This is a genomic window from Kitasatospora sp. NPDC094028 (genome assembly GCF_049543595.1).
GTDB lineage: Bacteria > Actinomycetota > Actinomycetes > Streptomycetales > Streptomycetaceae > Kitasatospora.
In genome coordinates, this window is record NZ_JBMVFA010000015.1 from 1 (window position 1) to 113,688 (window position 113,688).

At 73.7% G+C, this 113,688-nt stretch carries 94 protein-coding genes, 2 tRNA genes, 1 other RNA gene, 1 pseudogene and 1 riboswitch (1 of these 99 only partly in view); of the genes and pseudogenes, 66 read left to right on the forward strand and 32 right to left on the reverse strand.

From position 1 onward, the window contains the following. Nucleotides 1–100: 100 nt before the first annotated feature. From ACPC54_RS22210 to ACPC54_RS22235, 6 genes are all read right to left on the reverse strand, one after another. Nucleotides 101–1,033: an aminoglycoside phosphotransferase family protein gene (locus ACPC54_RS22210; protein ID WP_498967028.1), complete on the reverse strand. Its 933-nt coding sequence runs from the start codon at nt 1,031–1,033 to the stop codon at nt 101–103. A 40-nt stretch (nt 1,034–1,073) separates the two neighbouring features. Next, nucleotides 1,074–2,384, reverse strand: coding sequence for a DUF58 domain-containing protein (locus ACPC54_RS22215; RefSeq protein ID WP_498967030.1), 1,311 nt, complete (start codon nt 2,382–2,384; stop codon nt 1,074–1,076). A 61-nt stretch (nt 2,385–2,445) separates the two neighbouring features. After that, nucleotides 2,446–3,366 (reverse strand): AAA family ATPase, encoded by a 921-nt coding sequence (locus ACPC54_RS22220; protein ID WP_498967233.1) that lies wholly within the window; start codon nt 3,364–3,366, stop codon nt 2,446–2,448. A 119-nt stretch (nt 3,367–3,485) separates the two neighbouring features. Next, nucleotides 3,486–4,715 carry a DUF4350 domain-containing protein gene (locus ACPC54_RS22225; RefSeq protein WP_498967031.1) on the reverse strand — a complete coding sequence of 410 codons (1,230 nt, stop codon included), beginning with the start codon at nt 4,713–4,715 and terminating at the stop codon, nt 3,486–3,488. After that, the gene (locus ACPC54_RS22230) at nt 4,712–5,395 is read right to left on the reverse strand and encodes a DUF4129 domain-containing protein (RefSeq protein ID WP_498967033.1); all 684 of its coding nucleotides are present in this window, start codon (nt 5,393–5,395) and stop codon (nt 4,712–4,714) included. The genes ACPC54_RS22225 and ACPC54_RS22230 overlap by 4 nt, the downstream gene beginning before the upstream one ends. Before the next feature lie 5 nt (nt 5,396–5,400). Continuing rightward, a complete protein-coding gene (locus ACPC54_RS22235; RefSeq protein ID WP_498967035.1) occupies nt 5,401–6,528 on the reverse strand; it encodes a DUF7847 domain-containing protein in 1,128 nt (375 codons plus the stop codon). 286 nt (nt 6,529–6,814) lie between these two features. Between ACPC54_RS22235 and mtrA the strand changes: the two genes are divergently transcribed. The 3 genes from mtrA to ACPC54_RS22250 all read left to right on the forward strand — a co-directional run bounded on the left by mtrA (nt 6,815) and on the right by ACPC54_RS22250 (nt 11,430). Continuing rightward, the gene (mtrA, locus tag ACPC54_RS22240; protein ID WP_030247322.1) at nt 6,815–7,492 is read left to right on the forward strand and encodes an MtrAB system response regulator MtrA; all 678 of its coding nucleotides are present in this window, start codon (nt 6,815–6,817) and stop codon (nt 7,490–7,492) included. A gap of 70 nt (nt 7,493–7,562) precedes the next feature. Continuing rightward, nucleotides 7,563–9,584 carry an MtrAB system histidine kinase MtrB gene (gene mtrB, locus ACPC54_RS22245; RefSeq protein WP_498967038.1) on the forward strand — a complete coding sequence of 674 codons (2,022 nt, stop codon included), beginning with the start codon at nt 7,563–7,565 and terminating at the stop codon, nt 9,582–9,584. After that, nucleotides 9,562–11,430 (forward strand): LpqB family beta-propeller domain-containing protein, encoded by a 1,869-nt coding sequence (locus ACPC54_RS22250; protein ID WP_498967039.1) that lies wholly within the window; start codon nt 9,562–9,564, stop codon nt 11,428–11,430. Before mtrB ends, ACPC54_RS22250 begins: the two co-directional genes overlap by 23 nt. On the opposite strand, the gene ACPC54_RS22255 is transcribed toward ACPC54_RS22250, so the two are convergent. Next, complete coding sequence (locus ACPC54_RS22255) at nt 11,418–12,104, reverse strand: ComF family protein (RefSeq protein ID WP_498967235.1); 687 nt, start codon at nt 12,102–12,104, stop codon at nt 11,418–11,420. The genes ACPC54_RS22250 and ACPC54_RS22255 overlap by 13 nt on opposite strands. A 452-nt stretch (nt 12,105–12,556) precedes the next feature. On the opposite strand from ACPC54_RS22255, the gene hpf reads away from it, so the two are divergent. Both hpf and ACPC54_RS22265 read left to right on the forward strand, forming a co-directional pair. After that, the gene (gene hpf, locus ACPC54_RS22260; RefSeq protein WP_498967040.1) at nt 12,557–13,249 is read left to right on the forward strand and encodes a ribosome hibernation-promoting factor, HPF/YfiA family; all 693 of its coding nucleotides are present in this window, start codon (nt 12,557–12,559) and stop codon (nt 13,247–13,249) included. Nucleotides 13,250–13,523: 274 nt separating this feature from the next. Further along, entirely contained in the window at nt 13,524–14,282 is a 759-nt protein-coding gene (locus tag ACPC54_RS22265; protein WP_244178747.1) for a response regulator, read from the forward strand. Between the two features lie 50 nt (nt 14,283–14,332). Here the strand turns inward: ACPC54_RS22265 and ACPC54_RS22270 are convergent, their stop codons facing one another. Both ACPC54_RS22270 and ACPC54_RS22275 read right to left on the reverse strand, forming a co-directional pair. Further along, on the reverse strand, nt 14,333–15,565 hold the full coding sequence (locus tag ACPC54_RS22270) for a winged helix-turn-helix domain-containing protein (protein WP_498967041.1): 1,233 nt from the start codon (nt 15,563–15,565) through the stop codon (nt 14,333–14,335). A gap of 73 nt (nt 15,566–15,638) precedes the next feature. After that, entirely contained in the window at nt 15,639–16,196 is a 558-nt protein-coding gene (locus tag ACPC54_RS22275) for a GNAT family N-acetyltransferase (RefSeq protein WP_498967043.1), read from the reverse strand. Between the two features lie 242 nt (nt 16,197–16,438). On the opposite strand from ACPC54_RS22275, the gene secA reads away from it, so the two are divergent. After that, a complete protein-coding gene (gene secA, locus ACPC54_RS22280; RefSeq protein ID WP_498967045.1) occupies nt 16,439–19,207 on the forward strand; it encodes a preprotein translocase subunit SecA in 2,769 nt (922 codons plus the stop codon). Between the two features lie 122 nt (nt 19,208–19,329). On the opposite strand, the gene ACPC54_RS22285 is transcribed toward secA, so the two are convergent. After that, the gene (locus tag ACPC54_RS22285) at nt 19,330–19,983 is read right to left on the reverse strand and encodes an Rv3235 family protein (RefSeq protein WP_498967046.1); all 654 of its coding nucleotides are present in this window, start codon (nt 19,981–19,983) and stop codon (nt 19,330–19,332) included. Nucleotides 19,984–20,337: 354 nt separating this feature from the next. Between ACPC54_RS22285 and ACPC54_RS22290 the strand changes: the two genes are divergently transcribed. The 5 genes from ACPC54_RS22290 (at nt 20,338) to ACPC54_RS22310 (ending at nt 29,562) form a co-directional block, all read left to right on the forward strand. Further along, nucleotides 20,338–20,847, forward strand: a complete 510-nt coding sequence (locus tag ACPC54_RS22290; RefSeq protein ID WP_498967048.1) for a DUF6912 family protein — start codon at nt 20,338–20,340, stop codon at nt 20,845–20,847. Between the two features lie 47 nt (nt 20,848–20,894). After that, on the forward strand, nt 20,895–21,551 hold the full coding sequence (locus ACPC54_RS22295) for an HAD family hydrolase (protein WP_498967050.1): 657 nt from the start codon (nt 20,895–20,897) through the stop codon (nt 21,549–21,551). Between the two features lie 142 nt (nt 21,552–21,693). After that, nucleotides 21,694–23,319, forward strand: coding sequence for an L-glutamate gamma-semialdehyde dehydrogenase (pruA, locus tag ACPC54_RS22300; RefSeq protein WP_498967237.1), 1,626 nt, complete (start codon nt 21,694–21,696; stop codon nt 23,317–23,319). Nucleotides 23,320–23,606: 287 nt separating this feature from the next. Next, the gene (locus ACPC54_RS22305) at nt 23,607–28,553 is read left to right on the forward strand and encodes an NAD-glutamate dehydrogenase (protein ID WP_498967052.1); all 4,947 of its coding nucleotides are present in this window, start codon (nt 23,607–23,609) and stop codon (nt 28,551–28,553) included. A gap of 181 nt (nt 28,554–28,734) precedes the next feature. Next, nucleotides 28,735–29,562 carry a hypothetical protein gene (locus ACPC54_RS22310; RefSeq protein ID WP_498967054.1) on the forward strand — a complete coding sequence of 276 codons (828 nt, stop codon included), beginning with the start codon at nt 28,735–28,737 and terminating at the stop codon, nt 29,560–29,562. A 76-nt stretch (nt 29,563–29,638) separates the two neighbouring features. Here ACPC54_RS22310 and ACPC54_RS22315 read toward each other — a convergent pair whose 3' ends face one another. Beyond that, the gene (locus ACPC54_RS22315; protein ID WP_498967239.1) at nt 29,639–32,500 is read right to left on the reverse strand and encodes an FtsK/SpoIIIE domain-containing protein; all 2,862 of its coding nucleotides are present in this window, start codon (nt 32,498–32,500) and stop codon (nt 29,639–29,641) included. A gap of 405 nt (nt 32,501–32,905) precedes the next feature. Here ACPC54_RS22315 and ACPC54_RS22320 point away from each other — a divergent pair, with 405 nt between their 5' ends. The 4 genes from ACPC54_RS22320 to prfB all read left to right on the forward strand — a co-directional run bounded on the left by ACPC54_RS22320 (nt 32,906) and on the right by prfB (nt 38,604). Next, nucleotides 32,906–34,762 (forward strand): serine/threonine-protein kinase, encoded by a 1,857-nt coding sequence (locus ACPC54_RS22320; protein ID WP_498967056.1) that lies wholly within the window; start codon nt 32,906–32,908, stop codon nt 34,760–34,762. A 32-nt stretch (nt 34,763–34,794) separates the two neighbouring features. Beyond that, nucleotides 34,795–35,958, forward strand: coding sequence for a GH12 family glycosyl hydrolase domain-containing protein (locus ACPC54_RS22325; protein WP_498967058.1), 1,164 nt, complete (start codon nt 34,795–34,797; stop codon nt 35,956–35,958). Nucleotides 35,959–36,177: 219 nt separating this feature from the next. Then, entirely contained in the window at nt 36,178–37,431 is a 1,254-nt protein-coding gene (locus tag ACPC54_RS22330) for a serine/threonine-protein kinase (RefSeq protein WP_498967060.1), read from the forward strand. A gap of 57 nt (nt 37,432–37,488) precedes the next feature. Then, entirely contained in the window at nt 37,489–38,604 is a 1,116-nt protein-coding gene (prfB, locus tag ACPC54_RS22335; RefSeq protein ID WP_498967062.1) for a peptide chain release factor 2, read from the forward strand. Between the two features lie 154 nt (nt 38,605–38,758). Here prfB and ACPC54_RS22340 read toward each other — a convergent pair whose 3' ends face one another. Then, nucleotides 38,759–38,953 (reverse strand): hypothetical protein, encoded by a 195-nt coding sequence (locus ACPC54_RS22340; RefSeq protein WP_360239101.1) that lies wholly within the window; start codon nt 38,951–38,953, stop codon nt 38,759–38,761. A 349-nt stretch (nt 38,954–39,302) separates the two neighbouring features. Here ACPC54_RS22340 and ftsE point away from each other — a divergent pair, with 349 nt between their 5' ends. The 8 genes from ftsE (at nt 39,303) to ACPC54_RS22380 (ending at nt 48,393) form a co-directional block, all read left to right on the forward strand. Beyond that, nucleotides 39,303–39,992: a cell division ATP-binding protein FtsE gene (gene ftsE / locus ACPC54_RS22345; protein WP_045695770.1), complete on the forward strand. Its 690-nt coding sequence runs from the start codon at nt 39,303–39,305 to the stop codon at nt 39,990–39,992. A 77-nt stretch (nt 39,993–40,069) separates the two neighbouring features. Continuing rightward, the gene (ftsX, locus tag ACPC54_RS22350; RefSeq protein ID WP_498967065.1) at nt 40,070–40,981 is read left to right on the forward strand and encodes a permease-like cell division protein FtsX; all 912 of its coding nucleotides are present in this window, start codon (nt 40,070–40,072) and stop codon (nt 40,979–40,981) included. Nucleotides 40,982–41,094: 113 nt separating this feature from the next. Next, the gene (locus tag ACPC54_RS22355; protein ID WP_498967066.1) at nt 41,095–42,228 is read left to right on the forward strand and encodes a S41 family peptidase; all 1,134 of its coding nucleotides are present in this window, start codon (nt 41,095–41,097) and stop codon (nt 42,226–42,228) included. A gap of 44 nt (nt 42,229–42,272) precedes the next feature. Then, the gene (gene smpB, locus ACPC54_RS22360) at nt 42,273–42,749 is read left to right on the forward strand and encodes an SsrA-binding protein SmpB (RefSeq protein ID WP_045695776.1); all 477 of its coding nucleotides are present in this window, start codon (nt 42,273–42,275) and stop codon (nt 42,747–42,749) included. 118 nt (nt 42,750–42,867) lie between these two features. Beyond that, nucleotides 42,868–43,249, forward strand: a transfer-messenger RNA (tmRNA) gene (ssrA, locus tag ACPC54_RS22365). A gap of 152 nt (nt 43,250–43,401) precedes the next feature. Beyond that, on the forward strand, nt 43,402–45,702 hold the full coding sequence (locus ACPC54_RS22370) for a HelD family protein (RefSeq protein WP_498967068.1): 2,301 nt from the start codon (nt 43,402–43,404) through the stop codon (nt 45,700–45,702). Nucleotides 45,703–46,108: 406 nt separating this feature from the next. After that, a complete protein-coding gene (locus ACPC54_RS22375; protein ID WP_498967069.1) occupies nt 46,109–47,581 on the forward strand; it encodes an NAD-dependent malic enzyme in 1,473 nt (490 codons plus the stop codon). Between the two features lie 530 nt (nt 47,582–48,111). Then, nucleotides 48,112–48,393: an HU family DNA-binding protein gene (locus ACPC54_RS22380; RefSeq protein WP_030308200.1), complete on the forward strand. Its 282-nt coding sequence runs from the start codon at nt 48,112–48,114 to the stop codon at nt 48,391–48,393. Between the two features lie 70 nt (nt 48,394–48,463). On the opposite strand, the gene murA is transcribed toward ACPC54_RS22380, so the two are convergent. Next, the gene (gene murA / locus ACPC54_RS22385; RefSeq protein WP_045695783.1) at nt 48,464–49,804 is read right to left on the reverse strand and encodes a UDP-N-acetylglucosamine 1-carboxyvinyltransferase; all 1,341 of its coding nucleotides are present in this window, start codon (nt 49,802–49,804) and stop codon (nt 48,464–48,466) included. 291 nt (nt 49,805–50,095) lie between these two features. Between murA and ACPC54_RS22390 the strand changes: the two genes are divergently transcribed. The 6 genes and pseudogenes from ACPC54_RS22390 to ACPC54_RS22415 all read left to right on the forward strand — a co-directional run bounded on the left by ACPC54_RS22390 (nt 50,096) and on the right by ACPC54_RS22415 (nt 57,428). Further along, the gene (locus ACPC54_RS22390) at nt 50,096–50,689 is read left to right on the forward strand and encodes a YqgE/AlgH family protein (RefSeq protein ID WP_045695784.1); all 594 of its coding nucleotides are present in this window, start codon (nt 50,096–50,098) and stop codon (nt 50,687–50,689) included. An 85-nt stretch (nt 50,690–50,774) separates the two neighbouring features. Then, complete coding sequence (locus ACPC54_RS22395) at nt 50,775–51,059, forward strand: DUF3039 domain-containing protein (protein WP_045695785.1); 285 nt, start codon at nt 50,775–50,777, stop codon at nt 51,057–51,059. 87 nt (nt 51,060–51,146) lie between these two features. Continuing rightward, nucleotides 51,147–52,757: a beta-N-acetylhexosaminidase gene (locus ACPC54_RS22400; RefSeq protein WP_498967070.1), complete on the forward strand. Its 1,611-nt coding sequence runs from the start codon at nt 51,147–51,149 to the stop codon at nt 52,755–52,757. Between the two features lie 299 nt (nt 52,758–53,056). Next, entirely contained in the window at nt 53,057–53,923 is an 867-nt protein-coding gene (locus ACPC54_RS22405) for an FAD binding domain-containing protein (RefSeq protein ID WP_498967241.1), read from the forward strand. 71 nt (nt 53,924–53,994) lie between these two features. After that, nucleotides 53,995–54,499: pseudogene (locus ACPC54_RS22410) on the forward strand ((2Fe-2S)-binding protein); the annotation flags it as partial. 601 nt (nt 54,500–55,100) lie between these two features. Beyond that, a complete protein-coding gene (locus ACPC54_RS22415; RefSeq protein ID WP_498967071.1) occupies nt 55,101–57,428 on the forward strand; it encodes a xanthine dehydrogenase family protein molybdopterin-binding subunit in 2,328 nt (775 codons plus the stop codon). Nucleotides 57,429–57,494: 66 nt separating this feature from the next. On the opposite strand, the gene ACPC54_RS22420 is transcribed toward ACPC54_RS22415, so the two are convergent. Next, nucleotides 57,495–57,566 (reverse strand) — tRNA-Cys (locus ACPC54_RS22420). Between the two features lie 122 nt (nt 57,567–57,688). After that, nucleotides 57,689–57,747: riboswitch (guanidine-III (ykkC-III) riboswitch) on the forward strand. A gap of 45 nt (nt 57,748–57,792) precedes the next feature. Between ACPC54_RS22420 and ACPC54_RS22425 the strand changes: the two genes are divergently transcribed. Both ACPC54_RS22425 and ACPC54_RS22430 read left to right on the forward strand, forming a co-directional pair. Continuing rightward, nucleotides 57,793–58,107 carry a DMT family transporter gene (locus ACPC54_RS22425; RefSeq protein WP_498967073.1) on the forward strand — a complete coding sequence of 105 codons (315 nt, stop codon included), beginning with the start codon at nt 57,793–57,795 and terminating at the stop codon, nt 58,105–58,107. Between the two features lie 107 nt (nt 58,108–58,214). Further along, nucleotides 58,215–59,654, forward strand: coding sequence for an MFS transporter (locus tag ACPC54_RS22430; protein WP_498967074.1), 1,440 nt, complete (start codon nt 58,215–58,217; stop codon nt 59,652–59,654). Between the two features lie 15 nt (nt 59,655–59,669). On the opposite strand, the gene ACPC54_RS22435 is transcribed toward ACPC54_RS22430, so the two are convergent. Continuing rightward, a complete protein-coding gene (locus ACPC54_RS22435; protein ID WP_498967076.1) occupies nt 59,670–60,974 on the reverse strand; it encodes a polysaccharide deacetylase family protein in 1,305 nt (434 codons plus the stop codon). 464 nt (nt 60,975–61,438) lie between these two features. On the opposite strand from ACPC54_RS22435, the gene ACPC54_RS22440 reads away from it, so the two are divergent. From ACPC54_RS22440 to ACPC54_RS22450, 3 genes are read left to right on the forward strand one after another with little or no spacing between them, the layout of a single operon-like run. Next, on the forward strand, nt 61,439–62,083 hold the full coding sequence (locus tag ACPC54_RS22440; protein ID WP_498967077.1) for a class F sortase: 645 nt from the start codon (nt 61,439–61,441) through the stop codon (nt 62,081–62,083). Further along, the gene (locus tag ACPC54_RS22445; RefSeq protein WP_498967079.1) at nt 62,080–63,405 is read left to right on the forward strand and encodes an alpha/beta hydrolase; all 1,326 of its coding nucleotides are present in this window, start codon (nt 62,080–62,082) and stop codon (nt 63,403–63,405) included. The genes ACPC54_RS22440 and ACPC54_RS22445 overlap by 4 nt, the downstream gene beginning before the upstream one ends. Then, nucleotides 63,372–65,969: a rhomboid family intramembrane serine protease gene (locus ACPC54_RS22450; protein ID WP_498967080.1), complete on the forward strand. Its 2,598-nt coding sequence runs from the start codon at nt 63,372–63,374 to the stop codon at nt 65,967–65,969. Before ACPC54_RS22445 ends, ACPC54_RS22450 begins: the two co-directional genes overlap by 34 nt. A gap of 100 nt (nt 65,970–66,069) precedes the next feature. Here ACPC54_RS22450 and ACPC54_RS22455 read toward each other — a convergent pair whose 3' ends face one another. Further along, nucleotides 66,070–66,498, reverse strand: a complete 429-nt coding sequence (locus ACPC54_RS22455; RefSeq protein ID WP_498967082.1) for an SsgA family sporulation/cell division regulator — start codon at nt 66,496–66,498, stop codon at nt 66,070–66,072. A 307-nt stretch (nt 66,499–66,805) separates the two neighbouring features. Here ACPC54_RS22455 and ACPC54_RS22460 point away from each other — a divergent pair, with 307 nt between their 5' ends. The 3 genes from ACPC54_RS22460 to ACPC54_RS22470 all read left to right on the forward strand — a co-directional run bounded on the left by ACPC54_RS22460 (nt 66,806) and on the right by ACPC54_RS22470 (nt 70,491). Further along, nucleotides 66,806–68,638 (forward strand): DEAD/DEAH box helicase, encoded by a 1,833-nt coding sequence (locus tag ACPC54_RS22460; RefSeq protein ID WP_498967243.1) that lies wholly within the window; start codon nt 66,806–66,808, stop codon nt 68,636–68,638. A gap of 357 nt (nt 68,639–68,995) precedes the next feature. Beyond that, nucleotides 68,996–69,646: an IclR family transcriptional regulator gene (locus ACPC54_RS22465; protein WP_498967084.1), complete on the forward strand. Its 651-nt coding sequence runs from the start codon at nt 68,996–68,998 to the stop codon at nt 69,644–69,646. A gap of 38 nt (nt 69,647–69,684) precedes the next feature. Continuing rightward, a complete protein-coding gene (locus ACPC54_RS22470) occupies nt 69,685–70,491 on the forward strand; it encodes a YlbL family protein (protein WP_498967085.1) in 807 nt (268 codons plus the stop codon). A gap of 82 nt (nt 70,492–70,573) precedes the next feature. Here the strand turns inward: ACPC54_RS22470 and ACPC54_RS22475 are convergent, their stop codons facing one another. Beyond that, nucleotides 70,574–71,128 carry an Lrp/AsnC family transcriptional regulator gene (locus ACPC54_RS22475; RefSeq protein ID WP_498967087.1) on the reverse strand — a complete coding sequence of 185 codons (555 nt, stop codon included), beginning with the start codon at nt 71,126–71,128 and terminating at the stop codon, nt 70,574–70,576. Nucleotides 71,129–71,330: 202 nt separating this feature from the next. Here ACPC54_RS22475 and ACPC54_RS22480 point away from each other — a divergent pair, with 202 nt between their 5' ends. Further along, entirely contained in the window at nt 71,331–71,897 is a 567-nt protein-coding gene (locus tag ACPC54_RS22480; RefSeq protein ID WP_498967088.1) for a VOC family protein, read from the forward strand. Between the two features lie 25 nt (nt 71,898–71,922). Here ACPC54_RS22480 and ACPC54_RS22485 read toward each other — a convergent pair whose 3' ends face one another. Next, nucleotides 71,923–72,456, reverse strand: coding sequence for a hypothetical protein (locus ACPC54_RS22485; RefSeq protein ID WP_498967089.1), 534 nt, complete (start codon nt 72,454–72,456; stop codon nt 71,923–71,925). Between the two features lie 132 nt (nt 72,457–72,588). Here ACPC54_RS22485 and ACPC54_RS22490 point away from each other — a divergent pair, with 132 nt between their 5' ends. The 4 genes from ACPC54_RS22490 to ACPC54_RS22505 all read left to right on the forward strand — a co-directional run bounded on the left by ACPC54_RS22490 (nt 72,589) and on the right by ACPC54_RS22505 (nt 78,234). Then, complete coding sequence (locus ACPC54_RS22490) at nt 72,589–73,293, forward strand: response regulator transcription factor (protein WP_498967090.1); 705 nt, start codon at nt 72,589–72,591, stop codon at nt 73,291–73,293. A 17-nt stretch (nt 73,294–73,310) separates the two neighbouring features. After that, nucleotides 73,311–74,735, forward strand: coding sequence for a sensor histidine kinase (locus ACPC54_RS22495; RefSeq protein WP_498967245.1), 1,425 nt, complete (start codon nt 73,311–73,313; stop codon nt 74,733–74,735). A gap of 347 nt (nt 74,736–75,082) precedes the next feature. Beyond that, complete coding sequence (locus ACPC54_RS22500) at nt 75,083–76,651, forward strand: glycoside hydrolase family 18 protein (protein ID WP_498967092.1); 1,569 nt, start codon at nt 75,083–75,085, stop codon at nt 76,649–76,651. A gap of 179 nt (nt 76,652–76,830) precedes the next feature. Then, on the forward strand, nt 76,831–78,234 hold the full coding sequence (locus tag ACPC54_RS22505; RefSeq protein WP_498967093.1) for a glycosyltransferase 87 family protein: 1,404 nt from the start codon (nt 76,831–76,833) through the stop codon (nt 78,232–78,234). A 135-nt stretch (nt 78,235–78,369) separates the two neighbouring features. Here ACPC54_RS22505 and ACPC54_RS22510 read toward each other — a convergent pair whose 3' ends face one another. Beyond that, nucleotides 78,370–78,786 (reverse strand): SsgA family sporulation/cell division regulator, encoded by a 417-nt coding sequence (locus tag ACPC54_RS22510; protein WP_045695806.1) that lies wholly within the window; start codon nt 78,784–78,786, stop codon nt 78,370–78,372. Nucleotides 78,787–79,252: 466 nt separating this feature from the next. On the opposite strand from ACPC54_RS22510, the gene ACPC54_RS22515 reads away from it, so the two are divergent. Together ACPC54_RS22515 and ACPC54_RS22520 are read left to right on the forward strand one after the other, a co-directional pair. Continuing rightward, on the forward strand, nt 79,253–80,719 hold the full coding sequence (locus ACPC54_RS22515) for an RDD family protein (protein WP_498967094.1): 1,467 nt from the start codon (nt 79,253–79,255) through the stop codon (nt 80,717–80,719). Between the two features lie 106 nt (nt 80,720–80,825). Beyond that, entirely contained in the window at nt 80,826–81,542 is a 717-nt protein-coding gene (locus ACPC54_RS22520) for an RDD family protein (protein ID WP_498967095.1), read from the forward strand. Nucleotides 81,543–81,596: 54 nt separating this feature from the next. Here ACPC54_RS22520 and ACPC54_RS22525 read toward each other — a convergent pair whose 3' ends face one another. Further along, the gene (locus tag ACPC54_RS22525) at nt 81,597–81,845 is read right to left on the reverse strand and encodes a hypothetical protein (RefSeq protein ID WP_498967096.1); all 249 of its coding nucleotides are present in this window, start codon (nt 81,843–81,845) and stop codon (nt 81,597–81,599) included. Between the two features lie 209 nt (nt 81,846–82,054). Here ACPC54_RS22525 and ACPC54_RS22530 point away from each other — a divergent pair, with 209 nt between their 5' ends. From ACPC54_RS22530 to mycP, 4 genes are all read left to right on the forward strand, one after another. Further along, nucleotides 82,055–82,768, forward strand: coding sequence for an endonuclease V (locus tag ACPC54_RS22530; RefSeq protein ID WP_498967097.1), 714 nt, complete (start codon nt 82,055–82,057; stop codon nt 82,766–82,768). 100 nt (nt 82,769–82,868) lie between these two features. Beyond that, nucleotides 82,869–83,312, forward strand: coding sequence for a DUF2563 family protein (locus ACPC54_RS22535; protein ID WP_498967098.1), 444 nt, complete (start codon nt 82,869–82,871; stop codon nt 83,310–83,312). A gap of 36 nt (nt 83,313–83,348) precedes the next feature. Then, entirely contained in the window at nt 83,349–84,761 is a 1,413-nt protein-coding gene (locus ACPC54_RS22540; protein ID WP_498967099.1) for a WXG100 family type VII secretion target, read from the forward strand. A gap of 100 nt (nt 84,762–84,861) precedes the next feature. Further along, nucleotides 84,862–86,157, forward strand: coding sequence for a type VII secretion-associated serine protease mycosin (gene mycP / locus ACPC54_RS22545; RefSeq protein WP_498967101.1), 1,296 nt, complete (start codon nt 84,862–84,864; stop codon nt 86,155–86,157). A 30-nt stretch (nt 86,158–86,187) separates the two neighbouring features. On the opposite strand, the gene ACPC54_RS22550 is transcribed toward mycP, so the two are convergent. After that, complete coding sequence (locus ACPC54_RS22550; protein ID WP_498967102.1) at nt 86,188–86,850, reverse strand: NAD(P)-dependent oxidoreductase; 663 nt, start codon at nt 86,848–86,850, stop codon at nt 86,188–86,190. A 149-nt stretch (nt 86,851–86,999) separates the two neighbouring features. On the opposite strand from ACPC54_RS22550, the gene ACPC54_RS22555 reads away from it, so the two are divergent. Both ACPC54_RS22555 and ACPC54_RS22560 read left to right on the forward strand, forming a co-directional pair. Then, nucleotides 87,000–87,380: a winged helix-turn-helix transcriptional regulator gene (locus ACPC54_RS22555; protein ID WP_498967103.1), complete on the forward strand. Its 381-nt coding sequence runs from the start codon at nt 87,000–87,002 to the stop codon at nt 87,378–87,380. A gap of 145 nt (nt 87,381–87,525) precedes the next feature. After that, nucleotides 87,526–88,095 (forward strand): DinB family protein, encoded by a 570-nt coding sequence (locus ACPC54_RS22560; protein ID WP_498967104.1) that lies wholly within the window; start codon nt 87,526–87,528, stop codon nt 88,093–88,095. An 18-nt stretch (nt 88,096–88,113) separates the two neighbouring features. Here ACPC54_RS22560 and ACPC54_RS22565 read toward each other — a convergent pair whose 3' ends face one another. Together ACPC54_RS22565 and ACPC54_RS22570 are read right to left on the reverse strand one after the other, a co-directional pair. After that, on the reverse strand, nt 88,114–88,560 hold the full coding sequence (locus ACPC54_RS22565) for a hypothetical protein (RefSeq protein ID WP_498967105.1): 447 nt from the start codon (nt 88,558–88,560) through the stop codon (nt 88,114–88,116). Between the two features lie 784 nt (nt 88,561–89,344). Next, nucleotides 89,345–89,926 carry a hypothetical protein gene (locus tag ACPC54_RS22570; RefSeq protein ID WP_498967107.1) on the reverse strand — a complete coding sequence of 194 codons (582 nt, stop codon included), beginning with the start codon at nt 89,924–89,926 and terminating at the stop codon, nt 89,345–89,347. Nucleotides 89,927–90,182: 256 nt separating this feature from the next. Between ACPC54_RS22570 and ACPC54_RS22575 the strand changes: the two genes are divergently transcribed. Then, complete coding sequence (locus ACPC54_RS22575; RefSeq protein WP_498967109.1) at nt 90,183–91,187, forward strand: hypothetical protein; 1,005 nt, start codon at nt 90,183–90,185, stop codon at nt 91,185–91,187. Between the two features lie 13 nt (nt 91,188–91,200). Here ACPC54_RS22575 and ACPC54_RS22580 read toward each other — a convergent pair whose 3' ends face one another. Together ACPC54_RS22580 and ACPC54_RS22585 are read right to left on the reverse strand one after the other, a co-directional pair. After that, complete coding sequence (locus ACPC54_RS22580) at nt 91,201–91,791, reverse strand: isochorismatase family protein (RefSeq protein WP_498967110.1); 591 nt, start codon at nt 91,789–91,791, stop codon at nt 91,201–91,203. A gap of 201 nt (nt 91,792–91,992) precedes the next feature. Continuing rightward, a complete protein-coding gene (locus ACPC54_RS22585) occupies nt 91,993–93,309 on the reverse strand; it encodes a nicotinate phosphoribosyltransferase (RefSeq protein WP_498967111.1) in 1,317 nt (438 codons plus the stop codon). 140 nt (nt 93,310–93,449) lie between these two features. Here ACPC54_RS22585 and clpS point away from each other — a divergent pair, with 140 nt between their 5' ends. From clpS to ACPC54_RS22620, 7 genes are all read left to right on the forward strand, one after another. Next, complete coding sequence (clpS, locus tag ACPC54_RS22590; protein WP_280680041.1) at nt 93,450–93,743, forward strand: ATP-dependent Clp protease adapter ClpS; 294 nt, start codon at nt 93,450–93,452, stop codon at nt 93,741–93,743. Between the two features lie 81 nt (nt 93,744–93,824). Continuing rightward, nucleotides 93,825–94,400, forward strand: coding sequence for a DUF2017 domain-containing protein (locus tag ACPC54_RS22595; RefSeq protein WP_498967112.1), 576 nt, complete (start codon nt 93,825–93,827; stop codon nt 94,398–94,400). 207 nt (nt 94,401–94,607) lie between these two features. After that, nucleotides 94,608–96,083: an amino acid permease gene (locus tag ACPC54_RS22600; RefSeq protein ID WP_498967113.1), complete on the forward strand. Its 1,476-nt coding sequence runs from the start codon at nt 94,608–94,610 to the stop codon at nt 96,081–96,083. Nucleotides 96,084–96,137: 54 nt separating this feature from the next. Then, on the forward strand, nt 96,138–96,569 hold the full coding sequence (locus ACPC54_RS22605; RefSeq protein ID WP_498967114.1) for a M67 family metallopeptidase: 432 nt from the start codon (nt 96,138–96,140) through the stop codon (nt 96,567–96,569). Nucleotides 96,570–96,708: 139 nt separating this feature from the next. Next, nucleotides 96,709–96,828, forward strand: coding sequence for a putative leader peptide (locus ACPC54_RS22610; RefSeq protein ID WP_380294229.1), 120 nt, complete (start codon nt 96,709–96,711; stop codon nt 96,826–96,828). A gap of 123 nt (nt 96,829–96,951) precedes the next feature. Beyond that, complete coding sequence (locus ACPC54_RS22615) at nt 96,952–97,230, forward strand: MoaD/ThiS family protein (protein WP_350514862.1); 279 nt, start codon at nt 96,952–96,954, stop codon at nt 97,228–97,230. A gap of 81 nt (nt 97,231–97,311) precedes the next feature. Next, nucleotides 97,312–98,280 (forward strand): PLP-dependent cysteine synthase family protein, encoded by a 969-nt coding sequence (locus tag ACPC54_RS22620; protein WP_498967116.1) that lies wholly within the window; start codon nt 97,312–97,314, stop codon nt 98,278–98,280. A gap of 16 nt (nt 98,281–98,296) precedes the next feature. Here ACPC54_RS22620 and ACPC54_RS22625 read toward each other — a convergent pair whose 3' ends face one another. Next, nucleotides 98,297–98,761, reverse strand: a complete 465-nt coding sequence (locus tag ACPC54_RS22625; RefSeq protein ID WP_498967117.1) for a type II toxin-antitoxin system PemK/MazF family toxin — start codon at nt 98,759–98,761, stop codon at nt 98,297–98,299. Between the two features lie 179 nt (nt 98,762–98,940). On the opposite strand from ACPC54_RS22625, the gene ACPC54_RS22630 reads away from it, so the two are divergent. The 3 genes from ACPC54_RS22630 (at nt 98,941) to ACPC54_RS22640 (ending at nt 101,600) form a co-directional block, all read left to right on the forward strand. Continuing rightward, nucleotides 98,941–99,126, forward strand: coding sequence for a MerR family transcriptional regulator (locus ACPC54_RS22630; protein WP_498967119.1), 186 nt, complete (start codon nt 98,941–98,943; stop codon nt 99,124–99,126). 220 nt (nt 99,127–99,346) lie between these two features. Beyond that, entirely contained in the window at nt 99,347–100,093 is a 747-nt protein-coding gene (locus tag ACPC54_RS22635; RefSeq protein ID WP_498967120.1) for an MBL fold metallo-hydrolase, read from the forward strand. A gap of 205 nt (nt 100,094–100,298) precedes the next feature. Further along, nucleotides 100,299–101,600: a hypothetical protein gene (locus ACPC54_RS22640; RefSeq protein WP_498967121.1), complete on the forward strand. Its 1,302-nt coding sequence runs from the start codon at nt 100,299–100,301 to the stop codon at nt 101,598–101,600. 7 nt (nt 101,601–101,607) lie between these two features. On the opposite strand, the gene ACPC54_RS22645 is transcribed toward ACPC54_RS22640, so the two are convergent. The 4 genes from ACPC54_RS22645 to ACPC54_RS22660 form a co-directional block, all read right to left on the reverse strand. Further along, a complete protein-coding gene (locus ACPC54_RS22645) occupies nt 101,608–102,939 on the reverse strand; it encodes an NtaA/DmoA family FMN-dependent monooxygenase (protein ID WP_498967122.1) in 1,332 nt (443 codons plus the stop codon). Beyond that, nucleotides 102,936–103,973, reverse strand: coding sequence for an LLM class flavin-dependent oxidoreductase (locus ACPC54_RS22650; protein WP_498967124.1), 1,038 nt, complete (start codon nt 103,971–103,973; stop codon nt 102,936–102,938). The genes ACPC54_RS22645 and ACPC54_RS22650 overlap by 4 nt, the downstream gene beginning before the upstream one ends. 414 nt (nt 103,974–104,387) lie before the next feature. Further along, nucleotides 104,388–105,683 (reverse strand): PTS transporter subunit EIIC, encoded by a 1,296-nt coding sequence (locus ACPC54_RS22655; RefSeq protein WP_498967126.1) that lies wholly within the window; start codon nt 105,681–105,683, stop codon nt 104,388–104,390. Between the two features lie 530 nt (nt 105,684–106,213). Beyond that, nucleotides 106,214–107,503, reverse strand: coding sequence for a PTS transporter subunit EIIC (locus ACPC54_RS22660; RefSeq protein WP_498967128.1), 1,290 nt, complete (start codon nt 107,501–107,503; stop codon nt 106,214–106,216). 243 nt (nt 107,504–107,746) lie between these two features. Here ACPC54_RS22660 and ACPC54_RS22665 point away from each other — a divergent pair, with 243 nt between their 5' ends. The 4 genes from ACPC54_RS22665 to rdgB all read left to right on the forward strand — a co-directional run bounded on the left by ACPC54_RS22665 (nt 107,747) and on the right by rdgB (nt 110,221). Beyond that, nucleotides 107,747–108,136 (forward strand): PTS sugar transporter subunit IIB, encoded by a 390-nt coding sequence (locus ACPC54_RS22665; RefSeq protein ID WP_498967129.1) that lies wholly within the window; start codon nt 107,747–107,749, stop codon nt 108,134–108,136. Between the two features lie 105 nt (nt 108,137–108,241). After that, the gene (gene rph, locus ACPC54_RS22670; RefSeq protein WP_498967130.1) at nt 108,242–108,967 is read left to right on the forward strand and encodes a ribonuclease PH; all 726 of its coding nucleotides are present in this window, start codon (nt 108,242–108,244) and stop codon (nt 108,965–108,967) included. Between the two features lie 208 nt (nt 108,968–109,175). Then, on the forward strand, nt 109,176–109,574 hold the full coding sequence (locus ACPC54_RS22675) for a hypothetical protein (protein ID WP_498967131.1): 399 nt from the start codon (nt 109,176–109,178) through the stop codon (nt 109,572–109,574). Nucleotides 109,575–109,615: 41 nt separating this feature from the next. Then, the gene (rdgB, locus tag ACPC54_RS22680; protein WP_498967132.1) at nt 109,616–110,221 is read left to right on the forward strand and encodes an RdgB/HAM1 family non-canonical purine NTP pyrophosphatase; all 606 of its coding nucleotides are present in this window, start codon (nt 109,616–109,618) and stop codon (nt 110,219–110,221) included. 66 nt (nt 110,222–110,287) lie between these two features. On the opposite strand, the gene ACPC54_RS22685 is transcribed toward rdgB, so the two are convergent. Then, nucleotides 110,288–110,362, reverse strand: a tRNA-Leu gene (locus ACPC54_RS22685). A gap of 14 nt (nt 110,363–110,376) precedes the next feature. Continuing rightward, the gene (locus ACPC54_RS22690; protein ID WP_498967134.1) at nt 110,377–111,036 is read right to left on the reverse strand and encodes an HNH endonuclease; all 660 of its coding nucleotides are present in this window, start codon (nt 111,034–111,036) and stop codon (nt 110,377–110,379) included. 265 nt (nt 111,037–111,301) lie between these two features. Between ACPC54_RS22690 and ACPC54_RS22695 the strand changes: the two genes are divergently transcribed. Then, nucleotides 111,302–113,688, forward strand: the 5' portion of a protein-coding gene (locus tag ACPC54_RS22695) for a chitinase C-terminal domain-containing protein (protein WP_498967135.1). Its footprint extends 55 nt past the window's final position; only the first 2,387 of its 2,442 coding nucleotides appear in the window; it begins with the start codon at nt 111,302–111,304; its stop codon lies off the right edge, out of view.

Consider the following 113,688-nt stretch of genomic DNA (forward strand, 5'->3'; position numbering starts at 1 on the left):
TGCAGGGGGGACCCTGTGGGAGAGTAGGACGCCGCCGAACAATTCTTCAGAGAAACCCCCATCCGGATTCCGGATGGGGGTTTTTCGCGTTTCCGGCCGGTCAGGGCTGTTCCGTGAGGGATTCCGCCAGGCGGTCGGCGAAGACCGTCAGCAGGTCCAGCTGTGGCCCGTCCCGGGCGACCCGGAAGCCGTGGCGGCGGCCCCAGAAGGCGGCCTGCACCGCGTGGAGCTGGGCCCAGCGGCGGACGCGTTCGCGGTCGAGTTCGGCGGCCTCGGCGAAGACGTCGAGGATTCGTCGGACGGCCCGGCGTGGATCGTTCGCTCCGATGAGCGTCAGCGCACGGGACTTGAGCAGGGTGCCGGCGTCGTAGGCGGGGTCGCCGACGTGGCCCTTCGGGTCGACGGCGAGCCAGGGCTCGCGGTCGGCGCGCAGGATGTTGCGGGCGTGCAGGTCCCCGTGGACGAGGGTGTCCGGCTGGTTCGGGCCGAGCTCGCGGACGGTGGCGAGGGCGGCCGCCACCGCGGTGGCGGGCATGGTGTGCGACAGCTCGGCGGCGTCCCGGCGCAGGTCCTGTTCCCAGGTGCCGGTCTGTTCGCTCAGCCGGGGCAGGTCGGGTGGTGCGGGGACGGCGAGGCGGCGGTTGAGTCGGCCGGCGACCGTCACGAGCCGGTCGGCGTCGGGCAGTTCGGCCAGCGTCGTGCCGTGGGCCCGTTCCAGCAGCATCGCGAAGCGGGGGTCGTCGCGCTCGTGCAGGCGGACGGCGCCGCGGCCGCGCCAGGTCGCGAACGCGTCCGGCTCGTGGACGTTGCCGGGGTGCGGGAACGACACCTTGAGGACGGCGGGGCCGGCCGTGGGCTGCCGGACCGGGACGACGATGCCGACGCCCCCGTGGGTCACCTCGCCGTCCGGTGAGCAGTCCCAGCGCTCCAGCAACTCATCGATGATCCGGGGCAGTTCGGCAAGCCATGCCGCCCCCGGTTCTCCCTCGCGCGCGACCGTGGTCCGCGCGAACGCCTCCGGAATCCCGATCATCCGGGCACCCTACAGCGGGGTCGGCGCCGTTGTAGGGGGATCAGAGGCGGCCGGCGGCCTTGAGCGCGAGGTAGGTGTCGGCGAGGGCCGGGGCGATCTGCGCGGGCGGGGCGTCGAGGACGGTGACGTTGTTCCGGGTGAGCCGGTCGGCGGTGGCGCGGCGGTCGGCGCGGGTCTGTTCGGCGGCGGCGGCGCCGTAGACGGCCTCCAGGGTGCCGCGTCCGGCGGCCAGGTCGTCCAGCCGGGGGTCGGCGACGGACGCCAGCACGACCTCGTGGCGCTTGGTGAGCAGGGGCAGCAGCGGCCGCAGGCCGTCCTCGACGGGCGCCGCGTCGAGACCGGTGAGCAGGACGATCAGCGAACGGTGCGGGGCCATCTTGAGCGCGGTGGAGACCAGCGAGCGCATGTCGGTCTCGTTGAGGGCGGGGTCGAGCCCGGCCATGGCGTCGGTGAAGGCGGGCAGGATCTCGCGGGGCGAACTGCCGACGACGGCGGCGCGCTTGCGGATGTCGTGGGCGAGCAGGTCGACGCGGTCGCCGGCCCGGGTGGCGAGGGCGGTGAGCAGCAGGGCGGCGTCGAGCGCGGCGTCCAGGCGGGGTGCGTCGCCGACCCGGCCGGCGGAGGTGCGGCCGGTGTCGAGGACGATCAGGATGTGCCGGTCGCGCTCGGGGCGCCAGGTGCGGACGGCGACGGTGTGCCGGCGGGCGCTGGCGCGCCAGTCGATGGAGCGGACGTCGTCGCCGGGCAGGTACTCGCGCAGGGAGTCGAACTCGGTGCCCTGGCCGCGGGTCAACAGCGAGGTGCGGCCGTCGAGTTCGCGCAGCCGGGCGAGTCGGGAGGGCAGGTGCTTGCGGCTGGTGAACGGGGGCAGCGCGCGCACGGTCCAGGGCAGCAGGTGGGAGCCCTGGCGGGCGGCCATGCCGAGTGGGCCGAGCGAGCGGATCGTCACCTTGTGGGCGTGGTGGTCGCCGCGGCGGGTCGGGGTGAGCACGGTGATCGCGCGGCGCCGTTCGCCGCCGGGGACGGTGAGGGTGTGCCGGGAGGCGGCGTGGGCGGTGCCGGGCCGCCAGGCGGAGGGGGCCCAGGCGTCGCGGATCAGCGCCCGCAGGGGCCGCCCGGAGGGGTTGGTGACGGCCAGTTCCACGGAGGCGGGCTCGCCGAGCCGGACGCGGGTGTCGCCGCCCCGCCCGAGCCGCAGGCTGCGGACGGGTGCGGCGAGCACGAGGTCGACCACGACGGCGATCAGCACCGTGCCGCTGACGAGGGCGATCCCGGTCCAGGACGGCAGCAGCAGGCCCACGACGAGCGCGCCGAGCGCGGCGAGCAGGGCGGTTCGCCCGGTGAGGGCCATGCGGTGGCACTCCTTCGATGGGTCGTCAGCCGGTGGGGCCGGGATGGGGTCGGACGGCTGGTCAGCGGGGCGCGGGCGTCTGGGCGAGCACGGCCTGGATGACGGAGTCGGCGGTGACGCCCTCCATCTCGGCCTCGGCGCGCAGCGCGACCCGGTGCCGCAGGGTGGGCAGGGCGAGCGCCTTGACGTCGTCCGGGGTGACGTAGTCGCGCCCGGCGAGCCAGGCCCAGGCGCGCGCGGCGGCGAGCAGGGCGGTGGCACCGCGCGGGGAGACGCCGATGGACAGCGACGAGGACTGCCGGGTGGCCCGGCAGAGGTCGACGATGTAGGCGAGGACCTCGGGGGAGACGGTCAGCTTGGCGACCTGCGCGCGGGCCGCGGCGAGGTGCTCGGGCCCGGCGACCGGGCGCACGCCGGCGGCGGCGAGGTCGCGCGGGTCGAACCCGGACGCGTGCCGGGCGAGGACCTGGAACTCCTGGTCGCGGTCGGGCAGCGGCAGGATCAGCTTGAGCAGGAAGCGGTCCAGCTGGGCCTCGGGCAGCGGGTAGGTGCCCTCGTACTCGACTGGGTTCTGGGTCGCGGCGACCATGAACGGGACGGGCAGCGGGCGCGGTTCGCCGTCGACGGTGACCTGCCGCTCCTCCATGGCCTCCAGCAGGGCGGCCTGGGTCTTCGGCGGGGTGCGGTTGATCTCGTCGGCGAGCAGCAGGTTGGTGAAGACCGGGCCGGGCTGGAAGGAGAACTCGGCGGTGCGGGCGTCGTAGACGAGCGAGCCGGTGACGTCGCCGGGCATCAGGTCGGGGGTGAACTGGATGCGCTTGGTCTCCAGGCTGAGCGCGGTGGACAGGGTGCGGATCAGCAGGGTCTTGGCGACGCCGGGGACGCCTTCGAGCAGCACGTGGCCGCCGCAGAGGAGGGCCACGACGAGGCCGGTGACGGCGGCGTCCTGGCCGACCACGGCCTTGCCGATCTCGGCGCGCAGCGCGGTGAGCGCGGCGCGCGGGTCGGTGGTGGCGGCGGGGGCCGCGGCGGCGGCGTTGGTGCCGGGGGTGTCGGAGTCCGTGCCGGGGACGGAGCGGAGCTGGGCGGTTGCCTGGTCGGTCACGGGTTCCGAACCTGCCTTTCGAGGGCGTCGAGGTCGTCGGCGAGCCGGAGCAGTGCGGCGTCGTCGGTCGGGGGCGGGCCGTACAGCAGGGCCCGGACGTCCGCGGCGGACTGCTCGGGGCGGCGGTCGGCCAGGGCCGCGCAGAGTGCGTCGGGGTCGGGTGCGCCGGCCCGGAGCGGGACGCCCAGGGCGGGGGCGAGGCGGTGGGCGGCGGCGCGGCGCAGGGCCTGGGCGGCGCGGCCGTGGGCCTTGGCCCGCCGGTAGAGCCGGGCGCGGCCTTCGGTGGTCTCGCTGGCGCGGACCACGACGGGCAGGTTCTCGCTGACCACCGGGCCGAGCCGGCGGCCGCGCCAGAGGGCGGCCAGTACGGCGGCGACGGCGAGTTGGAGGCCGGCCCAGTACCAGCCGTCCGGGACGTAGTCGCCGAAGGTCTTGGTGTGGACGCCCTTGGGCAGCGGGACGCTGTAGTCGGGCAGGTGCCAGGTGAGGGTGGGCTGCGAGCCGAGCAGGCCGAGGGCGAGCGAGGCGTTGCCGGCGACGGTGAGTTCGCCGTTCTGCAGGAGGACGCCGCTGCCGAGCACGACGACGTCGCGGGTGCCGTCGTCGAGCGGGGTGCGGACCAGCGCGTAGCCGTGGCCGCGCGGGTAGCAGCCCTCGCCGCGGCTGCCGCTGGTGTAGAGCATGCCGCCGGTCTCTGCGTCGCCGGCCCGGACGGCCTCGGGCAGGGAGCAGCGGGCGTTGGCGGGGCGGACGGGGGCGTAGGGGACGCCGCCGTCCTCCTCGGAGCTGCGGATGCCGGGGGCGAGCGCGCTGAGGGCGGCCGGCCCGGGGGCGATGAGCACCAGCCGGGTGTGCCGGGCGGCGGCGATCGCGCGCAGCTGGTCGGGGGTGAGCAGGTCCGGCTCGGGCAGCACCAGGGTGTCGGGGCCGGTGGGGAGGACGGTGGGGTCGGTGCTGAGCCGGGTGGTCAGGCCCTGGTGTTCGAGCAGAGCGTAGGCGGCGTGGGCGCCGTCGCGGTCGTACGAGCGCGGGTCGATCGTCGGGTACTGGCGGTCGCGGCCGAGGGCGACGACGGTGACGGCGCCGATCAGCAGGACGGCGAGGAACGCCAGGTACCAGCGGGCCCGGCGGAGCAGTCCGCGCCCGGTCGGGGCGAGGCTGGTCGGGGCGGTGCGGGTCGGCTGCTCGGCCGCGGGCGGGGCGGGGGCGGGGACGATGTCGGTCATGCCGCTCCTCCCGGGGCTGCGGCCGCGGTCGCGGCGTGGACCGGGCGGGTGCGTTCCAGCGTCCGGTCGAGGTCGTGCAGCAGCTGGTAGGCGGCCTGGTCGGCGGTGCGCTCGCCGAAGGCGATGTCGTCGAAGGTGCGGGCGGCGGCGGTCAGCGCGGCTGCGTGCTCGGGCAGGGCGCGGCCGGCTTCGGCGGCGGCCTCGTCGGCGGTGCGGCCGGGGCGGGTGTCGAGCAGGGTGCGCTCCTCCAGGGCCCGGACCAGGGCGCGCATCTGCTCGCGGACGGCCTCCTCCCAGCGCCCGGCGGCGGCGTGGGCGGCGGCGTCGGCCCGGTGCCGGTCGGCGCTGCGCGGGCCTTCGACGCCGTACACGCCGAGGACGGTGCGGGCGGCGCGCTTGGGTGCGCCGAGGCGCCACCAGAGCGCCGCGGCGATCAGCAGGGCGACGATGATGAAGAACAGCAGGCCGGTGGTGCCGCTGGTGCCGTCGCCGGAGATGCCGTCGAGCGAGCTGGTGATGTGGTCGTTGATCCAGTCCATGACCCGTTCCAGGACGGACGGGTCGTGCTTGTGGTACTCGGCGTTGAGCAGTTCGTCGCGGGCGGCCTCGCGCGCCGGGTCCCGCGGAACGGTGACCGGTGCGCCGCCGGCCAGCAGCGGCATGTCCCCCCAGTTCGGCATCCGGCTCAGCGCCTCGCGGGGGCGGGGTCGGCCTGGGCGGCGTCCTGCTCGGGCAGGGCGGCGGCGCGGGCGAGCTCGATGTCGAGGGCCTCGCGGCGGATGCGCTGGTCGATGTAGACGAGGACGCCGACGACGGCCAGGAACGGGATGGTGAGGGTGGAGGCGAGCAGCCCGGCGACCGCGTCGGTGATCAGCATCGCGGTGGACTCGTTGAGGGTGCCGTCGAACGAGGACTGGCGGTGCAGGTCGGCGAAGCCGAGGATGACGCCGAGGATGCGGAACGGCATGGCGATGACCATGGTGGCGACCAGCGCGAACACCCGGGCGACCAGCGAGATGCCGAGGACGCGCCACCAGGCGCCGCGCACCAGGCGCCGGGAGCGGGAGAGCGCGGTCAGCACGCCCTGCTTCTCCAGCATCAGGGCGGGGGCGGCCAGGCTGAACCGGATCCACAGCCAGAAGCCGACCGGGAGGGCCATCAGGCCGACCAGGAAGAGCAGGGCGGCGGTGCCGAACGAGGCGCTGCCGCTGCGGTCGTAGAGGTACCAGGGGGTGAACCCGAGCAGCATCACCCCGGCGGACAGCAGGGCGGTGAGCGTGGTCAGCCCGAGCAGCTGCAGCAGCCGGGGGCGGGTCTCGCGCCAGGCCTCGCCGGCGGTCACCGGGCGGCCGAGGACGGCGCGGCTGACGACGACGGTGAGGAGCGCCGCGGCGAGCGCGCCGAGCAGCATGGTCAGCGGCAGGGTGAGGAAGGTGGTCGTGAACTGGGTGTTGTTGCCGGTCTTGCCCTTGGCCATGGACAGTTCGACGGCGACCATGCCGGCCTGCTGGAGCACCGCGAAGCCGAGCGAGAGGGTCAGGACCGTCCGCCAGTAGCGGCGGACGGTGGTGACGGCGCCGTCGAGCATTTCGCCGAAGCCGAGCGGGCGCAGCGGGATGACGCCGGGCCGGGGGCTGCGCGGGGCGCGCCAGCCGGGCCGGCCGTACTGGCCGGTCCCGGCGGGTGCCTGCGGGGTGGTCTGCGGTGGTGCCGACTGGCCGGGCACGGCGGCGGGCGCGTCGGCCGGGGGCCGGGCGCCGTCGCGGGGCGGCTCGGGCGAGCCGGGCGAGGCCCAGCCCGGGGTGTCGGTCATCACTGCTCCTCGGAGGGGCGTCACGGGCGCGGCTCCGGGCGATCTTTCGCCCGCGCGCAGCGCCCATCGTGCCATGGGGCCCGGACCGGCCCCAGGGGGATCCGGCTGAGGATCGGAAACCGGGGGCCGCGGGGCCCCGGGGGCGGGGCCGGGGACCGCCCGCAGGTGCTCCGACCAGGCCTGTTCGCCCGTTTTGGCCGGAATTCGGCGGCGGTGGAGTTGGCCGTTGTGGAGCATTGGCACTGCTGTGCGGCAGGTCACAATCCGGTAATGAGAAGATGGACCCATGAAGGGACGCGTCCTCGTCGTTGATGACGACTCCGCACTGGCCGAGATGCTCGGCATTGTGCTGCGTGGTGAGGGTTTCGAGCCGTTTTTCGTCGCGGATGGGGACAGGGCGCTAGCAGCGTTCCGGGAGACCAAGCCCGACCTGGTCCTGCTCGACCTGATGCTGCCCGGCCGGGACGGCATCGACGTCTGCCGGCAGATCAGGGCGGAGTCGGGGATCCCGATCGTCATGCTGACCGCGAAGACCGACACGGTCGACGTCGTGGTGGGCCTGGAGTCGGGAGCCGACGACTACGTCACCAAGCCGTTCAAGCCCAAGGAGCTGGTGGCCCGGGTGCGCGCGCGGCTGCGCCGTGCCGAGGAGCCGACGCCCGAGCAGCTGACCATCGGCGACCTGGTGATCGACGTGGCCGGCCACTCGGTGAAGCGGGACGGCCGGGGCATCCCGCTGACCCCGCTGGAGTTCGACCTGCTGGTCGCGCTGGCCCGCAAGCCCTGGCAGGTGTTCACCCGCGAGGTGCTGCTGGAGCAGGTCTGGGGCTACCGGCACGCGGCGGACACCCGGCTGGTCAACGTCCACGTCCAGCGCCTGCGTTCGAAGATCGAGAAGGACCCGGAGCGTCCGGAGATCGTGGTGACGGTGCGCGGCGTGGGTTACAAGGCCGGGCCCAGCTGACGTGACGGACCAGGCTGGCGACACCCCGTCGGGTTCCGCGACCGACGGGGCCGGTTCCGTGCGCGGGGACGTGCTCAGTTCGACCACCCGCCGCCGGCGCGGCCCCGGTGGGCTGTTCGGGCTGTTCACCCGTCAGCTGCGCCGCCCGGTGGCCCGGGCGGCGGTGCTGTACCGCCGGTCGATCCAGGTGCGCGTGGTCGCGGTGTCCCTGCTGCTGTCGATCGCGGTCGTCCTGGTGCTGGGCGTGGTCGTGGTGGCGCAGGTGCGCACCGGTCTGCTCGACACCAAGATGGGCGCCGCCCGCGAGCAGGCCCGGATCGGGTTCCAGGCCGAGCTGAAGAAGATCGACGAGGCCAAGGACCAGCGGCTGCGGGGCACCGCCGACCCGACCAGCGAGGACACCGGCACCTGGCTGCTGCGCCGGGTCAACGACCTGGCGGCGAGCGGGCAGACGGTGTACTCGGTGATCGCGATGGCGCCGGGCACCGGGGCCGTCGTCCCGGACACCGGCTTCGCGCCGCGCTACACCGGCGACATCCTGCCGACCAGCGTCCCGGACAGCCTGCGCGACAAGGTGCACGTCGAGCCCGGCCAGATGTTCGACCAGCCGACCCGGATCCACCGGGCGGACGGCCGCTCCGAGCCCGGGCTGGCCCTGGGCATGCAGTTCGTCGGCCCGTCCGGCACCAGCTACCAGCTGTTCTACGTGTTCTCCTTCGGCCAGGAGACCGACACCCTCAACCTGATCACCGGCACCCTGGCGACCGCCGGCGTGTTCGTGGTGATCCTCATGGGCGCCATCGCCTGGGTCGTGGTGCGCCAGGTGGTCACCCCGGTCCGGATGGCCGCCGGCATCTCCGAGCGCCTCGCGGACGGGCACCTGGAGGAGCGGATGAAGGTGACCGGGACGGACGACATCGCCCGCCTCGGCGAGTCCTTCAACCGGATGGCCAACGCCCTGCAGGCGCAGATCCGCCAGCTGGAGGAGCTGTCCCGGGTGCAGCGGCGGTTCGTCTCGGACGTGTCGCACGAGCTGCGCACCCCGCTCACCACCGTCCGGATGGCCGCCGACCTGATCTACGACAGCCGCGAGGACCTGGACCCGATGGCGGCCCGCTCGGCGGAGCTGCTGCAGGGCCAGCTGGACCGCTTCGAGTCGCTGCTCGCCGACCTGCTGGAGATCAGCCGCTTCGACGCCGGCGCCGCGATCCTGGACGCCGAGCCCGTCGACCTGCGCGAGATCGTCGCCCGGGTCGTCGAGGCGGCCGAACCGCTCGCCGAGGCCAAGGGCAGCGCCGTGGTGATCCGCGGCGACGGCGAGCCGGTGCTGGCCGAGGTGGACTCCCGCCGGATCGAGCGCATCCTGCGCAACCTGGTGGTCAACGCGCTGGAGCACGGCGAGGGCCGCGACGTGGTGGTCCGGCTCGGCTCGGCGGACGGCGCCGTCGCGGTCGGCGTGCGCGACTACGGCATCGGCCTCAAGCCGGGCGAGGCCTCCCGGGTCTTCCACCGCTTCTGGCGGGCCGACCCGTCCCGGGTGCGGACCACCGGCGGCACCGGCCTCGGCCTGTCCATCGCGGTCGAGGACGCCCACCTGCACGGCGGCTGGCTGCAGGCCTGGGGCGAGCCCGGGGGCGGCTCGCACTTCCGGCTCACCCTGCCGCGCACCCGCGGCGGGGAGATCAGCCGGGCGCCGTTCCGGCTGGAGCCGGAGGACTCCCGCAACAACCGCGGCCTCGGCACGTACGGGATGCCGTACCGGCGGGCGATCGCCCCGGCGGGCGCGACGGCGCTGAGCGCCGTCGAGGAGCCGGCCGAGACGCCGGAGGGCGGCGGCAACGGGCTCGGGACCGGGCTGGGCGGGGTGCTGAACATCGGCCCCGGTCTGGGCCGGCAGCGACTGCCCGAGGGCCCGCGCTCGGACCCCTCGGACGTGCGGACGGCGGGGGCCGGGTACGGTGCGACCGGCGCCCAGGTCATGGTGGACCCGACGCCCGGGCGGCCGTCGGTGGCAGCGCGGACGGCGGAGCCGGGCGTGACGGGCGGGACGGACCTGGAGGGGTCGCAGCGTGCGAAGGACGAGCAGGACTGAGTCGCGGTTCGCGGCGGTGGTCGGCGCGGTGCTGCTCGCCCTGGTGGCGAGCGGCTGCGCGGCCATGCCGGACTCCGGGGGCATCTCCAGGGTGGAGCTGTCCCAGGGTGCGGCCGACAAGAACCTGCAGGCCCGGGTGTACCCGCTCGGCCCCGCCAAGGGTGCCGGGCCGCGCGAGCTGCTGACCGGCTTCCTCGACGCCGTCACCGCCGACGAGGGCTTCGACGTCGCCCGGCAGTACCTCACCGAGAACGCCGCCGCGCACTGGAACCCGGACGCCGGGATCCAGGTGCTCTCCGACAACATGATCAAGCGGACCGTCCAGGCCGCCACCACCGAGTCGGACACCACGGCGCAGTTCACCGTGAGCGGGACGCTGATCGCCTCCATCGACACCAAGCACTCGTACCTGCTCGCGAACACCCAGCCGCCCGTCGCCTCCGACTTCACGTTCGTCCGGGAGAAGGGCAACGAGTGGCGGATCGACAAGCTGCCGGCCGGCGTGATCATGAACGAGACGAACTTCCGCAACACCTACCGCCAGGTCGACCGGTACTTCTACACCACCCCGGACCCGTCCTCGTTCATCGCGGGCAGCTCCCCCCAGGAGGTGCTGATCGCCGACCCGATCTACCTGCGGCGCCGGATGGACCCGCTGATGGCGGCCGCCAAGGCCGTGGTCACCGGGCCCTCGGACTGGCTGGCGCCGGTCGCCCGGACGGCGTTCCCGAACGGGGCCGGCGTCGACCGGGTGACGGTGGACGACAGCCGCGCCGCCCACGTGCAGCTCCTCGGCGTGGACGTCAGTGATCCGGCGAACTGCCGGCGGATGGCGAACCAGCTCTTCTACACCCTCGCCGACCAGGTCAAGGGCCAGGTCGAGCGGCTCGAACTCAAGGGCCAGCGCGGCACCTGCACGGCCAGCCGCACCGACGCGCCGAACACCGGCCCCGGCGCCCTGGCCGGCCCGCCGCCCGCGATCCAGTACTACCAGCGCGCCGACAACGGCGTGCTGATGACCGCCGACGAGCAGCACGGCGGCCAGGCCGTGAACGGCGCCCTCGGCAAGCCGCAGCCGAACGGCACCGCGCCGCTCGGCACCATCGCCGTCGCCCGGGACGGCTCCCGCGCCGCCGCGATCAGCGGCGACGGCCACCAGCTGTTCTCGGTGCCGTTCTCCGCCAGCTCCGTGTCGATGCCCGAACCGGTGCTCACCTCGCCGGTCAAGGCCGCCGACAAGAGCGACGGACTGGCCTCGCCCAGCTGGGACGGCCGCGGCGACCTCTGGGTGGCGGACCGCAACCCGCAGGCCCCCCGGGTGGTGATGGTCCGCGGCAACAAGACCTTCCCGGTGTCGGTCGAGGGGCTGGACGGGCAGACCGTGCAGGCGCTCAAGATCTCCTCGGACGGCGCGCGGATCGCCCTGGTGGTCAAGAACCAGGGCTCGGCCACCCGTTCGCTGCTGTTCGGCCTGGTGGTGCACGGCGGCACGCCGCAGGAGCCGACCGCGAAGATCGTCGGACTGCGCCGGGTGGCCCCGCTGCTCACCGACGTCGCCTCGGTCGCCTGGGCGGAGGCCGACCAGCTGCTGGTGCTCGGCAAGGAGGGCGACCGGATCCAGCAGCTGTACTACATCAGCACGGACGGCTCGCAGAGCAGCGACAGCCCGCTGCAGAGCGGCCCCGGCTGGCTGACCATCTCGGCCTCCGAGTCCCGCAGCAACGTGCTGGCCGCGGCGCCGCCGGTGCTCGCGGTGGCCGAGGGCAAGGTGTACCGGCTGATCAACGCCCAGTGGCGCGAGCTGCAGATGCAGGACAAGGCCGGCGCCTACTTCTACGCCGGCTGACCCCCGGTCCGGCCCGCCGGGTCGGCGTCGTCGGCCCGGCCCGTCCGGTGGTCGGTGGCCGCGACGGTGGCGGCGGCCCGGGCCGGCAGGCCGGCGGCGGCCAGCGCCCGGGCGGCCTCGGCGAGGCTGGCACCGGTGGTCACCAGGTCGTCCACCAGTACCGGCTGACGCCCCGCCAGTCCGCGGTTCGCGCGCGGCAGCACGGTGAGCGCGCCGTGCAGGTTGCGCCGCCGCTCGGCCGCGCCCAGCCCCGCCTGGTCGGCGACCGGGCGGGTGTGCCGCAGCAGCGGAGCCGTCCGGGCGTCCAGGCCGGCCCGGCGCAGCGAACGGGCGGCGGCGCCGGCCAGCCGCAGCGTCGGGTCGTGCCCCCGGGCGCGGACGGCCGCCCGGGCCGAGGGCATCGGCACCAGCAGCAGCGGAGCCCGTTCGGCGCGCGGGCCCAGCGCCGAGCGCACCGCCCGGCCGAGCGCCTCGCCGAGCGGGCCGGCCAGCCGCAGCGCGCCCCGTTCCTTGTGCGCCAGCAGCAGCTGCCGGACCGGGTCGGTGTAGGGCGCGGCGGCGTGCGCCCAGGGCAGCAGGGTGGGGCCGGGGCGGGCGGCGGCCAGCGCGTGCCGGCAGACCGGGCAGAGCGGGGTGCGTTCGGCGCCGCAGCCCGCGCAGTCGGCGGGGAGCAGGACGTCCAGCAGTCCGGCCAGGGCGTGGCCGAACGGTCCCCGGTCGGACGGGGGACGGGCGGGGGTGGCGGGCACGGCTGCTCCTGGCGGCGGCACGGAGAGTGAGCAAAGGATGCGCCGTACGGGGGGTGTTGTCCAGGTATTCACCCATGCTTCACTCGCAAGAGGGTAGACAGGGTGCGACAGCTTGACCGGCCGTCCGCGGTGTCGGGTCGTGCCCGCATCACCCGTCGGGTGCCCCGGCTGGGGAGGCGAAAACCCCGTGTGAGGTGTTCGATAAGGCTCCAGGGGGTTTCAACCGTCCCTGGTGGGGAGGAAGTGAGGTGAGGGCCAGTCGTTTCCACCGCTCGCGGTGGAACGGGGGGCCGGCAGTGGATGGGCTGGTCCAGCTGGGTCTCAGCCCGATCCGGTAGCACCCGGATCGGCGTCAGCACGAGGGATCGGAGTTCTGCGTGGACATCGTCGTCAAGGGCCGCAAGACCGAGGTGCCCAAGAGGTTCCGCGAGCACGTGGCCGAGAAGCTGGAGAAGGTCCAGAAGTTCGACGGCAAGGTGATCAGCCTCGACGTCGAGGTGTCCAAGGAGCACAACCCGCGGCAGGCCGACCGGTCCGACCGGGTGGAGATCACTCTCCGTACCCGTGGCCCGGTGATCCGGGCCGAAGCCGCCGCCGCCGACCCGTACGCGGCGCTCGACCTGGCCTCCGCGAAGCTCGACGCGCAGCTGCGCAAGTCCGCCGACCGGCGCCGGGTCCACAAGGGCGGCGGGAACGGCCGCACCCCCATCAGCGTCGCCGAGGCGACCGCGGCCCTGGCCGCGCTGCCGGAGACGACGACGGAGAGCGCGACCAACGGGGCCGTCCGCAAGACCATGATGGGATCGCTGGAAGTGGAGGGCGAGGGCCCGCTGGTGGTCCGCGAGAAGACCCACTCGGCCGCCCCGATGGCGCTCGACCAGGCGCTGTACGAGATGGAGCTGGTCGGCCACGACTTCTACCTGTTCGTGGAGAAGGACAGCGGCCTGCCGAGCGTCGTCTACCGCCGGCGCGGTTACGACTACGGCGTCATCCACGTCCAGCCCGACATGGCGGCCGGTGTGGCCAGCGGCGCGGGTGGTGCGATCGGTCGGGCCGACTTCGAGGACTGACCGTCCGAGCAGTGTCGATGAAGGGGTGACCCCGGTGGCCGCGGCCGCCGGGGTCACCGGCGTTCCGGGCCGGGACGCCCGCCGGCCGGGGCGCGCCCGCCCCTGGTCGGGGCCGGTTCGCGCGGGGGGCGGACCGGGCGGGTTCGAACGGTTCCGGGCCGCCCCCCGGCCGAGGGGTCACCCGATGCGGGGGAATCGGCGCCGGAGGGTGACCGTGGCCGCGGCGGGGCGTGGAATGATTGGCGCACGACGACCCGCGAAGGGGGAGGAGCGGATGGGGGATCACTTCGGGCTGGGGCCCGCTGGGGGGCCGGTCGCCGGGCTGCCGCCGAGGCCGGAGGAGGAGCCCGCGTACGCGCCGCACCGGGGTGAGCCGATCCGCGTGCTGGTCGTGGACGACCACGCGCTGTTCCGCCGGGGGCTGGAGATCGTCCTCGCGGAGGAGCCGGACATCAAGGTCGTCGGCGAGGCGGGGGACGGTGCCGAGGCCGTGCTGAAGGCCGCCGACCTGCTGCCCGACATCATCCTGATGGACGTCCGGATGCCGCGCCGCAGCGGGATCGAGGCCTGCACGGCGATCAAGGACGTGGCGCCCAGCACCAAGATCATCATGCTGACGATAAGCGACGAGGAGGCCGACCTCTACGAGGCGATCAAGGCGGGGGCCACCGGCTACCTGCTCAAGGAGATCTCCACCGACGAGGTCGCCACCGCGATCCGCGCGGTCGCCGACGGGCAGTCGCAGATCAGCCCTTCGATGGCGTCCAAGCTGCTCACCGAGTTCAAGTCGATGATCCAGCGCCGCTCCGACGACCGGGACCTGGTGCCCGCGCCCCGGCTCACCGACCGGGAGCTGGAGGTGCTGAAGCTGGTGGCGACCGGGATGAACAACCGGGAGATCGCCAAGGAGCTGTTCATCAGCGAGAACACCGTGAAGAACCACGTGCGCAACATCCTGGAGAAGCTCCAGCTGCACTCCCGGATGGAGGCCGTGGTGTACGCGATGCGGGAGAAGATCCTCGAAATAGGGTGAGCCGGGCCGGCCGCGGGGCAGCCCTGGGGGGCGGCCGCCGCGCGGCCCGGTCAGTCGGCGAGCAGCTTCTCCAGGGGCGGGCGCAGCCGTTCGTCGTGCAGCGCCTCCACCCGCACCGCGTCGCAGCCGACCCAGGCGGCCGCCTCCCGCAGAGCCGTGGCCAGCGCCTGGACGTGCCGGGCGCCGGCCCCCGCGCCGGTGCCCGGGGCGCCGGTCAGCGAGACCTGACGGGCGACCAGGGTGCGCCCCTCCCGGGCCGGGTCGACCCGGCCGACCAGTCGGCCGCCGGCCAGCAGCGGCATCGCGAAGTAGCCGTGCACCCGCTTGTGCTTGGGCGTGTAGGCCTCCAGCCGGTGCGTCATGCCGAAGATCCGCTCCGTCCGGGCGCGGTCCCAGACCAGCGAGTCGAACGGCGAGAGCAGCGTGGTGCGGTGGCGCCCGCGCGGGGCCGGGGCCAGCGCCGCCGGGTCCGCCCAGGCGGGTGCCGGGGTGCCGTCCGGGCCCCAGCCGGCCACCTCGACCGGGACGAGCCCGCAGTCGGCCAGGACCGGGTCCAACTCCTCGGCGCGCAGCCGGTGGTAGTCCAGCAGGTCGGCCCGGGTGGCGACGCCGAGCGCGGCGCCGGCCTGCGCGACCAGGGTGCGCACGCACGCCGCGTCGTCGGGCTCCTGCCCGAACAGGGCGGCCGGGACGGCCTGTTCGGCCAGCGCGTAGACGCGCTTCCAGCCGCGGCGCTCGGTGCACACCACGTCGCCGAAGGCCAGCGCCCGTTCGACCGCGATCTTGGTGTCGGACCAGTCCCACCACTCGGCGGTCTTCTTGGCGCCGCCCAACTCGGTCGAGGTGAGCGGCCCTTCGGCGCGCAGCTTGTCGAGCACGTGCCGGTACGTCTCGGGCGTGACCTGGTGGCCCCAGAGGTGGCCGCGGTCGCGGTAGCGGCGGCGCCGGAAGGCGAACAGCGGCCACTCCTCGATCGGCAGGACGCAGGCCGCGTGCGACCAGTACTCGAAGCTCGTGCCCCCGCCCCAGTACGCCGCCTCGACGGCCGGGCGGCCGACCGCGCCGAGGCGGGCGTACGGGACGAGTTCGTGCGAGCGGGCCAGGACCGAGATGGTGTCCAGCTGTACGGCGCCCAGGTGCCGCAGCACCCCGCGCACCCCGGCCCGGCGGTCGGGCGCGCCGAGCAGGCCCTGGGCGCGCAGGGCGATCCGGCGGGCCTCGTCGGCGGACAGGACGGCGGCGGCGCGGTGGGCGGGGGCGCGATCGGCAGCGGCGGCGGTCATGCCGGCGAGCGTAGCCGGGGGTACCGACACCCGGGCCGGGCCGATGCCCGGGCCCGAGCGGCCGCGGCCGAGGTCAGTCCAGGTCGGAGGCGAGCAGCGAGGCGAGCCAGGCGTCGTGGAAGACGCCGCGCTGCTCGGCGAAGGCGCGCAGCGTGCCCTCGATGCGGTAGCCGGCCTTCTCCGCGACCGCGCGCGAGCCCCCGTTGCCGACGTAGGCCACCCACTCCAGCCGGCGCAGACCGAGTTCGCGCAGGCCGTAGTGGGAGACGGCGCGGGCGGCCTCGGTGGTGTAGCCGCGGCCGCGGAACTCCTTCACGGCCCACCAGCCGATCTCGGCGCAGCCCGGGTCGTTGTCGCGCAGGACGAGCCCCTGGCTGCCGACCAGGGCGCCGGACTCGCGCTCGAACACGCACCAGATCCGGTTCGCGCCGGTGCGCCAGCCGTTGGCGGAGAGGTCGCGCACGAAGAACTCCGCGTCCTCGCGCCGGTAGGGGGAGGGGACGACCGTCCAGCGCTGGATCTCCGGGTCCTGGCAGGCGGCGAAGACGGCGTCGATGTCGGATTCCCGCGGGGCGCGCAGGACGAGGCGGCCGGTGGTGAGGGTGACGGGTTCGCTGCGCTCTTCTTCCATGACGGGATTATTCCGTGGGAGGGCGAACGCGGGCATCCGGATATACGGCCAACTCCCCGACCCGCTGACCGGTTTGTCACGTTCGACGGCGCTATCGATCCATGTGCTCGCGCGGGTGACACGGGAATACCGTGCTGACGCACCTCCCGGGGCATTGGACTCCTCGCATACGATGGCCCGTGCGGTGGGGTGGACCCGCCGTGCAGTCGTCCAGTGCCAATACAGGCAAGGAGCCCGCCCAAGTGTCCGTCTTCGACAAGATCCTGCGCGCCGGCGAAGGCAAGATCCTTCGCAAGCTGCAGCGGATTGCTGCCCAGGTCAACTCCATCGAAGAGGACTTCGTCAACCTCACCGACGCCGAGCTGCGCGCGCTGACCGACGAATACAAGCAGCGGCTCGCGGACGGCGAGACGCTGGACGACATCCTCCCCGAGGCATTCGCCACCGTCCGCGAGGCCGCCAAGCGCGTGCTCGGCCAGCGCCACTACGACGTCCAGCTCATGGGCGGCGCGGCGCTGCACTACGGCTACGTCGCCGAGATGCGCACCGGTGAGGGCAAGACCCTGGTCGGCACCCTGCCCGCGTACCTGAACGCGCTCACCGGCAAGGGCGTCCACCTGATCACGGTCAACGACTACCTCGCCGAGCGCGACTCGGAGTGGATGGGCCGGGTGCACCGCTTCCTCGGCCTCGAAGTCGGCGTGATCCTCGCCAACATGACCCCCGCCGAGCGCAAGCGCCAGTACGCGATGGACATCACGTACGGCACCAACAACGAGTTCGGTTTCGACTATCTGCGCGACAACATGGCCTGGTCGAAGGACGAACTCGTCCAGCGCGGCCACAACTTCGCGGTCGTCGACGAGGTCGACTCGATCCTCATCGACGAGGCCCGTACCCCGCTGATCATCTCCGGCCCGGCCGACCAGGCGACCAAGTGGTACGCCGACTTCGCCAAGCTGGTGCTGCGCCTGAAGATCGACCGCGACTACGAGGTCGACGAGAAGAAGCGCACCGTCGGCGTCCTGGAGGAGGGTGTCACCCGGGTCGAGGACTACCTCGGCATCGACAACCTCTACGAGTCGGTGAACACCCCGCTGGTCGGCTTCCTGAACAACGCCATCAAGGCGAAGGAGCTGTACAAGCGGGACAAGGACTACGTCGTGATGAACGGCGAGGTCATGATCGTCGACGAGCACACCGGCCGCATCCTGGCCGGCCGTCGCTACAACGAGGGCATGCACCAGGCGATCGAGGCGAAGGAGGGGGTGGAGGTCCAGAACGAGAACCAGACGCTGGCCACCATCACCCTGCAGAACTTCTTCCGCCTGTACGACAAGCTCTCCGGCATGACCGGTACCGGCACCACCGAGGCCGCCGAGTTCCACCAGATCTACAAGCTCGGCGTGGTCCCGATCCCGACCAACAAGACGCCGCTGCGCATCGACCAGCCCGACCTGATCTACAAGTCGGAGCCGGCCAAGTTCGCCGCCGTGGTCGAGGACATCGCGGACAAGCACGAGAAGGGCCAGCCGGTGCTGGTCGGCACCGTGTCGGTCGAGAAGTCCGAGTACCTGTCGCAGGAGCTGCGCAAGCGCGGCATCCCGCACGAGGTGCTGAACGCCAAGCACCACGAGCGCGAGGCGCAGATCGTCGCGCAGGCCGGCCGCAAGGGCGCCGTCACCGTCGCCACCAACATGGCCGGCCGTGGCACCGACATCATGCTCGGCGGCAACCCGGACCACCTGGCCACCGCCGAGCTGGCGCAGCGCGGGCTGACCCAGACGGAGAACCCGGAGGAGTTCGAGGAGGCCTTCCCGGAGGCGCTGGAGAAGGCCAAGGCCGCGGTCAAGGCCGAGCAGGAGGAGGTCCGCGAGGCCGGTGGCCTCTACGTCCTCGGCACCGAGCGGCACGAGTCCCGCCGGATCGACAACCAGCTGCGCGGCCGCTCCGGCCGTCAGGGCGACCCGGGCGAGTCCCGCTTCTACCTGTCGCTCGGCGACGACCTGATGCGCCTGTTCAAGGCCGGCATGGTCGAGCGCGTGCTCTCGATGGCGAACGTGCCCGAGGACGTGCCGATCGAGTCCAAGATGGTCACCCGCGCGATCGCCTCCGCGCAGACCCAGGTCGAGCAGCAGAACTTCGAGATCCGCAAGAACGTCCTGAAGTACGACGAGGTGCTGAACCGCCAGCGCGAGGTCATCTACGGCGAGCGCCGCCGCGTGCTGGAGGGCGAGGACCTGCAGGAGCAGGTCGGCCACTTCATGGACGACACCGTCGAGGCCTACGTCAAGGTCGCCACCGGCGAGGGCTTCGAGGACGACTGGGACCTCGACAAGCTCTGGACCGCGCTCAAGCTGCTCTACCCGATCACCCTGGACCTGGCGGAGCTGGAGGAGGAGGTCGGCGGCCCGTCCGGCCTGACCCCCGAGTTCCTGATCAAGGTCATCCAGGAGGACATCCAGGCGCAGTACGGTGCCCGCGAGGACCAGCTCGGCGAGGAGGTCATGCGCGAGGTCGAGCGCCGGGTCGTCCTGACCGTGCTGGACCGCCGCTGGCGCGAGCACCTGTACGAGATGGACTACCTCCAGGAGGGCATCGGTCTGCGGGCCATGGCGCAGCGCGACCCGCTGGTCGAGTACCAGCGCGAGGGCTTCGACATGTTCACCGCGATGATGGAGGGCATCAAGGAGGAGTCCGTCGCGTACCTGTTCAACCTGGAGTTCCAGGTCGAGCAGCAGACGGAGGAGGTCCCGGTCGAGGACGCCCAGGTGGTCCTCGACAAGCTGGAGAAGGACGCGGCCGCCGCCCGCCCGGAGATCAAGGCCAAGGGCCTGGAGGCCCCGAAGCCGCAGCGGCTGCACTACACGGCCCCCTCGGAGGAGGTCGGCGGCGGTGTCATCGAGGGCGACTTCGACGACTTGGCGCCGGAGGACGAGGGCGACGGGCTGACCCGCGCCGAGCGCCGCAAGGCCGCCAAGTCGGCCAAGGGCCGCCGCCGCAAGGCCTGACCCGGTCCGGGCGGCCGGGGCCGGCCGCCCACCAGGACGCCACGCAGGGCGCCGTTCCCGCAGGGGAGCGGCGCCCTGCGCCGTCCCGGGCCGGTCGTGCCGGGAGTGCTGCCGCAGGACGTTCATCGGGCCTCCACGGCGGTGCACTGCCACTGCCCGGCCGGGCCGCGCTGCTCCAGCCGGAAGGCCACCATGTGGTGCCGCCGGCCGAGGTCGACCCGCACGCAGGCCTCGACCGCGTCGGCCGAGGGCGAGCGGTCGTGCACCGGGCCGAGCCGGGGCCGGACGGCGGGGCCGCCGCGGCGCAGCGCCCCGATCCGGACGAGCGAGGCGAGCTGCCCGTAGCCGTGCAGGCTGGTGTGCCGCATCAGCTGGCCGGACGGGCGGGCGCCGGTGAGTACCTCGACCAGCTGGTGGGCGAAGCGGGCGGCCAGCGCCCGCGGGTCGTGCCCGCCGTCCCGGCCCGGGGCGGCGGCGCCGGTACCCGCGCCGGTGGCCGTGGCCGTGGCCGTGCCGCAGGCGGCGCGGGGGTGGCGGGGCCGGCGGGCGGTGGCTCGCCCGCTCGCCTCCGGGCGCCCCTGGCCCGGCGCCGACGGTCGGCGCTCGCTCGCTCCTTCGTCGCTCCCGCGCTTCTCCCCTCCGGCGTCGGCGTGCCCTTCGGCCCGGCGGGCCGGGTCGCAGACGGCGGCGCGCGGGCGGCGGTGCGGTGCGGCGTCCAGGCGGTCGAGACGGTCGAGACGGTCGAGGTGGCTGAGGCGGTTGAGGCGGACGGTCACGGCGGCTCCCGGGCTCGGTGGTGCGGGTGCGGACGGCATCAGGCTGGCGGGCCCGCAGGCGGGGCGGCAATGCCTTTTCGAGTCGCGGGGAACCCGGATCCGTTTCACCTATCCGGGCGAATTGACACCTGCGGCGCCTGGCCCGCGGCCCGGCCCGGAGGCGCCCGGTTGACGCGCTCGGACGGGCCGTCCGACCCGGAAAGGGGACGCCCGGGCGGCCCGGACGGGTGCCCCGCTCACCGGTCGGCCCCCGCTGTGCGGGCACTCGCCCGACAGGTGATCACGGGCGGCCCGGCGGAGCTTATTCTTGGGCCCTGTAGCTGTGCCGCTGGACGAAACCGGAGAGTGCCACCGATGCGCGTGTACGTGCCCACCACCCTGACCGGCCTGGCGGCGGCGCACGAGGGCGGCGCCCTGGAGCAGTCCGCGGCCTACGCCGTGACCCCCGCGCTGCGCGAGTGGTACGTCAGCGACGACCTGGAGGAGCTGGAGTACGCGGCGCTGAACCGGGCCGCGCAGTCCTCGCTGCGCCTGCTGGCCGCCGACCCGCTGGCCCCGCGCCGCCGGGTCGTGGTGGCGCTGGACGTGGCCGACTCGGCGGTGCGGCCCTTCCCCGGCGACGAGTACCAGGACCAGGCCTCGCTCGGCCGGGTGGTGCTGGCCGGCCCGGTGAAGCTGGCGAAGGCGGCCTCGGTGCACGCGGACGTCGCCGACGCCGAGGTGGTCGAGGACGTCGCCGCGGCGGTCGCGGCGGTCGAGGCGGCGGACGGCGGCGACCAGGACGCCCAGTTCGCCGTGGACGGCGCCGAGGACCACGACCTGCTCTGGTTCGCGACCCAGGAGATCCCCGCGCTGCTGGCGTGACTCCCGTCCTACCGGCGGGGCGGTGGCCGGCGTTACCGTTGGCCCCCGTGCGCACTCACATCGTTTGGGACTGGAACGGCACCCTCTTCCACGACATGGACGCCGTCCTCGGCGCCAGCAACGCCGCGTTCGCGACCATCGGCATCGACCCGATGACCATGCAGGAGTACCGGGAGCAGTACGAGGTCCCGATCCCGCGGTTCTACCAGCGGCTGCTCGGCCGGGTGCCCTCCCAGGAGGAGTGGCTGCGGCTCGACGACGCGTTCCAGGACCGCTACCTGGAGCTCAGCCCCGCCTGCGGGCTGACCGAGGGCGCGCGCGAGCTGCTGGCGGGCTGGCAGGCGGCCGGGCACAGCCAGTCCCTGCTGTCGATGTACCACCACGACCGGCTGGTGCCGCTGGTCGACGCCTTCGGGCTGGCCGACCGCTTTCTGCGGGTGGACGGCCGCAGCGGCCCGTCCGGCGGGAAGAAGGCCGAGCAGCTGACGAAGCACCTCGCCGAGCTCGGCGAGCGGGTCGACCCGGCCCGCACGGTGCTGATCGGCGACGCCGCGGACGACGCCCTGGCGGCGCTGCACGCGGGCGCCCGCGCGGTGTTGTACACCGGCGGCTCGCACACCCGGGAGAAGCTGGAGCCGGTCGGCGTCCCGGTGGTGGACACCCTGGCCGAGGCGGTCGAGCTGGCCGCGCGGCTCACCGGCTGACCCAGCCGGGCGGGCGGGCCCGCGCCGCCCGGAGTGGCGGGCGCCACGTCCGCCGTCCGCGTGTCTGAACGGGCGGAACCCGCCGCGGCTGGTCAGGCTGGACTGCGACCCCACCCGCAGCCAGGACGGAGCCGCCATGCCCATCGACGCAGTCACCGAGGTGCCGACCCCGGTCAACGAGCCGGTGCGGAGCTACCCGCCGGGCAGCCCGGAGCGGGCGCGGCTGGTGCGGCGGCTGGACGAGCTGGCGGCCGAGCAGGTCCCGCTGCCGATGACCATCGGCGGCGAGCAGCGCTTCGGCGGCGGCGAGCGGATCGACGTCGTCCAGCCGCACCACCACGCGGCCAAGCTGGGCGTGCTCGGCAACGCGACCCGGGAGGACGCCCGGGCGGCGGTGGACGCGGCGCTGGCCGCCGGGCGGCAGTGGCGCTCGCTGTCCTTCGACGACCGCGCGGCGGTCTTCCTGCGCGCCGCCGACCTGCTGGCCGGGCCCTGGCGGGACACCCTCAACGCGGCCACCATGCTCGGCCAGTCGAAGACCGTGCAGCAGGCCGAGATCGACTCCGCCTGCGAGCTGATCGACTTCTGGCGGTTCAACGTCGGGTTCGCCCGGCAGGTCCTGGCCGACCAGCCGATCTCCTCCCCGGGGGTGTGGAACCGGGTCGACCACCGCCCGCTGGAAGGTTTCGTCTACGCGATCACACCGTTCAACTTCACCGCGATCGCCGGGAACCTGCCCACCGCCCCCGCGCTGATGGGCAACACCGTGGTCTGGAAGCCCGCGCCGACCCAGACCCTGGCCGCGCACCACCTGATGCGGCTGCTGGAGGCGGCCGGCCTGCCGCCCGGGGTGATCAACCTGGTCACCGGCGACGGCCTGCAGGTCTCCCCGGTGGCGCTGGCCGACCCGGCGCTCGCCGGGCTGCACTTCACCGGCTCCACCGCCACCTTCCAGTCGCTCTGGCAGACCATCGGCGCGAACATCGGCGGCTACCGCACGTACCCGAGGATCGTCGGCGAGACCGGCGGCAAGGACTTCCTGCTGGCCCACCGCTCGGCCGACCCGGACATCCTGCGGACCGCGCTGATCCGCGGCGCCTTCGAGTACCAGGGCCAGAAGTGCTCGGCGCTCTCCCGCGCCTACCTGCCGCGCAGCCTCTGGCAGCGGATCAAGGACGACTTCCTGGCCGAGGTCGACGCGCTCGCCGTGGGCGACGTCACCGACCTCTCCAACTTCATGGGCGCGCTGATCGACCGGCGCGCCTTCGAACGGAACCGGGACGCGATCGACCGGGCGAAGGCCGACCCGACGATCGAGCTGGCCGCCGGCGGGCAGTACGACGACGCGATCGGCTGGTTCGTCCGCCCCACCGTCCTGGTCTCCTCCGACCACCGGGGCGAGATCTTCCGCACCGAGTACTTCGGCCCGATCCTCGCGATCCACGTCTACGAGGACTCCCGCTGGGACGACGTGCTCGGCCGGGTCGACAAGGGTGCCCCGTACGGCCTGACCGGCGCGGTGATCGCACAGGACCGTTACGCGATCGCCCAGGCCGTGGAGGAGTTGCGCTTCACCGCCGGAAACTTCTACATCAACGACAAACCCACCGGTGCGGTCGTCGGGCAGCAGCCCTTCGGCGGCTCCCGGGCCTCCGGGACCAACGACAAGGCCGGTGCCGCCCAGAACCTGCTGCGCTGGACCTCGGCCCGGTCGATCAAGGAGACCTTCGTCCCGCCGACCCGGCACGGTTACCCGCATATGGGCTGAAAGCGAACATCCGGCTCCGGATTGGACAAGCTGTCCAGGACGGACCGGACTTCCTGCGGGATTGTGCCTACCTGTCCCTGTGCACCTTCGATTGATCCGGTTAGGCTGACTGGCGTCGTCGGGTGGCTTCGCAGGACGAATGAGTCGTCCTACCCGCTGGCAGGGCGTTTCATGCGTGCCATGAGCCCCTTTCAGTCGGACGGTGCGGCAGGATTGCGGGAGACCCGGCGGTGTACATCCACACACCACCGAGTCACGCAACGGCGCGCGACAGGAGCCAAGAAGTCATGCAGACCAAGCTGGACGCAGCCAAGGCCGAACTGCTCAAGAAGGCAGTCGCAGCCGCTGAGAACAGCCAGGTAGGGGGAGCGGCGCCGGGAGAGGGTCTGAGCAACGGCGCTCTGACCGCGTACCTGCACCACTACTACCTCCACACCGCGCCCGAGGACCTGGTCGACCACGACCCGGTCGACGTCTACGGCGCGGCCGCCTCCCACTACCGCCTGGGCCTCAAGCGCCCGCAGGGCACCGCCGAGGTGCGGGTGCACACCCCCTCGGTCGAGGAGAACGGCTGGTCCTGCGGCCACACCGTGGTCGAGGTCGTCACCGACGACATGCCGTTCCTGGTCGACTCCGTCACCAACGAGCTGTCCCGCCAGGACCGCGCGATCCACCTCGTGATCCACCCCCAGCTGGTCGTCCGCCGTGACATCACCGGCAAGCTGCTGGAGATCCTGGACGTCGACGCCTGCGCCCGCAGCCAGGCCGCCGGCACCGAGTGGCCCGCCGACGCGACCGTCGAGTCGTGGATGCACATCGAGATCGACCGCGAGACCGACCGCGACGACCTGCGCACCATCGAGACCAACCTGCGCCGCGTGCTCGGCGACGTCCGCGAGGTCGTCGAGGACTGGGGCAAGATGCGCGACAGCGCGCTGCGCCTGGCCGACGAGCTGGCCGAGCAGCCCCCGGCCGGCCTGCCCGAGCAGGAGGTCGGCGAGGCCTGGGAGCTGATGCGCTGGCTCGCCGACGACCACTTCACCTTCCTCGGCTACCGCGAGTACGACCTGGTCGAGCACGAGGGCGAGGAGGTCCTCAAGGCCGTCGCCGGGACGGGCCTGGGCATCCTGCGCTCCGACCCGCGCAGCCACGACGACCGCCACCACGCCGTCAGCGAGGCCTTCGGCCGGCTCTCCGCGCCGGTGCGCGCCAAGGCCCACGAGAAGAAGCTGCTCGTCCTGACCAAGGCCAACAGCCGCGCCACCGTGCACCGCCCGGCCTACCTCGACTACGTCGGCGTGAAGAAGTTCAACGCCGCCGGCGAGCCGATCGGCGAGCGCCGCTTCCTCGGTCTGTTCTCCTCCGCCGCGTACACCGAGTCGGTCACCCGCATCCCGGTCGTGCGCCGCAAGGTCCAGGCCGTGCTGGAGGGCTCCGGCTTCTCCAGCGAGAGCCACGACGGCCGCGACCTGCTGCAGATCATGGAGACCTTCCCCCGGGACGAGATCTTCCAGACCCCGGCCTCCGAGCTGCTCTCGATCGCCACCAGCGTGCTGTACCTGCAGGAGCGCCGCAAGCTGCGCCTCTTCCTGCGCCAGGACGAGTACGGGCGCTACTTCTCGGCCTTCGTCTACCTGCCGCGCGACCGCTACACCACGCGCATCCGGCTGCTGCTCACCGACATCCTCAAGGAGGAGCTGAACGGCGCCACCATCGACTACACGGTGTACGCCACCGAGTCGGTGCTGACCCGTCTGCACTTCGTCGTCCGGGTCGCCCCCGGCACCGAGCTCCCCCAGCTGACCGACTCCGACATCGAGCGGATCGAGAACCGGCTCGCCGACGCCGCCCGCTTCTGGATGGACGGCTTCCACGACCAGCTGCACACCGAGCTGGGCGAGGAGAAGGCCGCCGAGCTCGGCCACAAGTACGCCAACGCCTTCCCGGACGGCTACCGCGCCGACTTCCCGCCGCGCACCGCCGTCTCCGACATCAAGCAGATCGAGTCGCTGCACGGCGCGGGCGACTTCCGCCTGAACCTGTACCAGCCGGTCGGCGCGGGCGACGACGAGCGCCGCTTCAAGATCTACCGGGTCGGCGGCCCGATCTCGCTCACCGAGGTCCTGCCGGTGCTCCAGCGCCTGGGCGTCGAGGTGCTGGACGAGCACCCGTACGCGCTGCGCCGCTCGGACGGCACCACCGCGTGGGTGTACGACTTCGGCCTGAAGCTGCGCGAGGCCACCGAGCTGACCGACGAGGCCCGCGAGCGCTTCCAGGAGACCTTCGCGGCCACCTGGACCGGCAAGGCCGAGAACGACGGCTTCAACGAGCTGGTCCTGACCGCCGGGCTGACCTGGCGCCAGGCGACGGTGCTGCGCGCGTACGCCAAGTACCTGCGCCAGGCGGGCTCCACGTTCTCCCAGGACTACATGGAGGACGCGCTCCGCAACAACACCCACACCACCCGGCTGCTGGTCAACCTGTTCGAGGCGCGGCTGAGCCCGGGCCACCAGCAGGGCGCCGACGAGCTGACCGAGGGCATCCTGGAGGAGCTGTCCGGCGCGCTCGACGAGGTCGTCTCGCTGGACGAGGACCGCATCCTGCGCTCCTTCCTGCACCTCATCAAGGCCACCCTGCGGACCAACTTCTTCCAGCGCGCCGGCTCCGGCGAGTGGCACTCCTACGTGTCGATGAAGTTCGACCCGAAGGCCATCCCGGACCTGCCGGCCCCGCGCCCGGCGTTCGAGATCTGGGTGTACTCGCCGCAGGTCGAGGGCGTGCACCTGCGCTTCGGCAAGGTCGCCCGCGGCGGTCTGCGCTGGTCCGACCGGCGCGAGGACTTCCGCACCGAGATCCTCGGCCTGGTCAAGGCCCAGATGGTCAAGAACACCGTCATCGTGCCGGTCGGCGCCAAGGGCGGCTTCGTCGCCAAGCAGCTGCCGGACCCGTCGGTGGACCGCGACGCCTGGCTGGCCGAGGGCATCTCCTCGTACAAGACCTTCATCTCGGCGCTGCTGGACATCACCGACAACCTGGTGGCCGGCGAGGTCGTCCACCCGGCCGACGTGGTCCGCCACGACGAGGACGACACCTACCTGGTCGTCGCCGCCGACAAGGGCACCGCGACCTTCTCCGACATCGCCAACGGCGTCGCGGAGTCGTACGGCTTCTGGCTGGGCGACGCCTTCGCCTCCGGCGGCTCGGCCGGCTACGACCACAAGGGCATGGGCATCACCGCCCGCGGCGCCTGGGAGTCGGTCAAGCGCAACTTCCGCGAGCTCGGCGTCGACACCCAGAGCCAGGACTTCACCGTCATCGGCATCGGTGACATGTCCGGCGACGTCTTCGGCAACGGCATGCTGCTCAGCGAGCACATCCGCCTGGTCGCCGCCTTCGACCACCGCCACATCTTCCTCGACCCGAACCCGGACGCGGCCGCCTCGTACGCCGAGCGCCGCCGCCTCTTCGAGCTGCCGCGCAGCTCGTGGGACGACTACGACAAGTCGCTGATCTCGGCCGGCGGCGGGGTCTTCCCGCGCAGCGCCAAGTCGATCCAGCTCAGCGCGCAGGTCCGGGCCGCGCTCGGTGTCGAGGAGAGCCGCCTCACCCCGGCCGAGCTGATGAAGGCCGTCTTGCAGGCGCCCGTCGACCTGTTCTGGAACGGCGGCATCGGCACCTACGTCAAGGCCTCCACCGAGACCAACGCCGAGGTCGGCGACAAGGCCAACGACGCCATCCGCGTCAACGGCGAGCAGGTCCGGGCCCGGGTCATCGGCGAGGGCGGCAACCTCGGCTGCACCCAGCTCGGCCGCATCGAGTACGCGGCCTCCGGCGGCCCCGAGGGCGCCGGCGGCTGGATCAACACCGACGCGATCGACAACTCGGCCGGTGTGGACACCTCGGACCACGAGGTCAACATCAAGATCCTGCTCAACCAGGTCGTCGCCGAGGGCGACATGACGGTCAAGCAGCGCAACGCCCTGCTCGCCGAGATGACCGACGAGGTCGGCCACCTGGTCCTGCGCAACAACTACGCGCAGAACGTGGTGCTGGCCAACGCCGTCGCCCAGGCGCACAGCATGGTCAACGTCCACGCCCGGATGATCAACCGCTTCGAGGCGGCCGGCCAGCTCGACCGGGGCCTGGAGTTCCTGCCCGCCGAGCGCCAGATCCGGGAGCGGCAGCAGAACGGCCGCGGGCTCTCCCAGCCCGAGATGTCCGTCCTGCTCGCCTACACCAAGATCATCCTGGCCGACGAGCTGCTGGCCACCGACCTGCCGGACGACCCGTACTTCCGCACCGCGCTGCACGAGTACTTCCCGAGCGCGCTGCGGGCCAGGTTCGCCGACGCGATCGACAACCACGCGCTGCGCCGCGAGATCATCACCACCCTGATCGTCAACGACACGATCAACCGCGGTGGCTGCACCTTCGCCTTCCGGCTGAAGGAGGAGACCGGCGCGACCTACGAGGAGATCGCCCGGACGCACACCGCCGCGCGGGCCGTCTTCGGCCTGGAGGAGATCTGGGCCGAGATCGAGGGCCTGGACAACCAGGTCGGGGCCCGCGTCCAGACCAAGATGCGGCTGCACTCGCGCCGCCTGGTCGAGCGCGCCACCCGGTGGATGCTCAACAACCGCCGCCAGCCGCTCGACATCGCCGGCACCATCGAGTTCTTCCACGACCGGGTCAACCAGGTCTGGGGCTCGTTGCCCAAGCCGCTGCGCGGCGAGGACCTGGCCTGGTACGAGCACGTGTACGGCGACCTCGCCGGGGCCGGCGTGCCGGAGGAGCTGGCCACCCGGATCGCCGGGCTGTCCTCGACCTTCCCGACGCTGGACATCACCGAGGTCGCGGACCGCTCCGGCAAGGACGTCGCCGACGTCGCCGAGCTGTACTACGACCTGGGCGACCGCCTGCAGATCTCGCACCTGCTGGACCGGATCATCGACCTGCCCCGCACCGACCGCTGGTCGTCGATGGCCCGGGCCGCGATCCGCGAGGACCTCTTCGCGGCGCACGCGGCGCTGACCGCCGACGTCCTCGCCTGCGGCCCCGAGGGTGCCACCCCGGAGGAGCGCTACACCGCCTGGGCGGAGCTCAACGGGACCCTGCTGAACCGGGCCAAGAGCACCCTCGACGACATAAGGGGTTCGGACAACTACGAACTGTCCAGCCTCTCCGTCGCGATGCGGGTCATCCGCACGCTGCTGCGTACCGGCACGATGCGCTGACGGCAGGCTGACGGCCCGAGTGGGGCCCGCGTCCTCGGACGCGGGCCCCACCGCCGTTTCCGGCCGGCGGGCGGCGGGTTCCGAGTGGGGCGGCCGGGCCGGGTGGGGCCTGGGAATCCCCTTGTGGGTCGTGTTCACACCTTCGCTAGAGTGATCCGGAACCGACCTGGGGGGTCAAGACATGAAGATCAATCGCGGGCCGATCCGCGCCGTGGGCGTGGGGATCTCGGTGGCGCTGCTCGTCGCCGGAGCGGCGGCCTGTTCCTCCGACGACAAGAAGGACACCGCGAAGGCCGACGCCACCGCGTCGGCGGCGCCCGGCAGCAAGGGCCCGGAGGCCTTCTCGGCGGCCGGTTACCGCGGCCTGATGCCGGGCGTCACCAAGGACGCGGCCCTGGCCGGCGGCGCTCTGGAGGCCGCTCCGGTCTCGCTGCTCGACGGCTGCACCGACTTCGTCTACAAGGGCGGTCCGGCGCCCGACAAGACCCGGATGGACGCCGAGGCGGCCACCGAGGCCCGCTTCAAGGACCTCAACGGGAAGGCCGACGCGGCCGCCGCCAAGCCGTCCACCCCGCTGCCGACGCTGCCGCCGAACGCTTCCGCCAAGGACTCCGCGGCGATCGCCGCCGAGGCCGCGGGCTCGGCCAAGCAGTCCGCCGCCGACGCCAAGCTGATGGCCGACGCGGCCCAGTCCAGCGTCGACATGGCGATGGCCCGGGAGGTCCGGGACAAGGCGTTCTTCACCAGCGGCCGGGTCTCCTTCGCGAAGTCCGGGCTACGCGAGCTGGTCGCCCCGGCCGAGGCCAGGACGGCCGAGGGCATCGGCGTCGGCTCCACCGTGGACGCCCTCCAGCAGGCCTACGGCGCCAAGGGCCTGGAGAAGGACAAGATCGGCAACTTCACCATGCCGGTGGAGGGGCAGCAGGGCTGGCAGTACGAGTTCGCCGCGGACGGCGGCAAGGTCGTCGGCATGACCGTGGCCAACCGCGCCCTGAAGTGCACCGCCTGATCGGCTGAGCACCCGCCACGGAGGGCGGGGCCGCGGACCGACCGGTCCGCGGCCCCGCCCTCCGTGCGTCCGGGCGTCAGCGCGAGGCGGCGCGCTGGAGGGCGCTGGCGAGCAGGGCCAGGTCGGTCGGGCCGTTGCCGAGCTCGCGGACGGGCCGGCGGGCGGGCGGGGCGCCGAGCTGGAGCGGGTCGATGGCGACGACGGTCGGGCGCAGCGTCGCGGTGCGCGGGATACGGCCGCTGATCCGGGCGGTCTGGAAGGCCGTGACGCCGCCGTCCGCCAGGCGCAGGTAGCCGCGGCCGGGCGTGTCCTCGGGCAGGGCGGCGGCGTCGCCGAGGTGGATCAGCAGGTCGGAGTCGGCCGGGTCCTCGGTGCGCAGCGCGATGCGGAGCAGGGCGGCCTCGTCGACCTCGGTGCCGGCGCTCTCCTCCGGGCGGCCGGTGGCGACGGCCAGGTGGACGCCGAGCGGGCCGCCGCGGCGGGCGACGGCGGCGAGGGCGCGGGCGAGCGGGCGGCCGACCGGGGAGGTGGGGGAGAGCAGCGCGTCGTAGTCGTCGACGACGACGACCAGCCGGGCCGGGGCGGGGCCGGGGGGCGCGACGGGTGCGGTCGGCAGGGGCGAGTCGGGGGCGCGCGGGGGGACGATTCGCGGCGCCGATGCCGTCCGGGCGCCGACCGCGGCCGGCACCGGGACCTGCGGGCGGCCGGCGCCGGCGCCCGTTCCGTCCAGGCCGTTCCCGTCCAGGCCCGTCCCGTCCAGAATGCGCGCGGCGTGCCAGGAGGCGAAGTCCAGGCCGTCGAACAGCCGCTCCCGCAGGGTGAGTTCGTCCTCCAGCGCCTCCGCGGCGAGCAGCGCGGCGCGCGGGTCGTCGGCGGCGTTGACCCGCCCGGTGACGTGCGGCAGTTCGGTGCAGCCGTCCAGTCCGTCCTGGCCGTCCGCGACGGTCCGGCCCTCGATGAGGGTGACGGTGAGACGCTCGGGCCGCTCGGAGACGGCGAGCGAGGCGACCAGGGTGCGCAGCAGCTCCGTCTTGCCGGAGCCGCGGGCGCCGCCGATGAGCAGGTGCGGGCCGCCCGGGTCGGGGGAGGGGAGGGCGAGTTCGGGGTCGGCGAGGTCCAGCGTGCACAGCTCGTCCCGGGTGGTGCCGAGCAGCGCGGTGGCGGCGCCGATGCCGCCGGCGTGCGCGGCCCAGCGGGCGGAGAGCTTGGCCGGGGTGACGGTGTCGAGCTGCAGCAGGTCGAGCAGGCGCAGCGCGTCCGGCAGCGGTCCGCGGGCGGAGGGGGTGGCCTCGCGCAGCGGTGCGAGGACGCGGGCGAGGCGCTCGGCCCAGGCGTCGGAGACGGCGTCCAGCGAGATCTCGTGCAGGGTCTCGCGGCCGCGCGCGACGGGGCGGTCGAGCGAGAGGTGGGTGCCGACCTCGCCGGTGACGAGGGCGGTGGCGCCGAGGCCGCGGGGGAGCAGTTCGGGCTGCTCGGCGAGGCAGATCGGGAAGATGCCGACCGCCGGGCCCTGGCGCAGCAGCAGGTCGAGGGCCTGCCGGGCGGCCTCGGTGGCCGGGCGGCCGTCGACCACGACGACGGTGGCGGGGTGGCCGCCGAGGCCGGTCGGGCCGCTGAGCCGGGCGGTGAGTTCGGTGAGCCGGGCGGTGGCCTGCTCGTCGTCGAGGCCGAGCAGCAGCCGGCAGTCCTGGCCGTCGACGGGGCGCAGGTGGGGCAGCCAGAGGGCCCAGGCCCAGGTGTCGGCGCGGTCCTCGGGGGTGCGGGCCGGGTCGGCGTCGACCACGACGAGGCTGAGGCCGGTGGGCGGGTGCAGGGCGGCGAGCTGGGCGACGACGGCGCGGGTGAGCGCGTCGAGCCGCTCGCGCGGGCCGCTGAGGCCGAGGCTGCCGGCGGTCTGCAGGTCGAGGGTGACGGGGACGGCGGGCAGCAGGGTGCCGGGCGTGGTGCCGGGGCCGCCGGGCCGGTCGGCGGTGCCGAGGCGCAGGGTGAGCGCGTCGGGGTGGCCGGGGCCGCGCTCCCACAGCCGCGGGCCGGGGCCGACGGCGTTGAGCAGCAGGGTGGCGAGGTCGGGGAAGCGTTCGCGCTGGGCGGCGGTCTGGCGCAGCCGGACGGCGGCGTGGTGGCGTTCGGCGCTCTCCTGGCCGGGCGGCTCGGCGGCGCGGCCGGGCAGCAGCGAGAACAGGCCGCGGCCCCGGCCGGGGGCGGGCTCGGGGGCGGCGGGCGGTTCGACGACCGGGGGCGCGGGGCGGGCCGGGCCGGGGGCGGCGAGCTGGAGGTGGCCGTGGCCGTCCGGCAGGGCGGCGCGGGCGGAGCCGGGCTCGGCGGGGTCGGGCACGACCAGCTGCAGGGTGGACTCGCCGATCCGCAGCAGCGCGCCGGGCTCCAGCGGGACGGCCTCCTCGGTGGGGCCGGGCGGGACGATCCGGCCGTCGAGGGTGGTGCCGTTGGTGGAGCCGAGGTCCCGGACGGTGATCCGGCCGTCCTCGGCGAGGTGGAGGGCGAGGTGCAGCCGGGAGACGTCGGGGTCGTCGAGCGGGACGTCGGCCTCGCCGGAGCGGCCGATCCGGATTTCCCGGCCGTGCAGCCGGTGCACGCCGCCCGCGTCGGGGCCGCCGACCACGCGCAGCTCGGCGGTGGCGGGGGTGTCGTCGGGGTCGTCGGCGGTCGGGTCGGGCTCGTTGAGGCTGAGGACGGCGCCGTCGAGCAGCGGGGGGTGGCCGAGCAGCGTGTGCTCGTCCACACGGTGTGCCCCGGCGTACAGGTGCACGTGGGTGGCGGCCCGCGGCCCGCGCACGCCCACGGCGCCCGCGAGCGCCCCCGCGAGGGCGCCGAGCGCGGTGCCGACGGGGGCGGTGACCAGCACGTCCACGTAGGGGATGGCGGAGCCGGCGGCGGCCGGGCCGCTGCGCGGTCGGAGGACGGTCAGCCGGATCTGCATCTCGCCCGCGGGTCCCTTCTGCTGGTGTGAAGCCTGGTACCGCTGCCGGGTGTGGTCGCGGCCGCGCCGGGCGGCAGCGGCGACCCGTTGGGCCACACGAGTGGCGAGTGTCCATCCTGCCATCCGTCACGGACGGTCCGCGCACGGTACCGGATTTGACGATCTTGCGATCATCGTCATGGTGGAGGCGACGGAGGGTCAGGTCAACAGCCTCCCGACCGGCCCTCCCGACCCGTCTCGGGGGCTCCCCTAGGGGATCTCCCCCAACCCCGCTCGGATGGCCTGCCGGACACCCCGAAAACCCGATCGGGCACCGTTAGAGTGGCCGCAGACACGGGCCCGGCACGCTCACCGCACGGGCGGAGGAGCGCCCCGCGCGGGCGGCACGGCGAGGAGTGCGACAAGGTGCGGCCAGTCGGCAGCAAATATCTGCTCGATGAGACCCTCGGACGGGGTGCCACCGGCACCGTCTGGCGCGGCCTGGTGCGCGCGGACGTCCAGGTGCCGGGCAGCGAGCCCGGGCAGCGGGTGGCGATCAAGGTGCTGCGCGAGGAGCTGGCGGCCGATCCGGACGTCGTGATGCGCTTCCTGCGCGAGCGCTCGCTGCTGCTGCGGCTGACCCACCCCAACATCGTCCGGGTCCGCGACCTGGTGGTCGAGGGCGAGTTGCTGGCCCTGGTCATGGACCTCGTCGAGGGCCCCGACCTGGCCCGCTACCTGCGCGCCAACGGCCCGTTCAGCCCGATCGCGGGCGCCCTGCTGATGGCCCAGGTGGCGGACGCCCTGGCGGCCAGCCACGCGGACGGGATCGTCCACCGCGACCTCAAGCCGGCCAACGTGCTGCTCGCCTCCGTCCTGGTGGACGGCACCGAGCAGATGCACCCGATGCTGACCGACTTCGGCATCGCCCGGCTCGCCGACTCCCCGGGCATCACCCGCACCCACGAGTTCGTCGGCACCCCCGCGTACGTCGCACCGGAGTCCGCCGAGGGCCGCCCGCAGACCTCCGCGGTGGACGTGTACGGCGCCGGGATCATGCTGTACGAGCTGGTCACCGGCCGGCAGCCGTTCCAGGGCGACGGCGCCCTGGCCGTCCTCCAGGCCCACCTGGCGCAGGAGCCGCAGCGGCCCAGCACCATGCCCGAGCCGCTCTGGACGGTGATCGAGCGCTGCCTGCGCAAGGACCCGGCGCAGCGGCCGAGCGCCACCTCGCTGGCCCGCGCGCTGCGCGTGGTCGCGGCCGGTGTCGGCGTGCACGCCTCCCCGGCGGCGGTGGACGAGGCGCTGGCGGTCGGCGCCCTGCTGCTGCCGGACCCGCAGCCGACCGCCGTCCCCGGCGGCACGACGGGCGTGCCCGGCGCCGACGACCGCACCCAGGTGCTGCCCGCCGGCCCGCCGGCCCCGCACTACGACCCGGCCGCGGCGACCCGGGTGATGGGCACCCAGCCGCCGCCCGCGCCCCCGTACGGCGCCCAGGACCGCACCCAGGTGATGCCGCCCACCGCCGTCCCGCCGCCCCCGCCCGCCGGGCCGGCCGGGCCGCAGGAGGAGGCGCCGCACCCGTGGCAGACCCAGCTGCGCGCGGCCCGCGACCGCAACCAGCAGACCCAGGTCGGCTACTTCGGCCCGGAGGACTTCGAGGAGCCGCAGGTCGCGCCGCAGCCCTACCAGGCGCCGCAGGGGGGCCAGCCGTCGCAGGGCGGCCGGCCGTACCCGGGCGCCGGGCCGCAGCAGCCCCCGGCCGGCTACCACCCCGACCAGCGCCGCCAGGGCCCGCCGCCGCCCGGCTACGCCCAGCGCCCGCCGGTCGCCCCGCCGCCCTACCAGGTCAACCAGGGCGGTCAGGGCCCCCAGGGCGCCGGCCGGCCGCAGCCGCCCGGCGGCTACCGGCAGGCCCCGGCCGGGTACGGGCAGTCGCAGGGCGGCTACCCGCCGCCGCCCGCGCCCACCCCGGTGCCGCGCCGGGCCGAGCCGCCGGCGCCGCAGCACCGGGAGCCCCCGCGGCGCCGCGAGGAGCCGTACGAGCCGCCACGCCGGGAGAGCGCCCCGCCGCGCGAGCGGCGCCCGCGCAGCCGCAACCGGATGTACATCCCGGGGCTCGGCTGCCTCAAGGGCTGCCTGATGGTGCTGCTGGTGCTCGCCGTGGCCGCGCTGGCGCTGTGGCACTTCACGCCGCTGCCGCACTACTGGGACAACGTGGTGAGCTGGTTCGACACCGCGCGCGGCTGGGTCGGCGACGTCTTCGGCAGTTCGAACAAGTAGCGACCGGACCAGGGGGGAACGGGCATGGGTGCATGGGGGAGCGCGCCGGCGCCGCGCTGATGGGCGCGGTGCTGGCGGCGGCCGGGCTGCTGCCGGCCGGCCAGGCCGTGGGGGCGGCGGAGGTCGCGCACTGCGGGCAGTACGAGACCGTGCCGGTCGCGGGCGGCCGGTACGTGGTGGACAACAACAACTACGGCGGGGCCGCGCAGTGCCTCGGCACGGACGGCCGGGCCGGGTTCACCGTCCTGGACTCCCGGGCGAACGCGAGCCCGCCGGCCGGCCCGGCCGCGTACCCGGAGATCTTCGACGGCTGCCACTGGGGCACCTGCGCCCAGGGCAGCGCGCTTCCGGTCAAGGCCTCCGAGCTGGGCCGGGCCACCAGCAGCTGGTCCACCACGCTGCCCGCCCAGGGCGACTTCAACGTGGCGTACGACCTCTGGTTCAACACGACCCCGGCCACCCCCGCCGCCAACGGCCAGCCGGACGGCGCCGAGCTGATGATCTGGCTCGACCGGACCCCGGCCTCGGCGAGCCCCTCCGGCAGCACCGCCGGCATCGGCGGCGCCGGGTACACCAGCTGGCAGATGACGATCTCCGCCAACGGGAAGCAGTGGCCGATGGTCGCCTACCAGGCGCAGACCCCGGTGACCTCCGTCACCGACCTGGACCTGCGGGCCTTCGTCCGGGACGCGGTGACGCGCGGGGTGGTGAATCCGGACTGGTACCTGATCTCGGTCGAGGCCGGCTACGAGGTCTGGAGCGGCGGTACGGGCCTGCGCACCGAGTCCTTCGCCACCGACGTGCGCCCCGGCCGCCCGGTCGGCCCGATCGGCGCCCCCGGCGGCCGCTGCCTGGCCTATGCGCCGGACGGCAGCCCGGCGGACGGCCCGGAGCCGGTCGCGCTGCTGGACTGCGACGGCTCGCCGGCCCAGCAGTGGAGCGTGGAGATCGACGGCACGGTCCGGCAGAACGGCAAGTGCCTGGGCACCAACGGCAACCAGGCCTCGCTCAACCCCTGCAACGGTTCGCCGTACCACGTCTGGCTGGTCGGACTGGCCGGCGCGCTGTGGAACCAGGGCGCCCAGGGGTGCCTGCGGGACCCGTCCGGCGGCACCGCGCCGGGCGGCCGCGCCGACCTGGCCGGCTGCGACGGCTCGCCCGGGCAGCAGTGGACGCTGCCGACCTCGGTGCGCTGACGCCGCGTCGCGGAGCTCCGGCCGGGGCTCCGCACCCCGGCCGGGCAACGGGATTGACGCTTTGTCGACAATTCACGAGATTTCCCGCCGGAGAGTGCCGCCCGAGCCCCCTCAGGCGCCCCGCGCAGGGGCCCGGGGCGCGTAGGTTGGTCGCTGTTGTCCCGCCCCACCGAGCGCCCCGGCCCGCCGGAGCGCTCCCGCGCCGCCCACGGAGCAGCATTGGCACGCAAGATCGGCAGCCGGTACACCGTCCACCAGGTGATCGGCCGGGGTTCCGCCGGGACGGTCTGGCTCGGCGAGGGGCCGGACGGCCCGGTGGCGGTCAAGCTGCTGCGCGAGGACCTCGCCGCCGACCAGGTGCTGGTCGGCCGCTTCGTCCAGGAGCGCGCCGCGCTGACCAGCCTCGACCACCCCCGGGTGGTCGGCGTGCGCGACATGGTGGTGGACGGCAGCGACCTCGCCCTGGTCATGGAACTGGTGCAGGGCACCGACCTGCGCTCCCGGCTGGAGCGCGACGGCGCGCTGCCCCCGCAGACCGCCGCCTCGGTCATCGCCGACGTCGCGGACGGCCTGGCGGCCGCGCACGCGGCCGGGATCGTCCACCGCGACGTCAAGCCGGAGAACGTCCTGCTCGACCTCGCCGCCGCCCCCGGCCCGGGCGGCGCCCCGCGCGCCAAGCTCACCGACTTCGGCGTCGCCCGCCTGGTCGACGCCCCGCGCCGCACCCGGGCCACCCGGATCATCGGCACGCCCGACTACCTCGCCCCCGAGATCATCGAGGGCCTGGAGCCGCGCGCCGCCGTCGACATCTACGCCCTCGCCACCGTGCTCTACGAGCTGCTGGCCGGCTTCACCCCGTTCGGCGGCGGCCACACCGGTGCGGTGCTGCGCCGGCACGTCACCGAGCAGGTGCCGCCGATCCCCGGCCTGCCGGACGGGCTGTGGCGGATCATCTCCGAGTGCCTGGCCAAGGCCCCCGCCTCCCGGCTGCGGGCCGCCGAGCTGGCCGCCCGGCTGCGCGAACAGCTGCCCTCGCTGGCCGGCCTGCCGGTGCTGGCCGTGCCCGGCCAGGGCCGCGCCCCGGCCGAGGAGCAGCTGACCCCCGGCGAGGCCGTCTACGCCGAGGTCGACGCCGGCCCGGGCGTCCACAAGCGCCGCCGTGGCCCGGCCGTCCCGCTGGTGCCCGGCGTCGCCCCGGACTCCACCCGGGACACCCACACCAGCCTGCGCCGCCCGTCCGCCGACGAGCTGGCCGCCTACGCCGCCGAGTCCCGCGCCCAGCGCGCCGCCCCCGGCCAGCGCCGGGACCGCCAGGCCCTGCTGCGCCGCCGCCGGCTGCTGGCCGTCCTGCTGGCCACCGTGCTGCTGCTGGCGGGCGCCGCGGCGGCCTGGACGGCCTTCGCGGCCACCGCTCCGGACGCCGGCCACCCGGCCCGCCCGGCCGTGCACAGCACCGCCCCGCGGGCGCCGTAGCAGTGGTGGTGCCGGGGGTGTCGTCATGAGCACCCTCGGAACCATTACCCTGGGGGCGTGGCAGCCGTCGATCCTTCCGAAGAGCTCAAGAACCTCGATACGACCATGGGGTCGATCGAGGCCGTCCTCGACCTGGACAAGATCCGGGCCGACATCGCGGTCCTGGAGGAGGAGGCAGCCGCCCCCACCCTGTGGGACGACGTCGCGAACGCGCAGAAGGTGACCAGCCGGCTCTCCTTCCTCCAGGGCGAACTGCGCCGGGTCGAGGGCCTCCGCGGCCGCATCGACGACCTGGGCGTGCTGTTCGAGCTGGCCGAGGCCGAGGACGACGCGGACACCCGCGCCGAGGCCGAGACCGAGCTCAGCGCCCTCCAGAAGGCGGTCGAGGAGCTGGAGGTCCGCACCCTCCTGTCGGGCGAGTACGACGCCCGCGAGGCGCTGATCAACATCCGCGCCGAGGCCGGTGGCGTCGACGCCGCCGACTTCGCCGAGCAGCTGATGCGCATGTACCTGCGCTGGGCCGAGCGGCACGGGTACCCCACCGAGGTGTACGACACCTCGTACGCCGAAGAGGCCGGCATCAAGTCCGCGACCTTCACGGTCAAGGCGCCGTACGCCTACGGCACCCTCTCCGTCGAGCAGGGCACCCACCGCCTGGTCCGCATCTCCCCGTTCGACAACCAGGGCCGCCGGCAGACCTCCTTCGCCGGCGTCGAGGTGCTCCCGGTCGTCGAGCAGTCCGACCACGTCGACATCGACGAGGGCGAGCTGCGGGTGGACGTGTACCGCGCCTCCGGCCCCGGCGGTCAGGGCGTCAACACCACCGACTCGGCGGTGCGCATCACGCACATCCCGACCGGCATCGTGGTCTCCTGCCAGAACGAGCGCTCGCAGATCCAGAACAAGGCGTCCGCGATGAACGTCCTCCAGGCCAAGCTGCTGGAGCGGCGCCGCCAGGAGGAGAAGGCGGCGATGGACGCGCTCAAGGACAGCGGCAGCTCCTGGGGCAACCAGATGCGCTCCTACGTGCTGCACCCGTACCAGATGGTCAAGGACGTCCGCACGGCGTTCGAGGCGGGCAACCCGCAGGCCGTCCTGGACGGCGACATCGACGGGTTCATCGAGGCCGGAATCCGTTGGAGGAAGCAGCGGGAAACCGCAAACGAGGCGTGAGGATCCCGGCCTCGATGAAAATCAGGCACAGCATCGAGGCCGGCGTCCGCCGGCGCAAGCGGCGCGAGACCGCCGAGCAGTAGGCCGGACGTACGAGAAGGGCCCCGACCGTTCCCGGTCGGGGCCCTTCCTCGTTCGGTCGGCGGTCAGGGCTTCAGGCCAGTGCCTGCCGCGCGATCAGCGCCACCGCGAGCAGTCCGGCCAGCAGGGCCAGCAGTATCGCGGGGGAGAGCGCGGCGAACGGCCCCTGCTGCTCCTGCAGCCGGGCCCGGTTGGCGCGGCACACCGGGCAACGGCCGTCGCTCACGCGGCCGTTGCAGTTGGCGCACACCAGATGGTCGCAGGTCATGCGATCTCCTCCTCGCTGCTACTGCCAACGCACCGGACGGGGCTTTGGTTCCTGGTCGTGCCCTGTGCGGGGGATCGGCCGGACGCGGCCGCCACCTCCAACTCTGCCAGGTTCCGGCCGTTCCGGCTCCTGGGCTGTGAGATGCCGCAGAATTTTCGGGGCATAACCGGACATTGTCTCCCAGATTCCCGGCCGTGCCCCGGCCGTCCCTGCGGGCCGGCCGCCGATTCGCGTATGGTCCCAGACCGGGAGCGGCCTCCTGCGCTCCTTTCGCCCGCCCCCGGACCGGGCCCCCGGGGCGGACCGACCGAGGACTGGCGCCGCCTAGGATGGCCTCCGTGATGCAGCCGTGATCAGATTCGACAACGTCTCCAAGACCTATCCCAAGCAGAATCGTCCCGCCCTGGACAACGTCTCGCTGGAGATCGAGAAGGGTGAGTTCGTCTTCCTGGTCGGCTCGTCCGGCTCGGGAAAGTCCACCTTCCTGCGACTGTGCCTGCGCGAGGAGCGTCCCTCCACCGGGGCCGTGCACGTGATGGGCAAGGACCTCGGCAAGCTGTCCAACTGGAAGGTGCCGCACATGCGCCGCCAGCTGGGCACCGTCTTCCAGGACTTCCGCCTGCTGCCCAACAAGACGGTCGCGCAGAACGTCGCCTTCGCCCTGGAGGTCATCGGCAAGCCCAAGAGCGCCATCAACAAGGTGGTGCCCGAGGTGCTGGAGCTGGTCGGCCTCGGCGGCAAGGAGGACCGCATGCCGGGCGAGCTGTCCGGCGGTGAGCAGCAGCGCGTGGCCATCGCCCGGGCCTTCGTGAACCGCCCGATGCTGCTGATCGCGGACGAGCCCACCGGCAACCTCGACCCGCAGAACTCGGTCGGCATCATGAAGCTGCTCGACCGCATCAACCGCACCGGCACCACGGTGCTGATGGCCACCCACGACCAGGCGATCGTCGACCAGATGCGCAAGCGCGTCATCGAGCTCGACAAGGGGCTGCTCGTCCGCGACCAGGCCCGCGGCGTCTACGGATACCAGCACTGACCCACCAGCGCTGACCCGCAGGGCCGCCGGCCCGGACCGCCCGACCCCGCAGTACCGACCCTGGAGTTGTTTCCCGCATGCGTGCCCAGTTCGTCCTGTCGGAGATCGGTGTGGGTCTCCGCCGCAATCTGACCATGACCATCGCGGTCGTGGTCAGTGTCGCGCTCTCCCTCGCCCTCGCCGGTTCCTCGCTCCTGGTCCGCGACCAGGTGAACTCCATGAAGGGGTACTGGTACGACAAGGTCGAGGTGAGCATCTACTTCTGCACCAAGGCGGACGCCCGCAACTCGCCCCAGTGCGACAAGGGCGCGGCCACCGACCAGCAGGTCCAGGACATCAAGGGCCAGCTGGACAAGATGGACTCGGTGGTCCAGTCCTCCACGTACGAGAGCTCCGCCGAGGCGTACAAGCACTGGAAGGAGATGAACCCGGACAACCCGCTCATCTCCGTCCTCGGCCCGGACGCCATGCCGCAGTCCTGGCGGGTCAAGCTCAACGACCCGACCAAGTACGACGTCATCCAGAGCGCCTTCGCCGGGAAGCCCGGCGTGAAGTCGGTCGAGGACCAGCGGAAGATCCTGGAGAACCTGTTCGGCCTGCTGAACGGCCTGCAGACGGCGTCCTGGGTGATCATGGTGCTGATGCTCTTCGTCGCCCTGCTGCTGATCGTCAACACCGTCCGGGTGTCGGCGTTCAGCAGGCGGCGCGAGACCGGGATCATGCGCCTGGTCGGTGCTTCGAACTTCTACGTGCAGATGCCGTTCATCGCCGAGGCCGCGTTCTCCGCGCTGCTCGGCGCGGTGATGGCCTCCGGTCTGCTGCTCGGCGGCCACTTCTTCGTCCAGCACTGGCTGGCCGACCGGGTGCAGTTCATCCACTTCATCGGTCTGAGTTCGGTGCTCGCGGTGATCCCGCTGCTGGTCGTGGTGGGTATGGGCATGGCCGGCGTCGCGGCGTTCATCACGCTGCGCAAGTACCTCAAGGTCTGACGCCGGGCGGTTCCTTCGGCCCCGGACGGCACTGCGCCGTCCGGGGCCGTCGCCGTTCCGCGGTCCGTCGTTCCGGCCCGGCGCGCGGGATGCGGTGTCTACACTCCGATGCCATGCTGCAAACTCCGCGCAGGGCACGGCAGGTGGCCACCCTCAGCCTGGTGTTCGGCGCCGTGCTGCTGGCCGGCGCCGCCACCGGTGCCTGGGGCGACCCGAGCCGGCCGCCGGGCCGCCCGTCCGCCGACACGGCCCCGGCCGTCGCCGGCCTCGGCCCGGACCCGGCCGGCACCGCGCTGTCCGAGCAGCAGGCCGAGCACCTGCTGGCGGTCGGCGGCGACCGCTGGGGGGCGTACTACAGCGCCCAGGAGTACGCCGAGTTCAGCCAGGGCCTGGACGGTCGGTACCTGGGCGTCGGCCTCTCGGTCGGCCGCGGCGAGGACGGCGTCACCGCCGTCTCCCAGGTCACCCCGGCCGGTCCGGCCGCCGAGGCCGGGATCGCCCCCGGCGACCGGCTGCTGCGGATCGACCAGGACCAGGCCGACCGGCTGCCGGTCACCGAGGTGGTGGCCCGGCTGCGCGGGCAGGGCGACGGGCGCAAGGTCGGCTCCGAGGTCACCCTGGCCGTCCAGCGCGGCGGCGAGGTGCGCGAACTGCGGCTGCGGCGGGCGCTGCTGGACAGCCAGCAGGTCACCGCCGAGCGGCTGGACCGGGGCGTGCTGCGGATCACCGTCCGGGCCTTCACCACCGGCGTGGCCGACCAGGTGCGCGCCGCACTGCGCGGCCCGCACTCCGGCGTGGTGCTCGATCTGCGCGGCAACTCCGGCGGGTTGCTGGACGAGGCGGTCGGCACCGCCGGGATCTTCCTGGACGGCGGCACCGTCGGCTCGTACGAGGAGCGCGGCGAGAAGCGGGAGTTGACCGCCCCGCCCGGCGGCGACCAGCGCACCCCGCTGGTGGTGCTGGTGGACGGCGGCACGATGAGCGCCGCCGAACTCCTGGCCGGCGCGCTGCAGGACCGCAGCCGCGCCGTGGTGGTCGGCTCCCGGACCTTCGGCAAGGGCACCGTCCAGCAGCCCAGCCGGCTCGCCGACGGTGCGGTGCTGGAGCTGACCGTGGGCCGGTACCACACCCCGGCCGGCCGCTCACCGGACGGCACCGGCCTCGCCCCGGACGTCCCGGCCGCGGCCGGCGAGGACGCCGGCGCGCTCGCCCTGCGGGTGCTCGCGGGGATCGGCACCCGCGCCTAAAGGAGCTGCCCGGATCGGCGTCGAAGTGCGAGAATGACCGCGCTATGGCAAAGGAAACCGGACAGAAGCTGATCGCGCAGAACAAGAAGGCGCGACACGAGTACACGATCCTCGACACCTACGAGTGCGGCCTCGTACTCACCGGCACGGAGGTGAAGTCACTGCGCGAGGGGCGGGCCAACCTGGTCGACGGCTACGCCTACATCCAGAACCACGAGGCGTGGATCGACAACGTCTTCATCCCCGAGTACACCCAGGGGACGTGGACCAATCACGCGGCCCGGCGCAAGCGCAAGCTGCTGCTGCACAAGCTGGAGATCCGCAAGATCGAGACCAAGGTCCGCGACGCCGGCCACACGCTCGTCCCGCTGTCGCTGTACTTCAAGGACGGCCGGGTCAAGCTGGAGCTCGCGCTCGCGGTCGGCAAGAAGTTGTACGACAAGCGCCAGACGCTGCGCGAGAAGCAGGACACCCGCGAGACGGCCCGCGCCGTGGCGGCGGCCCGGCGGCGCCAGGGCTGACGGGCGGCGGCCTGTCAAGACGGCGGGGTTAATCCGCTGGACCCTCGCCCGTCGCCTCGCGTACTATGGCACAGGCAACACGGACGGTCACCGTCCGAGCTGTTTCTCAACAAAACATGGGGATGATCGGTTTCGACAGGGGATGTTGAAACAGGGGAAGCGAGCCGAGGAACGCGGCAATGATCTCGTTAACCACGTGTCGCAAAAAAATAATCGCCAACTCTAAGCGCGATTCCCAGCAGTTCGCTCTCGCTGCCTAATAAGCACCGATAGCGCTTGGGTGTCAGCCCGGGGAGTTCCCGACCCGGACCCTGGCATAATCTAGGGAACTCAACCGTCCACCCGGGCTGCGGGGGTGGAGGGGAAATCAAACAGCAGCTGGGCCTGTTGGCGGCTTGTCCGTGTGACCGCCAGGGCCGAGAAAAGCACAGCGGACTGCGCTCGGAGAAGCCCTGAATTAACTCCACTGGACCCGGGTTCGATTCCCGGCATCTCCACCACCCCATGTTCACAGTGAAGGCCGCCCACCGCTCAGCGGGGGGCGGCCTTCGCATTTCCACGGCCCTGGGTGAGGCGCCCGCGCCCGACCGGGCGTAGGATCATCCGTCCGCTCGTTTTCCGGAGCCGGATTCCGCCGCGACCACCGAGGGCCATGCAGAGCAACACGGACACCACCTCCGCCCCCGACCACGAGACCGTCCGCGAGCGCGAGATCGCCGGTGAGCAGCGGCACCTCGACACCGTCTACCACCGGCTGGAGGAGAAGCTCGCCGAGGCCGAGTACATCCTGGAGGACGCCGCCAAGCGGGTCCACGTCGGCACCCCCGGCGCCCTCGCCGAGCGCGACGCCCAGGTCTACCAGGCGGGCGCGCACCTCCACCGGCTCAACAGCGAGTTCGAGGACTTCCTGTTCGGCCGGATCGACCTCCAGCGGGCGGACGCCCCGGAGGAGCACGGCATCCCGTCGAACACCCCGCTCGACCCGGCCGACCCGGCCGTCGCCGAGACCCTCCACATCGGCCGCCTCGGCGTGCTGGACGCCGAGTACGGCCCGCTGGTGATCGACTGGCGGGCGCCCGCCGCCGCGCCGTTCTACCGCGCCACCCCGGTCGAGCCCGGCCGGGTGATCCGCCGCCGGGTGATCCGCTCCAAGGGCCGCAAGGTGGTCGGCGTCGAGGACGACCTGCTGCGCCCCGACCTCACCCCCACCCTGGCGGGCGAGGAGCTGGCCGTGGTCGGCGACGGCGCGCTGATGGCCTCGCTCGGCCGCGCCCGCAGCCACTCGATGCGCGACATCGTCTCCTCGATCCAGAAGGAGCAGGACGAGGTGATCCGCGCCGCCGCGGCCGGAGCCACCCTCGTCACCGGCGGTCCCGGCACGGGCAAGACCGCCGTCGCCCTGCACCGCGCCGCCTACCTGCTCTACCAGGACCGCCGCCGTTACGCCGGCGGCATCCTGGTGGTCTCGCCGACCCCGCTGCTGGTCTCCTACACCGAGGGCGTGCTGCCCTCGCTCGGCGAGGAGGGCCAGGTCGCCATCCGCGCGGTCGGCTCGCTGGTGGACGGCATCGAGGCGGGCACCTACGACACCCCGGAGGCGGCCCGGATCAAGGGCTCGGCCCGGATGGTGCAGCTGCTGCGCCGGGCCGCCCGGGCGGCGCTGGAGCAGGGCGCCCCGCAGGAGCTGAAGGTGGTGGCCCGCGGCGAGGTGCTGAAGCTGGACGCGGGCCGGCTGAAGGCCGTGCGCGGCAACGTGGTGGGCTCCGGCGGCACCCCGCTGAACCTGCTGCGCCCGCGCGCCCGCCGGCTGCTGCTGGACGCCCTGTGGCAGGAGGCCACCCGGCACCTGCCCAGGCCCACCGACCACTACGCCCGCGAGCAGCGCCAGGAGGAGAAGGAGGCCTTCGACGAGTACGTCTCGGACGAGGCGCCGTTCCTGGACTTCCTGGACGCCTGGTGGCCGGCCCTGACCCCGCGCCGGGTGCTGGGCACCCTCAAGCAGTACCGGCACACCAACCGGATCGCCCGGCGCGCCGTCACCCCGGACGAGGCGAAGCGGCTGGCCGCCTCCTGGCGGCACCTGTCCCCGGCGGGCGAGGGCGCGCTGTCCGCGCACGACGTCGCCCTGCTGGACGAACTGCAGGTGCTGCTCGGCGAGCCGGCCCGGCCGAAGGTCCGCGAGGTGAGCGCGATGGACCTGCTGACCGGCCTGGACGAGGTCACCACCTTCGCCGACCGCAACTCCCGCCAGCGCGAGCATCAGCCGGTGGAGCGCAAGGAGTACGCGCACGTCATCGTGGACGAGGCCCAGGACCTCACCCCGATGCAGTGGCGGATGATCGGCCGGCGGTCCCGGATGGCCACCTGGACCATCGTCGGCGACCCGGCGCAGTCCTCCTGGCCGTTCCCGCAGGAGGCCCAGGCCGCGCTGGACGAGGTGCTGTCCGGCAAGCCGCGCCGGCGGTTCACGCTGACCGTGAACTACCGCAACCCGGCCGAGATCGCCGAGGTCGCGGCCAAGGTGCTGGCGCTGGCCGCGCCGGGCACCCCGTCGCCGAGGGCGGTGCGCGAGGTCGGCGTGGAGCCGCGCTTCGCCGCCGTCGTCGATCCGTCGCCGGAGGCGTTCGGCCGGGCCGCCCGGGTGGAGCTGGAGCGGCTGCTGGGCGAGGTGGACGGCACCGTGGCGATCGTGGTGCCGATGGACCGCCGGGCCGAGGCGGCCGGGTGGGCCGAGGGCCTGGGCGAGCGCGTGGTGGCGCTCGGCAGCCTGGAGGCCAAGGGCCTGGAGTACGACGCGACGGTGGTCGCCGACCCGACCGGCATCGCCGGCGAGTCGGAGGCCGGCCTGCGGGTGCTGTACGTGGCGCTGACCCGGGCGACCCAGCGGCTGACCGTGCTCTCCGGCCCGGACGACCTGCCGGACGCGGTCGGCGTGCCCGCGCTGCTGCGCTGAGCGGCGGGGGCTGACGGCCCCTACGGCGAAGGCCCCTCACCGATCGGTGAGGGGCCTTCAGACGTTGGAACACCGACCCGCCATGCTCGCCTCGCGGCAAGTGGTCCCTCGAAGGGACGAAGGTTGGGCCCGGGGGCTTGGATCGAGCCGGTGCCTGTCCAATGTAACGCATCGGCCCGCAGAGGCAAGGAGTCCGCGGTGTGACGCGCCCCGGGGCGAGCGGGCGGGCGACCGGGGTGCCGGGTCGCGGTTGTGGGATCCGCACACTCAATGAACGTTATTTCTGGCTATCCCTTGGAAGGTGCGACGATCGAGGTCTAGCATGCGCGCAGGCGATGCCTTCAACAAAATGTTGAGCCCGACGAATATGTTGAGCCTGCGGGACGGACGGAAGAAGGAAGCGTCGATGGCGACGGTGCCCAGTGTCTCGAACTCGATCACGGTACGGCTGGAGGTCCCGGCCCGGGGCAACGCCGTCAGTGCGATCACCACGGCCGTGGAGTCCTCCGGCGGTTCGGTGACCGGCCTCGACGTCACCGCCTCGGGCCTGGAGGCCCTGCGGATCGACGTCACGGTGGCGGCCTCCTCCGTCGCGCACGGCGAGGAGATCGTCGAGAAGCTCCGCGCGATCGACGGCGTGACCATCGGGAAGGTCTCGGACCGCACCTTCCTGATGCACCTCGGCGGCAAGATCGAGATGTCCTCGAAGCTGCCGATCCGCAACCGCGACGACCTGTCCATGATCTACACCCCGGGCGTCGCCCGGGTCTGCATGGCGATCGCCGAGAACCCCGAGGACGCCCGCCGCCTCACCATCAAGCGCAACAGCGTCGCCGTGGTCACCGACGGCTCGGCCGTGCTGGGCCTGGGCAACATCGGCCCGGCCGCCGCGCTGCCGGTGATGGAGGGCAAGGCGGCCCTGTTCAAGCGCTTCGCCGGGATCGACGCCTGGCCGATCTGCCTGGACACCCAGGACACCGACGAGATCGTGGCCATCGTCAAGGCGATCGCCCCCGGCTTCGCCGGCATCAACCTGGAGGACATCTCCGCGCCGCGCTGCTTCGAGATCGAGGCCCGGCTGCGCGAGGCCCTGGACATCCCGGTCTTCCACGACGACCAGCACGGCACCGCGATCGTGGTGCTGGCCGCCCTCACCAACGCGCTGAAGGTGGTCGGCAAGGAGATCGCCGACATCCGGGTGGTCATGTCGGGCGCCGGCGCGGCCGGTACCGCGATCCTCAAGCTGCTGATGGCCGCCGGCGTCGAGCACGCCACCGTGGCGGACGTGCGCGGCGTGGTCCACCTGGGCCGGGACGACCTCAACGACAGCCTGCGCTGGATCGCCGAGCACACCAACCGCTCCGGCCGCACCGGCAGCCTCAAGGAGGCCGTGGCGGACGCCGACGTCTTCATCGGCGTCTCCGCCCCGAACGTGCTGGACGGCGACGACCTGGCCACCATGGCCGAGGACGCGATCGTCTTCGCGCTGGCCAACCCGGACCCGGAGGTCGACCCGGCCGTCGCCCGGCAGACCGCCGCCGTGGTCGCCACCGGCCGCAGCGACTTCCCGAACCAGATCAACAACGTGCTGGTCTTCCCGGGCGTCTTCCGCGGCCTGCTGGACGCCCAGAGCCGCACCGTCAACACCGAGATGATGATCGCCGCCGCCCGGGCGCTGGCCACCACCGTCCACGACGACGAGCTGAACGCCAACTACATCATCCCGAGCGTCTTCCACAAGGACGTCGCCAAGACCGTCGCCTCCGCGGTGCGCGAGGCGGCCCTGGCCGGCGCCCAGGAGGCGTCCGAGCCGCCCCGCCCGACCCCGGGCATCGTCGGCACCCTGGACACCGCGGCGTTCCCCGTCGTCAAGCTCTGAGGGCCGCCGTCAAGCTCTGACGCCCCTGCCTGGTGACGTGTCGCCAATCGGTCAAATGTCCGATTGGCGCCATACCCGCCCAAGCCCGCCCCGAACCCTTGCGACACAAGGGCGAGGGGCGTGTTTGGGCTTGTCAGTCCTAGGGCGTACGGTAGCCCTGCACGGGGCAGGCGTGTCCGACAAGTACGGAACGTCCCCCTGGTCTTCCGGCGTGTCGTCCCGACCGCCGCCCGCGCCCGGTCCGCCGGAGCCGACGGAGCGTCACACCTCCAACGGGCGGGTGATGTTCGGGTGGCTCGGCCGGGGCCCGATTGGCTTTCTCGGGGCCGGTCGGGGCAGGATTCGTTCCCAGGCGGGCGGGCGGGCCTTTCGACGGCACCGGCGCGCGGCGTACGGGTACGGACCCGGCCTGCGACCACGCATTGCCTGCATGAGCACAGTGTGCGGACCTGCGGCCTATCCGGGTGCCCCCCGGTGGGAGCACCGATGGGCCCCCGCACACCGCAAGCGAACAGACCACAGGAGTACACATGAACCGCAGTGAGCTGGTGGCCGCGCTGTCCGAGCGCGCCGAGGTGACCCGCAAGGACGCCGACGCCGTTCTGGCCGCCTTCGCCGAGATCGTCGGCGAGGTCGTCGCCAAGGGCGACGAGAAGGTCACCATCCCCGGTTTCCTGACCTTCGAGCGCACCCACCGCGCTGCCCGCACCGCCCGTAACCCGCAGACCGGCGAGCCGATCCAGATCCCCGAGGGCTACAGCGCCAAGGTCAGCGCCGGCTCCAAGCTGAAGGAAGCCGCCAAGGGCGCCTGAACCGCACCTTGAACGCCCGAGAGGCCGGGCTCCCCACGGGGAGCCCGGCCTCTCGTCGTACCGCCGGTGATCAGGCGTCGACCAGCTGCTCGCTCGGCAGCTCGACGTGCGCGCCCAGGTCGCGCAGCTTGTCCATGAAGTTCTCGTAGCCGCGGTTGATCAGGTCGATGCCGTGCACGGTCGAGGTGCCCTCGGCCGCCAGCGCCGCGATCAGGTACGAGAAGCCGCCGCGCAGGTCCGGGATGACCAGCTCGGCGCCCATCAGCTTGGACGGGCCGGAGACGACCGCCGAGTGCAGGAAGTTGCGGGCGCCGAAGCGGCACGGGGTGGCGCCCAGGCACTCGCGGTAGAGCTGGATGTGCGCGCCCATCTGGTTCAGCGCGCCGGTGAAGCCCAGCCGCGACTCGTACACCGTCTCGTGGACGATGGACAGGCCGGTGGCCTGGGTCAGCGCGACGACCAGCGGCTGCTGCCAGTCGGTCTGGAAGCCCGGGTGCACGTCGGTCTCCAGGGCGATCGCCTTGAGCTCGCCGCCGGGGTGCCAGAAGCGGATGCCCTCGTCGTCGACCTCGAAGGCGCCGCCGACCTTCCGGAAGGTGTTGAGGAAGGTCATCATCTCCAGCTGGCGGGCGCCGCGGACGTAGATGTCGCCCTTGGTCGCCAGCGCCGCGCAGGCCCAGGAGGCCGCCTCCAGGCGGTCCGGCAGCGCCCGGTGGGTGTAGCCGTTCAGCTCGTCCACACCGGTGATCAGGATGGTGCGGTCGGTGCCCAGGGTGATGATCGCGCCCATCTTCTGCAGCACGCAGATCAGGTCGACGATCTCCGGCTCGATGGCCGCGTTGCGCAGCTCGGTGACGCCCTCCGCGAGGACGGCGGTGAGCAGCACCTGCTCGGTCGCGCCGACCGAGGGGTAGGGCAGCTCGATCTTGGTGCCGCGCAGCCGCTGCGGGGCGACCAGGTAGGTGCCCTGCGGGTGCTTCTCGATGGTGGCGCCGAACTGGCGCAGCACCTCGAAGTGGAAGTCGACCGGGCGGCCGCCGATGTCGCAGCCGCCCAGGCCCGGGATGAAGGCGTGGCCGAGGCGGTGCAGCAGCGGGCCGCAGAACAGGATCGGGATCCGCGAGGAGCCGGCGTGCGCGTCGATGTCGGCGACGTTGGCGCTCTCGACGTGCGAGGGGTCGAGGATCAGCTCGCCGTCCTCGTCACCGGTACGCACGGTCACGCCGTGCAGCTGGAGCAGTCCGCGGACCACCTTGACGTCGCGGATGTCCGGGACGTTGCGCAGTCTGCTGGGGCCCTGCCCGAGGAGGGCGGCGACCATGGCCTTGGGGACCAGGTTCTTCGCACCGCGGACGCGGATCTCGCCTTCGAGCGGGTTTCCGCCGTGGACCAGCAGGACGTCGTCGGTCATCGTTCTCGCAATCCGGGGTGCCAGAGGAGTGGGACGGGCTCTGGAACAGAGCCGCAGGTGGACCGGTGGTACGGGCGCGTTCGGGCCCCCGGGCAAACCGAGTCGGCACCGTAGAAGGGCGTCCACCATCCGTAGATGGTAGTAGGCGTCTGGACGGTTCCCGTGAGCCTCTCCCGTGATGGTGCTCTCTCCGGGGGTCCGCCCGCCCGCCGGTACGGCCGTACGGGTGTTCGTTCGGCGTGGCGCGGTTTCGACCGTTTCGGTGTCCGGCCGGCGCCGTTCTGCGGGATCATGTGTGGCATGACGGCGGCCCATTCGCACGCAGGCCGGTCCCACACCGGCCGTCTGCTCGTCGCGACGCCCGTGCTCACCGATCCGAACTTCGCGCGCTCGGTGGTGCTGCTCCTCGACCACGACGTCGAGGGGGCGCTCGGTGTGGTCCTCAACCGGCCGACGCCGGTCGAGGTCGGCAGTGTGCTGGACGGCTGGGGCAGACTCGTCGGCCGGCCCGCGGTGGTGTTCCAGGGCGGCCCGGTGGCACTGGACTCGGCCCTCGGCCTCGCGGTGGCGCCGGGGGAGCCGGGCACCGGCGAGCCGCTCGGCTGGCGGCGGGTGCACGGCGCGATCGGCCTGGTCGACCTGGAGGCGCCCCCCGAGGTACTGGCCGGGGAGCTGGGGGCGCTGCGGATCTTCGCCGGGTACGCCGGCTGGTCGCCCGGCCAGCTGGAGGCGGAGCTGGAGAGCGGCGCCTGGTACCTGGTGGACTGCGAGCCCGGGGACATCTCCAGCCCCGAGCCGGAGCGGCTGTGGCGCGCGGTGCTGCGGCGCCAGCGCGGCCCGCTGGCGCTGTTCGCGACCTACCCGGACGACCCGACGCTGAACTGAGCCGGGTGCGGCCGCCGGGGTGTGCGACCGGGGCGGCCGCACGACACTGGCCCGGTTTCCGGAGGCGCCCATAGACTTGGCACCCATGAGCACTCTTGAGCCCGAGCGCGGCCTCGGCACCGGCACCCTGGTCGAGCCCGTCCCGCAGGTGTCCCACGGCGACGGCGACCACGAGCGCTTCGCGCACTACGTCCAGAAGGACAAGATCATGGAGAGCGCGCTCTCCGGATCGCCCGTGGTGGCGCTCTGCGGCAAGGTGTGGGTGCCCGGGCGCGACCCGAAGAAGTACCCGGTCTGCCCGATGTGCAAGGAGATCTACGACGGCATCGGCAAGCCGCAGGGCGGCGACGGCGAGGGCGGCGGCAAGTAGTCCGCGCGCCGCAACGGCGTTTTGCACAGCACCGCGTTTCCGCAGTGGTCTATGCCACTCGCGCCGGGCGTGGGGCAGGATGACGGGATGGACCTCATCCCCGCACCGTCGAGTGCCGTCCGCCGTCCGGGCGAGGACTTCCCGCTGGACACCGCCACCACGCTGACCGCGCCGCCCGGGCTGGCCGACGCCGAACGGTGGCTGCGCGGCACGCTCGGCGCCGCCACCGGGCTGCCGCTCGGCCCGGGCCGCCCGGGCGCGGGCATCGAGCTGGTCGAGGACGACGCGCTGGCCGCCGAGGCGTACCGGATCACGGTGCGCCCCGGCCACGCGCTGCTCGCCGCGGGCGGCCCGGCCGGCGCGCTGTGGGGCGCGCAGACCCTGCGGCGGCTGCTCGGCCCGGACGCGTACCGCCGCTCCCCGCTGCGCCGCGCGGGCTGGGTGCTGCCGGGCGCCGACATCGCGGACGCCCCCAGGTTCGGCTGGCGCGGCGCGCTGCTCGACGTCGCCCGGCACTTCCTGCCCAAGGCCGACGTGCTGCGCTTCGTCGACCTGCTGGCCGCGCACAAGCTCAACGTGCTGCACCTGCACCTGACCGACGACCAGGGCTGGCGGGTGGAGATCAAGCGCTACCCGGAGCTGACCGGGCGCGGTGCCTGGCGGGAGCGCTCGATGGTCGGCTACCGGGCCGGCGGCCGCCGCGACGACCGCCCGCACGGCGGCTACTACACCCAGGACGACCTGCGCGAGATCGTCGCCTACGCGGCCGCGCGCGGCGTCACCGTCGTCCCGGAGATCGACCTGCCCGGCCACACCCAGGCCGCCGTCGCCGCCTACCCCGAGCTGGGCAACACCGACGTGGTGGACACCGCGGCGCTCGGCGTCTGGACGGACTGGGGGGTGAGCCACCACGTCCTCAACGCCTCCGAGGAGACCCTGCGCTTCTTCGAGGGGGTGCTGGAGGAGGTGCTGGAGCTGTTCCCGTCCGAGTTCGTCCACCTCGGCGGCGACGAGTGCCCCAAGGAGCAGTGGAAGGACAGCCCCGCCGCCCAGGCGCGGATCCGCGAGCTCGGCCTGGCCAACGAGGACGAGCTGCAGAGCCACCTGATCCGGCACTTCGACCGCTGGCTGGCGGCGCGCGGGCGCCGGCTGATCGGCTGGGACGAGATCCTGGAGGGCGGTCTGGCCCCGGGCGCGGCGGTGTCGTCCTGGCGGGGGTTCGGCGGCGGGATCGCGGCCGCGCGGGCCGGGCACGACGTGGTGATGTGCCCCGAACAGCACGTCTACCTCGACCACCGGCAGGCGGACGGGCCGGACGAGCCGATTCCGGTCGGTTTCGTGCGCACGCTGGAGGACGTCTACCGCTTCGAGCCGGTGCCGCGGGAGCTGGACGAGGCCGCCGCCCGGCACGTGATCGGCACCCAGGCGAACCTGTGGACCGAGTTCATGGACAGCGCCCGGGACATCGACTACCGGGCCTTCCCCCGCCTGGTCGCCTTCGCCGAGGTGGCCTGGTCCGCCCTGCCCGCCGAGCCGGCCGAGCGGGACTTCGCCGATTTCGAGCGGCGGCTGCGCGGGCACCTGGAGGTGTTGGACGCGCTCGGCGTCGAGTACCGCCCGGCCGACGGCCCGCACCCCTGGCAGCGGCGGCCCGGGGTGGCCGGCCGGCCGATCGAGGGGCTGCCGCCGCAGCGATGATCATGATGTTCGGGAACTAATGAGCGATCATCCGACGTCAAGAACAGATGAACATCTGCCCTGGCCCGACCCGGGTCGGGGCAGATACCGCCCGGTATCCGTCCCAATCGGGCAGTCCCGTTCACCCGTCCCGAAATGATCATCGAGCATTGTGTGCCAGAGTTGCCCAACCCGGCCCGATCGCCCGTACCCTACGGGCCAGGCCGGGCTGCTGACGCGGACAGTGCGGCCCGGGCCGCGGGCGGCAGGCGATCGATGAGCAAGTGGAGCACGGTGGGACCCAGGTGAACCGGACGATCATGCTGCCGGCCTCCCTCGACGAGGCCGTCGACGCGCTGGCCGCCGCCCCGGCCGCGGTACCGGTGGCCGGCGCCACCGACCTGATGGAAGCCGTCAACGCCGGACGGCTGCGCCCCGCCGCCCTCCTCGGACTCGGCCGGATCACCGAACTGCGCGGCTGGCGCTACGAGGACGGCGGCACCGCGGTCCTCGGCGCCGGACTCACCCACGCCCGGATGGACCGCCCCGACTTCGCCGCGCTCATCCCCGCGCTCGCCGACGCCGCCCGCACCGCCGGCCCGCCGCAGGTCCGCAACGTCGGCACCCTCGGCGGCAACATCGTCACCGCCGCCCCGGCCGGCGACACCCTCCCGGTGCTGGCCGCGCTGGAGGCCACCGTCACCCTCGCCCGGGCCGGCGCCACCCGCGAGGTGCCGGTCGGACACCTGCTCACCGGCCTCGACCCGGTGCGCCCCGGCGAACTGCTCACCTGGGTGCGCGTCCCGCTGCTGCACGCGCCGCAGGTCTTCCTCAAGGCCACCGGCCGCAGCGGCCCGGCCCGCGCCACCGCCTCCGTCGCCCTGGTCCTCGACCCGGCCCGGCGCGCCGTGCGCTGCGCGGTCGGCGCCGTCGCCCCGGTGCCGCTGCGCCCGCTGGAGGCCGAGGCCTGGGTGGCCGGCTGCATCGACTGGGACGGCAGCCGGGAGATCGACCCGGCCGCCACCGCCGCCTTCGGCGAGTACGTGGCCGCCGCCTGCGTCCCCGAGGACTACGGCGCCGAGGGTGCCTGGGAGGCCGTCACCGAGGGGCCGACCGCGGCGGCCGTTCGACTGCGGCGTACCGTAGCGGTGCTGGCCCGCCGGGCACTGGGAAGGGCGCTGAAGTGACCACAGACCCCATCGAGAGCCTCGACGCCGACCCGCTCGGCCTCGCCGCCCCGCAGGTCAGCCGCGAGCTGCGCCCGTGCGCCTCGTACACGCTCCGGGTCAACGGTTTCGAACGGCCCGTCACCGACGCCTGGATCGGCGAGAGCCTGCTCTACGTGCTGCGCGAGCGGCTCGGCCTGGCCGGCGCCAAGGACGGCTGCGAGCAGGGCGAGTGCGGCGCCTGCTCGGTGCAGGTGGACGGCCAGCTGGTGGCCGGCTGCCTGGTGCCCGCCGCGCTCGCCGCCGACTGCGAGATCAACACCGTCGAGGGCCTGTCGGCCGGTGGCGGCGCGAGCGACGTCCAGCAGGCGCTGGCCACCTCCGGCGCCGTCCAGTGCGGCTACTGCGCCCCCGGCATGGCGATGGCCGTGCACGACCTGCTCCAGCGCAACCACCGGCCCACCGAGGTCGAGGCCCGGCAGGCGCTGTGCGGCAACCTCTGCCGCTGCACCGGCTACCGCGGTGTGCTGGCCGCCGTCCAGACCGTCGCCGACGCCCGCGCCCTGGAGGCGGAGGCCGCCCTCGCCGAGGACGAGGCCGTCGCCGCTGCCGGCGTCGAGGCGCCCGCCGGCGAAGCCCGGCCCGCCGAACCGGAGCCGGCGACCGAGGCCGCCGCCGTCGAGCCGCCGGTCTACGCCGACGCCGACGCCTGGATCGAGCACGTCCCCCAGCCGGCCGTCGAGCAGCAGCTCGCCGAGCAGCCGCCGGCCGAGCAGGTCGCCGCGTACGCCGACCCCGCGGGCGGCTACGACACCGGCGTCTACGACACCTCCGCCCTGACGGCCGCCCAGGCCGGCATCCCCGCCCAGGCCGCCGACGACCAGGTGTACCAGCCGCAGGGCTACCCCGGGCAGCAGTACCAGGCCACCCCCGCCCACGGCACCTACGTGCCGGCCGGCCACCCGGACGGCTACCCGCAGCCCAGCGGCTACGACGCCGGGTACGACGCCCCGGTCTACGAGCCCACCCCCGCGCACGGCACCCCGCTGCCGAGCGCCGCCTTCGACGGCACGCCCCCGCACGGCACCCCGTACCCGGACCCGCACGGTGTCCCGGCCGGCGGCGTCACCGCGGACGGCCTCCCGTACGGCGCCACCCCCGCCCACGGCATCCGGCTCCCCGAGGACGACCACGCATCATGACGTCGCCTACCGACATCGGCGCAGCACTCCAGCAGGACGGCGGCGCGGGCGGCACGCCGGAGCCCTTCGGCCTGGGCAGCTCCCCGTTGCGCAGCGACGCGCTGCCCAAGGCGCTCGGCATCTACCCGTACGCGGCCGACCTGTGGGCCGAGGGGCTGCTGTGGGGCGCCGTGCTGCGCTCGCCGCACCCGCACGCCCGGATCCGCGGCATCGACACCTCGGCCGCGCTGGCCCTGCCCGGCGTGCACGCCGTGGTCACCGCCGCCGACCTGCCGCCCGGCCCGGACGGCACCCCGGACGGCGCGCCGTCCGGGCCGATCGTCGCCGACCGGCCGGTGCTGGCGGTCGGCGTGGTGCGCCACCACGGCGAGCCCGTCGCGGCGGTGGCCGCCGACCACCCGGACACCGCCCGGCTGGCGGTCGGCCTGATCGCGGTGGACTACGAGCCGATGGAGGCCGTCACCGACCCCGAGCAGGCCTTCACCGCCCCGGCGCTGCACCCGGACGGCAACCTGTTCCGCCACCTGCCGCTGCGCACCGGGGACCCGGACGCGGCCGGCGAGATCGTCGTCGAGGGCCTGTACCAGGTCGGCCGGCAGGACCCGGCGCCGCTCGGCGCCGAGGCCGGGCTGGCCGTGCCCCGCCCGGACGGCGGCGTCGAGCTGCACCTGTCCTCCACCGACCCGCACGGCGACCGCGACCGCACCGCCGCCTGCCTCGGCCTGGAGCCGGACCGGGTCCGGCTGGTCGCCACCGGCGTGCCCGGTGCCACCACCGACCGCGAGGACCTGTCCTTCCAGGTCACCCTGGCACTGCTGGCGCTGCGCACCGGCCGCCCGGTGAAGATGACCCTCACCCGCGAGGAGTCCTTCCACACCCACACCTCGCGCCACCCCGCGCTGCTGCGCTACCGCCACCACGCCGACGCCGAGGGCGTGCTGGTCAAGGTCGAGGCGCAGATCCTGCTGGACGGCGGTGCCTACGCGGACGTCTCGGCCGAGGCGCTGGCCTCCGCGACGGCCTTCTCGGTCGGCCCGTACAACTGCCCGAACGTCTTCGTGGACGCCTGGGCGGTGCGCACCAACAACCCGCCGGCCGGGCGGATGCGCGGCGAGGGCGCGCTGCAGGCCTGTTTCGCGTACGAGGCGCAGCTGGACCAGCTGGCCGCCCGGGTCGGCGTGGACCCGGTGGAGATCCGCCGGCGCAACGCGATGGCCACCGGCGACCCGCTGCCCACCGGGCAGGCCGTGACCTGCCCGGCGCCGGTGAAGGCGCTGCTGGACGCGGTGGCGGCCGAGCCGCTGCCGGCCCTGCCGGTGGACGACCCGGACGCCGAGTGGCTGCTGCCCGGCGGGCCCGGCGGTGCCGGGGACCCGGGGGCGGTGCGGCGCGGCATCGGCTACGCGGTCGGCATGGTGCACATGCTCGGCGCCGAGGGCGAGGACGAGGTGTCCACCGCCACGGTGCGGGTCAGCGGCGACCACGCCACGGTGATCTGCGCGGCGGTCGACGCCGGGCAGGGCTTCGCCACGCTGGCCCGGCAGATCGTGCAGACCGTGCTGGGCGTCAGCGAGGTCTACATCGCACCGGCCGACAGTGACCAGTCGGTGGCCGGCCCGTCCGGCCGGGGCCGGCACACCTGGGTCTCCGGCGGGGCGATCGAGCGGGCCGCGCTGATGGTCCGCCACCAGCTGCTGCAGCCGATCGCGGCCAACTTCGGGATGTCGGTGGAGCTGCTGCAGATCGCGGACGGCAAGATCACCTCCTACGACGGGGTGCTCGGCATGCCGGTCGCCGAGGCGCTGGAGGGCAAGGAGCTGTGGGCGACCGCGCAGTGCCGCCCGCACCCGACCGAGCCGCTGGACGACGCCGGGCACGGTGACGCCTTCGTGTCCATCTCGTTCTGCGCGATGCGCGCGGTGGTGGACGTGGACATCGAGCTGGGCGCCGTCCGGGTGGTCGAGATGGCCGTCGCCCAGGACGTCGGCCGGGCGCTGAACCCCCGGCAGATCGAGGACCGGATCGAGGCGGGCGTGGCCCAGGGCGTGGGCCTGGCGCTGCTGGAGGACCTGCGGACCGCGGGCGGCGTGCTGCTCAACCCCTCGCTCACCGGCTACCGGCTGCCGACCGCCCTGGACACCCCGGACGTGCGGATCGCCGCGCTGCTGGAGGAGCGGGACGTGGTGGCCACGTTCGGCGCCAAGGCGGTCAGCGCGGTGCCCGCGGTGGTCGCCCCGGCGGCCGTCGCCGCCGCCGTCCGGGCCGCCACCGGGCTGCCGGTCGGCCGGCTGCCGATCCGGCCGGAGGACGCCGTCACGGCCTGACGGAAAGAGCGGGAGAAACGGAATTCGCCGGTCGGCTGGTGAGCCGACCGGCGAATTCCGTTTCCGAGGCCATGGCGGGAATCGAACCCGCGTGCACCGCTTTGCAGGCGGTCCCCTCAACCACTCGGGCACACGGCCAGTGGAATAAGAATGGCGCACCCCCGGAACGGGGTCAATGACCCTCCGTGAATTCCGTATTGCGCTGTGTGAATTCCTCTCCCGGCCCTGTGCTACGGTCGAAGACAGGTGGCCGTTCCCGTTCCCGGGCCGGCCGCCCCGGACGAGCGCGTCGTACCCGGTGACGACAAGACGGCGCAGTTCAGCGGCGATCCGGCCGCTGTGGACTGCGGAGGTACGGCTCGTCATGGCCTGGCTCGTTCTGCTCGTCTCGGGTCTCCTGGAGACCGTCTGGGCGGTGGCTCTGGAATCGTCCAAGGGCTTCTCCCGCCTCGTTCCCGGCATCGTCTTCGGCGTCGCCCTGCTGCTGAGCATGGGCGGGCTGGCGTACGCGATGCGCACCATTCCGATCGGCACCGGCTACGCGGTCTGGGTGGGGATCGGCGCGGTCGGCACCGCGCTCTACGGCATGGCCGTCCTGGGGGACGCGGTGACCGCGGCCCGGATCGGCTGCCTGCTGCTGATCGTCTCCGGCGTGGTGGGGCTCAAGGTGCTGCACTAGCGGCTCCCGCGGGCCCGCTCCGGGCCCGGGTCCTACGTCCAGGGACCGAGGCGATCACCGACTCCGGTCAGGAGTCATCGGGGTGATCGGCTCTTACCATGGCATCCATGACCACTGCCTCGCCCACCTCGGTCGACTCCGTCCCGATACCCTCCGAGACCGACCCCGGCGGCGGGGTGCTCAGCGGCCGCTACCGGGCGCTGACGCTGGGGATCGTCTCGGTCGTCCTCGTGATCGCCTTCGAGGCGACCGCCGTCAACACCGCGATGCCGATCGCCGCCCGGCAGTTGGACGGCCTCGGGCTGTACGCCTTCGCGTTCTCCGGCTACTTCACCACCACGCTGTTCGCGCTGGTCGTCTCCGGCCAGTGGTGCGACCGGCGCGGGCCGCTGCAGCCGCTGTTCACCGGCATCACGGTGTTCGGCGCCGGCCTGGTGGTGGCCGGGACGGCGCCCGGCATGTGGGTGTTCGTTGCCGGGCGGGCGATCCAGGGCCTGGGCGGCGGGCTGGTGATCGTCGCGCTGTACGTGGTGGTCGGCCGGGCCTACCCGGAGCGGCTGCGCCCGTCGGTCTTCGCGGCCTTCTCCTCGGCCTGGGTGCTGCCCTCGATCGTCGGCCCGCTGGTCGCCGGTGCCGTCACCCAGCACCTGGGCTGGCGCTGGGTGTTCCTGGCGGTGCCGGCGCTGATCCTGCTGCCGCTGGCCGTGATGGGCCCGGCACTGGCCCGCTCGGAGCGCGAGCACCCGGTGCTCAGGGGCGCCGACTTCGACCGCCGGCGCACCCTGCTGGCCGCGATGGCGGCGCTCGGCGCCGGCCTGCTGCAGTACGCGGGCCAGCGGCTCGACCCGATCGGGCTGGTCCCCGGCCTGGCCGGGGTGGCGCTGCTGGCGCCGGCCGTCCTGGGGCTGCTGCCGAAGCGGACGCTGCGGGCCGGGCGCGGGCTGCCCGCGGTGATCCTGCTGCGCGGGCTGGCGGCCGGGGCGTTCTTCGCGGCCGAGGCGTTCGTGCCGCTGATGATGGTCACCCAGCGGGGCCTGTCGCCGACGCTGGCCGGGCTCACCCTGACCAGTGGCGGTCTCTCCTGGGCGCTGGGCTCCTGGCTGCAGGGGCGGCCCGGGGCCGAGCGGTACCGGGCGGTGATGATCCGGGGCGGCTTCCTGGGGACGTCGGTGGCGATCGCCGGCGCGGCGCTGGTGCTCGTCCCGGCGGTGCCGGCCTGGGCGGCGGCGGTGGCCTGGGGCGTCGGCGGGATCGGGATGGGGCTGACGGTGGCGAGCGTCAGCGTGCTGATGATGAAGCTCTCCGCGCCGGAGGACGCCGGGGCCAACTCGGCCGCGCTGCAGATGAGCGACGCGCTGGGCAACGTGCTGCTCACCGGTCTCGCCGGGGTGCTGTTCGCGGCGCTGGGCGGCGGTTCGCTCGCGGTCGGCCAGGAGGGCGCCGAAGGCGCCGGCTCGGCCGGCGCCTTCGCGGTGATCCTGCTGACCATGTCCGGGGTCGCGCTGATCGGGGCACTGCTCTCCGGCCGGGTCCGGACGCGTTCCTGAGGGCCGGGCCGGCGGTCAGCCGGCGGCGGCCGTGGCGAGGGCGCTCGCGCCGGCCGCCGCCGTCGCCGGGGTGCCGAGGAAGGCCTCCCAGCCGCCGGCCGGGGACTGGCCGGGGGCGAGGCCCTGCAGCTTGCGCAGCACCGCCGGGTCCTGGGCGTCCAGCCAGTCCACCAGCTGGCGGAAGGAGACCAGCCGGACCTCGGGCTTGCCCGCGATCGCCTTGATCACGTCCTCGACCGCGTTCATGTAGATGCCGCCGTTCCACTCCTCGAAGTGGTTGCCGATGACGTAGGGCGCCCGGTTGCTGTTGTAGGTGCGGTCGAAGCCCATCAGGTAGGAGTCCCGGGCCTGGGTCTGGAAGCCCGGGTGGAGGGCCGGGTCGGCCTTGGTGTTCGGGCCGCACTGGTTGTACATGATGTTGTAGTCCATCGACAGCACCTGGAAGGTGTGCCCGGGGAAGGGGATGGACTGCAGCGGGAGGTCCCAGAGCGCCCCGCCCTGGATCTTCTGCGGCCATACCTGGGTGCCGTTGCCGCTGCTGTCGTAGCGCCAGCCGCGCTTGACCGCGGTGGGCAGCAGGTTGCGCTGGCCCTCCAGACAGGGGGTACGGCTGCCGATCAGCTCCTTGCGGTAGTCGAAGGGCAGCGGCGGCAGGTCGGTGAACCCGGTGTTGGTGCGCCAGTTCATCACGAAGTCCATCGCCTGCTGGATCTCGCTGTCCCACTCCTCCGGGGACCACTTGCCGACGCCGGTGGCGCCGCAGAAGTGGCCGTTGAAGTGGGTGCCGATCTCGTGGCCCTCCAGCCAGGCCGCGTGCACGTTCTCCAGGGTGTCGCGGATGTGCTGGTCGCTCAGGTAGCCGATGTCCGAGGCGCCGGCCTTGTGCTGCGGCGGGCGGTACAGGTCCTTCTTGGACTCGGGCAGCAGGTAGAGGCCGCTGAGGAAGAAGGTCATCTTGGCGTCGTGGTCCTGCGCCAGCCTGCGGAAGCGGGCGAACAGGCCGTTGTCGAGCTCGCCGGCGCCGTCCCAGGAGAAGACCACGAACTGCGGCGGGCGCTGGCCGGGCCGGAGCCGGTCCGGGACGGGCTGGTGCGGCTGGGCGCCGGTGTCGGCGGTGGAGCCGTCGCCGATCAGGACGGTCTGCGGCTGTGGCGCCGGGGCCGGGGTGGTGGTCTGCTCGGCGGCCGCGGCCGCGGCCGCGGCGGTGGACCCCGCCGCGTGCTCCCCGCCGTTGCCGCCGCCCTTGCCGCAGCCGGCCGCCAGGGTGGCGGCCGTCGCCGCGCCGGCGGCCAGCAGGGTGCGGCGCGAGAGTGCGTCCATGGTCACTCCGTTCATGAGGCGTTCGGCAGGCGTGCGGGCGTGCGAAAGTCCGGTCGGACAAGTGGGGTGATAGAACCCGTGACCGGGTCAGCATGGCACGCGGGTGGCGGCGGGGGTCGCGGCTCGTCGGCCGTTCGGATTCGATCGCTCGATTGACGCAACCGAACGGGCCGATCGGCCGTCGATGCTCGTGCGGGGTCGCTCCCGCGCGGGGCGGGCGCCGCTCGGGGGCCTCACCCTGCGCTTCCGGGCGTCCACTCACCGTGTCGACGGGGGGTCGGCCCCTGCCGAACGGGGGGTGCCGGTACGACCGTAGTGCGGACGTGCCTTACGGTTCGATCCGATTGAATGGGTTCTCAGGAAATTCCCAGGAAGCGGACTCCTGGTCCGACCGGCGTTCGCCGGGGGTTCCACGGTGGTTCGACGGCAGGTGCCGGCAGCAGGTTCGACAGAGGGGAGCGCCCGTGGGCGGCCAGCAGAGCAGGGGTCCCTGGCCGGGCACCCTGGCGGCGGGCGCCGCGCTGGTGCTCGGTGCCTGGCTGCTGCACGACGGCGGCTCGGCGGCCCTGCCGCCCGCCCCGGGCGCGGGGCAGTCGCTGTCCGGCTTCGCCCCGGTCTCGATCGTCCCGCCGCTCGGCCCGTCCGCCCCGACCCGCATCCGCATCCCGGCCGTCAAGCTGGACGCCCCGGTCACCGCGCTCGGCCTCGACCCGGACGGCCACCTGCAGGCCCCGCCCGCCGAGGACCGCAACCTCGCGGGCTGGTTCCGGGGCGGCGCCAGCCCCGGCCAGCGCGGCACCGCGATCCTGGCGGGCCATGTCGACAACAAGACCGGCCCGGCCGTCTTCTATCATCTGGGCGCGCTCCGGCGGGGGGACCGGATCGAGATCGCCCGGGCGGACGGCGCCACCGCCGTCTACCAGCTGTACGCCATCGAAGTGCACGACCGAAAGGACTTCCCGGACGATCGGGTCTACCGTCAGGCCGCCGACGCTCAGCTGCGGGTGATCACCTGTGGCGGCGCGTACAGCGAGGAACACGGCTACGAGGGCAACGTCGTCGCCTACGGGTTCCTGGCCGACACCACCCGACCGGGCAAAGCGGCATGACCACGCTCACCCTCGCCACGCGCTGGAACCCGATCGACTGGCCGCTCACCCACGGCCCGATCCCGCACGCCGTGTACGCCGCCGGCTGGCTGGCGCTGATCGCCCTCGCCATCGGCCGCGACCGCTCCTGGTGGCGGGTCCGCCTGCCCGCAGCGCTGTTCACCGCGGCCGCGCTCAGCCTGCTGCTCGACGTCGTGGTGGACGGCTGGTGGCACCCCTTCCCCGAGGGCACGCCCCGGTACGTCACCTGGTGGATAGCCACCGCCCTCCTGGGCCTGTGCCTGGCAGGCTTCCGGATGGGGCGGCTGCGCTGGCGCGGCCGGGGGCTCGCGATCGGCGCGGGCCTGCTGGTGCTGCTGATGGCCGCCTCCGAGGTCAACATCGGCTTCGGGCAGTACCCGAGCGGCCGGGTGATCCTCGCGCCCTGGCTCACCGACACCAGTGAGCCGCTCACCCCGAAGGTCGGGCAGACCGTCGCCGCCCCGCCGGGCAAGGTGCTGGACGAGGTCTGGCAGGCCCCGGCGGACCTGCCCGCGAAGGGCACCGTCTCGGTGGTGCCGATCCCCGGCCTCCGGTCGGGCTTCAACCCCCGCCCCGCGTACGTCTACCTCCCGCCCGCGTACCAGGCCACCCCGCGGCCGCTGCTGCCCGTGGTGGTGCTGATCACCGGTCAGCCCGGCACGCCCGGGGACTGGGTGCTGGCCGGCCAGGTGAACGAGGCGCTGGACGCCTACGCCGCCGAGCACCACGGCCTCGCCCCGATCGTGGTGATGCCCGATCAGCTGGGCTCCACCTGGAACAACACGCTCTGCCTGGACTCGAAGATCGCCCGGACCCAGACCTACCTGTCGGTGGACGTGCCCGAGTGGGTCCGGCACAACCTGCAGACCGCCGAGGGGCGGGGCGCCTGGGCGGTCGGCGGCGCCTCGATGGGCGGCACCTGCGCGCTCCAGCTCGGTGTCAACGCGCCCGACGTGTACGGCACCGTCCTCGACATGTCCGGCCAGGAGGAGCCCACCCTGGGCACCCGGGCGGACACCGTCAAGGCCGCGTTCGGCGGCGACGGGAAGCGGTTCGACGCGGTCGACCCGCTGCAGCTGATGGCCCGGCGGAAGTTCCCCGACACGTCCGTCGCCTTCGTGGTCGGCGAGGGCGACGGGGAGTTCCGGCCGCAGATGGAGAAGGTCTACAAGGCCGCACGGGAGGCCGGGATGAGGACCAGGTTCGAGCTGATGCCGGGCGGTCACGGCTGGGTCGTGTTCCGCCCCGGCATCGCCCGGCAGATACCGTGGCTGGCCCAGCAGACCGGGCTGGCCAGGTGATCGGGCTCCGTACGGCGCCGGCCGCCGAGCGCCCCGGGCACGCGGAGCGCGTACCGACCCCGCGCGAGGCCGACGCCGACCCCGCGCCCGTCACCCGGACCCCGGAACCGCGCCCGCAGCGGGCCCGCAAGGCCGCCCGGGCGCTCGGCTCCCGGCTGCGCGCGGCGCCGCTGACGCTCGCCCTGCTGGTCGGGCTGTGGGCGCTCGGCGCGGCCACCCACAGCCTCGCCCACGGCCCGTCCGAGCGGCTGCTCGCCCGGACCGGCGTCGGCGTGGACACCCTCGCGGACGGCCGCTGGTGGACCCCGCTCAGCTCGCTGCTGTGGTGCTCCGGCATCGGCTCGTACGTCTTCAGCAGCCTGCTGCTGCTCCTGGTCGGGCCGACCGCCGAGCGGCGGCTCGGCCGGCTGCGCACCCTCGCGGTGCTGGCCGGCGGGCAGGTCGTCGGCACGCTGGCCGGCACCGCGCTGGTCGCGGCCGGCTCGGCGGCGGGCGAGCAGTGGACGGCCTCGGTGGCCGACCAGACCTCGGTCGGGCCCGGCGTCGGCCTGTTCGCGCTGGCCGGGGTGCTCGGCTACCGGCTCACCGTGCTGTGGCGTCGCCGGCTGCACCTGCTGGTGCTGCTCCTCCCGCTGGTCATGACCCTGTACGTGGGCCACCTGCAGAGCGTCCAGCGGTGCGCCGCCGCGCTCGTCGGGCTCGGCGCGGGCGCGCTGCTCAACCGCGGCTGCCCGAACCTGACCGGCCGCCGCTCCTCGCACACCGAGACCCGGGTGCTGGTCGCGCTCTGCTTGGTCGCCGCCGCCTTCGGGCCGCTGATCGCCTCGCTGTACGACAACGCCAGCGGGCCGTTCAACACCTTCTCCGAGCTGTACTTCTCGCACCGGCTCGGCCCGGACGAGGTGGCCGACTTCTGCGCCATGTCGGCGCACGACTGCGCCCGCGCGCACGCCGTCGAACGGATCTTCGACACCCCCGGCCGGCTGATGGCCGCACTGTTCCCGGGGCTGCTGCTGGTGCTCGCCGAGGGGCTGCGCCGGGGGCTGCGGTTCGCCTGGCGGATCACCGTCGCCACCGAGCTGCTGTGGGTGGCGCTGCTGGGCTGGCTGTACCTGGACGCCGGGCCGGTCGACCGGGACGTGGTGCAGTACTTCGTCGAGGCGATGCTGCTGCCGCTGCTGACCACCGCGCTGCTGCTGGCCACCCGGCAGCGGTTCCGGCTGCGGCTGCCCGGCCGGTCGGTGCGCCGGCTCGGCCTGCTGGTCGGCGGTGCCGCGCTGGCCTCCGCCGCCGCGTACGTCGGCCTCGGGCGGGCCGTGGCCGGCCAGTTCGAGCCCGGCGCGGGCGTGACCGGGCTGATCGACGGGCTGCCCGCGCAGTTCCTGCCGCCCGCCTACAACGACCTGCTGCCGGACTACCCGATCGCGGTCGGCCCGGTGGCGCAGTTCCTGGAGACGTACTGCGGGCTGGCGTTCTGGGTGGTCGCGCTCGGCGCGCTGCTGTCCGCCTTCCGGCGGCCGGTGCTGCACACCGACGCCGACGCGGCCGCCCGGGCCCGGGCGCTGCTCGCCGAACACGGCGGCGGCACGCTGTCCTTCATCACCACCTGGGACGGCAACCACTACTGGTTCGACGAGTCCGGCCGGGCGGCCGTCGCCTACCGGGTGCTCGGCACCGTCGCGCTCACCACCGGCGACCCGTTCGGCGCCCCGGCGGACCGCGCCGGGGCGGTGCTCGGCTTCGCCCGGTACTGCGACGCGCGCGGCTGGACGCCGTGCTTCTACAGCGTCTCCCCGCAGACCAGGGACGCCGCCGGGCAGCTGGGCTGGCGCTCGGTGCAGGTCGCCGAGGACACCGTGGTCGCGCTGCCCGAGCTGGCCTTCACCGGCAAGAAGTGGCAGGACATCCGCACCGCGCTCAACAAGGCCGGCAAGCAGGGCATCACCGCCGAGTGGTGGGCGTACCACGAGGCGCCGCTGGCGCTGAAGGACCAGATCCGGGCGATCTCCGAGGAGTGGGTCTCGGAGAAGGGCCTGCCCGAGATGGGCTTCACCCTCGGCGGCCTGGAGGAGCTGGACGACCCGGACGTGCGGGTGCTGGTCGCGGTCGACGAGCAGCGCACGGTGCACGGGCTGACCAGCTGGATGCCGGTCTACGAGGACGGCGTGCCGGTCGGCTGGACGCTGGACTTCATGCGCCGGCGCTCGGAGGGCTTCCGCGGCGTCAGCGAGTTCCTGATCGCCTCCGCGGCGCTCGGCTTCAAGGAGGAGGGCGCACGCTTCCTGTCCCTCTCCGGCGCCCCGCTGGCCCGCACCGGGCAGGAGGAGGAGCCCACCGGGCTGCAGCGCATGCTGGACTGGATGGGCCGGGTGCTGGAGCCGGTGTACGGCTTCCGCTCGCTGCTGGCGTTCAAGGCGAAGTTCCAGCCCGAGTACCGGCCGATGTACATGAGCTACCCCGACCCGGCGGCGCTGCCCGCGATCACCCGGGCGATCGGCAAGGCCTACCTGCCGCACCTCACGGCGGCGCAGGGCGTCCGGCTGATGCGCCGGCTGTCGGGCTGAGCGGGCGGCGAACAGCGGTCGGCCCGGGCCCCGGACCCGGGCGTCGGCGGACGCGGCGCCGTCCGGGAGCTCGGGGGAGCCCCCGGACGCCGTACCGCCGTCAGCCGAGCAGTTCGGCGAGCGCGCGGTCGGCGTCCAGGTGCAGGTGCTCCTCGCCCTCCGGGACGAGCAGCCGGCTGCGCCACAGGAAGCGCCGCAGGTCGGCGGTGTCGAACTGGACCAGCGCGGTGCCCTCCGGGGCCCGCAGCTCGACCAGGGTGCGGCGGCCGACCGCCGGCCGGACGTGGACGTCGCCGGCCCCGGACGGCAGCTCCAGCCCGGCCGAGAGCAGCTGGCGGCCGAACACCCAGACGATGTCGTCGCCGCCCGGGCCCTCGGTGGCGTCGTCCAGCGAGAACTCGGCGGGGAAGGCCATCCGGACGGCCAGCGGGTCCTCGGGGAGGTAGGTCAGGACCACCCGCAGGAGGGCGGAGCGGTGCGGCGACAGGATCAGCCGGGCCTGGACGGTCTCTTCGGCGGAGGTGTGCACGGGGCGGTCCCTTCGGTTCTGGGCGAGGCCGCGACAGCAGGGAGGGTCGGGGCGGACTCACCCTGGTGAGAGTCCCAGGGATTACCGCGATTACCCGGTTCCGGGGCGGATTCACTGTGATCCGCGTCACATCGCTTTCCGGCCGCCGGCCCCGGCGCGAGCCCTCGGCTGGAGGCCCGAACGGCGCCGGGCCGGTAGGCTGGGCGGGTTGTCCGATCGCCGCCCGACCGCGGGACGGGGCCGAAAAACCGCCTCTGACCTGCGATGATCCCCCTCGGAGCCCGTGAGTACCGCCGCCGCTTCCTCGATGCCGCTGTTCTCCGACGCGCCGCCGGCGCAGGAGTCCGTCCGGGCCGTCGGCCACGCCGCGCCCACCGCCTCGCACCACCTGTCCCCGGCCTTCCCCGGCCGCGCCCCCTGGGGCACCGCCGGCAAGCTGCGGGCCTGGCAGCAGGGTGCGCTGGACAAGTACATCGAGACCCAGCCGCGCGACTTCCTCGCCGTCGCCACCCCGGGCGCCGGGAAGACCACCTTCGCGCTCACCCTCGCCTCGTACCTGCTGCACAACCACCTGGTGCAGCAGGTGACGGTCGTCGCGCCGACCGAGCACCTGAAGAAGCAGTGGGCCGAGGCCGCCGCGCGGATAGGCATCAAGCTCGACCCGGCGTACTCCTCCGGGCCGCTGTCCCGCGAGTACCACGGCATCGTGGTCACCTACGCGGGCGTCGGGGTCAACCCGATGCTGCACCGCAACCGGACCGAGGCCCGCAAGACCCTCGTGATCATGGACGAGATCCACCACGCCGGTGACTCCAAGTCCTGGGGCGAGGCCTGCTTCGAGGCCTTCGAGCCGGCCGCCCGCCGGCTGGCGCTGACCGGGACGCCGTTCCGCTCGGACACCAACCCGATCCCGTTCGTGGCCTACGACGCGGGCAGCGACGGCATCCGCAAGTCCGTCGCCGACTACACCTACGGCTACGGGCACGCGCTCGCCGACCACGTCGTCCGCCCGGTGATCTTCCTCAGCTACAGCGGCAACATGCGCTGGCGCACCAAGGCCGGCGACGAGCTGGAGGCCCGGCTCGGCGAGCCGATGACCAAGGACCTGATCGCCCAGGCCTGGCGCACCGCGCTGTCCCCGCAGGGCGAGTGGATCCCGTCCGTGCTGCAGGCCGCCGACCGGCGGCTGACCGAGGTCCGCAAGGCCATCCCGGACGCCGGCGGACTGGTGATCGCCACCGACCAGAACGTCGCCCGCGCGTACGCCAAGATGCTGCGCGAGATCAGCGGCGAGAAGGTCACCCTGGTGCTCTCCGACGAGGCCGAGGCCTCGCAGCGGATCTCCGACTACGCGGCCGGCACCTCCCGCTGGATGGTCGCCGTCCGCATGGTGTCCGAGGGCGTCGACGTGCCCCGGCTGTGCGTCGGCGTGTACGCCACCTCGATCTCCACCCCGCTGTTCTTCGCCCAGGCCGTGGGCCGCTTCGTGCGCGCCCGCAAGCGCGGCGAGACCGCCTCGGTGTTCCTGCCCACCATCCCGATGCTGCTCGGCTTCGCCAACGAGATGGAGCTCCAGCGCGACCACGTGCTGGACCGGCCGAAGAAGGAGGGCGACGGCCTCTTCGACGAGGAGGACCGGCTGCTCGCCGAGGCCGAACGGGCCAACGACGGGCCGGACGGCGCCGGCGGCGACGAGTTCTCCTACGAGGCGCTGGGCTCCGAGGCGGTCTTCGACCGGGTCCTGTACAACGCCATGGAGTTCGGCATGCAGGCCCACCCGGGCAGCGAGGAGGAGGAGGACTACCTCGGCATCCCGGGCCTGCTGGAACCCGACCAGGTGCAGATGCTGCTGCAGAAGCGCCAGCACCGGCAGATCCAGCGCAGCAAGACCAAGCCCGCCGAGGAGGCCGACCTGCTGGAGCTGCCCGCCGAGCAGCGGCCGGTCGTCACCCACCAGGAACTGCGCGACCTGCGCAAGGAGCTGAACGCGCTGGTCGCCGCCTGGCACCACCGCACCAACCAGCCGCACGGCACCGTCCACAACGAGCTGCGCCGCCAGTGCGGCGGGCCGCTCACCGCGCAGGCCACCGCCAACCAGCTGAAGGCGCGGATCGCGCGCATCCGGGAGTGGGCGAAGTAACGGTCCGGCAGTCGCACCGGGGTGGACCCCTCTGCCCCGGTGCGTCCGGTTTTCGGACCCCGACCGGATCGGCAGGCCGGTCGGGCCGGTGATTCGTTGCGGTTCGTCCGGATTCTCCGGCGCCGTTGGTGACGATCACGCCCGAATTTTGGACAAGCACTTCCGCCGCGACATTTCCTTCACTAGCTTTCCCCCACGCTCTTCCGCCGGGCGATCCCCGCGGGACGGGCCGCAGGGCCGCCGGGCGTCAAGGACGACACCCGCGCGGCTCCAGCGCACCCACCCGCCTGCGCGCGACACCGAACCTTCGGCCCCGGCGCCGCACGCCCCGCGCGCGCCGCGGAAAGGACTGCCGTCGTGACTGCCGAGACCTCCCAGACCCTGGACCGTGGCGTCCGGGTGCTCAAGCTCCTCGCCGACTCCGAGCGCGGGTTGACCGTCACCGAGCTGGCCGCCCGGCTGGCCGTCAACCGCACCGTCGTCTACCGGCTGCTCGCCACCCTGGAGCAGCACGGCCTCGTCCGCCGGGACATCGGCGGCCGCGCCCGGGTCGGCCTCGGCGTGCTGCGGCTCGCCCACCGGGTGCACCCGCTGCTGCGCGAGGCCGCGCTGCCCGCCCTGCGCAGCCTCGCCGAGGACCTCGGCGCCACCGCCCACCTCACCCTGGTGGACGGCAACGAGGCGCTGGCCGTCGCCGTCGTCGAACCGAGCTGGACCGACTTCCACGTCGCCTACCGGACCGGCCTGCGCCACCCGCTCGCCGAGAGCGCCGCCGGCCGGGCGATCCTGGAGGCCCGCGGCTTCCCCAGCCAGCGCCGACCCGAACAGGGCTTCGTCATCACCCGCGCGGAGGAGCAGTCCGGCGCCAGCGGCGCCGCCGCCGCGCTGATCGGGCTGAGCGGCATCGAGGGCAGCGTCGGCGTGGTGATGCTGAACGGGATGGTGCCCGAACGGGTCGGGCCGCGGGTCGTGGAGGCGGCGACCGAGGTGGCCGACGCCCTGCGGTAGTACTCACCGGGGGTGTCGGGTGTGTTTGGATTCCCTCTGTGTCCGACACCAAGTTGCCCCAGGCCCTGACCTCCCCGCGGACCCGCACGCTCGCGCTGTGCGGAGTGCTGGTCACCGCGCTGTTCGGCGTGGCGGCCTTCGTCCCGCTGCCGTACACCGTCACCTGGCCGGGGCTGACCGCGGACACCCTGGGCGCGTACCAGGACCGGCCGGTGATCACCATCACCGGGGCGCCGCTGCGCACCACCGAGGGCGAGCTGCGGATGGTCACCATCTCCGCCACCAACCCGGGCGAGCGGACCACGTTCTGGCGGGCGCTGCGGGCCTGGTTCGACCCGGACGAGGCGGTGCGGCCCACCGAGACGGTCTACCCGCAGGGCGACCCCGCCAAGGCCGAGGAGGAGACGGCCAAGCAGATGACCGAGTCGCAGGACAGCGCGACCGCGGCCGCGCTGAACCACCTCCACCTCTCGCCGGACCAGGTGAAGGTCAAGGTCGACCTCGGGGACGTCGGCGGCCCGAGCGCCGGCCAGATGCTGGCGCTCGGCATCGTCGACAAGCTGGCCGGCGACGGCAAGGGCGGCGACCTCACCGGCGGCCTGAAGATCGCGGGCACCGGCACCATCGACAAGGACGGCAGGGTCGGCCCGGTCGGCGGCGTCCCGCTGAAGACCCAGGCGGCCGCCCGGGACGGTGCGACGGTGTTCCTGCTGCCCAAGGACGAGTGCTCGGACGCCAAGGTCAACACGCCGAAGGGGCTGCGGCTGGTGCCGGTCGGCACCCTCGACGAGTCGATCGCGGCGCTGGAGGCGCTGCGCACCGGCGGGGCCGTCCCCGGCTGCTGAACCCCGGCCGCTGAACCCCAGTCGTCGAACCGGGTGGGCCGCCGAGCCGGGTGGGCCGCCGAGCCGGGTGGGCCGCCGGCCGCTACTCGGCGGCGGCCTGGTCCACCAGCGGCAGGATGCGGTACGGCACCGGGTTCTCCAGCGCGATCGCGGTGGACGAGCGGACGATCCCCTCGAAGCCCACCACCCGGTCGATCACCCGCTGCAGATCGGCGTTCGAGCGGGCGACGATCCGCACCATCATGTCCCCGGCCCCGGTGATGGTGTGCAGCTCCAGCACCTCCGGCACGCTCGCCAGGTGCTCCCGGACGACCGCGCCCTGGCCCTGGGAGATCTCCAGGGTGGCGAAGGCCGTCACCGGGTAGCCGAGGGCGGCCGGGTCCACCTCCGGGCCGAAGCCGCCGATGACCCCCTTGGTCTGCAGCCGGTCCAGCCGGGCCTGCACGGTGCCGCGGGCGACCTGCAGCCGGCGCGAGCACTCCAGCACGCCGATCCGGGGCTCCTCGGCGAGCAGCCGGATCAGCCGGCCGTCCAGCGCGTCGATGGCGTCGTTCCCGCCGGCCGGGGCGGGGGAAGGCCCTTGCGGGGCGGGGGAGTTGGGGGAGCCCGGCGGGCTCGGGGAGTGGGCGGGGGGCATCGAGGCTCCGTCCTCCGGTGGGCATTCTGTACAGCGGCGCGGCCGATTCTCCCGCCCGGACGCACAGCTTGACCAGGATGAAACGGAACAGTTGCGCGCAGGTCGACCCGGCGCCACCCTCCAGCCACGACCCCGTGCCCGGGCCCCACCCCGGCGTGCGGGGCCGCCAGCTGTGGTCGGTACGCCAACCGGGAGGGCCGTCATGACCGACACCGCCGCCGAACCCGTCCCGCGCGCCGCGGGCGCCGGCCCGGGCCGCGCCGGGGGCCCCGCCCCGGCGCCGGGGGAGCCCGACGTACTGCCGGTGGGCCGGGCCGACGCGGTGGTCCTCGTCGTCGGCGACGCCGAGCGGGCCGCCCGCCGCTACTGCGCCGCCCTCGGCCTGCGCCCCGCCGCGTACGCCGGGCCCGAGACCGGCGAGCCGGAGACCGTCTCGTACGTGCTGGCCGCGCCCGGCACCCGGATCGTGCTCACCTCGCCGGTGCAGGTGATCGGCCCGCGCGGCCGGGAGCTGGCCGCGCACCTGGCCCGGCACGGGGACGGCGTCCTGGACCTCGCGGTGGGCGTGCCGGACGTCCACTACGCGTACGACTACGCCGTCGACCGGGGCGCGCTGTCGCTGGCCGAGCCGTACGAGGCGCGGGACCGGTTCGGGACGGTGGTGCTGGCCACCATCGGGGTGCCCGGCGGGACCAGGCACACGCTGGTCGACCGGTCCGGGTACGCCGGGCCGTACCTGCCGGGGTACGTGCCGTTCCAGGACTGGTGACGCGGGGGCCGGGCGGGAGGGCCGCTCAGCGGATCGCGGTCTCCACCGTGGGCGGGTGGCCGTTCCAGGCCACGAACACCGAGTTGGCCTTGTCGTCCTTGGTGAAGTCCACCCGCAGCCAGCCCTCGCCGTTCCACACCTGCATCTGCCAGCCCGGGTCCGGGGTGGCGGAGACCAGCGAGGCCTTGTCCGGGCGGAGGTCCAGCGCGACCCGGCCGCCCGGGATCGGGTAGCTCCGCACCGTGGACGTCGCGGTGGCGGTGGGCGTCGGCCGGCGGCTCGGCGGCGGGGTGGTCGGCGCCGGGGCGCGGGTGGCCGGGGAGGCGGACGGGGCCGCGGCCGGTGCGGAGGGCTCGGGCTGGTCGGCCGGGCGGGCCCGGTCGGGGGTGGCGCTCGCGCCGCGCGGGACGACGGTGGCCTTCGGGGAGGGCAGCGGCAGCGCCGTGGGCCGCTCGAACGCGGCGCCGGTCAGCACCGCGTGCACCCCGAGCCAGGACAGCACCACCGCCGCCCCGGTGGCCGCCACCCAGGCGCCGAGCTGTACCAGTCCGTTCCGCATCGTGCGCACATCCTGCCGCATCCTCGGGCCCGGGCCGACCGGTACCCCCGTATCGGTCAGGGGAGTTGAACAGTGCCCGGAGCCGACCCGAGGTACAGACCACTGACCGTCGATGGCGTACCGTGCAGGGCCATGGCAACAGTGCTCGTGGTCGAGGACGACCCCTTCGTACGCTCCGCCCTCATCCGCCACCTGACCGACACCGGCCACGCCGTGCGCAGCGTGGGCACCGCCCTGGAAGCGCTGCGGGAGGTCGCCCAGGTGGGCTGCGACCTGGTGATCCTGGACCTGGGCCTGCCCGACCTGGACGGCAGCGAGGTGCTGAAGATGATCCGGGGCCTGACCGACGTGCCGGTGATCATCTGCACCGCGCGGGACGACGAGGCCGAGATCGTCCGGCTGCTCAACGACGGCGCCGACGACTATCTGGTGAAACCTTTCTCCGGTGAGCACCTGAGCGCCCGGATGGCCGCCGTGCTGCGCCGGCTCGGCAACGGCGCCGCCCCCGTCAGCCAGGTGCTGCGGGTCGGCGGGCTCGCCGTCGACCTGCAGCGCCGCGAGGCCGTCCTGGACGGCCGCCCGCTCGACCTCACCCGCCGCGAGTTCGACCTGCTCGCCTTCCTCGCCCGGCGGCCCGGCGTGGTCGTCCCGCGCAAGGAGATCCTCGCCGAGGTCTGGCAGCAGACCTACGGCGGCGACCAGACCATCGACGTGCACCTGTCCTGGCTGCGCCGCAAGCTCGGCGAGACCGCCTCCAACCCCCGCTACCTGCACACCGTCCGGGGCGTCGGGGTCCGGCTGGAGGCCGTCGGCGGCCCCGGGGAGCACCGGGCGTGAGGCGGTTCAGGCGCTCGCTGCGCTGGGCGCTGGTCAAGGCCGCGATCGCCGGCACGACCATGGTCGCGCTGGCCTTCCTCATCCCGCTCGGCCTGATGGTCCAGCAGACCGCGCGCGACCGCGCCTTCACCGCCGCCGAGCGCCAGGCCGCCGCGCTCGGCCCGGCGCTGGCCATCACCACCGACCAGGAGGCCATCGACCGCGCCCTGGCCAGCACCGACGCGGGCGGACAGGGCCGGATGGCCGTCCACCTGCCGGTGCCGGCCGGGCCGGCCGTACTGCCGGGGCCGTCCGCGGGGGCCGGCCCGGGCGGTCCGACGATCGGCGTGGCCCGGGCGGCGGACGCCGAGGTCGTCACCGCGGGCGTGCAGGGACGTTCCTTCACCGTCGCGGTGCCCGGCGGCTACGCGCTGCTGCAGCCCGTCGCGGTCGACACCGGGCGGACGGCCGTGGTCGAGGTGTTCGTCGCCGAGAGCGACCTCACCCGGGGCGTCGCCACCGCCTGGCTGGTGCTCTCCGCCGTCGCGCTCGGACTGGTCGCCATCTCGGTGCTGGTCGCCGACCGGATGGGCACCCGGATCGTCGGCTCCGCCCGCCGGCTCGCCGCCGCCGCCCGCGCGCTGGGCGCCGGGGACCTCGCGGTGCGCGTCCCGCCGGACGGCCGGCAGGCCGCCGACAGCCCCGAGGAACTGCGCGAGGCCGCCCACGCGTTCAACACCATGGCCGACCGGGTCGTCCAACTGCTGGCCGCAGAACGCGAGTTGGCCGCCGACCTGTCGCACCGGCTGCGCACCCCGCTGACCGTGCTGCGGCTCAACGCCGCCTCGCTCGGCGACGGCGACGCGGCCGACGCCACCCGGCACGCCGTCGCCCAACTGGAGCGCGAGGTCGACCAGATCATCCGCTCCGCCCGCCGCGACCCCGAGGACGCGCCCGCCGTCGCGGTCGGCTGCGACGCCGCCGAGGTGATCCGCGAACGGGTCGGCTTCTGGTCCGCGCTCGCCGAGGACGAGGGCCGGCGCTGGCAACTGGCCGGCGCCGAACGGGCCGCGCCCGTGTCCGTCCAGCGCGGCGACCTGGCCGCCGCCGTCGACGCCCTGCTCGGCAACGTGTTCCGGCACACCGCGGTCGGCACCGCCTTCTCGGTCGACGTCCTGGCCACCGACGCCTCGGTGATCGTGCTGGTCGGCGATGCCGGACCGGGCTTCAGCGACCCGGCCGCCGCCCTCAAACGGGGCGAGGGGGACGGCGGCGAGGGCTCCACCGGGCTCGGCCTGGACATCGTCCGCAAGCTCGCCGAGGCCACCGGCGGCGACCTCGCCCTCGGCCGCTCCGCCGTGCTCGGCGGCGCCGAGATCCGGCTGCGGCTGCGCACCCGCCCGGACGGGGCGCCGGTGCGGGCCGGGCGGCGGCGGAGCCGGGGCGTGCTCTTCCAGAAGTGAGCGGGGCCGGAAGCGAGGCGGGGCGGGAGTGCGGAGCGGGGCCGGAAGCGAGGCGGGGGCAGGAGTGCGGAGCGGGGCCGGAAGCGAGGCGGGATCAGGAATGAGGAGCGGGGCCGGAAGTGGCCCGCTGAGGGGTCTTCCTTAACAACGGCCTAAGGGAGGTGTACCGCTGGCTCAGCCCGCCGGTTCGGCCCGGCCGCCGCCGCTAGCGTCGGTCACGCCCGGTCACCCGACCGGCCGGGCCGGCCGCCCAGGCCGTCCGAGCACGCCCGTGCCCGGACGGCGGACCCCGTGCGCACCCGCGCCCGGAGGGCGGCCGACCGCAGCCACCGCGGAGGTAACGCGCCATGACCACCCGACCCGCCCGCCGTTCCGGCCACCGTCGGCGCAGCCGCACGGGCGCGATCCTCGGGGCCTCCGCGGTCGCCGCCGCCCTGGTCACGGGCGGGGTCGTCGCGCTCGCGACCTCCGCCAGCGCCGCCTCGCTCGGCGCCGTCTACAGCCGCACCAGCAGCTGGGACTCCGGCTACACCGGCCAGTACCTGGTCACCAACCCGGACGGCGAGGCCATCGACGACTGGACGCTCAGCTTCGACCTGCCCGCCGGGGCGACGATCGGCTCGCTCTGGAACGCGACCTTCACCGCGGACGGGCAGCACGTGACCGTCAAGCCGGAGTCCTGGAACAAGCGGCTGGAGCCGGGCCGCAGCGTGGTGGTCGGCTTCGTCGCCCAGGCGGCCGGCGCGGCGCAGGCCGAGCCCGCCAACTGCCTGATCAACAAGGCCTCCTGCAAGGCCGGCGACGGCACCGTGCCGACCCCCTCGGGCCGGCCGACCGGTACGCCCACCGCCGCCCCGACCGCGTCCGCCTCCGCCTCCGCTTCCGGATCCGCTTCGCCGAGCGCCACGGCCACGGCGAAGCCGACCACCCCGGCGCCGGCCCCCACCCCGACCGCCACCCCCACGGCGACCGGTGCGCCCGTACCGCCGGCCGGTGCCGGGGCCGGCTTCGCCCCGTACGTCGACACCTCGCTCTATCCGCCCTACGACCTGGTCGCCACCGCCAGGGCCACCGGCGTGAAGACCTACAACCTCGCGTTCGTGGTCTCCGGCGGCGGCTGCCAGCCCAAGTGGGGCGGCGTCAGCGACCTCTCCGCCGACGCGGTGGCCGCCCAGATCGGCGCGCTGCGGGCGGTCGGCGGCGACGTCCGGATCTCCTTCGGCGGCGCCAACGGCAGCGAACTGGCCCTGGCCTGCGGCTCCACCGCCGACCTCACGGCCGCGTACCGGAAGGTCGTGGACGCGTACGGCGCCACCAAGCTGGACTTCGACGTCGAGGGCGGCGCGATCGCCGACGCCGCCGCCAACACCCGGCGTGCCCAGGCCGTCGCCCAGCTGCAGCAGGACGCCGCCGCCAAGGGCAAGGCGCTCGACGTCTCCTTCACCCTGCCCGCGCTGCCCTCCGGGCTAACCCAGGACGGCGTCGACCTGCTCGCCGGCGCGAAGGCCAACGGCGTCGCCATCGGTGCCGTCAACATCATGGCGATGGACTTCGGCGACGGCGTCGCCCCCGACCCGCAGGGCCGGATGGGCGGCTACGCGATCGCCGCGGCCACCGCCACCCAGGCCCAGGTGAGGAGCGTGCTCGGGCTGGACGACGCGGCCGCCTGGCGCAAGGTCGCGGTCACCCCGATGATCGGCGTCAACGACGTGGCCAGCGAGGTCTTCACCGTGGCCGACGCCAAGCAGCTCGCCGACTTCGCGGCGACCAAGCACCTCGCCTGGCTGGCCATGTGGTCCGGCACCCGGGACAAGGCCTGCGACGGCGGCGCCAAGGCCACCGCCGACGCGAGCTGCAGCAGCATCGTCCAGCAGCCGCTGGACTTCACCCGGGCCCTCGGCGCCTACACCGGCTGAGGCCTCTCCGGCGGCCCGGTCCGCCCCCCCCTGACGGCCCCGGCCGCCCGTGCTCCCACCGCAGCCGAGCACGGGCGGCCGGGGCACCATCATCACCGTACGTAGTCGAACGTGCCCGGGCCCGCCACGGCGGCATCCGGTATCGTCGCTGGTTGGCCGAGCGGCGGACGGAGTGAGCGGTGACAGCGGTGCAAGACGAGCGCAGCCAGGTGCGGACCGCACCCGACCCCTCGCCCGCCCCCCGTTCCGACCGGCTGCGACGCGCAGTCGGAGCCCCCGTGCTCGCGCTGCGCGAGGCCCCGCGCCGCCCGCTGCTGGCCGCCTCGGCCGTGGCGCTGCTGTCCCTGCTGGTGTACGCGGTGGTCCGCCACTTCGTCCACACCTCGATGGTGGACATGATCGTCTACCGCGCGGAGGGCGCCGCCGTCGCGAACGGCACCGACCTGTACGCACTGCGCGTCACCGAGTGGAACCTGCCCGCGACGTACCCGCCGTTCGCGGCGATGCTGTTCGTCCCGACCACCTGGTTCCCGGTCCCTGTCCTCCGGGTGGCGATCACTCTCGGCAACCTCGGGCTGCTCGCGCTGCTCACCCACCTGTCGTTCAAGCTGGTCGGCTGGCCGCGCCGCGAGCTGCGGCCGATCGGCGTCGTGCTGGTCACCGGCCTCGGCGTCTGGCTCGAACCGGTCTTCACCACGCTCCGCTACGGCCAGATCAACCTCGCGCTCGCCTGCCTGATCCTCTGGGACCTCACCCGCCCGGACGGCCGCCGCAGCAAGGGCGTGGCGATCGGCATCGCGGCCGGCATCAAGCTCACCCCCGGGCTGTTCGCCGTCTACCTGCTGGTCACCGGCCGCGTCCGGGCCGCGTTCGTCGCCGCCGGCACCTTCCTCGCCACCTTCCTGCTCGGCGCGCTCGTCCTGCCCGACGCCACCTGGGGCTTCTGGACCAAGTACCTCTACGACTCCTCCCGGGTCGGCAAGACCGAGATCGTCGACAACCAGTCGCTGCGCGGCGCCTTCGCCCGGCTGCTGCACACCGCCGAGCCCGGCACCGTCGCCACCCTCGGGGCCGGCCTGGTCGCGCTGGCCGGCCTCGCCGTCGCCGCCTGGGCCGTACGCAGCAGCCGCTGGCTGCCGCGCGCCGAGGCCTGGGGCGTCTGCTGCGCGGCCGTCACCGCCGTGCTCATCTCCCCGATCAGCTGGACCCACCACTGGGTCTGGTGCGTGCCGCTCCTCGTCCTGCTCGCCGCCGAGGCCTCCGCCGAGCACGCCCGACCGGCCGCCGTGCGCCGGCCGCGCTGGCGGGTCGTGTTCTGGGCCACCCTGGTCGCCTTCCTGTCCTTCGCCATGTGGGCCGCCAAGCCCCTCGGCCCGGCCGTCCTCCACATGTCACCGCTGCGCCAGCTGCCGACCTCCGTCTATCCGTGGGTCGGGCTCTGCTTCCTGCTCGCCGCCGCGATCCGGACAAGGGCCCGGCGCCGCTCCGCCGGTGCCCCGCTCGTCCGGCTCCCCGGCCAGCGCGGCGGCGACGGCGGCCCGGATGCCGCCCGCGGCCGTCAGCAGGCCCCCGCGGCCCGCTGAGCCGGCGGGGGTGCCGCGCCCGTCGTCGGCCGGCCGGCCGGTCGGCGTCCGGCCGGTCGGCGTCCGGTCGGCCGCGTCCCGGGCCAGGGCCTGCTGCTGCGTCTGCACGTGCCAGTGCACGCTGCGGCGCACGGCCTAGGCGAGCAGCTCGGCGAGCGAGCCGTCCATGTCGAGCGTGGACATCTCGCTGCCCGGCGGGACCAGCCGGTGCGCCCGCTCCAGCCAGGCCGCCACGGCCGGCAGCGGGGCCTCCAGCAGCGCGTCCCCGGCCGGGGAGCTGAGCGCCAGGCACAGCACGCTGCGCCGGCCCGAGCGGGTCGGCCAGATCCGCACGTCGCCCTGGCCGCAGGGGCGGAAGGTGCCCTCGACCAGCAGCTCGCGGGCGAACACCCAGGTCACCGGGTTGCCGGTGTCCAGGTGGAAGGTGACGTAGACGGCGTACGGGTCGTGGCTGCCGTACGACAGCCGGGCCGGGACGGGGACGCTGTGCTCCGGGGAGAGCACCAGGTTCAGTTCCAGCTCGTGCTCGACGACGCTGACGGGACGTTCCATGACCGTCTTCCTCTCTGCTCCGCGACCTCCGACCGCCGCTCGGCGGCCTTCGGTCGTGCCCGCTTCCGGGCCCTGTGACCTTTGAGAGGGGGGTCGGCGCGGGCTCTTACACGCGTTTCCCGAATTTCTTCGAGAAGTTCGGCGGGAGGTGGTGAACGGCCGGGCGCGGGGCGCGCGGGCGGCCGTCGCGCGCCCAGGAGCCGGGGGCCGCCCATACCCCGCGCGGCCCCCGGCTGTCCGGGGATTCGCCAAGCTCCCGCCGCCGCCCCGGCGAGGTACTACCCTTTGTGACTGCCCGGCGACTGTCCGCCCACCGGTGGCGCCCCCACGCGCGCCGCGCGCCGCGCGCCGGGCGCCGGGCGCCAGGCGCACGCGGGCGCATGCCGCCCCCGCCCACTCTCGACGGCCGCCCGGCCGCACCGGACACCCCCGGCCCCCGCCGGGACCTGCCAGGAAGAAGACCCCCATGACGGACCGCCCCATCGCCGCCGACGGCGACCCGGCCGTCGCACCCGAGCCGGGGTACTACCCGGACCCGTCCATCCCCGGCTTCGTCCGGTACTGGGGCGGCTCGGCCTGGGTGCCCGGCACCAGCCGTCTCGCGCCCGCCGAGGGCGAGGTGCTGGAACCGCCCCGCTTCGCCACCCGGCGGCCCGCGCCGGGCGGGGTCGCGGCCGGGGCGCGGGCGGTGCCGCCGCCGGTGGTGCCGGTGGTGGTGCCCGAGGAGCCGGTGCCGTTGCCGGTGCCGTCGTCAGGGCCGTCGTCGCCCTCGCCCTTGCCCGGGGTGGCGGCGCGGCCCGGGGCGGCGCGGGACGGCTCCGGGGACACCGGGCCGGTGTACCTCGACCAGACCACGGGCGGGGCGTCCTTCGTCCTCGGGCCGCGGGCGGCGGAGGTGGTCGGCGGACCGGTGTTCCGGACGGTCGACGCGCCGGGAGCGGAGCTCGCGGAGGGGGGCCCGAGGGCCGGTGCGGTCGGGGCCGGTCCGGCCTCGGAGACCTCCGGGTGGCAGGCCGACCCGCGGACCCAGCGCGGACTGCTGGAGACCGGGGGTGCGCCGCGCTGGGTCTCCTGGGGGGTGCTCCCGGGGGCGCCCGAGGCGGAGGAGGGGCGTGCGGAGGACGAGCGTGCTCCGGTTCCCGTGGAGGTGGCCGCCGCCGTCGCGCCGGCCATGGCGGTGGCGGTGCGGGAGGCGGTGCGGGAATCGGCGCGGGAGGCGGCGGCGCCGGTCGTGGAGCGCGGCGGGTCCGTTGCTTCGGGGGAGCGCGCCGAGCCTGCCGAGGCCCTCGCACCTGCCTCTGCGCCTGCCTCTGCGCCTGACCCTGACCCCGCGCCCACGCCCTCGCCCGGACGGGCGGCCGCCACCGCCGTGCTGCCCGCCGCCCGGCCGGCCCGGGACGCCGCCGTCCGGCGCCGCCCCGCTCCGCCGGTGCCGGCCGGGCTCGGGCGCCGGCTGGCCGCCCGGACCGTCGACACCCTCGTCCTGCTGGCCGTCGCCGCGGCCGCCGGCATCCCGCTCGGCCGCTCGGTGTCCGACCACCTCCAGCAGAAGTTCGACCAGGCCAAGATGGCCAGCGCCCTCACCCACCGCCAGGTCCAGGTCTGGCTGGTGGACGGCGTCGTGGTGGGGAAGGCCGCCGTGCTGCTCGGCATCCTGCTGTTCGTCGGGCTGCTCTACGAGGTGCTGCCGACCGCCCGTACCGGCCAGACCTTCGGCAAGCGGCTGGCCCGCATCCGGGTGGTGGACGCCACGCGCGGCGACCGGGCCCCCGCCGGCCGCACCCGGCTGAGCCTCGGCCGCTCGCTGCTGCGATGGGTCGTCAGGCAGCTCGGGGCGGTGCTGCTGCTCGGCCTGGTCTGGCCGCTGCTGGACCGCCCGGCCCGCCGCGGCTGGCAGGACCGGGCCGCCCGGACCCGGGTGGTGCGTGGCTGAGGGCGCCGTCCGGCCCGGCCCGGGGGCCGGCGCCCGCTCGCGGGGCGGGCGGCAAAACGGACTGAATGTCCCTAAACGTGCGAATCCGTGATGTTCTACTCGGGGGATGAGCACCTACGACCCCTCGAACCCTGAGCCGGAGAAGGGCGGCAAGCCCTCCTTCGACAAGCAGCCCTCGCAGCCGGGCGGCGGCCCGTCCGACAGTCCGTCCGACAGCCCGTCCGGCAGCCCGTCCGGCGGGGAACCGGACGGCCCCGGCGCGTACGGCGGCACCTACGGCGGGGCCCCGGCCGGGGCGTACGGCCAGTACGGAAACCAGTACGGGCGGAACCCGTACGACCAGCCCCCGACCGGTCCCGCCGGGTACGGGACGCCCGGCGCCGGACCCGTCCCCGGCATGCCGGCGCTCGGCACCTGGCCCCGGCGCATCCTGGCCCGCCTGATCGACTACCTGCTCATGCAGGCCATCGGCGCGGCCATCGTCGCGCCCTTCGTCGACCTCGGCACCCGCAACGGCGAGGCGAGCGCGTTCTGGCTCGCCTCGCTCATCTACCTCGTCTACGAGGCCCTGATGCTCAGCCACGACGGCCAGACCCTCGGCAAGAAGGCGGTGAAGATCCGCGCCGCCATGCTGGTCGACGGGAGCACGCCCACCCAGGCCGCCGCCTGGACCCGCGCCGCCGTCTTCATCCTGCCCGCCGTGCTCTGCTGCGCCGGCCTCTGGTGGATCGTCGACGGCGTGTTCGGCGTCTTCGACAAGCCCTACCGGCAGTGCATCCACGACAAGGCCGCGAAGACCGTCGTGGTCACCACGGAGGTCTGAGGGTCCGGCAGGTGCCCGGGGGGCGAGCCCGGTGGCGTCCCGGCGCCGCCGGGCTCAGTGCTGCCGGACGTGGGCGCGGCCGGTCGCCGGGGACAAGGGCTCGGCCCGGCCCGCCGACCCGGGCCGCCGGTCCGAGGCGGACAGCGACAACAGCGTCACCGCGGTACCGAGTGCCAGCGCGAACCCCACCAGCACCGAGACCGCCAGGACGCCCGTGGCGCCCGAGACGGCCAACAGGGCCACCGTGGCGGCGACGACGGTGAACGAGCCGAGGCAGAGCTGGCCGGCGGACGGACGCGGCATGACTGAGGTCCTTCGCACGTCGGGGGGAACGGGCGGGAGCGGTTCCGACTCCAGGACACCTGTCCGGCACGGGAGTTCGGTGGTTCCAGGGTAGGCCCGCAAGCCGGGGGCACACGGGGGCGCACGGGCTCACCGCGGGGTCGTCCGTCCGCCTCGGTACGGTGAGGACGTTTTCGTGTCCGTCGATCCGCGAACCGGGGGAACCGTCCGTGCCCATCCCTGCCGACTGGCCCACCACCGAGACCGAGGCGCTCGCCGAGCAGGAACGGCTCCGGCCGCTCGTCCTCGCCCGGGACGAAGAAGAGGACGGCCCGAGCGCTCCCGGCCGGCTGATCGCGGGCGTCGACGTCGCCTACGACGACGAGCACGACCTCGTCGCGGCCGCCGCCGTCCTGCTCGACCGGGACACTCTCGACGTCGTGGAACAGGCCACCGCGGTCGGGCGGATCGCCTTCCCCTACATCCCCGGACTCCTCGCCTTCCGCGAACTCCCCGCCGTCCTCGACGCCCTGGCCGCGCTCGGCCGCACCCCCGACACCGTCGTCTGCGACGGCTACGGCCTCGCCCACCCCCGCCGCCTCGGCCTCGCCAGCCACCTCGGCGTCCACACCGGGCTGCGCACCCTCGGCGTCGCCAAGACCCCTTTCGTCTTCGAGAACCGCGAACCCGGCTCCGAACGCGGCTCCTGGAGCCCGCTCACCGACCCCGCCACCGGCGAGGAGGTCGGCCGCGCCGTCCGGACCAGGCCCGGGGTCAAGCCCGTCTACGTGTCGGTCGGCCACCGCATCGGCCTCGACACCGCCGTCCGCACCACCCTCGACCTCGCCCGCCGGTACCGCCTCCCCGAGACCACCCGGCACGCCGACGCGCTCTGCCGCCGTGCCCTCGCCGACGCCCTGCGTGCCAGGGCGGACACGAACTGACGCTGGCCCAGGCCGAATTCGACCCCGCTGTGTTAGACATGTCGCACCGGGGCGGCCCCCGGCACGGACGGACGGACGCACGCACGGGGGAGGCGCCGAAATGTCAACGGGAACCGGCTCGACCGGGGGAGCCGGACAGGGCTACCGCGTCGAGGTCGAACAACTCCGCACCTTCGCGGGCCACGTCCGGGTCATGCTCCGCACCTTCCAGAACGACGCCAACGGCACCACCACCCACGGGCGCACCGCGGTCGGCAGGAGCGCCTTCGGCACCTTCGTCGAGGCCACCGAACTGCACGACCGCTACCAGGGCATGCGTGACGCGCTGCGGGACATCCTCAACGCGCTGGAGAAGGCCGTCGACGAGGCCCAGCACAACGCCGAACTCACCGCCACCGGCTACGAGGAGCACGAGAACCACGCCGCCGAGAGCCTCAAGCTCGCCGGAGACGGCTGGTCCGCGGCCAACCCCACCGCCGCGGCGGAGGCCGCCTACCGGACCAACCTCCACCCGACCGCGGGCCGCAACACGACCGTCAGCTGATCACCGGCCCGCACCCGAACGGAGGGGAGATCACTCATGGGCTACACCAACTTCCATGACTTCAGCCACGCCGACCTGCGCAAGATGGCCCAAGCCCTCGACCCCGGCGCGGTCATGGCGGCCGGTGACCCCTGGCACAAGGCCGCGGCGGCCCTCAAGGACATCCGCCAGCGCCTCAACCGCTTCAGCGGCGAAGCGATCGACAGCTGGGAGGGTGCCACCAGCGACGCCTTCCACGCCCGCATGCTCGACCTGGCCAACAAGATCAACACCGCCGCCGCCTACGCCCAGGACGCGGGGAACGCGCTGCACGACATGTCCGAGGCGATGGCCAAGGCCAAGCGTGACATGCCCGAGGAGCCGGGCTGGTGGGACCAGCGGAAGGACGACGTGGGCGGCCTCTTCTCCGACGACGACCACATCCGCGTCGTCGACCGGAAGAAGGCCGAGGCGGTCGAGGTCATGCAGACGCTCGCGATGCACTACCGGGTGTCGACCACGGCGTTGAAGGTGCCGCCGCCGCTGGGGACTCAGGGGAAGTACGACGACGTCCGCGACGCCGGATCCCAGGCCGACCCGAGCGGAGCCGCGGCCGCGGCGGCGGCAGTGGTGTCCTCGGCCGGTGCGACCGGCACGCCGATGCGTGCCGAGCGGAGCCCGGCGCCGCAGCGGTCGACGCCCCCCGTGGCGTCGAAGGCGAAGACCGTCGCGGCGAGGAGCGCGTCCGTGCCGACCGACTCGGGCATCAAGGGCGGCACGGCGCAGGCTCCGCCGAAGCCGTCCGGCTCGGGGAGCCGGGTTCCGGCGGCCGGCATCTCCGGCACCCCGGTGTCGACGCCCACCGGGAGCGTGCCCAGCCCCGCCACCGCGGGGACCCAGACCTCGGTGCTGAGCACCACGCAGGCCGTGACACCTGGCACCGGGCCGTTCGGCGGTGGCGGCGGGCAGGAAGTGCGGCCCACGGCGCCCACGGCGCCCACGACGGTCTCGCCGGTCGTGCCGATCACGGGGCAGGGCAAGGTGGTCGGCCCCGGCGGAAGGGAACTGCCGGATGGCGCACCGCCGGTGGAGGGAACCGGGCCGCGCGAGGGCCGAGCAGTCGGCGGCGGTACGGGCACCGGGGGCGGTGGTCGGGGCGCGGCTGCCGCCAAGCCGGGAGGCGGGCCGCCGGGACGGCCGGGCGGTGTCGTGGGCGAACCGGTGCGGCCCGGTGAGCCGCGGGGCAAGCAGGCGTTCACGGAGGGCGGTTCCGGGCTGGGCGCCCGGAACCGACCGGCCGGTGCGCCCGGCGTCGGCGTGCCGGGCGGTGTGCCCCACGGCATGCCGATGAGTGAGGGACAGCGTCGGAGGAAGGGCGCGGGGAAGGACGGCAAGCGGCCGGACTACCTCGTCGAGGACGAGGAGACCTGGGCGTCGGACCAGCCCGCCAACCCGAACGTGGTGAAATGAGGCCGTCCGTCAACGGACGGTGATCGGACCGCATCCCGCAGATCGGTGATCTGTGGGATGCCTCGCTGAGTGGGGTGAACCAGGTTTGACGCGCCGCCGGTTGGCACGAGGGACGGCGGCCCTGGCCGCCGGGGCACTGCTGTGGGGCGTCGCCGCGCCGGGGGCGTCGGCCGACCAGATCCGGGACCAGCAGTGGGCCCTGAAGACCTTCGAGGCCGAGACGAAGGTCTGGCCGGTCAGCCAGGGCGAGGGCGTGGTCGTCGCCGTGATCGACAGCGGAGTGAACCAGGACCACCAGGACCTGACCGGGCAGGTACTGCCGGGGGCCGACTTCTCCGGCGCGGGCGCGGACGGCCGTTCCGACAGCGACGGCCACGGCACCGGGATGGCCAGCCTGATCGCCGGGCACGGACACGGCGCGCGGTCGGGCGTGATGGGCCTGGCCCCGAAGGCGAAGATCCTGCCGGTGAAATTGAAGATGGCGGACGACAACTTCGACTTCGGGCAGAACTCCGTCCCGAACGGGATCCGGTTCGCGGTGGACCACGGCGCCAAGGTGATCAACATGTCCCTCGGCGGGCTGGACCAGTACGACTCCGACGCCCGCAAGGCCGTCGCCTACGCCGTGTCGAGGGACGTCGTGGTGGTCGCCGCCACCGGCAACGACGGCACGACGCGGGTCGGCTACCCGGCGGCGTTCCCCGGCGTGGTGGCCGTGGGAGCGGTCGATTCCAAGGGAACGGTGTGGACGGGCTCCACGACCGGGCCGGAGACCACCCTGGTGGCGCCCGGTGCGGAGATCTACCGCGCCACCGCGAAGTCGACCACGAGCTACGGGGTGGCGGACGGCACGTCCGACTCCGCCGCCTACGTGTCCGCCACCGCGGCGCTGATCCGGTCCAAGTACCCGGGTCTGTCGGCGGGGCAGGTGATCACGCGGATGATCAAGTCCGCCACCCGGCCCGCGGACGGCTCATTGCTGCCGAACGACCGCTACGGGTACGGGCTGGTGTCGCCGGCCAAGGCGCTGGAGGCGAATCCGGCGGTGGACGACGGGCCCCGGACGAACCCGCTGGCCGAGCGGAAGGAGTCGCAGGGGGCGCCGCCGGAGGACGACCGGTCGGAGGTGCCGTCCGTGCCGCCGGTGACGCCGAGCCATAGCGGGAACGGCACGGGCTTTCCGTTCGGGGTGGTACTGGCGGTGGCAGCCGTGGTCGTGGTCGGCGGGATCGCCGTGGTCGTGGCGCTGGCCGTGCGGGCGCGCCGCCGGAGCGAGCGGCGCGCGGCCGTGGAGGAGGCGGCGCAGCTGTACTACGCAGCCCAGCACCCGTACGCGCAACCGCCGCTGCCGCCCCAGCCGCCGTACGGCGCCCCCGGCCCCGGGCCGCATCAGTGAGCGCGGAGCCACTCCTCCCGTCCCCCACGGCTACTCGGCGACGGCGACCTGTTCCCGGTGGTGGGCCGGCGCGGTGAGTTCGTCGACGATGGCGACTGCGAGGTCGGCCTGGGCGATCCGGGGCCCGAGGACCTGCGGTCCGCCGACCCGGTAGCGGCCGGTGCCGGGGTCGGTGCGGTCGAGCTCCATGGGCGGGGTGACGACGACCCAGTCGAGCTCGGCGGGCGCGTCGTGGAGCAGGTCGAGGGCGGTGGCGTGGCCGAGTGAGAAGGCGCGGTACGCCTCGGGGAACTCGGGGTCGTCGTGGACGGCGGTGCCGGGCGCGGTTTCCAGGGTGGTGGCCACGCCGACGCTCACGAGGCGCGGGACGCCGGCCTGCCGCAGTCCGGTGACGAGGGCGGTGGTGGCGGCGCGGTAGAACTCGGTGGACGGGGTGTCCGGCGTGTAGACGGAGCTGACGGCGGCGGCGTGTCCGCGCGCGCCGGCCGCGACGGCGGCCGGGTCGGTGACGTCGCAGCGCAGCAGCCGGACGCCGGGCCCGGCGAGGTCGGCGTGCCGGTCGGGCTCGCGGACGGCGGCGGTGACGGTGAGCCCGCGCCGCCGGGCCTGTGCGACGACGGCCCGGCCGACCTGGCCGCCCGCGCCGTAGACGATGACGTCGGTGTGCTGCGGCTCCCCGTGGGTGCTGGTCATGGCGGTCTCCCGTCCGCTCGTGCGGGGGCGCTGTCGCCCGCCGCTGCCGGGACGGTAGTCCGGGGGGTGCCGGTTACTTCAACGGTACCGGCGGCCAACGGCGGTGATCTCCGGGGCGGTTCGGTCGGGGCCGGGGTACGGTCGACGGCATGACGCAGACCGATCCCGCGCCGCTGCCGGCCGATCTCTTCCCCGCCGACTGCCCGGTGCCGGCGGTTCCGGTGCTGGGCAGCCGGAAGTGGGCCTGGCGGATCATCCGCTGCCTGGAGGACGGGCCGCGCCGGTTCTCGGAGCTCCGGGTGCCGCTGGCGGGCATCACCGCCAAGGTGCTGGCGGAGTCGCTGCGGTCGATGGAGCAGGACGGCGTGCTGGTCCGGACGGAGTTCGACGAGAACCCGCCGCGGGTCGAGTACGCGCTGACGCCGCTGGGCCGGACGCTGCTCGGGCCGATGGACGCGATGTGCGAGTGGAGCCGGGAGAACCTGGCCGGTCTGCTGGCGGCCCGGGCGGAGCACGAGCGCGAGCACTGAGCGGTGCCGTCCGGCCCCGGGCACTGAGCGGTGCCGTTCGGCACCGGGCACCGGGCGCCGCCCCCCCGGGCGCTGGCGGTATTTCGGTGTCCGCTGGCGACGATGCCGCTGGTGGGAGGCCCGGCGGGGCGGCCATGCTGGGCCCATGAGCGCTTCTGAGTACGCCGCCGGCGCGGCCGACGAGATCACCCCGGACACCAAGGACTGGACCTGGGTGCTGGAACGCCCGTGCGCCGACTGCGGGTTGGACACCCCGGCCGTGGTGCGGGAGGACGTGGCCGGGATGGTCCGGGCGAACGCGCGGGCCTGGCTGGAGCTGCTGGCGGAAGGCGACGAGGCCGAGCTGCGCCGCCGCCCGGCGCCGGGGACCTGGTCGTCGCTGGAGTACGCCTGCCACGTCCGGGACGTCTTCCGGCTGTTCCACGTCCGGCTGAACCTGATGCTCGACCAGGACGGCCCGCTGTTCCCGAACTGGGAGCAGGACGAGACGGCCGTCGCCGAGCGCTACGGCGAGCAGCTGCCGCGGACGGTGGCCGGGGAGCTGGCGGAGGCGGCGGAGACGCTGGCCGCGGCCTTCGAGGCGGTGGCGGGGGAGCAGTGGCACCGCACCGGCGACCGGTCGGACGGCGCGCGCTTCACGGTGGAGTCCTTCGCCCGCTACCTGATCCACGACCCGGTCCACCACCTCTTCGACGTGACCGGCGAGCGGGTCTGAGGGAGGCCGCCGGGGAGGTCACCAGCCGGAGGCCTCGCGCAGCATGGTGCGGCGGAGCCGGCCGGCCACGCTGGCGGTGTCGGTGCCGATCACGTCGGCGATCTCGGGGGCGGCGAGGCCGACCACGTAGTGCAGGATCGCGAGGTCGTCGTCGGCCGGATGGCGGTCCGGCTCGGCGGGTTCGTGCCGGGTGTGCTCGGCGACGGTGCCGCGCAGGATCTGCCAGGCGAGTGCGGTGGGGTTGGAGCTGCCTAGTAATTCGCGCCAGTGCACGGCGATTTCGGCGAAGGCCTGCTGGACGGCGGCAGCCGCGGCGCTGTGCTCGGTCAGCCACACGCGGGCGTAGCTGAGGTACCGGGGGCGGTGGAGTTCGCAGAAGGCGGCGAACTCCAGCGGCACGTCCTCCGGTTCGCCCGGGCCGGCCTCGGGGGCCGGTCCGGCGGAACTCGCGTGACGGTTGGTCATCTCGTCTTCTCGGCAACGGAGATGGGTATCTGACGGTCGATCATCTGTGCTCACTCTACGGTAGGCCCTCGGTGCACTGGGTGACCAATCCGATGGAATGCCCGGAACCCGCCGCCGCCCGTCCGGTTCCGGTGGCGGCCGCTGCGGCGCGCCGGCGGCGGTGCGCGGCCGGGGCCGCGGGGCGGTGCCGGGGAGGCGGGGTCGGGGGTCGGGCGGGGGAGGGTCGCGCAGTGGTTCCGGGGGCGTTGTTGCGAGCACGTCGTAGCTGGTCAGAGGGTGTGGAACGGCGGTGGCCGCAAGGCGGTTGATGTGCCACCGTAGGCCCTGCGGGGGCCGGCGTCCACGCCCACGGCGCGAAGCCGTGTCCGCGCGACCGCGCGCGCAACCGCGCCCGCGTCCGCGGGTGTCATCATCCGCACCCGGACGGCCCCGGCCGCGGCCGGGCAGGCGGTCGTGGCGGCGTTGCCTCCGGTGCCGGGCGGCGGACCGCCGCGGGCAGGGGGGCGTGCGCGGGGTGGGCGCGCTGCGGATGCGCTGGATCGGGCACTCGCCGCGCGCCGGGGCGGACGTGGTGGCGGACGGCGCACTCGCCCTGCTGGCCGCCACCGTGCGCATCGACCATGACCCGGCGGTCCGGACCCGGAGGGCGGACGCGGTCACGGTCGGCGGGCGGCGGCCGGACGTCGGCGCACCGGAACGCCAGGGGCCCGGGAGGTCGGGATCCCGGGGTGACAGGAGATCGGGATGACAGGAGATCGGGGGTGCAGCGGTCGGGGTCGGGGGGTCAGGAGGTGGTGCGCGCCTTCGCCGGGGCGGCGGACGGCTCGGCGGGGACCGGTGGGGCGAGGTCGTCGACGGCGGTGCCGCGCTCGACCTGGGCGGGGAAGGACTCGACGGCCCGTCGGGCGAGCCTGGCCGCGGCCTCCTCGCGCTCGCACGGGTGCGCCGTGCCGGCCTCGTGCCCGGGTCCGGCTTCGCGCTCGTGCCCGGCTTCGCCCGCGGGCCCGGCAGCGCCCTCGTGCGCCGTGCGCCGCTGCCGGCCGAGCGCGGCCCGGGCGGCGTGCTCCTCGGCCAGCTGTCTCGCCGTCAGATACGCCTGAACGGCCGCCATGCCGTAGACCGGCTGGATGAGTTGGTGGCCCTTGAAGAAGGGTCTGGCCGGCGCGAACCCGGCGGCGACCACGAGGTCGCGGATCTCCGCTATCTCCGCCTCGCTGCGGGCGGTGAAGCGGACCTCCCAGCCTTTCTTGTACGTATGGCCCTTCTCGCCGCTGCGGCGGGCCGGGTCCGGGCGGCGGACGTATCCGGGCAGACGGCCGAGGCGGAGCTGGGCCGCGCGGAGGCCGGCGGTCTCGTCACGTGACATGACGTAAGCCTAGGCAATCCCCGGGGTGGGATTGACGTCCGGAGGGTCCCTCGGCGTATGCCTTTGATCACTCTGGGTCAGAGGTCCAGGTCGCTGATCGCTTTCGATCGGGTTCGACAACCTCGTGAGCGGCAATTACTCCGAATGGGTGAGGGTATGAGGACTTTAGTGCAGGCCGATCCCGGTTTCGCGACGGTTGAGTAACAGTGCGTCAGGCAGCCGGTCGCGGGCCGGGGCCGTTGGGGATGGTGTCGGCATGAGCTACCGGATTCCCTCGCCGCCGCCGTCTCTTGAGGAGCTGGCGAAGCGTCAGCAGAACGTCGTCACCGCGAGCCAGCTGCGCGCCAGGGGCGTGCCGGGCCGGATCGTCACCGAGCACTGCCGCCGCGGCGGCCCCTGGCAGCGGCTGCTGCCCAGGGTCTACCTGCTGCAGACCGGCGAGCCCACGCCGGAGCAGCGGATGTGGGCCGCGCTGCTGTACGCCGCGCAGAACGGCCGCGAGGAGGGCCGCCGCGAGGGCGCGGTGATCACCGGGGCGGCCGCGCTGGCGCTGTACGGCTTCGCCGCCGTGCCCCGGCTGCCCGCGGTGACCGGGGTGGACGTCCTGGTGCCCCGTCAGCGCCGGCTCAAGGACGCCGGCGAGGTGCGGATCCGGCGCACCGAACGGGAGTTGGAGGCCCGCTCGGTGCACGGCCTGGCCTGCGCGCCGGTGGCCCGCGCGGTCGCCGACGCGCTGCTGGAGTGGACGGCGCGGCCGGGCGCCGCGGCGCCGCTGCGCGCGGTGCTGCGGGAGGCCGTGTCCCGCCCCGAAAGCCGCTGCACCGTGCGGGAGTTGGTGGCCGAGCTGACCGAGTGCGGGCTGGCCGGCGAGCCCCGGGTGCGCGCCGCGCTCGACGAACTGCTCGCCGCCGAGCGGGACTTCACCATCGCCGAGCTCGGCCGGCTGGTGTCCGGGTGGCCGCTGCCCGCCGCGCTGCGCGGCCCCGAGCTGCGGATGCGCGGCGGCACCTACATCGCCGTCCCGGACCTCTACTGGCCGGAGCGCGGTGTCGCGGTCGAGGTGGACTCGGAGCTGCGCTGCGTCAGCGACGGCGAGGCGGCCTGGGTGCGCGGCGGCCAGCACCGGATGGAGTACCTGGGGATCCGGGTGGTGTACGTGTCCGGCGCCCGGCTGGCCGCGGACCCGGAGGGGGTCGGCGAGGAACTGCGCGAGGCCTACCGGGCCGGCGGCACGGACGTGGTGGAGCTGCTGGCGGTCTGAGCGGGCACCGGCGTCAGGAGCGGACCATCGGGGTGCCGACCAGCTCGACCCCGGCCGCCCGCAGCTCCTCCAGCGCGGCGGCGGTGGTCTCCGGCGCGACCCCGGCGGTGAGGTCGAGCAGCACCCGGGTGGTGAAGCCGGCCCGCGCCGCGTCCAGGGCGGTCGCCCGGACGCAGTGGTCGGTGGCGATGCCGACCACGTCGATCTCGTCGACCTGCCGCTCGCGCAGCCACTCGACCGGGCCGCGGTTGTTCTCGTCCAGGCCCTCGAAGCCGCTGTACGCCGCCGAGTAGGCGCCCTTGTCGAAGACGGCCTCGACCGCGCCGGAGATCACGGAGGGCGCGAAGTTGGGGTGGAAGCCGACGCCCTCGGTGCCGGCGACGCAGTGCACGGGCCAGCTGGTGACGTAGTCGGGCTCGGTGGAGAAGTGCTCGCCCGGGTCGATGTGGTGGTCGCGGGTGGCGAGGATGTGGTGGTAGCCGGGGGAGGACTCGGCGATCAGGTCGGTGATGGCGGCCGCCACCTCGGCGCCGCCGGCGACGGCCAGGCTGCCGCCCTCGCAGAAGTCGTTCTGCACGTCGACGACGATCAGTGCCCGGTGCATGGTTCGCGTCCTCGGATGTGGGGGCGGTGTGCCCCGGCGGTGGGGGCCCTCGTGAGGGGACTCCAGGGGAACTCTACGGCTGACTCTAGGGAGTGGCGCGCGGGGGCGGAAGGCTTGGGACCGGGCTTCGACCGGCCCAGGGCCTTCCGCCGGCCCGCGCGGGGGATCTCCGGGCGGCGGTTCGCCTCCGGACGGTCGCGGTCAGACGATCAGCTCGGTGGGGATGACCGGGTCGCCCTTGGAGAGCTGAGTGGCCGACAGCGGCAGCGCGGCCCGGGCGCGGACGTGCCGCTCGCGGGCGGCGCTCAGCGGCTCCCGGCCGACCGTCTCGCCGGCCCGTACCAGCGGAACCTGCATCAGGTGCGGCTCCAGCCCGGCGGGCACCGGACCGGTGCCGACCACCTCGGCCTCGGCCACGCCCTCGGCGTCGGGCCGGCGGGCGGCCCACTTGCGGCCGCCGACGCTGGTCTTGCCGCCGGCCGCGCGCTTGGCCACCGGCACCAGCGGGCCGTCCTCGGTCTCGGCGCGGGCGACCAGCTTGTAGACCATCGCGCAGGTCGGGTGCCCGCTGCCGGTGACCAGGCTGGTGCCGACGCCGTAGCCGTCCACCGGTGCGGCGGCCAGGGCGGCGATCGCGTACTCGTCGAGGTCGGAGGTGACGATGATCCGGGTCTGCCCGGCGCCCAGCTCGTCCAGCTGCCGGCGGACCCGGTGGGCGAGCAGGGTGAGGTCGCCGGAGTCGATCCGGACGGCGCCCAGCTCGGGGCCGGCCACCTCGACGGCCGTCCGGACGGCCTCGCGCAGGTCGAAGGTGTCGACCAGCAGGGTGGTGCCCTTGCCCATGGAGGCGATCTGGGCCTGGAACGCGTCCCGCTCGCTGTCGTGCACCAGGGTGAAGGCGTGCGCGGCGGTGCCGGTGGTCGGGATGCCGTGGGTGTAGCCGGCCTGCAGGTCGGAGGTGGCGGCGAAGCCGGCGACGTAGGCGGCCCGGGCGGCGGCGACGGCGGCCTGCTCGTGGGCCCGGCGGGCGCCCATCTCGATCACCGGGCGGCTGCCGGCCGCGGCGGTCATCCGGGAGGCGGCGGCCGCGATGGCTGAGTCGTGGTTGAGGATCGAGAGGATGACCGTCTCCAGGATCACCGCCTCGGCGAAGGTGCCCTCGACGGTGAGCAGCGGCGAGCCGGGGAAGTAGACCTCGCCCTCGGGGTAGCCGTGGATGTCGCCGCTGAAGCGGTAGTCGGCGAGGTAGCGCAGGGTGTCCTCGTCGACCACGCCCTGGTCGGAGAGCCAGTCCAGCTGGGCGCTGTCGAAGCGGAAGTCCTCGACGGCGTCGAGCACCCGGCCGGTGCCGGCCATCACGCCGTAGCGGCGGCCGCTCGGCAGGCGGCGGGTGAACACCTCGAAGACGGAGCGGCGGTGCGCGGCCCCGCTGCGCAGGGCGGCCTGCAGCATGGTGAGCTCGTAGCGGTCGGTGAGCAGCGCGGTCGAACCGGCCGCGCGCACGGAAGTGGCGTCCATGCGGATGATGCTACTACCACTTAGCGTCAAAGTGACGATTTCTCGCGACGCGCGCCGGGGCGGAATCGCCCGGCCGTCCCCCGGATGGCAGCATGGGGCGTGTGGGGGAGCGGACGAGTGTGCAACGAGGAGGCCCGGCGGTGAGTGTCGCGCCCGTGGAGATCGAGCGCCCGGAGGTCGAAGGACTGCCGGTGACGGAGCCGGACACGCCGTGGGTGACCATCGTGCACAACGACCCGGTCAACCTGATGAGCTACGTCCAGTACGTCTTCCAGGCCTACTTCGGCTACCCGAAGGACAAGGCCCGGAAGCTGATGATGGACGTGCACACCAAGGGTCGGGCGGTGGTCTCCAGCGGCTCCCGCGAGGAGATGGAGCGCGACGTGCAGGCGATGCACGGCTACGGCCTCTGGGCGACGCTGCAGCACGACTGACCCGACCTGCGCACCCGCCGCGGCCGGCCCCGGCGCGCGGCCGCAGGACCGAAGACGACGAGAACGGGCTGACCGATACACATGGCCGCATTGTTCGAGAGCACCGGAGGCGGCGGCGCGGCGCTCGCGCTGGACGAGGTCGAGGCCGCCATCCTGCGCACCTTCGAGGTGCAGATGCTGGAGCTGATCGGCCCCGGCCCGGGCGGTGACGACAGCGGCGACCCGCTCGCCGCGCTGTTCGCCGAGGGGCCGACCGAGGCGCCCGCCGACCCGGCGCTGGCCCGGCTGTTCCCGGACGCCTACGTCGATCCGGAGAAGCCGGCGGACGCCGAGGCCGAGGAGGCCTCCGGCGAGTTCCGCCGCTACACCGAGCCGGACCTGCGGGCCCGCAAGCGGGACGACGCGCTGGCCGTCGTGCGCTCGCTGGACGGCCTCGGCGGGGGCGGCCTGCTCGAACTGGGTGCCCCCGACTGCCTGCGCTGGCTCGGCGCGCTGAACGACCTCCGGCTGGCGCTCGGCACCCGGCTGGAGGTCACCGAGGACGACGGGACGGGCCTCTACCAGCTGCCGGACAGTGACGACCGCAAGCCGCTGGTGATCGCCTACGTGTGGTTCGGGGCGCTCCAGGAGTCGCTGCTGGAGGCGATCGCGGGCTGATCGCCCGCCCGGCCCGAAGGATCCTGCCCGATTGCGGGCACGCCCCGGCCGGTTCGTCCACCATCTGGACGGCCGGCCGGGGCATTTCCGTCCAAATCGGGCGAACCCTATCAGGTCATGCTCAAATATCGCTCAGATGCGCACCGTTGTCCGAACCCTGCGTGGTACGACTTCTCCACCCCACGAGACCACCCAGGACGGTGCACCATGGCCGAGCAGTCGTACGACCAAGTGGTCGACACCACCCCGGACGAGGAGGGATACGAGCGGGGGCTGGGCAGTCGTCAGATCCAGATGATCGCGATCGGCGGCGCCATCGGCACCGGCCTCTTCCTCGGCGCCGGCACCGCGATCTCCAAGTCCGGCCCGAGCCTGATCCTCTCCTACGCCGTCGCCGGCCTGGTGATCTTCGTGATCATGCGGGCCCTCGGCGAACTCCTCACTTACCGCCCGGTCTCCGGCAGCTTCGCCGAGTACGCCCGCGAGTTCCTCGGCCCCTTCGCCGGCTACGTCACCGGCTGGACGTACTGGCTGTTCTGGGTCGTCACCGGCATGGCCGAGACCACCGCCGCCGCCGTCTACGTCAAGTTCTGGGCCCCGGACATCCCGCAGTGGCTCAGCGCGCTGACCTTCCTGGTCATCCTCTACGCGGCCAACCTGATCTCGGTGAAGCTGTTCGGCGAGATCGAGTTCTGGTTCTCCATGGTCAAGGTCACCGCCATCATCGGCATGATCCTGATCGGCATCGGCGTGCTCACCCTGGGCTTCAGCAAGGCCGGTGACACCGCGTCGATCAGCCACCTCTGGGAGAACGGCGGCTTCTTCCCCAAGGGCATCGGCGCCACCGTCATGACCCTGCAGATCGTCATGTTCGCCTACCTCGGCGTCGAACTCGTCGGCGTCACCGCCGGCGAGAGCGAGAACCCCGAGAAGACCCTGCCGCGCGCCATCAACACCCTGCCCTGGCGCATCGTCCTGTTCTACATCGGCGCCCTGACGGTCATCCTCGCGCTCGTCCCGTGGACCGAATTCAAGCCCGGCGTCAGCCCGTTCGTCGCCGCCTTCGGCAAGATCGGCATCCCGGCCGCAGCCGGCATCATCAACTTCGTGGTGCTCACCGCCGCGCTCTCCTCCTGCAACTCCGGCATGTACTCCACCGGCCGCATGCTGCGCGACCTCGCCCTGCGCGGCCAGGCCCCCGGGCAGCTCACCAAGCTCAACAGCCGCCGCACCCCGGCCTTCGCGATCACCGTCTCCTCCCTGCTGATGGGCGCCGGCGTGGTGCTCAACTACCTCGTCCCGGCACGGGCGTTCGAGTACATCACCTCCGTCGCCACGGTCTGCGGCCTGTGGACCTGGGCGATGATCCTGATCTCCCAGATCCGCTACCGGAAGGCCTGGAAGGGCGGCCACCTGCCCGCGCCCTCCTTCAAGGCCCCCGGCGGCGCCTGGGTCAGCTGGGTCGCGCTCGCCTTCCTGGCCATGGTCGTCGTCCTCATCGCACTCGACGCGGACAACCGGATCTCGCTCTACGTGTTCCCGGCCTGGGCCCTGGTGCTGGTCATCGGCTACCAGGTGCTCAAGAGCCGCAACCCGCAGGCCGTCCACGGCACCGCCCATGACCACCTGCACGCCCGCACCGGGGGCGCGGCCGCGCCCGGCGCAAACGTGGACGCCCGCTGATCACGCCTCGGACGCCCCGGCTCGGGCCCGCCGGGGCGTGCTTATCCTGACCCCATGCTGACCATCACCCGAGAACTCCGCGACCGGATCGTGGCCCACGCCCGCGCCGACCACCCGGACGAGGCCTGCGGCGTGGTCGCCGGACCGGCCGGCACCGGCCGGCCCGAGCGGTTCGTCCCGATGCTCAACGCCGCCCGCTCGCCCACCTTCTACGAGTTCGACTCGGGCGACCTGCTCAAGCTCTACCGCGAGATGGACGACCGCGACGAGGAGCCGGTGATCGTCTACCACTCGCACACCGCCACCGAGGCCTACCCCTCCCGCACCGACGTGAGCTACGCCTCCGAGCCGTTCGCCCACTACGTCCTGGTCTCCACCGCCGAGGGCGCCGGCGAGGACGACCCCTGCCAGTTCCGCTCGTTCCGCATCGTGGACGGCGAGATCACGGAGGAAGACGTCCAGGTCGTCGAGGCCTACCAGGCCTGACCAGCACCCACCTGGACGAGGCCCGCCGACCCCGCGCGAACGGTCGGCGGGCCCGTGCCGTCTCAGTACGGGAAACGGGAACATCCGCATCACGAGACGGGCATGCCCAAGCGGGCCCGGGAATCTATACGATGAGCCCATGCGTTCCGTCGATGTGAGCAACCAGGCCCCGGGCACCCGCCTCGTGGCGCGCCTGCACATCGACCTGTGCCGGCACGCCGGCGCGATCTGTCCCGGCACGCCCGCGCACTCGCGCTGAGCCACCCGCCCCGCACCCGGGCCCGCCGCCGGCGACGCCGAGCCCCCGGCACCGCCCGCCCCGCCGCGCCCACCACGGCCCGCCCTCACCCTGACGTCACGACCCGCACAGGAGCGCACACCCATGGCCATCGAGGTCCGCATCCCGACCATCCTCCGCACCTACACCGACGGCGCCAAGGCCGTCGAGGGCAACGGCAGCAACCTCGGCGAGCTCTTCACCGACCTCGACGCCCGCCACCCGGGCATCGCCGCCCGCCTGGTGGACGGCGGCGAACTGCGCCGCTTCGTCAACGTCTACCTGAACGACGAGGACGTGCGCTTCCTGGAGGGCATCTCCACCGCCCTCGCCGACGGCGACAGCGTCACCATCCTGCCCGCCGTGGCCGGCGGTGCCCGCTGACCTCCCGGGGCTCCCCCGACCGGCCCGACCGGACGGCGGAGCCCCGCTCCTCACCCCCGACGCCGTGGCCGGAGGCCCCCCTTGCGTTACGACAGTCCGCTCGAAGCGGTCGGCAACACCCCGCTGGTGCGCCTGCCCCGGCTGTCCGCCGCCGTCCCCGGCAACACCGACGGGCTGGTGAACCTCTGGGCCAAGCTGGAGGACCGCAACCCCACCGGCTCCATCAAGGACCGCCCGGCACTGCACATGATCGAACGCGCCGAGGCCACCGGCCGGCTCACCCCCGGCTGCACCATCCTGGAGCCCACCAGCGGCAACACCGGCATCTCGCTCGCCATGGCCGCCAAGCTCAAGGGCTACCGGATGGTCTGCGTGATGCCCGAGAACACCAGCGAGGAACGGCGCGAACTGCTCCGCATGTGGGGCGCCGAGATCATCCCCTCCCCGGCCGCCGGCGGCTCCAACACCGCCGTCCGCATCGCCAAGGAGATCGCCGCCGAGCACCCCGACTGGGTCATGCTCTACCAGTACGGCAACCCCGACAACGCCGGCGCCCACTACGCCGGCACCGGCCCCGAGATCCTCGCCGACCTGCCGACCGTCACCCACTTCGTGGCCGGCCTCGGCACCACCGGCACCCTCATGGGCGTCGGCCGCTACCTGCGCGAGAAGGCCCCCGGCGTGAAGATCGTCGCCGCCGAACCGCGCTACGACGACCTCGTGTACGGGCTGCGCAACCTCGACGAGGGGTTCGTCCCCGAGCTGTACGACGCCGAGGTGCTCACCACCCGCTTCTCGGTCGGCTCCGCCGACGCCGTCCGGCGCACCCGCGAACTCCTCCAGCAGGAGGGCATCTTCGCGGGCGTCTCCACCGGCGCCATCCTGCACGCCGCGATCGGCGTCGCCCGCAAGGCGGCCGCCGCCGGGGAACGCGCGGACATCGTCTTCGTGGTCGCGGACGGCGGCTGGAAGTACCTCTCCACCGGCATCTACACCGCCGAGAGCACCGAGGCCGCCGTCGAGGCGCTGCAGGGCCAGCTCTGGGCCTGACCGACCGGCCGACGCCCTAACGGTTCTGCAGCTCGCGCTGGGCACGGGCCCAGACCTGGCGCTCCAGCGTGCCCGCCCGGCGCCGGAAGTCCCGCAGCGGCACCTCGCGCAGCTCGTCGGTCTCCAGCCAGCTGGCCCGGCCCTGCCGGTCGCCCACCGCACCGGGCGGCAGCGCCAGCACCCCCGGGCGCTCGGCGTGGTGCTTGCTCGTGATCTTCGCGACGGTGGCCGTCCGCCCGTTCACCCGCAGCACCAGGCACGGGCGGTCCTTCGAGCCCGGGCCGTCCTCGAACGGCACCTCGGCCCACCAGATCTCCTGCGGCCGCGGCCCCGCCTTCGTGCCGCCGACCGGGCGCGGCCCGGTCGGCGCGGCCGGTCCGGGCGGCGCCCCGGCCGACCGGCCGCGCCGCAGCAACACCGCCAGGACCACGGCCACCAGGGCCGCGGCCGCCACCACCAGGGCCACCGTGCTCGCGTTCATGCCGCCGAACCTACCGGGGCGGCGGCCCGCGCCACCACCACGACGGCCGCCTCGCCATTTGTCCGGGTGCTGCTCCCGGTTCGTCACGGATCCGCCACGGCGCCCGTTCCGCGCCGAACACCCCGCCATGTCCGGAAAGGCTGCCTCACGACCGCCCGCCGCCCCCCGGAGGTGCCCCCGTGACAGCCGACCTGTGGTCGTACGCGGAGATCGCCCGCCACATCAACGTCCAGCCGGAGACCGTCCGCAACTACCGGCGGCACGGCCTGCTGCCCGACCCCGACGTCGTCGACCACAACGGCCACCCCCGCTGGTACCCGGAGACCGTCCGCGCCTGGGCCCGCAACCGCCCCCGGCACCGCTGACCCGCCGCCCGCGCCCGCCCCCACCCTTCTGGTGATTCCAGCCACAGCCCGGCACGGGGACGGGGGCAAAGTGCCCCGCCGCCCTTACCCTCGACACACCAACGCAGTGCTACCGGCCGGTTCACCGTCCGGCCTGCGGTTTTCCATGCTGCTCCCACGCCGATTCGACCGCACGGGAAGCAGTCCAGCAGCCAGGACGTGTCGGGGCGGAGGGGCTCGGATGAAACTGACCGTGGTGGGGTGCTCGGGGAGCTTCCCGTCCGCCGACTCGGCCTGCTCCAGCTACCTGGTCGAGGCGGACGGCTACCGCGTCGTCCTCGACCTCGGCAACGGCGCCCTCGGCGCGCTGCAGCAGCACACCGGCCTGTACGACGTCGACGCCGTGCTGCTCAGCCACCTGCACGCCGACCACTGCGTCGACCTGTGCGCCTACTGGGTCGCCCGCAACTACCGCGCCGAGGGCTGCCCCGAACTGCTGCCCGTCTACGGCCCGACCGGCACCGCCGAGCGCCTCGCCCGCGCCTACGACATGCCGGAGAACCCGGGGATGAAGGAGGTCTTCGAGTTCCGCACCCTCACCCCCGGCACCTTCGACCTCGGCCCGTTCCGGATCGCCGTCGCCCAGGTGAACCACCCCGTCGACGCCTTCGCCTTCCGGATCGAGCACGGCGGGCGCTCGCTGGTCTACTCCGGCGACACCGGGGAGAGCGCGGAACTCGTCGAACTCGCCCGCGACACCGACCTGTTCCTGTGCGAGGCCGCCTACCTCGACGGCCGCGACACCTACCAGGCCGTCCACCTCAACGGCCGGGAGGCCGGCGAGCACGCCACCGCCGCCGGCGCCCGCCGGCTCGTCCTCACCCACATCCCGCCGTGGACGGACGCCGAGCACAACCTCCGGGACGCCGCGGCCGCCTACTCCGGACCGGTCGAACTGGCGCGGCCCGGCGCGGTGTACGAGGTCTGAAGCCGACCAGGTCGGAACGGGTCTCGGAAGTTCCCGGGAAAAGTTCGGAACCCACCTGCAACCCCCGGGCCCCTCACACGTCTTCAAGGGTGAGCGGCGGGAAACCCGCCCGCACCGGCCGGCCACTCGGGCGCGGCCGCCACAGCACCTCGTCGACCAGGCTTGCTTCGTGCTGCCCGGATGCGGAAATCCAGGGGGGATTCCCATGCGTCAGACCAACCGTGCCCTGCGCCAGACCCGCCGCCTCGTGCCGGCCGTCGCCCTCACCGCCGCGCTGCTCGCCGGCGGCGCCGTGACCGCCGTCCCGGCCTTCGCGGACGCCGGGCCGCTCAGCCTCACCGTCCACGCCCCGAACGAGATCGGCGACGCGGGCGGGCCCGTCGAGTTCACCGACGCCATCGGGAACTCCGGGGCCCAGGACCTCGCCGTCACACTGGACCTCTCCATCGACAGCGCCCTCGGCACGCCGCCGCACGCCCTGAGCCTGGACTACGTCAACGACCAGGGCGTCTGGGAGAGCGTGCCGCTGACGGCCCGCATGGAGGCGGACCGGACCGTGACCAGTGGCACCACCGGCACGATCACGGTCCCGGCGGGCGGGAAGGAACTGCGCCTGCGCATCGGCGCCCCCATGGGCGAGCCGCACAACGGGGCCAGCAACGGCGGCATCGGCCCCGAGATCAGCCTCCGGAGCACCGTCCACGGCCAGAGCGGCCTCACCGACACGCACCGGATCGTCATCGGCTCGATCTCCAACACGATCGTCGGGGCGCCGGGAACGGCGGTGGCCGGCGGTGCCCCGATCGAGGTCGAGGTGGCGCTCCTGAACCCGACTCCCTCCGCCTACACCAACCTCGGCAACGTGCTGTTCACCGACCGGCACGCCAAGGTCGAGGCCCGCGGCGCGAACGGCCGCTGGGTCTCCCTGCAGCCGGTCGTCACCACCATCCCGGACGACCCGGCCGGCTTCTACCTGAACGGCCCCGGCATCTCCGCCGAGCCGGGCAGCACGAACACCACGTCCCTCCGGATCAGCTACCCCGCCGACATGCCGCTCGGTCGGACCGAGCTGAACCCCTGCGTCTTCGTCAACGAGGGCGTCGACCTGCCGTTCAGCGGCACCACCAACTGCTCGCAGGGCAGGTCCGTGGAGGTCATCGCCCCCTCGGCGCCGACCACCACCCCCACCACTCCCACCACTCCCGTCACCCCGACCACCCCGGCCGACCAGGGCGCTCCGGCCGCGCAGAAGGCGGGCAGCGGTGCCCCCGCTCCCGCCCGTCCGGCCGCCGACGTCACCCCGGTGCCCGCCGCGCACGCGGACGACAAGCCCGTGATCGCGGCGGACGGCGGTGTGACCCCGTTCGCGGTGAAGCCGGCGGACGGCGAGCTCGCCGCCACCGGCACCGACCTCCACTGGGAGGGCACGGCGGGGGTCGTCGCCCTGCTGCTCGGCGTCGGCGGCGCGGCGCTCGCCGTGGTCCGCCGGCGTCGCGCGATGCGCTGACGATCCGTCAACCAGCCGTGCCGTGAGCGCCGGTGGCCGCCCCGACCGGTGGCTGCCGGTGCTCCGGCGCGGGCAGGCCGAGGTGGTCGCGCAGGGTCGGGCCGGTGTACTCGGTGCGGAACACCCCGCGCTCCTGGAGCAGCGGCACCACCCGGTCGACGAAGTCGTCCAGGCCGCCCGGGGTGAGGTGCGGGACGAGGATGAAGCCGTCCGCCGCGTCGTTCTGCACGAACTCGTCGATCTGCCCGGCGACGGTGGCGGGGGAGCCGATGAAGGACTGCCGGCCGGTCAGCTCGATCACCAACTCCCGGCTGCTGAGCCCCTTCTCGGCGGCGACCTCGCGCCAGCGGGCGGCGGTGGCGAGCGGGTCGCCGTGCCGGACCCGGCCCTGCACCAGCGTGCTCGCCGGGACGGGGTCGACGGCCGGCAGCGGCCCGTCCGGGTCGTGGTCGGAGAGGTCGATGCCCCAGACCTGCTCCAGGAAGTCGATCGCGGTCTGCGGCCCGACCTGGGCCCGGCGGACCTCGGCGGCGAGTTCGACCGCCTCGGCGTCGGTGTCGGCGAGGACGAAGGTCGCCCCGGGCATGATCTTCAGCGCGTCCGGCTCGCGCCCGTACGCGGCGAGGCGGCGCTTGACGTCCGCGTGGAAGGCCTGGCCGGCGGCCAGGGTGGAGTGCCGGGTGAAGATGACGTCGGCGTGCGCGGCGGCGAACTCCCGGCCCTCGTCGGAGTCCCCGGCCTGGATGACCACCGGGTGGCCCTGGGGCGGGCGGGCCAGCGAGAGCCGGCCCTCGACCTCGAACTGCGGGCCGGCGTGCCGCACGCCGTCCTCCCCGGCGTCCCAGAACTCCCGTGCGAGGCCGAGGAATTCGGCGGCCCTGGTGTAGCGGTCGGCGTGGTCGAGGTAGCCGCCGCGGCGGAAGTTCTCGCCGGTGAAGGCGTCCGAGGTGGTGACCACGTTCCAGGCCGCGCGGCCGCCGGAGAGGTGGTCCAGGGTGGCGAAGCGGCGGGCCAGTTCGTACGGCTCGTTGAAGGTGGCGCTCACGGTGGCCGCGAGCCCGATCCGGTCGGTGACGGCGGCCAGCGCGTTCAGCACGGTGATCGACTCGGGGCGGCCGACCACGTCCAGGTCGTGGATGCGGCCCTTGGTCTCGCGCAGCCGCAGGCCCTCGGCGAGGAAGAAGAAGTCGAACTTGCCGCGTTCGGCGGTCCGCGCGAGGTGGCGGAAGGAGTCGAAGGCGATGTGGCTGCCGGAGGCCGGGTCGCTCCACACCGTGGTGTTGTTGACGCCGGGGAAGTGCGCGGCGAGGTGGATCTGCTTGAGCGGACGGTCCGTCATCGGGTCACCTCGGCGAGGGGGCGGGAGTCGGCGGCGGGCGCGGCGGCGTAGCGGCTGGCCGGGCGGACCAGGCCCAGGTGCTCGCGCAGGGTGCGGCCGGGGTAGTCGGCGCGCAGCAGTCCGGCGGCGCGCAGGGCGGGGGCGGTCCGTTCGGCGAGGGCGGCGAGGTCGCGTTCGGGCTCGGCGGGGACGAGGTGGAAGCCGTCCACGCCGGTGCCGGCGGCGGTCAGTTCGGCGAGCAGGCGCTCCTCGGCGGCCCGGTCGGGCAGGGCGGCGTCGAGCCGGGCGAGGATGCGCAGGTGCTCGCCGGAGCGCAGCCGCAGCTCGGTGGCGGCGGTGAGCCGGGTGGCCGGGTCGGGGGCGTCGAGCAGGACGACGTCGGCGTGGCGGATCGCGGTGGCGACCCGGGCGCGGCCGGCGGCGGTGGCGTCGGGGGCGAGGTCGGCGGCGGCCACCGGTACGGCGACCACTGGGCGGCCCTGCGGCGGGCGGGGGGTGATGGACGGGCCGCGGACCGAGAAGTACCGGCCCTCGAAGTCGACGTAGTGCAGCTTGGCGCGGTCGACGAACCGGCCGGTGGTGGTGTCGCGGATCTCGGCGTCGTCCTCCCAGCTGTCCCAGAGCCGGGCGGCGACCTCGGCGGCGTCGGCGGCCTCGGCCCACAGCTCGTCGGCGGGCGCGACCGGGCGGCGGCCGAAGGCCCGGGCCTCGGCCTCGGTCGTGGAGACGCCGACCAGCCAGCCGGCCCGGCCCTCGCTCACCCAGTCCAGGGTGTTCAGCGAGATCGAGGTGTGGAACGGCTCGGTGTGGGTGGTGGTGACGGTCGGCACCAGCCCGATCCGCTCGGTCAGCGGGGCGATCCGGGCCAGGGTGGCGAGCGCGTCGGGGCGCTGCGGTGCGGCGGCGAAGGAGTCGTCGAGGGTGACGAAGTCCAGGGTGGCCCGCTCGGCGAGCCGGGCGAGCGCGGCGTAGTGCCCGGCGTCGAGGCGGCCGGGGCTGTCGAGGGCGGCGGAGAGGTGCAACGGACGGGTCATGGCGTGCCTGGCTTTCCTCGTGCGGAGGCGCGCGGACGGCCGCGGCCCCGTCCGGGAACGGGGGTGCGGCGGCGCGCGGGTGCGCGGTGACGGCCCGGGGCGGGCGGGGAGCCCGCGGCGGGCGGAGGGGAGGACGGCCGGCGCCGGGCGGGGACTCAGCCGGGCGGCGGCGGAAGGGGTCGGCTCAGCCGCGACACGCCGCGGACCACACGCGACCGAAGTCGATGTGGCTGCGGGTCACCAGCGGGCACGAGGGGTACACGCGCTCAGTTGACCAGGGCCCGCGCCGGTTCGTCAACCGGCGTCCACGGCGGCGGACCCGTCCGGACCCGGCCCCGGGAAACGCCGCAGGCCCCGCCCGGCCGCCGGGGGAGCGGCGGTGGGCGGGGCCTGCGGGGCGGGCGGGAGGGGGCGTCAGGCCTTGACGGCGTCCGGGGCCTTGTCCTCGGCCTCGACCTCGTCGTCGTCCTCGCGACCGGGGGTCTTGAGGTTGAACTTGGCGATCGCGAAGCGGAACACGGCGTAGTAGATCGCGGCGAAGACCAGGCCGATCGGAATGATCATCCACGGGTCGGTGGCCTTGTTCCAGGCCAGCGCGTAGTCGATCAGGCCGCCGGAGAAGGTGAAGCCGTCGTGCACGCCGAGCGCCCAGGTGAGGGCCATCGAGACGGCGGTCAGCACCGCGTGGAGGACGTACAGCAGCGGGGCGATGAAGACGAAGGAGAACTCGATCGGCTCGGTGACACCGGTGACGAAGGAGGTCAGCGCCAGCGACACCATCATGCCGGTGACGGCCTTGCGGCGGTGCGGCTTGGCAGCGTGGGCGATGGCCAGCGCGGCGGCGGGCAGCGCGAACATCATGATCGGGTAGAAGCCCGACATGAACTGTCCGGCGGTCGGGTCGCCGGCGAAGAAGCGGGTCAGGTCGCCGTGCACGACGGTGCCGTCGGGCTTGGTGAAGTCACCGGTCTGGAACCAGGCGAAGGAGTTCACGAACTGGTGCATGCCGACCGGCAGCAGACCGCGGTTGACCAGGCCGAAGGCACCCGCGCCGAACGCGCCGGCGCCGATCAGGGTGTCGTTCAGGCTCTTGATGCCGTCGCCGATCGGGCCCCAGGCCAGACCGAAGAAGACGCCGACGGCGGTGCCGACGAAGGCCATGATGATCGGGACCAGGCGGCGGCCGTTGAAGAAGCCGAGCCAGTCGACCAGCTTGGTGCGGTGGTACTTCTGCCAGAGCACCGCGGCCAGCAGGCCGATCACGATGCCGCCGAGCACGCCCGGGTTCTGGTAGGTCGCGGGCTCGTCCTTGCCCGGGAGGATCTTGTACTCGGTGATCGGGAACGCGGTCAGCACGTTCTTGTACACCAGGTAGCCGACCAGCGCGGCGAGGGCGGTGGAGCCGTCCGCCTTCTTCGCGAAGCCGATCGCGATGCCCACCGCGAAGAGCAGCGGCAGGGCGTCGAAGACCCCGCCGCCGGCGGTGGCGAAGACCGAGGCCACCTTGTCCCAGCCGAGGCCGTCCTTGCCGAACACGTCGTCCTGGCCCAGGCGCAGCAGCAGGCCGGCTGCGGGGAGCACGGCGATGGGCAGCTGGAGGCTGCGGCCGATCTTCTGCAGGCCCTGGAGGAGGCTCTGGCCGAACTTCTTGGCGGGGCTTGGCGTGGCCGGAGCCGTGGCGGGCGCCGGTGCCTGCGCAGACTGACTCATGGGGGTGGGTTCCTAACGGCATGGCGGGTCGGTCGGGGGGACGGGCACGGGAGCCGAACCGCGAACTGGTCTACACCACGTGTGGTGTAGACCAGTTTTGTAGCACGGGTGGAGAAGGTGCGGAACCCTCGAAAGCGCGGTCCCGGGGAAGCGCTATGAAATCGAAACCTACGCGCGGAACGACGATCTTGATTACCCTACGGGATTGGGATTTTGGCTATTTGCGCAACAAAAGGGCCGGGCCCCGCCCGGGAGCCGCCCCGACCCCCTCCCCGGGTCGGAGCAGTGCCGGAGCCGGGCGGGGAGGGTCGCCACGGGCGGGTCGGACGGCCCCGGGGGAGTGGCGGGAATAACGATCGGAACTTTTTCCCCCACGGACTTCTCCGGATCGCGCCGCGCCCGGTTGTGACCGAATTATCTTTCCGCCGAATGGCGCTCGGGGTATTCGGTCCCATTCGAAAAGGCCGAAAGCCCCCGGACCGGCGGGTCCAGGGGCCTTGCGGGGGCTGCCCGGGCGGGCTCGGAGGCGCTCAGGCCTTGGTGACGTCCTCGACCTCGCTCTCGTCCTCGCGCCCAGGCGTTTTCAGGTCGAATTTGACGATGATGAACCGGAAGAGCGTGTAGTACACCGCCGCGAAGCAGAGCCCGATGATGATGATCAGCCAAGGCTTCGTCGCCAGGCTCCAGTTGATCACGTAGTCGATCAGGCCGGCCGAGAAACTGAAGCCGTCGTGGACCCCCAGCCCCCACGTCACCGCCATCGAAGCGCCGGTCAGCAGCGCGTGCACGCCGTACAGCGCCGGGGCGATGTACGCGAAGGAGTACTCGATCGGCTCGGTGACGCCCGTGACGAAGGACGTCAGACCGACCGACAGCATCAGGCCGTAGATCTCCTTGCGCCGGTGCGGCTTGGCCGCGTGCGCGATCGCCAGCGCCGCCGCCGGCAGCGCGAACATCATGATCGGGAAGAAGCCGGACTGGAACTGGCCGGCGGTCGGGTCGTGCGCCAGGAAACGCGGAATGTCGCCGTGCACGATCGTGCCGTCCGCCTTGGTGAACTCGCCGAACTGGAACCAGACGAAGGTGTTCAGCAGCTGGTGCATGCCGATCAGCAGCAGCGCGCGGTTGAACACGCCGAAGATGCCCGCGCCGCCCGCGCCCAGATCGGCGAGGTTCTGCGAGAAGTCGTTCAGGCCGCGGCCGATCGGCGGCCACGCCCACGCCGCGAGGACGGCGGTCAGCATGCCGACCAGGGCGGTGATCATCGGCACCAGGCGGCGGCCGTTGAAGAAGCCCAGCCAGTCGACCAGCTTGGTGCGGTGGAAGCGCACCCACAGCCAGGCCGACATCAGGCCGATCAGGATGCCGCCCAACACCCCCGGGTTCTGGAACGTCGCGTTGGCCGACTTCGCCGAGGAGTAGTCCACGCACTGGTCGCTGACCAGCACCGTCGGCGGCTTGCAGTGCTCGGGGAAGGCGTGCAGGACCTTGTAGTAGACGAGGAAGCCGACCACGGCGGCCAGCGCCGTCGAGCCGTCCGCCTTCTTGGCCATGCCGATCGCCACCCCGATGCAGAACAGCATCGGCAGGCCGAGCGTGGAGTCGAGCAGCGCGCCGCCGGCCGCGGCGAAGACCTTGGCCACGTTGTCCCAGCCGAGCCCGTCCTTGCCGAAGACGTCCGGCTGGCCGAGCCGGTTCAGGATGCCGGCCGCCGGCAGCACCGCCACCGGCAACTGGAGCGAGCGGCCCATCTTCTGGAGCCCGCCGTAGACCGTGTGCCACCACGTGGTCTGCGGGGCCGTGGCGCCTGCCGAACTCATCCTTCGCCCTCCGGGGACAGCTGCCGGCCGCGGGCCCCGCGGGACCCCGGGCGGAGCTCGGGAACACCCGGGGGCCTTCCTGCGTTCACCGGAGTACACATATATTGGTGTAGACCACTCTGGGACGCAGGCCGAACTCCGGGAGGCGAGCCCCGCTCCGCCATCCTCGGGCGGCAGCCGGAGGCATGCCCGCCGGAATGCGCCGAAAGTGGACTAACGTGGCAGACCGGACCAGCGCGGGCGATGCTGGTCGCGCTGCCCGGCAGCACGACCACCGCTGAACCCGCGTCAGCACCGGCCCACCCCTCGCCGCCCATCCGGCCGAGGACACACCCAGCACAGCGCAGGACGGCCACCGGCAGAGCCGCCGGCCGGCCGGAAACAGAGGGAGAGAACCACATGGCCAGCAAGGCTGAGAAGATCGTCGCCGGTCTGGGCGGCATCGACAACATCGAAGAGGTCGAGGGCTGCATCACCCGCCTGCGCACCGAGGTCAAGGACGCCAGCCTGGTCGACGAGGCCGCCCTCAAGGCCGCCGGCGCCCACGGCGTCGTCAAGATGGGCACCGCGATCCAGGTCGTCATCGGCACCGACGCCGACCCGATCGCCGCCGACATCGAAGACATGATGTGAGCTGAGCCACCGGGCTCACCCCACCCGGCCCGCCGACCCGCACCCGGGAACGGCGGGCCGAGGCACATCCGGCAGCAACAGCCGGAGCGGCTACGCTCAGTGGCTATGTCACGCAACGACGGCCGCACCCCCGACCAGCTCCGCCCCATCACCATCGAACGGGGCTGGAGCAAGCACGCCGAAGGCTCCGTCCTCATCTCCTACGGCGACACCAAGGTGCTGTGCACCGCCAGCGTCACCGAAGGCGTCCCCCGCTGGCGCAAAGGCAGCGGCGAAGGCTGGGTCACCGCCGAGTACTCCATGCTCCCGCGCGCCACCAACACCCGCGGCGACCGCGAATCCGTCAAGGGCCGCATCGGCGGACGCACCCACGAGATCAGCCGCCTCATCGGCCGCTCCCTGCGCGCCGTCGTCGACCACCGCGCCCTCGCCGAGAACACCATCGTCCTCGACTGCGACGTCCTCCAGGCCGACGGCGGCACCCGCACCGCCGCCATCACCGGCGCCTACGTCGCCCTCGTCGACGCCGTCTCCTGGGCCCGCGAGCGCAAGCTCCTGCGCGCCAAGGGCCAGCCCATCACCGGCGGCGTCAGCGCCGTCAGCGTCGGCATCATCGACGGCACCCCCATGCTCGACCTCCCGTACGAGGAGGACGTCCGCGCCGAGACCGACATGAACATCGTCTGCACCTCGGACGGCCGCTTCGTCGAGGTCCAGGGCACCGCCGAGGGCGCCCCCTTCGACCGCGCCCTCCTCGACCAACTCCTCGACCTCGGCACCCTCGGCTGCGCCGAACTCGACCAGATCCAGCGCAAGGCCCTCGAAAGCTGAACCGCCGATCCGCCGAGCCCTGCCGTTCACGGCGCTGAACCGGCGCGCGCCGCCCGGCCGTCGACCGGAACGGACACCCGCACGCCCCGCCGCTGTACACGCCGGGCCCCGGAGCCGTACGGTTCCCGCAGCGACTCCCGCTGCGGGAACCGCGCACCACCGGGCGCGCGTCCCACCCACGGAACCCGCGCCCGCTCAGGAGGACCGGATGGACCGGATGCCGTCGAGCATCGCCCGCCCCGCCGCACTGGCCGTGGCCGGCCTGATTCTGATCCTCCCGCTCAGCATCGTGAGCTGCTCCGCCGCGCAGAAGGCCCTCGACTGCGGCAACACCGCCGTCAAGATCACCGGCGACCTCGCCGACGTCACCAAGGCCTACGACAACGCGAGCAACGACTCCGCGGCCGCCGGCAAGGCGCTCCAGAAGCTCAAGACCGACCTCGACCAGGTCGGCAAGAACTCCAAGAACACCGACGTCGCCAAGGCCGTCGCCGACCTGCGCAAGCAGACCGACAAGGCGCAGCAGGCCGCGGACAAGGGCGAGACCCCCGACCTCAAGCCCCTCGGCGACGCCGCGGGCAACCTCACCTCCGCCTGCGGCAGCTGACGGCCCGACGCACCCCGGCGGGGCTCGGTAGGGTGGGCGATATGTCCACCCGCCTCATCCTCGCCACCCGCAACCAGCACAAGGTCGCCGAACTCCGGGCCATCCTCACCGGTGCCGGACTCGACGTCGAACTCGTCGGCGCCGACGCCTACCCCGAGATCCCCGACGTCCCCGAGACCGGCGTCACCTTCGCCGAGAACGCCCTCCTCAAGGCCCACGCCCTCGCCCGCGCCACCGGCCTGCCCGCCGTCGCCGACGACTCCGGCCTCTGCGTGGACGTGTTGAACGGCGCGCCCGGCATCTTCTCGGCCCGCTGGGCCGGCAAGCACGGCGACGACCGCGCCAACCTGGAGCTGCTGCTCGCCCAGCTCTCCGACATCGCCGAACCGCACCGCGGCGCCCACTTCTTCTGCGCCGCCGCCCTGGCGCTGCCGGACGGCACCGAACGCGTCGTCGAGGGCCGCCTCCTCGGCACCCTGCGCACCGCCCCGGCGGGCGCCGGCGGCTTCGGCTACGACCCGATCCTCCAGCCCCTCGGCGAGACGCGTACGTGCGCCGAGCTGACCGCCGACGAGAAGAACGCCATCAGCCACCGGGGCCAGGCCTTCAGGGCCCTGGCCCCGGTGGTCAAGGAGCTCCTGGGCTGACGCCCGGCAGGAACGAGGATGGCCCGCTTCCCTTCGAATCGAAGGGAAGCGGGCCATTTCACTCGGTACGCCCGGTGGGACTCGAACCCACGACCCTGCGGACCTAAACCGCAGCCCTCTCGCCAGCTGGGGTACGGGCGCATATCAGAACCAGCCTACCGGGTATCACGTGCGGGTGTGGTCCGGTTCTTGTTTCGTCCGCAGTAGGTATCGGTGACGGCGTGGCAGTTTGGGCAGAGCAGCCGGAGGTTCTCCGGTCGGTTGTCCGACCAGTCGCCGTTGACGTGGTCGACCTCCAGGGTCATCGGGCGCCCTTGCCACTCCGGCCCGACGCCGCAATCCTGGCACTCCTCTGGGCGGCCGAGTTCCGCCAGGGCGCGGCGAATGCGCGAGCCGGGCAGGCGCTTGGCCTCTGCTGGACGCTGAACGAGAACCTCTCCGGGCGGTAGCCGCCGGGCCGAGGGTTTGCCGCGGTTGTGGGCCTGCCCGGTGAAGTGGGATGTGTCTATCCCGAGGGCTTTGATCCGCCGCCCGACATGGGCCTGGGTGCCGCCTGCCTGAGGTTTATTGAGGTAGCGGAGCACGCCGGCCACACTCTGTGAGGCGGCAACGGCTTCTTCCAGGAGTTCCTTCGTGTAGATGGTGCCAGGCGTCGGGAAGTGTGAGGCGTCGATGCCGTACGCCCTGATCCTCTGTCGCAGGTACGAGCGGTTGTACTGATTCGGTTCGCGGTGGAGTGCGATCAGCATCTCGTCCAGCGAAGTTGCGGCTGCGGCGAGTGTGGCCAGCAGTTCGCGGGTGTACTTGACCGTCATGGCCATCCCCCATCGGGCAGTTGTGCGCCCGTCCCCCGGTGTGTGAACGATCCGTGCGGCGATCGGTTACGGGTGGCCGGGTTTCGGACACGGGGTGACTGGTTGTCGTCGGTGGGGTGACCCGGGGGTTTGGGGAAGTGATGGCCAATTGGTACAGACCTATTGACCGCTGTGGTTCAGACCACATAGCTTCGGCGCCAATTGCAATCCCCCACGCGCGTGCTGCCCCACAGGCATGCGCAGACACTCTCTCCTGGAGGACCGAGTGTTGATCAGAAGTACTGCGCAGCGGCGTCCCACCGTCGTTGGGCGTAGGGCCGGTGCGGCGTCGTTGGCGGCGGCCGCGTTGGCCGGGCTGGTGTTGGCGACGCTGGGTGCGGCGCCGTCGCAGGCGTCGGCGGCCGTCGACAACGCGGCGTGTCGGCCGGACGGGCTGTACCAGACTCCCGGCGTGGACGTCCCGTACTGCTCGGTCTACGACACCGGCGGGCGCGAGAAGATGGGCGCGGACCACCAGCGCCGCATCATCGGCTACTTCACCGGCTGGCGCACCGGCAAGAAGGGCGACCAGCCGTATCTGGTCAGCGACGTCCCCTGGGACAAGGTGACCCACCTCAACTACGCCTTCGGGCACGTCGGCGGTGACAACAAGCTGTCGGTGGGTACGGACGGTCCGACGAACGAGGCCACCGGGATCGACTTCCCGGGCGTGCCTGCGGCCCAGCTGGACCCGACGCTGCCGTACAAGGGTCACTTCAACCTGCTGACGAAGTTCAAGAAGCAGTACCCGAACGTCAAGACCTTGATCTCGGTGGGCGGTTGGACCGAGACCGGCGGCTACTTCGGGGACGACGGCAAGCGCGTCGACTCCGGCGGCTTCTACTCGATGACCGTGAACCCGGACGGCAGTGTCAACCAGGCGGGCATCGACACCTTCGCCGCCTCGTCCGTCGACTTCATCCGCAAGTACGGCTTCAACGGCGTCGACATCGACTACGAGTACCCGACGTCGATGAAGGACGCCGGCAACCCGCTGGACTGGCAGCTGGCCAACGCCAAGCGCGGTTCGCTGGCCAAGGGTTACGCGGCGCTGATGAAGACGCTGCGGGAGAACCTGGACCGGGCGGGCGCAGCGGACGGCAGGCACTACCTGCTGTCGGTGGCGGCTCCGTCGTCCGGGTACCTGCTGCGTGGCATGGAGACCTTCCAGGTGGCGCAGTACCTGGACTACGTCAACATCATGTCGTACGACCTGCACGGCGCCTGGAACAAGTACGTCGGCCCGAACGCCTCGCTGTTCGACGACGGCAGGGACGGCGAGCTGGCGGCCGCCAATGTGTACGGCACCGGGCAGTACGGCGGCATCGGCTATCTGAACGCGGACTGGTCGTACCACTACTTCCGCGGTGCGATGCCGGGTGGCCGGATCAACGTCGGGCTGCCGTACTACACGCGCGGTTTCAGGAACGTGCAGGGTGGCGCCAACGGTCTCTGGGGCACCGCCTCGGCGACCGCCTGCCCGGTCGGCTCGGGTCTGACGGCCTGTGGTGACGGTGCGGTCGGTATCGACAACATCTGGAACGACAAGGACGACGCGGGCAAGGAGTCCCCGGCCGGGTCGAACCCGATGTGGCACGCGAAGAACCTGGAGAAGGGCATCCTGCCCGACTACCTGGGCAAGTACGGCGTGACGGACACCGCGTTGCAGGGCACGTACGTCCGCAATTTCAGCGACACCCTGGTGGCGCCGTGGCTGTGGAACGACGCCAAGAAGGTGTTCCTGTCCACCGAGGACGAGCAGTCGGTGGGTGCGAAGGCGGACTACATCGTCAACCAGGGTGCCGGTGGCGCGATGGTCTGGGAGTTGGCGGGCGACTACAGGTGGGACGCTGCCGCCAACGGCGGCAAGGGCGAGTACGTGCCCGGCAACACGCTGACCTCGCTGATGTACGACAAGTTCAAGGCGGCGAGCCCGTACGGCGCGGTTCGTTCGACGGTGCCGCTGCCGGCGCAGACCTTGCCGGTCGACGTGTCGTTCACCAACTTCGCGCTGGGTGACTCGAACTATCCGATCAACCCGAAGCTGCACATCGTCAACAATTCGACGCTGACCCTGCCGGGCGGCACCGAGTTCCAGTTCGACTACGGCAACTCGGCGCCGGGCAATGCGAAGGACCAGTCGGGCTTCGGTCTGCAGGTGGTCCGGCAGGACAATCCGGGCCCGGGCAACGCGGGCGGTCTGAAGGGGACGTACAACCGGGTGTCGGTCAAGCTGCCGGGCTGGCAGTCGCTGGCGCCGGGCGCGTCGATCGACATGGATTTCGTCTACTACCTGCCGGTGTCGACGCCGTCGAACTGGACGGTGAACGTGGGCGGCACGCTGTACGGGATCAAGGGTGACCTGACCCGGGGTGCGGTGGACGGTGGCTCGCCGACTCCGACCACTCCGCCGACGACGCCTCCCACGACGCCTCCCACGACGCCGCCGACGCCTCCCACGACCCCGCCGACCACGCCGCCCACCACGCCTCCCACGACGCCGGCCGGCTGTGCGGGTGCGCCGGGCTGGGACGCGGGCACGACCTACGCGACGCCCACCAAGGTGTCCTGGAAGGGCCACTACTACCAGAACAAGTGGTGGACCAAGGGTGA

What these genes read in the sequence shown, in the direction of transcription:
- mtrA (WP_030247322.1), top strand. Translation starts at nt 6,815, where the DNA reads ATGAAGGGACGCGTCCTCGTCGTTGATGACGACTCCGCACTGGCCGAG.
- ACPC54_RS22325 (WP_498967058.1), top strand. Translation starts at nt 34,795, where the DNA reads ATGGGGGAGCGCGCCGGCGCCGCGCTGATGGGCGCGGTGCTGGCGGCG.
- ACPC54_RS22540 (WP_498967099.1), top strand. Translation starts at nt 83,349, where the DNA reads ATGGGCTACACCAACTTCCATGACTTCAGCCACGCCGACCTGCGCAAG.
- ACPC54_RS22550 (WP_498967102.1), bottom strand. Translation starts at nt 86,850, where the DNA reads ATGACCAGCACCCACGGGGAGCCGCAGCACACCGACGTCATCGTCTAC.
- ACPC54_RS22640 (WP_498967121.1), top strand. Translation starts at nt 100,299, where the DNA reads ATGCGTCAGACCAACCGTGCCCTGCGCCAGACCCGCCGCCTCGTGCCG.
- ACPC54_RS22340 (WP_360239101.1), bottom strand. Translation starts at nt 38,953, where the DNA reads ATGACCTGCGACCATCTGGTGTGCGCCAACTGCAACGGCCGCGTGAGC.
- ACPC54_RS22515 (WP_498967094.1), top strand. Translation starts at nt 79,253, where the DNA reads ATGACGGACCGCCCCATCGCCGCCGACGGCGACCCGGCCGTCGCACCC.
- ACPC54_RS22235 (WP_498967035.1), bottom strand. Translation starts at nt 6,528, where the DNA reads ATGACCGACACCCCGGGCTGGGCCTCGCCCGGCTCGCCCGAGCCGCCC.
- ACPC54_RS22460 (WP_498967243.1), top strand. Translation starts at nt 66,806, where the DNA reads ATGCCGCTGTTCTCCGACGCGCCGCCGGCGCAGGAGTCCGTCCGGGCC.
- ACPC54_RS22675 (WP_498967131.1), top strand. Translation starts at nt 109,176, where the DNA reads ATGGACCGGATGCCGTCGAGCATCGCCCGCCCCGCCGCACTGGCCGTG.
- ACPC54_RS22575 (WP_498967109.1), top strand. Translation starts at nt 90,183, where the DNA reads ATGAGCTACCGGATTCCCTCGCCGCCGCCGTCTCTTGAGGAGCTGGCG.
- ACPC54_RS22430 (WP_498967074.1), top strand. Translation starts at nt 58,215, where the DNA reads ATGACCACTGCCTCGCCCACCTCGGTCGACTCCGTCCCGATACCCTCC.
- ACPC54_RS22405 (WP_498967241.1), top strand. Translation starts at nt 53,057, where the DNA reads ATGCTGCCGGCCTCCCTCGACGAGGCCGTCGACGCGCTGGCCGCCGCC.
- ACPC54_RS22310 (WP_498967054.1), top strand. Translation starts at nt 28,735, where the DNA reads ATGAAGATCAATCGCGGGCCGATCCGCGCCGTGGGCGTGGGGATCTCG.
- ACPC54_RS22525 (WP_498967096.1), bottom strand. Translation starts at nt 81,845, where the DNA reads ATGCCGCGTCCGTCCGCCGGCCAGCTCTGCCTCGGCTCGTTCACCGTC.
- ACPC54_RS22425 (WP_498967073.1), top strand. Translation starts at nt 57,793, where the DNA reads ATGGCCTGGCTCGTTCTGCTCGTCTCGGGTCTCCTGGAGACCGTCTGG.
- ACPC54_RS22650 (WP_498967124.1), bottom strand. Translation starts at nt 103,973, where the DNA reads ATGACCCGTCCGTTGCACCTCTCCGCCGCCCTCGACAGCCCCGGCCGC.
- ACPC54_RS22625 (WP_498967117.1), bottom strand. Translation starts at nt 98,761, where the DNA reads ATGAACGCGAGCACGGTGGCCCTGGTGGTGGCGGCCGCGGCCCTGGTG.
- ACPC54_RS22390 (WP_045695784.1), top strand. Translation starts at nt 50,096, where the DNA reads ATGTGTGGCATGACGGCGGCCCATTCGCACGCAGGCCGGTCCCACACC.
- smpB (WP_045695776.1), top strand. Translation starts at nt 42,273, where the DNA reads ATGGCAAAGGAAACCGGACAGAAGCTGATCGCGCAGAACAAGAAGGCG.
- ACPC54_RS22395 (WP_045695785.1), top strand. Translation starts at nt 50,775, where the DNA reads ATGAGCACTCTTGAGCCCGAGCGCGGCCTCGGCACCGGCACCCTGGTC.
- ftsX (WP_498967065.1), top strand. Translation starts at nt 40,070, where the DNA reads ATGCGTGCCCAGTTCGTCCTGTCGGAGATCGGTGTGGGTCTCCGCCGC.
- murA (WP_045695783.1), bottom strand. Translation starts at nt 49,804, where the DNA reads ATGACCGACGACGTCCTGCTGGTCCACGGCGGAAACCCGCTCGAAGGC.
- ACPC54_RS22665 (WP_498967129.1), top strand. Translation starts at nt 107,747, where the DNA reads ATGCTGGTCGCGCTGCCCGGCAGCACGACCACCGCTGAACCCGCGTCA.
- ACPC54_RS22605 (WP_498967114.1), top strand. Translation starts at nt 96,138, where the DNA reads ATGCTGACCATCACCCGAGAACTCCGCGACCGGATCGTGGCCCACGCC.
- ACPC54_RS22510 (WP_045695806.1), bottom strand. Translation starts at nt 78,786, where the DNA reads ATGGAACGTCCCGTCAGCGTCGTCGAGCACGAGCTGGAACTGAACCTG.
- ACPC54_RS22565 (WP_498967105.1), bottom strand. Translation starts at nt 88,560, where the DNA reads ATGACCAACCGTCACGCGAGTTCCGCCGGACCGGCCCCCGAGGCCGGC.
- ACPC54_RS22490 (WP_498967090.1), top strand. Translation starts at nt 72,589, where the DNA reads ATGGCAACAGTGCTCGTGGTCGAGGACGACCCCTTCGTACGCTCCGCC.
- ACPC54_RS22370 (WP_498967068.1), top strand. Translation starts at nt 43,402, where the DNA reads ATGCAGAGCAACACGGACACCACCTCCGCCCCCGACCACGAGACCGTC.
- rdgB (WP_498967132.1), top strand. Translation starts at nt 109,616, where the DNA reads ATGTCCACCCGCCTCATCCTCGCCACCCGCAACCAGCACAAGGTCGCC.
- ACPC54_RS22655 (WP_498967126.1), bottom strand. Translation starts at nt 105,683, where the DNA reads ATGAGTCAGTCTGCGCAGGCACCGGCGCCCGCCACGGCTCCGGCCACG.
- ACPC54_RS22610 (WP_380294229.1), top strand. Translation starts at nt 96,709, where the DNA reads ATGCGTTCCGTCGATGTGAGCAACCAGGCCCCGGGCACCCGCCTCGTG.
- ACPC54_RS22380 (WP_030308200.1), top strand. Translation starts at nt 48,112, where the DNA reads ATGAACCGCAGTGAGCTGGTGGCCGCGCTGTCCGAGCGCGCCGAGGTG.
- ACPC54_RS22315 (WP_498967239.1), bottom strand. Translation starts at nt 32,500, where the DNA reads ATGCAGATCCGGCTGACCGTCCTCCGACCGCGCAGCGGCCCGGCCGCC.
- ACPC54_RS22270 (WP_498967041.1), bottom strand. Translation starts at nt 15,565, where the DNA reads ATGACCGCCGCCGCTGCCGATCGCGCCCCCGCCCACCGCGCCGCCGCC.
- ACPC54_RS22555 (WP_498967103.1), top strand. Translation starts at nt 87,000, where the DNA reads ATGACGCAGACCGATCCCGCGCCGCTGCCGGCCGATCTCTTCCCCGCC.
- ACPC54_RS22480 (WP_498967088.1), top strand. Translation starts at nt 71,331, where the DNA reads ATGACCGACACCGCCGCCGAACCCGTCCCGCGCGCCGCGGGCGCCGGC.
- ACPC54_RS22210 (WP_498967028.1), bottom strand. Translation starts at nt 1,033, where the DNA reads ATGATCGGGATTCCGGAGGCGTTCGCGCGGACCACGGTCGCGCGCGAG.
- ACPC54_RS22415 (WP_498967071.1), top strand. Translation starts at nt 55,101, where the DNA reads ATGACGTCGCCTACCGACATCGGCGCAGCACTCCAGCAGGACGGCGGC.
- ACPC54_RS22595 (WP_498967112.1), top strand. Translation starts at nt 93,825, where the DNA reads ATGGCCGCATTGTTCGAGAGCACCGGAGGCGGCGGCGCGGCGCTCGCG.
- ACPC54_RS22435 (WP_498967076.1), bottom strand. Translation starts at nt 60,974, where the DNA reads ATGGACGCACTCTCGCGCCGCACCCTGCTGGCCGCCGGCGCGGCGACG.
- ACPC54_RS22225 (WP_498967031.1), bottom strand. Translation starts at nt 4,715, where the DNA reads ATGACCGACATCGTCCCCGCCCCCGCCCCGCCCGCGGCCGAGCAGCCG.
- ACPC54_RS22265 (WP_244178747.1), top strand. Translation starts at nt 13,524, where the DNA reads ATGGGGGATCACTTCGGGCTGGGGCCCGCTGGGGGGCCGGTCGCCGGG.
- ACPC54_RS22570 (WP_498967107.1), bottom strand. Translation starts at nt 89,926, where the DNA reads ATGTCACGTGACGAGACCGCCGGCCTCCGCGCGGCCCAGCTCCGCCTC.
- ACPC54_RS22305 (WP_498967052.1), top strand. Translation starts at nt 23,607, where the DNA reads ATGCAGACCAAGCTGGACGCAGCCAAGGCCGAACTGCTCAAGAAGGCA.
- ACPC54_RS22400 (WP_498967070.1), top strand. Translation starts at nt 51,147, where the DNA reads ATGGACCTCATCCCCGCACCGTCGAGTGCCGTCCGCCGTCCGGGCGAG.
- ACPC54_RS22645 (WP_498967122.1), bottom strand. Translation starts at nt 102,939, where the DNA reads ATGACGGACCGTCCGCTCAAGCAGATCCACCTCGCCGCGCACTTCCCC.
- ACPC54_RS22275 (WP_498967043.1), bottom strand. Translation starts at nt 16,196, where the DNA reads ATGGAAGAAGAGCGCAGCGAACCCGTCACCCTCACCACCGGCCGCCTC.
- ACPC54_RS22535 (WP_498967098.1), top strand. Translation starts at nt 82,869, where the DNA reads ATGTCAACGGGAACCGGCTCGACCGGGGGAGCCGGACAGGGCTACCGC.
- ACPC54_RS22690 (WP_498967134.1), bottom strand. Translation starts at nt 111,036, where the DNA reads ATGACGGTCAAGTACACCCGCGAACTGCTGGCCACACTCGCCGCAGCC.
- ACPC54_RS22375 (WP_498967069.1), top strand. Translation starts at nt 46,109, where the DNA reads ATGGCGACGGTGCCCAGTGTCTCGAACTCGATCACGGTACGGCTGGAG.
- ACPC54_RS22635 (WP_498967120.1), top strand. Translation starts at nt 99,347, where the DNA reads ATGAAACTGACCGTGGTGGGGTGCTCGGGGAGCTTCCCGTCCGCCGAC.
- ACPC54_RS22615 (WP_350514862.1), top strand. Translation starts at nt 96,952, where the DNA reads ATGGCCATCGAGGTCCGCATCCCGACCATCCTCCGCACCTACACCGAC.
- ACPC54_RS22660 (WP_498967128.1), bottom strand. Translation starts at nt 107,503, where the DNA reads ATGAGTTCGGCAGGCGCCACGGCCCCGCAGACCACGTGGTGGCACACG.
- ACPC54_RS22560 (WP_498967104.1), top strand. Translation starts at nt 87,526, where the DNA reads ATGAGCGCTTCTGAGTACGCCGCCGGCGCGGCCGACGAGATCACCCCG.
- ACPC54_RS22500 (WP_498967092.1), top strand. Translation starts at nt 75,083, where the DNA reads ATGACCACCCGACCCGCCCGCCGTTCCGGCCACCGTCGGCGCAGCCGC.
- ACPC54_RS22585 (WP_498967111.1), bottom strand. Translation starts at nt 93,309, where the DNA reads ATGGACGCCACTTCCGTGCGCGCGGCCGGTTCGACCGCGCTGCTCACC.
- ACPC54_RS22445 (WP_498967079.1), top strand. Translation starts at nt 62,080, where the DNA reads ATGACCACGCTCACCCTCGCCACGCGCTGGAACCCGATCGACTGGCCG.
- ACPC54_RS22520 (WP_498967095.1), top strand. Translation starts at nt 80,826, where the DNA reads ATGAGCACCTACGACCCCTCGAACCCTGAGCCGGAGAAGGGCGGCAAG.
- ACPC54_RS22600 (WP_498967113.1), top strand. Translation starts at nt 94,608, where the DNA reads ATGGCCGAGCAGTCGTACGACCAAGTGGTCGACACCACCCCGGACGAG.
- ACPC54_RS22580 (WP_498967110.1), bottom strand. Translation starts at nt 91,791, where the DNA reads ATGCACCGGGCACTGATCGTCGTCGACGTGCAGAACGACTTCTGCGAG.
- ACPC54_RS22485 (WP_498967089.1), bottom strand. Translation starts at nt 72,456, where the DNA reads ATGCGGAACGGACTGGTACAGCTCGGCGCCTGGGTGGCGGCCACCGGG.
- ACPC54_RS22230 (WP_498967033.1), bottom strand. Translation starts at nt 5,395, where the DNA reads ATGCCGAACTGGGGGGACATGCCGCTGCTGGCCGGCGGCGCACCGGTC.
- ACPC54_RS22475 (WP_498967087.1), bottom strand. Translation starts at nt 71,128, where the DNA reads ATGCCCCCCGCCCACTCCCCGAGCCCGCCGGGCTCCCCCAACTCCCCC.
- ACPC54_RS22290 (WP_498967048.1), top strand. Translation starts at nt 20,338, where the DNA reads ATGCGCGTGTACGTGCCCACCACCCTGACCGGCCTGGCGGCGGCGCAC.
- rph (WP_498967130.1), top strand. Translation starts at nt 108,242, where the DNA reads ATGTCACGCAACGACGGCCGCACCCCCGACCAGCTCCGCCCCATCACC.
- ACPC54_RS22355 (WP_498967066.1), top strand. Translation starts at nt 41,095, where the DNA reads ATGCTGCAAACTCCGCGCAGGGCACGGCAGGTGGCCACCCTCAGCCTG.
- ACPC54_RS22215 (WP_498967030.1), bottom strand. Translation starts at nt 2,384, where the DNA reads ATGGCCCTCACCGGGCGAACCGCCCTGCTCGCCGCGCTCGGCGCGCTC.